The sequence below is a fragment of the Chitinophaga varians genome (assembly GCF_014529945.1).
GTDB classification, from domain to species: domain Bacteria; phylum Bacteroidota; class Bacteroidia; order Chitinophagales; family Chitinophagaceae; genus Chitinophaga; species Chitinophaga varians.
Window position 1 is genome coordinate 115,343 of sequence record NZ_JACVFB010000005.1, and the last position, 115,343, is coordinate 230,685.

The 115,343-nt window shown below is 48.7% G+C and carries 98 protein-coding genes (2 of these 98 running past the window's edge); 56 read left to right on the top strand and 42 right to left on the bottom strand.

Annotated features, from left to right (window positions below; genetic code table 11):
* Positions 1–1,557, top strand: partial view of a TonB-dependent receptor gene (locus ICL55_RS23980; protein ID WP_246496543.1) — the 3' portion only. 885 nt of this gene lie to the left of the window's left edge; the window shows 1,557 of its 2,442 coding nt (coding positions 886–2,442); its start codon lies beyond the left edge, outside the window; the stop codon is at positions 1,555–1,557.
* Positions 1,558–1,619: 62 nt separating this feature from the next.
* On the opposite strand, the gene ICL55_RS23985 is transcribed toward ICL55_RS23980, so the two are convergent.
* The 7 genes from ICL55_RS23985 to ICL55_RS24015 all read right to left on the bottom strand — a co-directional run bounded on the left by ICL55_RS23985 (position 1,620) and on the right by ICL55_RS24015 (position 10,618).
* Entirely contained in the window at positions 1,620–2,060 is a 441-nt protein-coding gene (locus tag ICL55_RS23985) for a stalk domain-containing protein (protein ID WP_188102221.1), read from the bottom strand.
* A 26-nt stretch (positions 2,061–2,086) separates the two neighbouring features.
* Complete coding sequence (locus tag ICL55_RS35665) at positions 2,087–2,383, bottom strand: DUF5991 domain-containing protein (protein ID WP_188102223.1); 297 nt, start codon at positions 2,381–2,383, stop codon at positions 2,087–2,089.
* Positions 2,384–2,525: 142 nt separating this feature from the next.
* A complete protein-coding gene (locus tag ICL55_RS23995; RefSeq protein WP_188102225.1) occupies positions 2,526–5,696 on the bottom strand; it encodes a peptidoglycan DD-metalloendopeptidase family protein in 3,171 nt (1,056 codons plus the stop codon).
* A gap of 1 nt (position 5,697) precedes the next feature.
* Positions 5,698–7,482 carry a type VI secretion system Vgr family protein gene (locus ICL55_RS24000; protein ID WP_188102227.1) on the bottom strand — a complete coding sequence of 595 codons (1,785 nt, stop codon included), beginning with the start codon at positions 7,480–7,482 and terminating at the stop codon, positions 5,698–5,700.
* Positions 7,483–7,522: 40 nt separating this feature from the next.
* On the bottom strand, positions 7,523–7,915 hold the full coding sequence (gene tssD / locus ICL55_RS24005) for a type VI secretion system tube protein TssD (RefSeq protein WP_188102229.1): 393 nt from the start codon (positions 7,913–7,915) through the stop codon (positions 7,523–7,525).
* Between the two features lie 442 nt (positions 7,916–8,357).
* Complete coding sequence (locus tag ICL55_RS24010) at positions 8,358–8,795, bottom strand: DUF983 domain-containing protein (protein ID WP_188102231.1); 438 nt, start codon at positions 8,793–8,795, stop codon at positions 8,358–8,360.
* A gap of 44 nt (positions 8,796–8,839) precedes the next feature.
* Positions 8,840–10,618: an ABC transporter ATP-binding protein gene (locus ICL55_RS24015; RefSeq protein ID WP_188102233.1), complete on the bottom strand. Its 1,779-nt coding sequence runs from the start codon at positions 10,616–10,618 to the stop codon at positions 8,840–8,842.
* A gap of 154 nt (positions 10,619–10,772) precedes the next feature.
* Between ICL55_RS24015 and ICL55_RS24020 the strand changes: the two genes are divergently transcribed.
* A complete protein-coding gene (locus ICL55_RS24020) occupies positions 10,773–12,899 on the top strand; it encodes an elongation factor G (protein WP_188102236.1) in 2,127 nt (708 codons plus the stop codon).
* A gap of 55 nt (positions 12,900–12,954) precedes the next feature.
* Here the strand turns inward: ICL55_RS24020 and ICL55_RS24025 are convergent, their stop codons facing one another.
* The gene (locus ICL55_RS24025; protein WP_188102239.1) at positions 12,955–14,484 is read right to left on the bottom strand and encodes a YifB family Mg chelatase-like AAA ATPase; all 1,530 of its coding nucleotides are present in this window, start codon (positions 14,482–14,484) and stop codon (positions 12,955–12,957) included.
* Positions 14,485–14,617: 133 nt separating this feature from the next.
* On the opposite strand from ICL55_RS24025, the gene ICL55_RS24030 reads away from it, so the two are divergent.
* On the top strand, positions 14,618–15,793 hold the full coding sequence (locus ICL55_RS24030; protein WP_188102241.1) for an FAD-dependent monooxygenase: 1,176 nt from the start codon (positions 14,618–14,620) through the stop codon (positions 15,791–15,793).
* A gap of 128 nt (positions 15,794–15,921) precedes the next feature.
* On the opposite strand, the gene ICL55_RS24035 is transcribed toward ICL55_RS24030, so the two are convergent.
* The 4 genes from ICL55_RS24035 to ubiE all read right to left on the bottom strand — a co-directional run bounded on the left by ICL55_RS24035 (position 15,922) and on the right by ubiE (position 20,225).
* Positions 15,922–17,250: a MutS-related protein gene (locus ICL55_RS24035; protein WP_188102244.1), complete on the bottom strand. Its 1,329-nt coding sequence runs from the start codon at positions 17,248–17,250 to the stop codon at positions 15,922–15,924.
* A 165-nt stretch (positions 17,251–17,415) separates the two neighbouring features.
* A complete protein-coding gene (locus ICL55_RS24040; protein WP_188102246.1) occupies positions 17,416–18,759 on the bottom strand; it encodes a dihydroorotase in 1,344 nt (447 codons plus the stop codon).
* Positions 18,760–18,804: 45 nt separating this feature from the next.
* The gene (porT, locus tag ICL55_RS24045) at positions 18,805–19,506 is read right to left on the bottom strand and encodes a type IX secretion/gliding motility protein PorT/SprT (protein ID WP_188102249.1); all 702 of its coding nucleotides are present in this window, start codon (positions 19,504–19,506) and stop codon (positions 18,805–18,807) included.
* The gene (gene ubiE / locus ICL55_RS24050) at positions 19,479–20,225 is read right to left on the bottom strand and encodes a bifunctional demethylmenaquinone methyltransferase/2-methoxy-6-polyprenyl-1,4-benzoquinol methylase UbiE (protein WP_188102252.1); all 747 of its coding nucleotides are present in this window, start codon (positions 20,223–20,225) and stop codon (positions 19,479–19,481) included. Before ubiE ends, porT begins: the two co-directional genes overlap by 28 nt.
* A 73-nt stretch (positions 20,226–20,298) precedes the next feature.
* Between ubiE and yihA the strand changes: the two genes are divergently transcribed.
* A complete protein-coding gene (gene yihA, locus ICL55_RS24055; RefSeq protein ID WP_223151579.1) occupies positions 20,299–20,907 on the top strand; it encodes a ribosome biogenesis GTP-binding protein YihA/YsxC in 609 nt (202 codons plus the stop codon).
* Positions 20,908–21,090: 183 nt separating this feature from the next.
* Here yihA and ICL55_RS24060 read toward each other — a convergent pair whose 3' ends face one another.
* The 4 genes from ICL55_RS24060 to ICL55_RS24075 form a co-directional block, all read right to left on the bottom strand.
* Positions 21,091–21,564 carry a ribonuclease H-like YkuK family protein gene (locus ICL55_RS24060; RefSeq protein ID WP_188102255.1) on the bottom strand — a complete coding sequence of 158 codons (474 nt, stop codon included), beginning with the start codon at positions 21,562–21,564 and terminating at the stop codon, positions 21,091–21,093.
* Between the two features lie 210 nt (positions 21,565–21,774).
* Positions 21,775–22,152 carry a CoA-binding protein gene (locus ICL55_RS24065; protein ID WP_188102257.1) on the bottom strand — a complete coding sequence of 126 codons (378 nt, stop codon included), beginning with the start codon at positions 22,150–22,152 and terminating at the stop codon, positions 21,775–21,777.
* Positions 22,153–22,170: 18 nt separating this feature from the next.
* Positions 22,171–23,118 carry a TIGR01777 family oxidoreductase gene (locus ICL55_RS24070; RefSeq protein ID WP_188102260.1) on the bottom strand — a complete coding sequence of 316 codons (948 nt, stop codon included), beginning with the start codon at positions 23,116–23,118 and terminating at the stop codon, positions 22,171–22,173.
* 63 nt (positions 23,119–23,181) lie between these two features.
* Positions 23,182–23,688 (bottom strand): GbsR/MarR family transcriptional regulator, encoded by a 507-nt coding sequence (locus ICL55_RS24075; protein WP_168870107.1) that lies wholly within the window; start codon positions 23,686–23,688, stop codon positions 23,182–23,184.
* A 497-nt stretch (positions 23,689–24,185) separates the two neighbouring features.
* Here ICL55_RS24075 and ICL55_RS24080 point away from each other — a divergent pair, with 497 nt between their 5' ends.
* Positions 24,186–24,323 carry a hypothetical protein gene (locus tag ICL55_RS24080; protein ID WP_188102263.1) on the top strand — a complete coding sequence of 46 codons (138 nt, stop codon included), beginning with the start codon at positions 24,186–24,188 and terminating at the stop codon, positions 24,321–24,323.
* A gap of 133 nt (positions 24,324–24,456) precedes the next feature.
* Here the strand turns inward: ICL55_RS24080 and ICL55_RS24085 are convergent, their stop codons facing one another.
* The 4 genes from ICL55_RS24085 to ICL55_RS24100 all read right to left on the bottom strand — a co-directional run bounded on the left by ICL55_RS24085 (position 24,457) and on the right by ICL55_RS24100 (position 31,787).
* Complete coding sequence (locus ICL55_RS24085) at positions 24,457–26,085, bottom strand: pyruvate dehydrogenase complex dihydrolipoamide acetyltransferase (RefSeq protein WP_188102266.1); 1,629 nt, start codon at positions 26,083–26,085, stop codon at positions 24,457–24,459.
* A gap of 117 nt (positions 26,086–26,202) precedes the next feature.
* Positions 26,203–28,197 (bottom strand): DNA polymerase III subunit gamma/tau, encoded by a 1,995-nt coding sequence (locus tag ICL55_RS24090; protein WP_188102267.1) that lies wholly within the window; start codon positions 28,195–28,197, stop codon positions 26,203–26,205.
* An 83-nt stretch (positions 28,198–28,280) separates the two neighbouring features.
* Positions 28,281–30,389, bottom strand: a complete 2,109-nt coding sequence (locus tag ICL55_RS24095; protein WP_188102269.1) for a M48 family metallopeptidase — start codon at positions 30,387–30,389, stop codon at positions 28,281–28,283.
* A gap of 231 nt (positions 30,390–30,620) precedes the next feature.
* Positions 30,621–31,787, bottom strand: a complete 1,167-nt coding sequence (locus ICL55_RS24100) for a hypothetical protein (protein WP_188102271.1) — start codon at positions 31,785–31,787, stop codon at positions 30,621–30,623.
* 73 nt (positions 31,788–31,860) lie between these two features.
* Between ICL55_RS24100 and ICL55_RS24105 the strand changes: the two genes are divergently transcribed.
* Both ICL55_RS24105 and ICL55_RS24110 read left to right on the top strand, forming a co-directional pair.
* Entirely contained in the window at positions 31,861–32,478 is a 618-nt protein-coding gene (locus tag ICL55_RS24105; protein ID WP_188102273.1) for a hypothetical protein, read from the top strand.
* Positions 32,479–32,487: 9 nt separating this feature from the next.
* Positions 32,488–33,003: a GNAT family N-acetyltransferase gene (locus ICL55_RS24110; RefSeq protein ID WP_188102275.1), complete on the top strand. Its 516-nt coding sequence runs from the start codon at positions 32,488–32,490 to the stop codon at positions 33,001–33,003.
* On the opposite strand, the gene ICL55_RS24115 is transcribed toward ICL55_RS24110, so the two are convergent.
* Positions 33,000–34,613 carry a DUF6600 domain-containing protein gene (locus ICL55_RS24115; RefSeq protein WP_188102277.1) on the bottom strand — a complete coding sequence of 538 codons (1,614 nt, stop codon included), beginning with the start codon at positions 34,611–34,613 and terminating at the stop codon, positions 33,000–33,002. The genes ICL55_RS24110 and ICL55_RS24115 overlap by 4 nt on opposite strands.
* A gap of 405 nt (positions 34,614–35,018) precedes the next feature.
* On the opposite strand from ICL55_RS24115, the gene ICL55_RS24120 reads away from it, so the two are divergent.
* Positions 35,019–35,858 carry a DUF4349 domain-containing protein gene (locus tag ICL55_RS24120; protein WP_188102279.1) on the top strand — a complete coding sequence of 280 codons (840 nt, stop codon included), beginning with the start codon at positions 35,019–35,021 and terminating at the stop codon, positions 35,856–35,858.
* A 115-nt stretch (positions 35,859–35,973) separates the two neighbouring features.
* Here the strand turns inward: ICL55_RS24120 and ICL55_RS24125 are convergent, their stop codons facing one another.
* Positions 35,974–37,206 (bottom strand): purple acid phosphatase family protein, encoded by a 1,233-nt coding sequence (locus tag ICL55_RS24125; protein ID WP_223151580.1) that lies wholly within the window; start codon positions 37,204–37,206, stop codon positions 35,974–35,976.
* 344 nt (positions 37,207–37,550) lie between these two features.
* Between ICL55_RS24125 and atpD the strand changes: the two genes are divergently transcribed.
* Both atpD and atpC read left to right on the top strand, forming a co-directional pair.
* Positions 37,551–39,053: a F0F1 ATP synthase subunit beta gene (atpD, locus tag ICL55_RS24130; protein WP_188102281.1), complete on the top strand. Its 1,503-nt coding sequence runs from the start codon at positions 37,551–37,553 to the stop codon at positions 39,051–39,053.
* A gap of 47 nt (positions 39,054–39,100) precedes the next feature.
* Positions 39,101–39,358 (top strand): ATP synthase F1 subunit epsilon, encoded by a 258-nt coding sequence (gene atpC / locus ICL55_RS24135; protein WP_188102283.1) that lies wholly within the window; start codon positions 39,101–39,103, stop codon positions 39,356–39,358.
* Between the two features lie 514 nt (positions 39,359–39,872).
* On the opposite strand, the gene ICL55_RS24140 is transcribed toward atpC, so the two are convergent.
* Complete coding sequence (locus ICL55_RS24140; RefSeq protein ID WP_188102285.1) at positions 39,873–40,424, bottom strand: YqgE/AlgH family protein; 552 nt, start codon at positions 40,422–40,424, stop codon at positions 39,873–39,875.
* Between the two features lie 463 nt (positions 40,425–40,887).
* On the opposite strand from ICL55_RS24140, the gene ICL55_RS24145 reads away from it, so the two are divergent.
* Positions 40,888–42,255, top strand: a complete 1,368-nt coding sequence (locus tag ICL55_RS24145) for a sensor histidine kinase (protein ID WP_188102286.1) — start codon at positions 40,888–40,890, stop codon at positions 42,253–42,255.
* A gap of 16 nt (positions 42,256–42,271) precedes the next feature.
* Positions 42,272–43,084 (top strand): HesA/MoeB/ThiF family protein, encoded by an 813-nt coding sequence (locus ICL55_RS24150; RefSeq protein ID WP_188102287.1) that lies wholly within the window; start codon positions 42,272–42,274, stop codon positions 43,082–43,084.
* Between the two features lie 72 nt (positions 43,085–43,156).
* Here ICL55_RS24150 and ICL55_RS24155 read toward each other — a convergent pair whose 3' ends face one another.
* Positions 43,157–44,065: a S66 peptidase family protein gene (locus ICL55_RS24155; protein ID WP_188102289.1), complete on the bottom strand. Its 909-nt coding sequence runs from the start codon at positions 44,063–44,065 to the stop codon at positions 43,157–43,159.
* Positions 44,066–44,191: 126 nt separating this feature from the next.
* Here ICL55_RS24155 and metG point away from each other — a divergent pair, with 126 nt between their 5' ends.
* From metG to lpxB, 7 genes are all read left to right on the top strand, one after another.
* Complete coding sequence (gene metG, locus ICL55_RS24160) at positions 44,192–46,318, top strand: methionine--tRNA ligase (protein WP_188102292.1); 2,127 nt, start codon at positions 44,192–44,194, stop codon at positions 46,316–46,318.
* Positions 46,319–46,496: 178 nt separating this feature from the next.
* Positions 46,497–48,896 (top strand): 3-hydroxyacyl-CoA dehydrogenase/enoyl-CoA hydratase family protein, encoded by a 2,400-nt coding sequence (locus ICL55_RS24165; protein ID WP_188102295.1) that lies wholly within the window; start codon positions 46,497–46,499, stop codon positions 48,894–48,896.
* A gap of 105 nt (positions 48,897–49,001) precedes the next feature.
* Positions 49,002–49,895 carry an ATP-binding cassette domain-containing protein gene (locus ICL55_RS24170; RefSeq protein WP_188102297.1) on the top strand — a complete coding sequence of 298 codons (894 nt, stop codon included), beginning with the start codon at positions 49,002–49,004 and terminating at the stop codon, positions 49,893–49,895.
* Positions 49,892–50,677, top strand: a complete 786-nt coding sequence (locus ICL55_RS24175; RefSeq protein ID WP_188102299.1) for an ABC transporter permease — start codon at positions 49,892–49,894, stop codon at positions 50,675–50,677. The genes ICL55_RS24170 and ICL55_RS24175 overlap by 4 nt, the downstream gene beginning before the upstream one ends.
* An 84-nt stretch (positions 50,678–50,761) precedes the next feature.
* Positions 50,762–51,538 carry a 5'/3'-nucleotidase SurE gene (gene surE / locus ICL55_RS24180; RefSeq protein WP_188102301.1) on the top strand — a complete coding sequence of 259 codons (777 nt, stop codon included), beginning with the start codon at positions 50,762–50,764 and terminating at the stop codon, positions 51,536–51,538.
* Between the two features lie 33 nt (positions 51,539–51,571).
* Complete coding sequence (locus ICL55_RS24185) at positions 51,572–51,874, top strand: hypothetical protein (protein WP_188102303.1); 303 nt, start codon at positions 51,572–51,574, stop codon at positions 51,872–51,874.
* A gap of 18 nt (positions 51,875–51,892) precedes the next feature.
* Entirely contained in the window at positions 51,893–53,002 is a 1,110-nt protein-coding gene (gene lpxB / locus ICL55_RS24190) for a lipid-A-disaccharide synthase (RefSeq protein ID WP_188102305.1), read from the top strand.
* A 28-nt stretch (positions 53,003–53,030) separates the two neighbouring features.
* Here lpxB and ICL55_RS24195 read toward each other — a convergent pair whose 3' ends face one another.
* A complete protein-coding gene (locus tag ICL55_RS24195; RefSeq protein ID WP_188102307.1) occupies positions 53,031–53,201 on the bottom strand; it encodes a DUF6728 family protein in 171 nt (56 codons plus the stop codon).
* Between the two features lie 99 nt (positions 53,202–53,300).
* Between ICL55_RS24195 and ICL55_RS24200 the strand changes: the two genes are divergently transcribed.
* The 7 genes from ICL55_RS24200 to ICL55_RS24230 all read left to right on the top strand — a co-directional run bounded on the left by ICL55_RS24200 (position 53,301) and on the right by ICL55_RS24230 (position 63,902).
* On the top strand, positions 53,301–55,847 hold the full coding sequence (locus tag ICL55_RS24200; protein WP_246496544.1) for a beta-mannosidase: 2,547 nt from the start codon (positions 53,301–53,303) through the stop codon (positions 55,845–55,847).
* Positions 55,848–55,849: 2 nt separating this feature from the next.
* Positions 55,850–57,289 (top strand): alpha-L-fucosidase, encoded by a 1,440-nt coding sequence (locus tag ICL55_RS24205; RefSeq protein ID WP_188102310.1) that lies wholly within the window; start codon positions 55,850–55,852, stop codon positions 57,287–57,289.
* A gap of 110 nt (positions 57,290–57,399) precedes the next feature.
* A complete protein-coding gene (locus tag ICL55_RS24210) occupies positions 57,400–58,176 on the top strand; it encodes a response regulator transcription factor (RefSeq protein WP_188102312.1) in 777 nt (258 codons plus the stop codon).
* 59 nt (positions 58,177–58,235) lie between these two features.
* Positions 58,236–60,485, top strand: a complete 2,250-nt coding sequence (locus ICL55_RS24215; protein ID WP_188102314.1) for a RelA/SpoT family protein — start codon at positions 58,236–58,238, stop codon at positions 60,483–60,485.
* Positions 60,486–60,776: 291 nt separating this feature from the next.
* A complete protein-coding gene (locus ICL55_RS24220; protein ID WP_188102316.1) occupies positions 60,777–62,048 on the top strand; it encodes an adenylosuccinate synthase in 1,272 nt (423 codons plus the stop codon).
* A gap of 93 nt (positions 62,049–62,141) precedes the next feature.
* Entirely contained in the window at positions 62,142–62,588 is a 447-nt protein-coding gene (locus ICL55_RS24225) for a hypothetical protein (RefSeq protein ID WP_188102318.1), read from the top strand.
* Positions 62,589–62,660: 72 nt separating this feature from the next.
* A complete protein-coding gene (locus ICL55_RS24230; protein ID WP_188102320.1) occupies positions 62,661–63,902 on the top strand; it encodes an anthranilate synthase component I family protein in 1,242 nt (413 codons plus the stop codon).
* On the opposite strand, the gene ICL55_RS24235 is transcribed toward ICL55_RS24230, so the two are convergent.
* Positions 63,891–64,802: a TIGR01777 family oxidoreductase gene (locus ICL55_RS24235; protein WP_188102322.1), complete on the bottom strand. Its 912-nt coding sequence runs from the start codon at positions 64,800–64,802 to the stop codon at positions 63,891–63,893. The genes ICL55_RS24230 and ICL55_RS24235 overlap by 12 nt on opposite strands.
* A 195-nt stretch (positions 64,803–64,997) precedes the next feature.
* Here ICL55_RS24235 and ICL55_RS24240 point away from each other — a divergent pair, with 195 nt between their 5' ends.
* The 5 genes from ICL55_RS24240 (at position 64,998) to ICL55_RS24260 (ending at position 71,032) form a co-directional block, all read left to right on the top strand.
* Entirely contained in the window at positions 64,998–66,524 is a 1,527-nt protein-coding gene (locus tag ICL55_RS24240) for a hypothetical protein (protein ID WP_188102324.1), read from the top strand.
* 15 nt (positions 66,525–66,539) lie between these two features.
* Positions 66,540–67,517 carry a hypothetical protein gene (locus ICL55_RS24245; protein WP_188102327.1) on the top strand — a complete coding sequence of 326 codons (978 nt, stop codon included), beginning with the start codon at positions 66,540–66,542 and terminating at the stop codon, positions 67,515–67,517.
* Positions 67,518–67,705: 188 nt separating this feature from the next.
* Positions 67,706–68,398: a phosphoribosylformylglycinamidine synthase subunit PurQ gene (gene purQ / locus ICL55_RS24250; protein WP_188102329.1), complete on the top strand. Its 693-nt coding sequence runs from the start codon at positions 67,706–67,708 to the stop codon at positions 68,396–68,398.
* Positions 68,399–68,439: 41 nt separating this feature from the next.
* Positions 68,440–68,895: a protein-disulfide reductase DsbD domain-containing protein gene (locus tag ICL55_RS24255; RefSeq protein ID WP_188102331.1), complete on the top strand. Its 456-nt coding sequence runs from the start codon at positions 68,440–68,442 to the stop codon at positions 68,893–68,895.
* A gap of 103 nt (positions 68,896–68,998) precedes the next feature.
* On the top strand, positions 68,999–71,032 hold the full coding sequence (locus ICL55_RS24260) for a protein-disulfide reductase DsbD family protein (protein ID WP_188102333.1): 2,034 nt from the start codon (positions 68,999–69,001) through the stop codon (positions 71,030–71,032).
* A 96-nt stretch (positions 71,033–71,128) separates the two neighbouring features.
* On the opposite strand, the gene hisS is transcribed toward ICL55_RS24260, so the two are convergent.
* Positions 71,129–72,478, bottom strand: coding sequence for a histidine--tRNA ligase (gene hisS, locus ICL55_RS24265; RefSeq protein ID WP_188102335.1), 1,350 nt, complete (start codon positions 72,476–72,478; stop codon positions 71,129–71,131).
* A gap of 33 nt (positions 72,479–72,511) precedes the next feature.
* Positions 72,512–72,946: a low molecular weight protein-tyrosine-phosphatase gene (locus ICL55_RS24270; protein WP_188102337.1), complete on the bottom strand. Its 435-nt coding sequence runs from the start codon at positions 72,944–72,946 to the stop codon at positions 72,512–72,514.
* A 318-nt stretch (positions 72,947–73,264) separates the two neighbouring features.
* Between ICL55_RS24270 and ICL55_RS24275 the strand changes: the two genes are divergently transcribed.
* The 23 genes from ICL55_RS24275 to ICL55_RS24385 all read left to right on the top strand — a co-directional run bounded on the left by ICL55_RS24275 (position 73,265) and on the right by ICL55_RS24385 (position 95,201).
* Positions 73,265–73,501, top strand: a complete 237-nt coding sequence (locus tag ICL55_RS24275; protein WP_188102339.1) for a hypothetical protein — start codon at positions 73,265–73,267, stop codon at positions 73,499–73,501.
* 58 nt (positions 73,502–73,559) lie between these two features.
* The gene (locus tag ICL55_RS24280) at positions 73,560–74,429 is read left to right on the top strand and encodes a substrate-binding domain-containing protein (RefSeq protein WP_188102341.1); all 870 of its coding nucleotides are present in this window, start codon (positions 73,560–73,562) and stop codon (positions 74,427–74,429) included.
* A gap of 38 nt (positions 74,430–74,467) precedes the next feature.
* Positions 74,468–76,222, top strand: coding sequence for a tetratricopeptide repeat protein (locus tag ICL55_RS24285; RefSeq protein WP_188102343.1), 1,755 nt, complete (start codon positions 74,468–74,470; stop codon positions 76,220–76,222).
* A gap of 562 nt (positions 76,223–76,784) precedes the next feature.
* The gene (locus ICL55_RS24290; protein ID WP_078668890.1) at positions 76,785–77,180 is read left to right on the top strand and encodes an NADH-quinone oxidoreductase subunit A; all 396 of its coding nucleotides are present in this window, start codon (positions 76,785–76,787) and stop codon (positions 77,178–77,180) included.
* A gap of 25 nt (positions 77,181–77,205) precedes the next feature.
* Entirely contained in the window at positions 77,206–77,769 is a 564-nt protein-coding gene (locus ICL55_RS24295; protein ID WP_078668889.1) for an NADH-quinone oxidoreductase subunit B, read from the top strand.
* A 42-nt stretch (positions 77,770–77,811) separates the two neighbouring features.
* Positions 77,812–78,327, top strand: a complete 516-nt coding sequence (locus tag ICL55_RS24300) for an NADH-quinone oxidoreductase subunit C (protein WP_168870066.1) — start codon at positions 77,812–77,814, stop codon at positions 78,325–78,327.
* 11 nt (positions 78,328–78,338) lie between these two features.
* The gene (locus tag ICL55_RS24305) at positions 78,339–79,559 is read left to right on the top strand and encodes an NADH-quinone oxidoreductase subunit D (RefSeq protein ID WP_188102345.1); all 1,221 of its coding nucleotides are present in this window, start codon (positions 78,339–78,341) and stop codon (positions 79,557–79,559) included.
* Between the two features lie 77 nt (positions 79,560–79,636).
* Positions 79,637–80,134, top strand: coding sequence for an NADH-quinone oxidoreductase subunit NuoE (gene nuoE / locus ICL55_RS24310; RefSeq protein WP_168870064.1), 498 nt, complete (start codon positions 79,637–79,639; stop codon positions 80,132–80,134).
* The gene (locus ICL55_RS24315; RefSeq protein WP_188102347.1) at positions 80,134–80,346 is read left to right on the top strand and encodes a hypothetical protein; all 213 of its coding nucleotides are present in this window, start codon (positions 80,134–80,136) and stop codon (positions 80,344–80,346) included. Before nuoE ends, ICL55_RS24315 begins: the two co-directional genes overlap by 1 nt.
* A gap of 67 nt (positions 80,347–80,413) precedes the next feature.
* Positions 80,414–81,778 carry an NADH-quinone oxidoreductase subunit NuoF gene (gene nuoF, locus ICL55_RS24320; protein ID WP_188102349.1) on the top strand — a complete coding sequence of 455 codons (1,365 nt, stop codon included), beginning with the start codon at positions 80,414–80,416 and terminating at the stop codon, positions 81,776–81,778.
* 74 nt (positions 81,779–81,852) lie between these two features.
* Complete coding sequence (locus ICL55_RS24325; RefSeq protein ID WP_188102351.1) at positions 81,853–82,230, top strand: GxxExxY protein; 378 nt, start codon at positions 81,853–81,855, stop codon at positions 82,228–82,230.
* A 59-nt stretch (positions 82,231–82,289) separates the two neighbouring features.
* Positions 82,290–83,378, top strand: coding sequence for an NADH-quinone oxidoreductase subunit G (locus ICL55_RS24330; protein WP_188102354.1), 1,089 nt, complete (start codon positions 82,290–82,292; stop codon positions 83,376–83,378).
* A gap of 36 nt (positions 83,379–83,414) precedes the next feature.
* Positions 83,415–84,458 carry an NADH-quinone oxidoreductase subunit NuoH gene (nuoH, locus tag ICL55_RS24335; protein ID WP_188102356.1) on the top strand — a complete coding sequence of 348 codons (1,044 nt, stop codon included), beginning with the start codon at positions 83,415–83,417 and terminating at the stop codon, positions 84,456–84,458.
* A 56-nt stretch (positions 84,459–84,514) separates the two neighbouring features.
* Entirely contained in the window at positions 84,515–85,021 is a 507-nt protein-coding gene (nuoI, locus tag ICL55_RS24340) for an NADH-quinone oxidoreductase subunit NuoI (RefSeq protein ID WP_188102357.1), read from the top strand.
* A 55-nt stretch (positions 85,022–85,076) separates the two neighbouring features.
* Positions 85,077–85,571: an NADH-quinone oxidoreductase subunit J family protein gene (locus tag ICL55_RS24345; protein ID WP_188103170.1), complete on the top strand. Its 495-nt coding sequence runs from the start codon at positions 85,077–85,079 to the stop codon at positions 85,569–85,571.
* Positions 85,572–85,629: 58 nt separating this feature from the next.
* A complete protein-coding gene (nuoK, locus tag ICL55_RS24350) occupies positions 85,630–85,947 on the top strand; it encodes an NADH-quinone oxidoreductase subunit NuoK (RefSeq protein ID WP_168870058.1) in 318 nt (105 codons plus the stop codon).
* A 54-nt stretch (positions 85,948–86,001) separates the two neighbouring features.
* Positions 86,002–87,897 (top strand): NADH-quinone oxidoreductase subunit L, encoded by a 1,896-nt coding sequence (nuoL, locus tag ICL55_RS24355; RefSeq protein ID WP_168870057.1) that lies wholly within the window; start codon positions 86,002–86,004, stop codon positions 87,895–87,897.
* A 33-nt stretch (positions 87,898–87,930) separates the two neighbouring features.
* Positions 87,931–89,346 (top strand): complex I subunit 4 family protein, encoded by a 1,416-nt coding sequence (locus tag ICL55_RS24360; protein ID WP_188102359.1) that lies wholly within the window; start codon positions 87,931–87,933, stop codon positions 89,344–89,346.
* 93 nt (positions 89,347–89,439) lie between these two features.
* Complete coding sequence (locus tag ICL55_RS24365) at positions 89,440–90,813, top strand: NADH-quinone oxidoreductase subunit N (protein WP_188102362.1); 1,374 nt, start codon at positions 89,440–89,442, stop codon at positions 90,811–90,813.
* 154 nt (positions 90,814–90,967) lie between these two features.
* Positions 90,968–92,245: an ABC transporter permease gene (locus tag ICL55_RS24370; RefSeq protein ID WP_188102364.1), complete on the top strand. Its 1,278-nt coding sequence runs from the start codon at positions 90,968–90,970 to the stop codon at positions 92,243–92,245.
* Between the two features lie 49 nt (positions 92,246–92,294).
* Positions 92,295–93,608: a gluconate:H+ symporter gene (locus ICL55_RS24375; RefSeq protein ID WP_188102366.1), complete on the top strand. Its 1,314-nt coding sequence runs from the start codon at positions 92,295–92,297 to the stop codon at positions 93,606–93,608.
* A gap of 19 nt (positions 93,609–93,627) precedes the next feature.
* Positions 93,628–94,089, top strand: a complete 462-nt coding sequence (locus tag ICL55_RS24380) for a RidA family protein (RefSeq protein ID WP_188102368.1) — start codon at positions 93,628–93,630, stop codon at positions 94,087–94,089.
* Positions 94,090–94,100: 11 nt separating this feature from the next.
* Positions 94,101–95,201 carry a D-TA family PLP-dependent enzyme gene (locus ICL55_RS24385; protein ID WP_188102371.1) on the top strand — a complete coding sequence of 367 codons (1,101 nt, stop codon included), beginning with the start codon at positions 94,101–94,103 and terminating at the stop codon, positions 95,199–95,201.
* A 72-nt stretch (positions 95,202–95,273) separates the two neighbouring features.
* Here ICL55_RS24385 and ICL55_RS24390 read toward each other — a convergent pair whose 3' ends face one another.
* From ICL55_RS24390 to ICL55_RS24450, 13 genes are all read right to left on the bottom strand, one after another.
* Positions 95,274–97,631 carry a family 20 glycosylhydrolase gene (locus tag ICL55_RS24390; protein ID WP_223151581.1) on the bottom strand — a complete coding sequence of 786 codons (2,358 nt, stop codon included), beginning with the start codon at positions 97,629–97,631 and terminating at the stop codon, positions 95,274–95,276.
* Between the two features lie 79 nt (positions 97,632–97,710).
* Positions 97,711–99,315: a RagB/SusD family nutrient uptake outer membrane protein gene (locus ICL55_RS24395; protein ID WP_188102373.1), complete on the bottom strand. Its 1,605-nt coding sequence runs from the start codon at positions 99,313–99,315 to the stop codon at positions 97,711–97,713.
* Between the two features lie 32 nt (positions 99,316–99,347).
* A complete protein-coding gene (locus ICL55_RS24400) occupies positions 99,348–102,629 on the bottom strand; it encodes a TonB-dependent receptor (RefSeq protein ID WP_188102375.1) in 3,282 nt (1,093 codons plus the stop codon).
* Between the two features lie 221 nt (positions 102,630–102,850).
* A complete protein-coding gene (locus ICL55_RS24405; protein ID WP_188102377.1) occupies positions 102,851–103,825 on the bottom strand; it encodes a FecR family protein in 975 nt (324 codons plus the stop codon).
* A gap of 54 nt (positions 103,826–103,879) precedes the next feature.
* Positions 103,880–104,446: an RNA polymerase sigma factor gene (locus ICL55_RS24410; RefSeq protein ID WP_188102379.1), complete on the bottom strand. Its 567-nt coding sequence runs from the start codon at positions 104,444–104,446 to the stop codon at positions 103,880–103,882.
* Positions 104,447–104,507: 61 nt separating this feature from the next.
* Complete coding sequence (locus ICL55_RS24415) at positions 104,508–104,900, bottom strand: hypothetical protein (RefSeq protein WP_188102381.1); 393 nt, start codon at positions 104,898–104,900, stop codon at positions 104,508–104,510.
* 63 nt (positions 104,901–104,963) lie between these two features.
* A complete protein-coding gene (locus ICL55_RS24420) occupies positions 104,964–105,713 on the bottom strand; it encodes a hypothetical protein (protein WP_188102383.1) in 750 nt (249 codons plus the stop codon).
* A gap of 47 nt (positions 105,714–105,760) precedes the next feature.
* A complete protein-coding gene (locus tag ICL55_RS24425) occupies positions 105,761–106,387 on the bottom strand; it encodes a rhomboid family intramembrane serine protease (RefSeq protein ID WP_188102385.1) in 627 nt (208 codons plus the stop codon).
* Between the two features lie 33 nt (positions 106,388–106,420).
* Positions 106,421–107,293 carry an RHS repeat domain-containing protein gene (locus ICL55_RS24430; protein WP_188102386.1) on the bottom strand — a complete coding sequence of 291 codons (873 nt, stop codon included), beginning with the start codon at positions 107,291–107,293 and terminating at the stop codon, positions 106,421–106,423.
* Positions 107,294–107,425: 132 nt separating this feature from the next.
* Positions 107,426–107,872, bottom strand: a complete 447-nt coding sequence (gene rplI / locus ICL55_RS24435) for a 50S ribosomal protein L9 (protein WP_078668864.1) — start codon at positions 107,870–107,872, stop codon at positions 107,426–107,428.
* A gap of 6 nt (positions 107,873–107,878) precedes the next feature.
* The gene (gene rpsR / locus ICL55_RS24440) at positions 107,879–108,154 is read right to left on the bottom strand and encodes a 30S ribosomal protein S18 (RefSeq protein WP_078668863.1); all 276 of its coding nucleotides are present in this window, start codon (positions 108,152–108,154) and stop codon (positions 107,879–107,881) included.
* Between the two features lie 5 nt (positions 108,155–108,159).
* Positions 108,160–108,510 carry a 30S ribosomal protein S6 gene (gene rpsF / locus ICL55_RS24445; RefSeq protein WP_211092553.1) on the bottom strand — a complete coding sequence of 117 codons (351 nt, stop codon included), beginning with the start codon at positions 108,508–108,510 and terminating at the stop codon, positions 108,160–108,162.
* A 204-nt stretch (positions 108,511–108,714) separates the two neighbouring features.
* Entirely contained in the window at positions 108,715–112,002 is a 3,288-nt protein-coding gene (locus tag ICL55_RS24450) for a T9SS-dependent choice-of-anchor J family protein (protein ID WP_188102388.1), read from the bottom strand.
* A gap of 269 nt (positions 112,003–112,271) precedes the next feature.
* Between ICL55_RS24450 and htpG the strand changes: the two genes are divergently transcribed.
* Both htpG and ICL55_RS35605 read left to right on the top strand, forming a co-directional pair.
* Positions 112,272–114,104 carry a molecular chaperone HtpG gene (htpG, locus tag ICL55_RS24455; protein WP_188102390.1) on the top strand — a complete coding sequence of 611 codons (1,833 nt, stop codon included), beginning with the start codon at positions 112,272–112,274 and terminating at the stop codon, positions 114,102–114,104.
* A gap of 254 nt (positions 114,105–114,358) precedes the next feature.
* Entirely contained in the window at positions 114,359–115,117 is a 759-nt protein-coding gene (locus ICL55_RS35605) for a carboxylesterase family protein (protein ID WP_223151582.1), read from the top strand.
* Between the two features lie 92 nt (positions 115,118–115,209).
* Here ICL55_RS35605 and recJ read toward each other — a convergent pair whose 3' ends face one another.
* Positions 115,210–115,343, bottom strand: partial view of a single-stranded-DNA-specific exonuclease RecJ gene (gene recJ, locus ICL55_RS24465; protein WP_188102394.1) — the 3' end only. 1,573 nt of this gene lie beyond the right edge of the window; only the last 134 of its 1,707 coding nucleotides appear in the window; the start codon falls outside the window, past its right edge — the gene reads right to left on this strand; its stop codon occupies positions 115,210–115,212.

Genomic DNA, 115,343 nt, shown 5'->3' on the forward strand with positions numbered 1-115,343 from the left:
TTCAATTCACGTTTCAACAACACTAACTACGGCGCTAATATCGGCATTAACAAACAGTGGGGCTTCTCCCGCCTGAGCTTTACCTCTTTTAATCAGCACCTTGGTCTGGTGGAAGGAGAACGTGACAGCGAAGGCCGCTTTATCAAGCCCATTAATGATAACGGCAACAAGGAAGAAATAGCTGTTACCGATAGCGACAACAAGTCCTACAGCATGACAGTCCCCAAGCAACAGATCAATCATCAGAAACTGGTTTGGGACAACAGCCTGTACCTGCATAATGGCGGCCGTATCGGATTAACACTGGGTTACCAGTGGAACAACCGCCGTGAGTTCGGAGATGTGCTGCACCCCGATGAGCCGGAGCTCTGGCTGAAATTACAGACTTTCAACTATGCCGCTAAATATTATCTCCCTGAAATGAACGGCTGGCAAACAACCGTAGGTATCAATGGGATGCAGCAGAAGAATGAAATCTCCGGAGAGGAATTTCTTATCCCTGCCTACAACCTGTTTGATATCGGCGCTTTCGCAGTAACCAGCAAAACCTTCAACAAGCTCACACTGAGCGGTGGTGTACGTTTCGACAGCCGTTCCATGCGTTCCAAATCGCTGTTCCTCGATGCTGATGGCAAACCTGCCGCATCCGGCGAAACGAAATTCGACGCGTTCAATCGTAATTTTTCCAATGTGTCCGGTAGTGTGGGGCTGAGCTACGAAGCCAGCGATCACGTGGTGTTGAAGCTCAATGCAGCCCGTGGCTTCCGTGCTCCCAATATCTCCGAACTGGCTGCCAATGGCGTACACGAAGGCACTATCAAATACGAATATGGCAATCAGGGCCTGAAGCCGGAAGTAAGCACCCAGATAGACGGCGGTATTGAATTCAATACCCAGCACGTTTCACTGGCAGCCAACGTTTTCTACAATCATATCAACAACTTCATTTTCTCCCGCAAGTTGTTTAATGCCGCTGGTACCGACTCTATTCCTGTAGACGATAACGCAGAAGGATTCGCTGCCTTTAAGTATCAACAGGCTAATGCCAATCTCTATGGTGGTGAACTGATGCTGGATATACACCCGCATCCCATCGATTGGCTGCATTTTGAAAATACACTTTCTTACGTACGAGGTACCGCTACTAATGCAACCGACTCCACTAAAAACCTGCCGAATATCCCGGCTGCCAGATGGTTGTCCGAGCTGAAAGGCAAGTTTAAAAAGGTGGGTGGACCGCTGCGTAACGCTTACGTAGGGGTACAGATGGATATGAATTTTGCCCAGAATGATGTGTTCTCTGCTTATCAGACTGAAACTGCAACAGGAAGCTACACACTGCTAAATGCCGGTCTGGGTTCAGAATTCGTGAATAAACACAATAAAACCCTGTTCTCACTGCACTTTGCTGTGAACAACATCGGTGACGTCGCTTACCAGAATCACCTGAGCCGTTTGAAATACGCTCCGGTAAATGAAGTGACCGGTCGCCCAGGGGTGTTTAATGTAGGGCGTAATTTTAGTGTTAAACTGGCTATCCCTATTGACTTTAAATAGGTTTTGTCCGGATTATTCAGTCATACAAGGCTGGCCTGCGGGCCGGCCTTTCTTATGTTGTATTATTGTTGTGCTATTGTATCCTTCGTTTTCGTATAGGTGGCCCTGTTGTCTTTTATTTTAAATCGAAATGCATCCTGCCGGATACTAAATGTAATAACGGTATCTTTTCCATTGATCGTCATAAACGGCGTTGGTAACGTCTTTTCAGTCGTATCTACGGACCGTATGTAGTTGATCAGCCGCTTCTCGTCTTTTTTAATGCTGATGGTTTGTGATGCATCCGCTGTTTGATCAAAGGATACTGTTATCCCGGATAAAACAAAAGATGCCCTGCCGCTGTCAGGATGCCCTGACTGCAGCTTAAAAGCCACCGGTTTGCCGGCTTTGGATGTAAAGAGGCCGCCAGTCTTGCCAGAGGAACCAGGCTGCTCCGACTGGTTACAGGCTGCTAAGGATAATACTAGTACAGAAAACGATAAAAGGATAATAGCTTTATTCACAATTCATGGTTAATTTGAATATAAAGCTATTGAATTTTTTCACTTTCCGGAGTATGTTTTAACAGATAGGTCTTAGTCGTGTCTTCGAGGATCGCACTTGAAATAATGTAATAGTTGGTGTCTTTCCGGAAGATTTTGAAAAGAGGGACCTCCGGACTCCAGTATTGCTCTATGCCACGATTGTCGTAGCAAAAGAATCCCAAAAGTGTGTCCTTATTGGTTTTAAGTACACATTTGGCCTCGAATGCATATTGTATGCCATCGCCGGTAAAGAGGCAGCTGTCGTTTGTAGTGTTGATTTCGTAGTCGGTACCAACAATCATCCCATTCATGATTTCATTTCTTGAGGTACTTAAATTGTATTTTCTCGGCCAGGCGGAGATTGTATCTTCCTCCGTAGACTTTAAAGTTTGACTATTGCAACCTAAGAGAACTAAATTTAGTGCCTGAATGAATAAAAACTTTTTAGATGGATTTAGCATATTGAAGTTCCTTTTGAGGGTTAATAATTTCATTTGCGCGGAGTTCTTTGATAATTTCTAGAGGATCAACCCGACCATCGAATCCTCTTCCCACAGTTTCTTTAGTTCGTATTTCAAAGTGTAGATGCTCTTGTTCTTGTTTGATGCTTTTTGCATTTCCGGTTTTTCCTGTGAAACCAATAATATCACCCTTTTTTACATGATCACCCACATTGCATTTTGAAGCATTTTTTAAATGCGCATAAAAGAAATAATAATACTCACCATTATACTCACCATGGAGACTCAAAGCATTACCATAGGAGTCAGAATAATAAGATGAGATTATCTCCCCATTAACACATGCATATACCGGAGTGCCTTCGGGCGCATAAAGATCTAAACCCTGATGTTTACCACTCTTACGCTCAGAAATAACCCCAAATTTACTTCTTTCAGGAGCCCAGCAGTTGTACCATCCCCGCAACTGCATGTCGGATAAGGGATGGTGCCACTCATTTTTGGGCGTTGCGGCATCCATGTGCATTGGACAACTAAGACTACAGCCGTTTCTATAGCTTAGTCCCTCTGTATACTTTTTGAAAATTATTAATTGCACCTCTTTTTTATAAACAATACCGTCTTTATCAATATCAAGTCCTTTATTTTTTTTGTACCAACTTCTTTTATTCGTTATGTCTTGCTCTTCACTAAATACAATGTGGTCTTCAGTTTTTCCGACCGATTCTGGTTTTAAGATGGTTAAATAGAAGTCTTCCAGTGATTTAAGCCTGCCCCTAAACTCGCGTAAATAGTGATACACATAATCCAACTGTTCTTCTGCTGACATCTGCGAAAGTTTCTTTTTAGTAGTCTTTAATTTCCATCGATTATTTATATGATCAACAGCCGTCTGCGTAAACTGCACTAACCCTACCGCATGCTCCGCCAGCACCCCCTCCGTTAATTTCTCCACCGCCGGCGTAGTCCCCGGCTTATAACCATTCAGCAAATGCGGCAGAAAAGATCCACCTGTTTCAAACGCCATGCATGTCATCAGATGGTTGGGGTCTGCCTGCAACTTTCGTGCAATGCTGATAACCTTTTTTCGGAACGCACAACTTACTTTACTGCCCCATACCAATGACTGACACGCGGACTCATCTTGTGAAACGGACACGCGTTCTATCACGGCGGTGGACCGTGCCTTTACTGCAGGTGACAGCCGTAGTTGTTGACCTGGATAGACGAATAACTGTTGTGAATAAGCGGCATTAAATCCGGGAAGCTGTATCAATGCATAGATCAGGCTGATACCAGACAACGATTCCAGCGGTACAGGCAGCAGGGCCGTTCCTGTTTTATCGATCACGATCTGCTGCTTGTTGATGATGGTATCTTTCTCCAGTAATGGCAGCAGTTCTTTCGTCGGATAGAGGGTGAGCGGACGTTGCAGCGGTGGCGATCCTTTTCGCCGCAGGAGCGTCACCTGTAATTGTTGACCGGCCAGGTTGACGGCGTATATTTTCAGGGCCATCTGCTGGTGATGGTCGGTGATGAAATATATCCGTTGATCGTGGAGATCGGTGAAATACGCTTTCACAATACATTGCCGGCGATGTAGCAGCAGCTGTGGGCAACTTTGTTGTTCAATCGGTATGTTGTCTGTAGCCTTGATCTGAAAATAAAGCTGAAGCTGTTGGTTGTCCCATCCTGATGGAAGTTGCTGTCGGAGGCTGCTGACAGATAATGGAAGGGATACCACAGGGGCCGTGGTGATCTGTATGGTCTGCGAGTGTACCAGTTTGCTGTAGAATGCTTGCCGTGCATATATTTCCAGCAATACTTTTCTTTTTTCGAGACCGGTATGCTCAAAGTACAGACAAACATCCTGATCATGCCCTGCCTGACGAATGACATAACCGTTAGGGGTAGTCCATTGTGCTGAGATAACAGTCGCATTTTTTACTTCGAAGCGTAATACGGCTTCCTGCTGTAGGTTGTAGAGGTAAGCATATAATGTATAATGCCCACAATGGATGAACAGGTGCCGGAACGTGGTTTCTCCTGCACAGTGCGTACTTTCAGGACCTTCCAGTTTCCAGTGCAGCTTGAGCTGTTCCCTCTCTGTTAAATCCGGGAAGGTGCTGGTGATGTGGAAGGTGATGACTGCTCCGCTGACAGGTTTCCGGTCTGCCTGAATGTTTTGAATCTGATTATTACTGATGGTGACAGGCTGTTGCCATGTCTGATCACCTGTGGTTGCACGAACAACGTAATGGCCAGGTTGTGCAAACGTCAGTTGAATTTCCGGACCGGTATCTTCGGACGTACCATGAAGACCTGTGTCATGGGTCCATTCCCACCGGAATATATCAGTGGGTTCTGCATCTGCTATCGTGAAGCGGATGCTTTGTCCGGGCCGCGTTGTACGCTGTGAACAAATGATGCCGGTGGGAGTTACCTGTATCGCCTGTGTCAGCATGATGTCCGAGTCCTCTCCGCTGAAAACGCGCAGGATATAATGTCCGTCGTGTAGAAAACGATGGCGGAAAATATGGGCTCCATGTGAGGTGGCCTCCGCGATGCCCTGATCGTTTTCAAGTGACCAATGCAACAGGTCAATATCTCCGGAGGAAGGCGGGTGATCAAATGTCACTTCCCAGGAGGTGGGGCTTAGCTGACGAACTTTCTCCGGTCCTTTGATGCGCATGATGCGCGGCAACTGCTGTGGAAAATTCAGGGAGCACTTGTCGGCCGGGCGTTGGTGATCGCAGCTGTACAACCCCGGAGCGTCATGATCGCCGGAGGGAAGTTGACCATGTGTAAGGATCTTCAACCGGCCGCCTTTCGTGAGGCATTGGGCGGTAGCGTTATCTGGAAGAGGATAGGCGCCGTTCGCCAATGCAATGCGCTGCTGACTGACAGGTATCTGCCATAACAGTTGTGGCATACAAGGCGCCGGTTGTCCACCGGCAAGACAGCTGCTGAAATGCAGGGCACGATGATCATTCTCGTGGGTGGTAACTACCGGACGATCTGTGCCACTGCTGCTATGGACATAATAGCGGTCATGCGATACCACCTTCATAGCTGTCGGCGCTGCGGCCATGTTGCAGCTGCAGAGGGCGCCTTCACACACCAGATGTCTGGCAGGGTTACTGGATGGTATCATATCACGACAGTTTTATTTTTTCTACACTGTTAATAGCGATGGTAGCGGCAGACATCAGTGTCAGGTCCTCCCGGATACTGTTGAGCAATATACTTTCTGCCTGTTCTTCCAGTTTGCGCGAAGTGCGGGTAAAGCTGTCGTGCGCCTGTTCAATAATATGTGTGGCCAATACCGTGGTGTGATTGCCGGCATACATGCTGATGTTTTCTCCGGCGCCCTGCGTAAGATTGCCGCCGGCATGCATATCCAGCTGATCGGCCGCTTCGATGCTGATATGGTTGGCTTTGAGATGCAATTGCCCCGGCGAAGCGATGGTGATATTACCCCGGTGAGTGTCAAGCTGAATGATATTACCGTTGCGGTCATGGATCTGTAATTGCTCAGCTCCGTTACTATCGTCCAGTTGTATGGTATGACCGCTACGCGTTTTAATGATCTTCAGATTGTTTCCGGCGTCGCTAAATTTCGTACTGTCTTTACCGTTATAGGCGGTGCCTACGGCAAAAGGCAGTTCCGGATTACCGCCTTCAAAGTCTACCCATACTTCTTCTCCTTTTTCGGGGATAAAATGAAACCCCTTACCGGCGCCGCCATGCGGGGCTATCAATCGTATCCAGGGCGAACTTCCCTGTTGTTGCCAGCGGTACCGGATCCGGATACGGCCCATGCCTTCCGGGTCGTGGTTGTCGGTGACGATAGCACTTTGTGCTTCACAACAGGGAGCGATACCGCTATGGCCGGACGGGATGCAACAATCTGTAGGCGTGCAGCTAAACTGATTGAAATAAGCGCCGTCTCCCTGACAGTGATGGTCAATACGGGTGACGGTGAAAGTACCTTCCAGATCGGGTGAAGAGAGGGAGGCTGCTGCTTCAATGATATCTCCAATACGGATACCCGGATGTTCGCTCCTGCCGGTAAGTTCCACGGACGCTGCCAGTTGGCGTTTTTCGTGTAGCTGTGCCTGTAAGGCAATCCCGGCCAGTTGTTGTGAGCACGTTTTGTCATAGCCTTCTTCCTGATAAAGCAGTTTGCTGGCGGCCCTTGTCCGTACGGTGAGGGGCCCCGCGCCCGCCACGCCTGCGGGCGCGGGCATGCTGTCAATAGCGGACCCTGTTTCATAATCATAACCGGTGAAGCGGCGGTTGCCGGATGTTAGTTGTAACCGGATATCGAAATGTACCAGCTCCCGGGGATGCGACAGGATAATTTTAGCAGGGGCATAGGCGCCGAATATCATCTGCTGGCCATTGTAGAAATACCATTCTCCAAAGCGGGCTGCCAGTCGTTGCAGAAAAGCAAAATTACTTTCCCTGTATTGTACCAGGTAGGCGTGGTGGGCGGTGTCGCCCGGCGCTATCTGTACATCTATATGGGCTGCTGCTGCTTTCAGGCAGTGACGGGCAATATGCGACAGGGTCTGTGTTTCATATACCCGTAACTGTGGTTCTCCGTCCAGCACTATACCGGGGTCTGTGCCTTTCAATACACAAAATCCGGCCGTGGCATCACCTTTTTTGCCGGTATGAATGGCAGTGACCAGTCCCTTGAAATGCAGGGTGCCTGTCTGCCGGGCAGCAGCGGCCGCTATCTCCACCTGTACGTCTTTCCCCAGGAGGTCCTGCCCGTTACCGGAAACATCAGGCCATAAGCTGGCCAGCCACCCCTGGTCAATATGTATTTCAAATGTATGATGTCCGTCGATCCGTTGCTGTATCAGCAACTCGCGGAAATGTGGAAAAGTTCTTCCATCGATGGTGATGTTGGTTAATGTATTTAAGGGCATAACAAGTAGTTTTTCGGGTTAACAGTAACGTATATACGAATCAGGAATGCGGCCACGGGTTTTGATACACACTTTGGTTCAATGCCAGCTCCCGGGCCGATAATTTTAATTGTACCTGCATGGGGATGGCGCCACTGGCATTAAAATGCTCGCCATACCGGACACAATAAGCATCGGTGAACCGTAACTCTTTCATCCGCGACATCACATCACGCCGCCAGAAAGTAACAGTACCGCTTTTAACGCCGGTATTGGAAATCATCCAGTCAAAAAGCCAGCTGCTGCCGTCTGACTCGATAACAATACGGATAATGCCCCCTCGGGGACGATGGGAAGGTTTGCCGGTTTCGTCCGTTGCCTGTGAAAAGGTAAAATGACATTCCAGCACATTCATGGTCGATCCTTCCAACGACAGGGTCGCTTTAAAAGACATATAATTGCTGATTTATTGATGAATAAACAACAAGTATATAAGATGAAGACTGGTAGCGGGCTTGATAGGAATTTCCAAAGGAAATGGGGCAGCTGCTCGAACAATTTTGATCGTCAGAAAATCAGATCATCACCGTTATTACTGAAGTTACAAATAATCTGTTTACAGATCATTTTCAGCGACGTTTTTTTTCTGTTCATCGCAGAAGATTTACCATTTATATAAAATTATGGTTTTTGTGTTGGGGGATTTTGTAGCTTCGCCATGCTTTGTAAGACTGTGTGATTGGTTGTCCCGCCTTGGAGGCTAAGCAGTTTTCCCTCTGGTTATTTTATTATTGGTTTTTGCTGGTAAAGATTTTCTGACCACCATTGGTTCAGATTTTGGTTGAAAAAGAAAGGGGCTGTTTTCACAGCCCCATATTTTTTTTCAATGAATTTTTTTAATGATGATGTTGTTGTTGCTCAGGAGCTTTTAACCCCGCTGTACTATCGTCATAATACACGAAAAAGTAGAGGTAGATAACACGTGAAATACGCATCAGCCAAGGCTGTATCAGCACCAGCAACACGCCGTTCACACCCAGCCAGATGAAAATACTGTTATCTCTCCAGGTAATACCGAAAAACAACGCATACCAAATCAGGTTAAACACACTAAACGCCACGGAAAGGGCATAACTCACGTAACCTGTCCCAAACCAGAACCCTGTCTCCAACTCATACTTCTGCCCACATACCGGACAGTTATCGTACATGTTGAAAATTTTGGAGAACTTCAGATGAAAAGGGTTTTTGTCTTTGAACATATCTCCTCTCCGGCATTTGGGACATTTCATCGTTAACAGGCTGACGAAATAATTCGGGCGTTTGTGTTCCATATTTTTTTACACTGATTCGGTGCAAAAATAAGTTTTTTAATTCACTAGACGGTCTCCAGCTTGCGCTCGCCTATCTGCTGGCGCCACATGGCGTAATACAGCCCCTTTTCTTCCAGCAGTTCTTCGTGCCTGCCCGTTTCTACAATATGCCCTTTTTCCAGTACATAAATACGGTCGGCATGCATAATGGTGCTCAACCGGTGGGCGATCATCACGGTAATATGCTGCTTGCTGGCGGTTACCTGCCGCACTGTTTTGGTGATCTCCTCTTCTGTGATGGAGTCCAGCGCAGACGTGGCCTCGTCAAATACCAGCAAACGTGGCTTACGCAATAATGCCCGGGCTATTGACAGTCGTTGTTTTTCTCCTCCGGAGATTTTAATGCCTCCTTCTCCGATGACTGTCTCCAGACCTTTGTCTGCCCTCGCCAGCAACGAATAACATGCCGCCTTGTTCAGGGCGTCCATGATCTCTGCATCTGAGGCGCCTGGATTCACGAACAACAGGTTCTCCCGGATAGTGCCGGCAAACAGCTGTGTGTCCTGCGTTACAAACCCTACCTGATGACGCAGGTCATCCATGTCTGCTTCGTTGGCATCTACGCCATTGTAAAGGATATGTCCTTCATTTGGCTTGTACAGTCCTACCAACAGCTTTACCAGCGTTGTTTTGCCGGAACCGGACGGCCCTACAAAGGCGATGGTTTCTCCTACCCGGGCAGAGAAATTCACCTTGTCCAGCGCCTTGGTGGCGGCTGTCAGATGCTTGAACGTCACCTGCCGGAAAGTAAGATCGTCAATGTGATTGATCTTCACCGGATGCGCTGGCGTCTCTTCTACCGGCGTATTCAGGATTCCCTGGAAATTCAACAGCGATACCTGCGCTTCTCTGTAGTTAAGGATAATGTTGCCCAGCTCCTGCAGCGGGCCGAAAATGAAGAAGGAATACAGCTGAAGCGTCATCAGTTGCCCGATGGACACATAATCGCGATAGATGTAAAACAACAGCAAAAACAGGATGCTTTGCCGCATCAGGTTCACAAACGTGCCTTGCACAAAACTGATACTGCGGATGCTGCGTACTTTCTTCAGCTCCAGCATCAATATCTTGATGGTGGTGCTGTTCAGCCGGCGGATCTCCTGATGGGTAAGCCCCAGGCTCTTCACCAGTTCTATGTTACGCAACGATTCGGTGGTAGAACCAGCCAGGGCCGTGGTTTCTTTTACGATCGTCTTCTGAATAACCTTGATCTTACGGCTCAGCACACTCATCAGCACGGCCAGCAGCACACAGCCAATGAGATATACAAACGGTAAGGTCCAGTGTACCATAGTGGCGTACACCATCACGAACACCACACCGATCAGCGATACAAACAATACGTTCACAAAAGCGGTGATGAACTTCTCGCAGTCGGTCCGTACTTTTTGCAGAATAGCCAGCGTTTCACCGCTACGCTGATCCTCAAATTGCTGATAAGGTAGTCGCAGAGAGTGTTTCAGACCATCGGTATATACCTGTGCGCCGAATTTCTGTACGATGACGTTCACAAAATAATCCTGGAAGGCCTTCGCGATACGCGATACCATGGCCACGCCAATGGCGGCGCCAATCAACAACAATACGCCGGACAAATATTGCCCTTCCGGCCGCAAAATATCACCTCCCTTCAGGGTGGTGTGCGGATGGGAGGCAAACCGGTCAATGATCCACCCGAAAATCAACGGGTCTAATAAGGAGAAAAGCTGGTTAATGCTCGCCAGCGCCATAGCCAATACTACTAGCCATTTATATTTCTTCAGATAATGTAGCAACAGTTTCATAATATGTTCTTTACAGGTGCACAAAGTTACTGCATGTTGCAACATATTATGGGTAATCAAAAGGTCATTTTTTTGGCCAAAAATCAGTAACTTAATAGTAGTAGCTCTTTGTTTGGCAACGGTGATAATCGATTACCTGATTAAATCTCCACATATGAAAACGTATGATGAAAAACATATCAAAAACATCGTACTGTTAGGCGCTCCCAAAAGCGGAAAAACCACCCTCTCCGAAACAATGCTGTTTGAAGCCGGTATCATCAGCAAGCGCGGGACAGTAGAAGAAAACAACACCATCTCGGATTACCATGAAATAGAACACGAACGCGGTAACTCTGTCTATGCCACCACATTGCACTCCGAATGGAAAGACTACAAAATCAATATCATAGACACGCCCGGCCTGGAAGACTTTATCGGCGAAGTAATCGCCTCTATTCGTGTATGCGATACCGCGGTATTATTGCTCAATGCCCAATACAGCGTGGAAGTAGGCACTGAACTGATCTGGGATTACGTCGATAAATACCGTAAACCCACCATTCTGGCTGTAAACCAACTGGATACGGAACAGGCCAATTTCAACAAAACCGTGGAAGACGCCACCCGCATCCTGGGCAACGCTGTCACGGTCATGCAGTACCCCGTTAATCAGGGCCCCGGTTTCAATGCCATCATCGACCTGCTTAAAATGACCCTCTACCGCTTCCCGGAAACAGGCGGTAAACCCGAAAAACTCCCCATCCCCGACAATGAAAAGGAAAGAGCGGAAGCGCTGCACAACGCCCTGGTGGAGAAAGCGGCAGAAAATGATGATACCCTCATGGAACAATACTTCGAAAAAGGCAGCCTCGACGAAGATGAACTCCGGCAAGGCATCAAAATAGGGATGCTCAAACACCAGATATTCCCCGTTTTCTGCCTGTCGGCTAAAAATGATATGGGCAGCGGCCGTCTCATGGGCTTCATCGATAATGTGGCCCCCGCAGCTGCTGAAATGCCCGCAGAAATGACGAGCGACGGCAGGGAAGTGCCCTGCGATCCCGCCGGGCCCCCCTGTCTCTTCATCTTCAAAACACTGCAGGAGCCACACGTCGGACGCCTCTCTTTCTTTAAAGTGATGTCCGGCGAAATAAAACCAGGCATGGAGCTGTTCAACGAGGAAGCCAATACATCCGAACGCATCAGCCAGATCTTCATCGCCGACGGTAAAAACCGCAACAACGTAGAATCCCTTAAAGCCGGCGATATCGGCTGTACCATCAAACTGAAAAATACCTTCACCAACCACACCCTCTCCGATAAAAACAAATCCATCCAGATAGACCCTATACAATTCCCCACTCCTAAAGTCCGCGTAGCCATCGAAGCCCAGAATAAAGGCGATGATGAAAAACTCAGCGAAGTGCTGGCGGAACTGCATATGGAAGATCCAACCCTGCTGGTGGAATTCAACCGGGAGCTGAAACAGGTGATCCTCCACGGCCAGGGCGACCTGCACCTGCTGGTCACCAAATGGCGCCTGGAAAACATCTACAAAATGCAGGTGGCCTACCTGCCGGCTAAGATACCTTACCGCGAAACCATCCGTAAACCCGCCCTGGCTTCCTACCGGCATAAAAAACAATCCGGTGGCGCCGGCCAGTTTGGCGAGGTATACATGAAAATTGAACCCTGGTACGAAGGCATGCCACCCCTGAAAGAATATCCGGTAAGGGAAACGGAAGAGGTGCCGCTGCAATGGGGCGGAAAACTCGTCTTCAATAACTGCATTGTAGGCGGCGCTATAGACAACCGCTTCCTGCCATCCATCCTGAAGGGCGTAATGGAAAAAATGCAGGAAGGGCCGCTCACCGGCTCCTATGTTCGCGACATACGGGTAAGCGTATACGATGGTAAAATGCACCCGGTCGACAGTAACGATATCTCCTTCAAAATAGCCGGTATGATGGCTTTCCGCGATGCTTTCCACCAGGCTGCCCCACAGCTGCTGGAACCGGTATTCGACGTGGAGGCTACCGCCCCCGATACCATGATGGGGGATATTATGAGCGAATTACAAAGTCGCCGCAGTATTATAACGGGGATGGATACACTAAATGGATATCAGGTGATCAAAGCCCGGACGCCACAGGCGGAATTGGACAAACTGTTCGCCGCGCTGCGCAATGTGACACAGGGCAAAGCTAAGGTCCACTCTGAGTTTGCGGAATACGCGCCCGTTCCGCCGGAAATCCAGAAGAAACTGAGCGACGAATACCAGAAAGAAGAAGTAGTGTAATTCGTAATTCGTAATTCGTAATTCGTAATTCGTAATTCGTAATTCGTAATTTTTTTTACATCCATCCTTCCCTGTCAAGGCTTCTGTACTGGATGGCCTCCGCCATATGCGCTACCTCTATGCGCTGGCTTCGCGCCAGATCAGCAATGGTGCGACTTACCTTCAGTATCCGGTCATACGCCCGGGCAGAGAGCTTTAGTTGCTGAATAGCATTTTTCAGCAACTGGTTGCAGTTTTCATCGATGGTGCAATATTTCCCCAGCTGCTGGCTGTTGATCTGCGCATTGCAATAAATGCCCGGTAATGCTGCATACCGCGCTGCCTGTACCTCCCGTGCGGCCATCACACGGTCACGGATATACGTGCTTTTCTCTTCTTCCCGGTTGGCCGTCAGATCGCTGAAAGAGACCGGCGTTACTTCTACATGAAGATCAATACGGTCCAGCAAAGGCCCGGATACCCGGTTGAGATATTTCTGCACCATACCGGGAGAACAGGTACATGCTTTTTCAGGGTGATTGAAATAGCCACACGGACAGGGATTCATAGAGGCCAGTAGCATAAACCCGGCGGGGAAATCGATCGCGGAGCGCGCCCGCGAAATCGTTACCCGCCGCTCTTCCAGTGGCTGCCGCATCACTTCCAGCACCTGCCGTTTGAATTCCGGCAGCTCATCCAGAAACAACACGCCATGGTGCGCCAGCGAGATCTCTCCGGGCTGGGGCTGGCTACCACCGCCTACCAGCGCGGTATCACTAATGGTGTGGTGAGGCGAACGGAAAGGCCGCTTCAGTACCAGCGAGGCATGTTGCGGCAGCTTGCCTGCCACGGAATGTATTTTGGTGGTCTCCAGCGCTTCCTGCAACGTCAGCGGCGGCAGGATGGTCGGCAGTCGCTGGGCCAGCATCGTTTTGCCGGCGCCCGGTGGCCCTATCAGAATGGCATTATGCCCGCCGGCAGCGGCTATCTCCAAAGCCCGCTTAATGTTATGTTGTCCTTTTACATCACAGAAATCAACATCAAACGATACCTGCGTGCGCTCCGGAGATGCCGATGGCAGCGGCGTGAGATACTCCGGCTGACTGAAAAACTGCATCACTTCCGACAGGTGAGATACGCCATATACTTCCAGTTGCGCTACCATAGCGGCTTCACGTGCGTTGACGGCAGGCAGTATAAATCCCCTGAAGCCTTCCTGCTGCGCCTGTATGGCCATGGACAAAGCGCCGCGGATAGGCAGCACGCTGCCATCGAGCGATAACTCCCCCATCAGCAGATAACGGTCAAAGGTATCGGCAGGTATCTTACCGGAAGCGCCTAATATGCCGATGGCAATAGGCAGGTCGTACGCTGCACCGGCCTTGCGGATGGCGGCAGGCGCCATATTCACGACCGTCCTGGTACGCGGCATCCGGAATCCGAGATGACTGATGGCAGACTCGATCCGGCGCTCACTCTCTTTAACAGCGCTGTCCGGCAGCCCGACCATGTAAAAACGATTCCCCTGCGGAGATACATTCACTTCTATGGTGATGGTAATGGCATCTACGCCGTAAATGGCGCTGCCGAAGGTTTTAACAATCATATGGTGTTGGGTTAACAGCTACTAATATAACAAAAAGACTTCTACCGGCCCATTCCTGCTGTTTACCGGTAGTCAGAGATGGTTTAGCCTGAAGACCGTTGTCCGGCGCTGCTGACAAGGATACTTTTACAACATGAAAACAAAGACCGTACTGATATCCGGGGCCAGCGTGGCAGGCCCGGCACTGGCCTTCTGGCTGCATAAATTTGGCTTCGACGTAACGATCGTGGAACAGGCGCCGGCCATCCGGCCGGGTGGCTATGCGGTGGACTTCCGCGGGGCAGTGTTACCTATTATTGAACAAATGGGACTGATGGAAGAAATTCGTCGCTATGAAACAAGATCAGGAAAAATCCGGATGGTAGATGAAAACAACCGTACCATCGCCCGTTTCCCCGATGGCTTCACCAGCGGTGAACTGGAAATTATGCGCGGCGATCTGGTGAAGGTGATATATGAAGCAACCCGTGCGCAGGTCAATTATATTTTTAATGACTCCATTACCGCCTTGTCACAGGATGAAACCGGCGTGGATGTTACCTTCCGCCATAGCCGGTCTGCCCGCTATGACCTTGTTATCGGGGCAGATGGTGTACATTCTAAAGTGCGCGCTATCGCGTTTGGGGAAGAAAACAAATACGTTTCCCATCTGGGATTATACCTCGCCATCTTCACCACGCCCAATTTCATGAATGTGGGCATGGACGGCCTGTATTATGGATCGCTCGGAAAACGTGTAGGCGTTTTCGGTGCCTGTGAAGGCAAAGAGGCCCGGGCTTCTTTTTACTTTTCATCGGAACCGTTGCATTACGACCACCGCGATGTGGAACAACAAAAAGCGATCATCCGTAAAAAATTTGCCGGCGAATCATGGCAGGTGCCCCAGTTGCTGGAAATGATGGATACAGCGCCCGATTTTTATTTTGATGCTATCAGTCAGATTAAAATGGACAGTTGGTCCAACGGACGCGTGGCACTCGTGGGCGACGCGGCGCATTGCGCATCGCCAATGGCGGGAATGGGCACCAGTATGGCGTTTATCGGCGCCTATATTCTTGCAGGGGAACTTTATGAAGCAAATGGCGACTATCAAAAGGCTTTTTACCATTACGAAACAACCATGCGGCCATTTGTAAAGCGCTGCCAGGACCTGGCTACGGGCGCCGACTGGTTTGTGCCCAATACCAGATTTAAGCAGTGGATGAGCAAACAGTTCTGGAAAATACTGCCTTATACGCCCTGGAAAAATATGATGATAGAAATGCCGATGAAAATCGCACGCTCTATCACACCAAAGGTATATGCGTGACCCGGGACTTCAGTGTAGCCCGGGACTTCAGTCCTGGCAATACACGTCGCCATTATATATCAAAAATTTCTTTGCGCCTTTGCTGCTTTGCGCCTTTGCGTGCCCATGAACGTGCTCAATGAACGTGCTCAATGGATTTGTTCCAGCAGGTCCAAAACCTTTTCCCGCCTGAGAATCAGATAACCGATTTTCTCCTTGGCGATACCATCCTTCAGCAGATAGGTAAAATGAAGGTCGTCCTCAATCACTTCAGATTCAAAATATTTAAACAATATTTTGGACTCTCCCCGCAGTTCTTCTACTACTTCATACAGATGTGTGGAAAGGATAAAAAGACAGTTGGAGCTACGCAATAATCCCCGGATAACCGCCAGGGAACAGTTTTTGGCGTCTTCTACGTTGGTGCCTTTGAACATTTCATCGATCAGCACCAACCAGTTTTTGCCATTGTTGATCTGAATGATGGTGTTTTTGATGCGTTGTACTTCACTATAGAAATAACTTTCTCCTTTGAAGATATTGTCCTGTACCTGAATATTGCTGACAATGCCATGGAAGAAACTGAGTTCCATTTGTTGTGCAGGCACGCCCATGCCTATATGTGCCATGAAAACGGAGATACCTACGGCTCTGATGAAGGTGGTTTTACCGGCCATGTTGGCGCCGGTGAGGAACATAAAGTGGTTGTTTTCGTCCAGCGTTACATCATAGGCTACCGGCTCCTGTAAAATGATATGATATAGTTGTTTGGCTCTCACGGCCGGCCGGGCGCTGTTAGTGAACGTAGGGAACTGCAGCTTGTAATGTTTCATGGCTTTGGCCATGGCATAATAAGCGTCCAGCTGCTGATAGAGGGTCACCAGTTCTTCCACCACTTTTCTGTGCCTTCTCCGGATATAGTTATCATACCGGAGGATTTCCACAAAATTCATTTTCCCTGTGGCGTCCAGTTCAAGGATCTCATTGAATTCTGGTTTGTGCAACAGGTGCTGTGCCCTGTCCAGCAATATTTTCAGCACTTTAGGGGTGTTGTCGGAGTTGAATACGTCTACAAAAGTGCGGAAACCGCGAAGCAGATTGACGAGCTGGGTAAACGAAAATTTAATGAAGCCAAAGTCAGGCGCATACAGTGTTTTATTGATGATCGCCTGTAATCGCAGTGGAAGGCCCTCCGTGCTGGAAATGGGTTCTATCTGGGCTTCCATGTAATTTTCCACTACTACGATGGTGCCATTGGATATGATGGAAGGCCAGCTGTCTTCCAGTTCGAGAATATATTGCAGGGCTTTCTGCCGTTGCTCGATTGCCTGGATATCCTGTAAAGGAGAGCTGAAAAGCTGGCGCAGATGATCTCTTCCGCCTGCAGTGGTGGTGAAGTCCAACCGGTGGAACAAAGAAAATTCTTCGTCACGGTTGAAAATGGAAAGGTCGTAATAGGATGTTTTGTCCAGCTGCATGCAATATTATTTTGATTAATATATAGGGAAGATGCGATCATCAGGATTTTCCATACGCCAATTTATATATTTTGATATTTAGACATTTAGATATTTATTCCAGGTAGCCTGGCCACAAAAGATAAGCCAGGCATACGCAGCATAAATATCTAAATATCAAAATAACTACATCTCGAAATGGAGGCGGTGTCCTTTGGTAGATTCATTGAACTGGCCGTTTGCATAAGCGAGGTGACCGCTTACAAACGTATGGGTGATGGCAGCCGGGAAGGTATGGCCTTCAAACGGGCTCCAGCCGCATTTATAGTAGATGTTTTCTTTGGCTACAGGTGTTTTGTCGTGCATGTCCACGATCACACAGTCGGCATAGTATCCTTCTTTGAGGAAGCCTCTTTCTTTGATACGGAAGCAGATGGCGGGAGCATGGCTCATTTTCTCGGCTACTTTTTCAATGCTGAGGGCGCCTTTTTTCACGTATTCCAGCATCAGCAGCAGGCTGTGTTGCACCAGTGGTACGCCTGACGGGGCCTGCTGATAAGCCTGTTGTTTTTCTGCCCAGGTGTGCGGGGCGTGGTCAGTGGCGATGATGTCCAGCCGGTCGTCGAGGAGGCCCTGCCACAGCGCGGCTTTATTTTCCGGTGCTTTGATAGCAGGGTTGCATTTGATCAGATTGCTGTACAGTTTATAGTCGTCGGATGTGAAGTGAAGGTGATGTACACACACTTCGGCCGTGATGCGTTTCTGTGCCAGCGGCATCATGTTGGTGAACAGTTGCAGCTCCTTGGCGGTGGAGATATGGAGGATATGCAGGCGTGCATCGTGTTTTTTGGCAAACTGCACGGCTGTCCAGGATGATTCGAAACAGGCTTCCACACTGCGGATCAGCGGATGGTCAGCGGCGGTCAGGTGATCGCCTTTCTCCTGTTTGAACGCTTCCATGTTGGCACGGATGATTTTTTCATCTTCGCAGTGGGTCGCGATCAGCAGTTCTGTTTCGGAGAATATTTTTTCCAGTGTCAGGAAATTATCTACCAGCATGTTGCCGGTGGATGATCCCATGAATATTTTCACCCCGCATACGCGGTCTTTTTTGGCGTTGGTTTTCAGTACTTCTTCGGTGTTATCGTTAGATACGCCCATAAAGAAGGAGTAGTTGGCGAGGGAATGCTGACTGGCAATATCATATTTGTCTTCCAGCAGTTCCTGTGTAAGAGCGGCGGGTTTGGTATTGGGCATTTCCATGAAGCTGGTGGTACCGCCGGCCACGGCAGCACGGGCTTCGGTGTAGATGGTGGCTTTTTCGGTGAGGCCTGGTTCCCGGAAGTGCACCTGGTCATCGATTACACCGGGCAGGAGGTATTTACCTTCACCGTTGATTTCTTCGTAATGGCCGTTCACGGTGAGGTTTGGGCCCATTTTGGCGATGCGGCTGTCTTTAATCCATACGTCCTGTACGGTGGTCGTGCCTTCATTGACCACAGCGATATTCCTGATAAGATATTGTTGCATGGTTACAAAGATAGTTCACACCGGGGTTATGCAAAGGAAAAATGCTTATCCTTCCAGGTGGATGGAAAATACAATCATCCGTGACTGTAGTTTGTCGATGACATTGGCATAACGCAGGTTCGGGTCTTTAACCAGCACATTGCCAAAACCATTGCTGATCTTGAATTCGGGGGAGAAAATGAAGCTTTCAAAGTAAAATTCGAAGCCGGCGCCTGCCTCATAACCATAATCGCTTTTCTGTATTTTGATCAGGTTTTCTGCCCGGCGGGCGCGTGCGTTGGAGGCCAGGTCGTAATCGTATTTCAGGCCGCCGATAACGTATACCCGCATGTTGCCGATACGGTCCGATTTGAACTTCAGCTGTAAAGGAAAGCTTAGCAGGATGGATTCTATCTTTTTATCGGTACTCTCCGGTTTGGGATAGGTATCACGATAATACAGGTTTTTGGAGGCAAAAAGTAGCTGAGGATTAAAACGAAGGTCGAAATGCTCCGACAGGCGGGCATTAGCGAGCAGTCCCAGGTTGAACCCCATTGTTTTCAACGGCTCCGCAATCATGGTCGAATCATCGGCCAGAAAGGCGGTAGAGTGCTTCAGCTTGAAAAAAGACTGGTTGGCGGCCAGTGTAATGCCAAAATAATAGGGTTTTGCATCATGATCTATCATATTCAGGTTGGTTTGTGCTGTTGCCGGTAGCACAAACAGGAGCAACAGGGATATCAGCGCGTAGCGCAGTAGATAGAACATATGCCGAAAGTGAGCGTTTTGCATGTAACGGCCGGGAATCCTGTGTTAAGTAATATGGTTCGCATTTCTTCGCCCTGCGGGAACGCTTTCACAGATTCTGGCAGATAACTGTAGGCCGCTTTGCTTTTGGCCACAAATTTCCCGATCAGGGGTACGATCAGACGAAAATACGAATTATATAATTGTTTAATGGGAAAAACTGTCGGGTTCGAGAATTCAAGAATCACCAGTTTTCCACCTGGTTTCAGCACCCGCCGCATTTCTGCCAACCCTTTTTCGAGGTTTTCGAAATTACGGACGCCGAAGGCCACTGTTATGGCATCAAACGTCTCATCCGCAAAACTTATTGTCTCACTATCGCCCAACTGCAGGGTGATTTTATGCTCCAGCCCCAGTTTTTTGATCTTTTCCCGTCCGTGAGACAGCATGCCTTCGGAGATATCAATGCCGGTGATACTTTCGGGATGCAGCTTTTTTTCGGCCATCACGGCAAAATCACCGGTTCCGGTGGCCACGTCCAGCATTTTTTTAGGTTGCAGGCTTTTCAGGTATTTCAGGGCTTTCCGGCGCCAGATCACATCAATTCCCAGCGACATAAAATGGTTAAGGAAATCATACCGATAGGCAATATCATCAAACATGGATGCTATCTGCTCCTTCTTGCTTAATTTTGACCCTTCAAAGGGTACGATCTTCTGGACGTTTGTATTCGCTGACATGGCCGCAAAGTTACGTCATCTGAAGGAATGCAAACAGGAAGATGCGGGATTTTTAATGGAACAACATAATATCATGGTTATTAAATCTGCAGAATATCTGATCAGCAGCCCCGACTGGGAGAAATGCCCCACACCGAACATGCCGGAATATGCTTTTATCGGCCGGTCTAATGTGGGTAAGTCTTCCCTGATCAATATACTGGCCAATAATGAAAAACTGGCCAAAACATCCGGTACGCCCGGAAAAACGGTGATGATCAACCATTTTCTGGTCAACAAGGAATGGTACCTGGTGGACCTCCCCGGATACGGTTTCGCCAAAAGAAGTATGTCGCAGCGCAAACAGTGGGAGAGAATGATTGAAGATTACCTGCGCAAAAGGACCAATCTGGTCACCATCTTCATATTGATCGACAGCCGTCATAGCCCACAGAAAATTGATATCGATTTTGTGAACCAGCTGGGTGAATGGAATGTGCCCTTCAGCCTCGTGTTCACAAAAGCTGATAAAAGCACGCAGGCGGAAGTGAGCCGCAACGTGAAGGCATTCCTGAATAAAATGCGGGAAACCTGGGAGTTTCTGCCGGCCCACTTCGTCACTTCTACCGTGAAAAAATCCGGTCGCGACGCAATCCTCGGCTACATCGAAGAATTAAACGCACAGTTCAGGGCTATCGCCTGAGCCACTACATAACAAAACATTCCGGGCCTGACGTTTATCCAATAACGTTAGGCTTTTTTATGGGGTGGATGGATGGTAAACAGGAGGTAAAAACGGTTGGATTAGGGGGAGAAAATCACCCGACGTGCAGCACACGTCAAAATTTGAGGAAGGTACAAACTACTTACAGGGTTGGGGCCTTGCTTAATTTACGATCTTATTGGCGCAGCTGCTGCTGGCGAAGGCCTCCGGCTTAGCTTTAAAGGCGAAGCCCATACCAAGGATGTAGCCCATGGCTTCCCGCAGTGCCAGATTACTTTTGAACTGGGGATTCGTATTGATGTCAGCATGTACTTCCATGTCTACGTCATATTCAGTAAACAGGTCGCACAATTCATACGCGATCTCAATACTTTTGGCCACTTCCACCAGCATACGCTCTTTGATGGAATAGCAGTCCTTGGTTTTTTCATTGTGGATAAACATAAATCCGCCATGACCTTCCCGGAGGAATACGATCACTGTAGCAAATTCCGTATCCAGTCCTTTTACCTGGGAATCGGTGCCTATACATACTTTCAGGCGATAGCCCCGGGCGGTTTCCCGGATAATGGCCTGACGCACTTCTTCCTTGATCGGAAGGTGGATAACCTCTCCATTAAATCTTCTCCATTGCATAAAATATATATTAAAGGGTGAATATGCAACTGTGTCAGATGGGATAATGCCAGCCAAATGAAGTAATGCCAAGCTATTTGGGTCAACAAGATGGAATCAGTCCATTGGGGGGTTAAACGGCTAATCTATATTTATCGAATATACGAAAAGCTGCTAGTTATTTGCCAACAGCTTCTCATAAAATTTTTTCAGGAGAGGTACGCTAACGGATTAATACTGTCCGGTGCTCAACAACACCAGGGTACAGGCTTCCTGCGGCAGGATGTTGTTTTGCCGCGCTAACGCTTCCAGCTCCTCGTTTTCAGCACCAGGATTAAAAATAATGCGCCGGGGCTGCAGCTGTAATATATAGTCGTAATACTCCTTTTGTAATATCGGGTTCATATACAATGTCACGGTGTCTACATGTTCCAGCGGTGGATGTTCGGTGATCACCGGCACCTCTCCGATAGTGGCGGCTCTTTTACCGATAGCGACTACCGGATGCCCGTGGGCGGTCAGCCGGTTAACCGCCAGGTAGCTGTATCTTTCCGGATTAGGCGATGCGCCCAATACGACTGTCAGTTTCTTATCGTTGGTGGTTTCCATATGCCTAAGGTACGAATTTCAAAACAAGTGATAAGCGCTTCGGGGCATATGGGCCAGAATATCGGAGAAGGCGGCATCGAGGGCCGGATACTGAAAAACAAAGCCCTCCTGCCGGGCGCGGGTGGGCAATACCCACCTGCTTTTGAGCAATAGTTCCGTTTCTGTGCCAATAAGGGCTGCCCCGATGCGCAATAATGGCGCTGGTGCCGGCAGGCCGAACAAATGACCGGCTTTTTTTCGGAGCAGCCGCATAAAAGTGCGGTTAGGTATAGGGTTAGGGGAGGTACAGTTATATACGCCGTTAGTCTTGTCATTTTCATACAGCCAGTCTATCATGCGGCATACATCGTTGATGTGTACCCAGGTAAACATCTGCCGGCCGTTGCCCTGATGCCCGCCCAGCCCGAATTTCACCAGGTTCAGGTAAGGCTGCATGACACCACCGGGCTGCCATCCCAAGGTGACGCCTATACGTAGAATTGCTTTACGTGTATGCGGCAACGTTATCTCATTAAAAGCGGCTTCCCAGCGTTTGCACACCTGAACGGAAAAGTCATCGGCTATTTCGCCGCTGAATTCGTCCATCGGGCGGTCTTCTGCGTGACGATAGATGGTGGCGCTGGCCGCGTTAACCCACAACCGGGGCGGCTTTTCCAGCGTTTGTATCACGGCGCCGAGAATACGCGTGGCGTCCGTGCGACTGCTAAATATGGCCTCCCGGTTTTGTTCATTGTAACGGCAGTTCACACTCTTGCCGGTCAGGTTGATCAGCAGGTCGGCACCTTCCAGGGCGGTAGCCCAGTCGCCGCGTGTACGGCCGTCCCAGGTTAGGTATTGCACCCGTCCGCCGGCCGGTTTCGGCCTGCGGCTCAGGATCACGATGTCGTTGTCGTTTCCAAAATATTCCACAAGGCCATGCCCGATAAACCCACTGCCGCCGGCTATGATGATGCGCTTGTCTTTCATTTTTTTATTTTTATTATTCAGAACTTTCAGTAAATATTGAAATATAATAACAAAAAAATAAGCCTACTTGATAAGCTTAAGCAGGCTGCTGTAAAACCAGCTCTCTTCCGATTTAATGAAGGCGCTGATAGTTCTGTCTGTTTGCTGGGCAAACTTGTTGATATTGGAGATGGAATCTTTGAAGGCTTTCAGCTCTCTGTCTTTGGGATCTCCTTCTGCCTGTTGCAGTTGCAGCAGTACCTTCATAATGGGGTCCAGCTCTCTCTTTTTCCGCTCCCGCGCAATATAAGTGGCTACTTTCCAGATATCTTTTTCTGCTACGAAAAACTCTTTTCGTTCACCCGGAATCAGTACACGCTCTACCAGCCCCCAATTGATCAGCTCCCGCACATTCATATTGGTATTACCACGGGAAATATTCAGTTCCGCCATAATATCATCAGCGCTCAACGGGTCAGGCATCACCAGCAATAACGCATGGATCTGGGCCATGGTGCGGTTGATGCCCCATTGTGCTCCCAGAGATCCCCAGGTTTGAATAAACTGCGCTTTTGCATCCACTAAGTTCATGTAGGTCGATTTGTTGAACCCAAAAATACACCAAGTTTTTGAACTTTCAAAAGTTAATGAAACAAAATATCCGGAGATGACACCGGGGTGGCATTTTCAGGAAGAATAGTGGTGTTTCTGGAGATGGGAGCGCCCTTTCTGTGGCGGGCTGCTTCGTTTTGGGAAACCTGTTCTGCAATGAATTCACGGGTTATCTATGTTTTTATATTTCTGGAGATGGGAGGGTCCTTTCTGTGGCGGGCTGCTTCTGTTGGGGAGACCTGTTCTGCAAAGAGTTCACGGCTATTGTATGTTTTTATATTTCGGGAGATGGGAGCGCCCTTTCTGTGGTGGGCTGCTTCTGTCGGGGAAACCTGTTCTGCAATAAGTTCACGGGCTATTGTATGTTTTTATATTTCGGGAGATGGGAGGGCCCTTTCTGTGGCGGGCAGCTTCTGTTGGGGAAACCTGTTCTGCAATAAGTTCACGGGCTATTGTATGTTTTTATATTTTGGGAGATGGGAGCGTCCTTTCTGTGGTGGGCTGCTTCTGTTGAAGGAAGCTATTATACCAATGAGTTGACAGACTTTTATCTTTCCAATGATAAGAGCGCCCTTATCTGCCCGGCTGTATTCTCCTCTGGCGCTACCCGATAACTAAAGAAAAACGGCCTCCTAATAAGCCTGAAGAACTCATCGTAGCCCAGGGCTTTAGCCCTGGGACATAAAAAAAGCCCGAAGCGATAACTTCGGGCTCCATTATTCATAATAAACAAATTCGCGTTGGGTACTACACCAGCATGGTTACCGGATTTTCCAGGTAAGTCTTCAGGGTAGCCAGGAAACGGGCGCCTACGGCTCCGTCCACGCTTCTGTGGTCGCAGCTGAGGGTCAGTTTCATGATATTGGCGATTTTCACCTGGCCTTTTTCAACGATGGCGGTTTCTTTAATGCCACCTACAGCGAGGATAGCGGAATCCGGCGGGTTGATGATAGCGGTGAATTCGTCGATGCCCAGCATACCGAGGTTGGACACGGTGAAGGTGTTACCGGTGAAGTCCTGCGGTTGCAGTTTTTTGTTTTTGGCTTTGTCGTACAGGCCTTTGGCTTCACCAGCGATCTGGCTCAGTGATTTCTGGTCTGCAAAACGGATTACCGGTACAATCAGGCCGTCTTCGATCGCTACAGCGGAACCGATGTGTACATGTTGGTTATGACGGATAAAGTCGCCCATCCAGCTGCTGTTCACATCCGGATGCTGACGCAGTGCCAGGGCGCAGGCCTTGATCACCATGTCATTGAAGGAGATTTTCACCGGAGACATCTCGTTGATGGCTTTACGGGCGTCCATGGCTTTATCCATGTTCACGTCTATCTTCAGATAGAAGTGAGGAGCGGTAAATTTGCTTTCGCTCAGGCGTTTGGCGATCACCTTACGCATCTGAGAGAGCGGCGTATCGGTGTAACCTTCCTGGCCGGCAGGTACGAAGGCTGGCGCAGCTGGTGCAGCAGCGCTGGTTTTGGCGGCAGGAGCAGCAGATGGAACGAAGTTGTCCACATCTTTCTTCACGATACGGCCATTATCACCGGAACCAGCAACCTGGTTGATATCGATACCTTTTTCGGCAGCCAGTTTCCGGGCCAGCGGGGAGGCTTTTACACGACCATCGGAGGAAGTGGCGGCAGCAGGTGCGGTGGCAGCCGCCGCGCTGGTGGCAGCGGGAGCAGCAGCTTCAGCAGGAGCGGCCTGGGCAGGAGCAGCGTTTTCGCCGGCGAGGATCACGTCCACATTAGTGCCCGGTTTACCGACGATAGCGATGATGCCATTTACTTTGGCAGCTTCTCCTTCTTTAACGCCAACATACAGCAGTGTTCCGTCCGCATAACCTATCACTTCCATGGTGGCTTTGTCGGTTTCTACTTCTGCCAGTACATCGTCGCTTTTTACGACGTCGCCTACTTTTTTATTCCAGGCAACTATTTTTCCTTCTGTCATCGTATCGCTCAGCAGCGGCATACGGATAACAGTTGCATTTTTCAGTGCTTCTTTTAATGCAGCATCATCAGCAGCAGGGGCAGCGGCGGCCGGTGCAGCTTGTGGTGCCGGTGCAGCGGCTTGCTGGGCAGGTGCCGCAGCGGTAGCGCCGGAATTTCCTTCCAGCAATGGTTTATAATCTTCGCCTGGTTTACCTACAATGGCGATAATACCATTCACTTTGGCTGCTTTGCCTTTTTCCACACCAATGTACAGTAACGTGCCCTCTACGTAGCCTATTACTTCCATCGTCGCCTTGTCCGTCTCCACTTCAGCAATAACATCGTCTGCCTTTACTTGATCGCCCACCTTTTTATGCCATTCCGCAATCACCCCTTCCGTCATCGTATCACTCAGGAGGGGCATTCTGATAACTTCTGCCATAGTGTTTATTAAAAATTTTGCTCAAACCTACATGTTTTTGCGCAAAAACGCAAAGAAGGAATGCTAAACGGTTTAAAAATGTCTAATGATCGTTAAGATATAATAAGTGAATCTCAATTAAAAATCGAGCTCCATATTTAGTCTGTCTTTTAACTCTTTTACCAGCGGATATTTTTCCGACATATGCTGGAACTGCTCCCTGCTGGAAAGTGGTGCCGGTCCCAGGTCCTGCACCTGCTGGCTCTCGTCCAGCTGAAGGGTCAGTACCAGGGTCGGATTGTTGAATTTCTGCTTGAAAAACTCGGAAATCGCCATTTTCTCCTCTTCCATGAACCGGTGCTGCACAATGTTGCGGCTCACAATGCCAATCTCGGTCGCTCCCAGCAATTTCAATACGGCCAGTGCCAGATTGCTCACTACGGTCATCTTATTGGCCTGACGGAACCGCTCAATGAACTCCTCCCAATGAACTTCCAGTGCTCCGGCTGTCAGCGGGATGCTCTGTACATGCGCGCTGGTCTGCTGCCTGGCTGCCAACGCTTCTTTCATGGCGGCCAAACCGGTGAGCTTGCTTGCCGGCGCAGCGGTTTTGGCGGTATCAGGTTGACTACCTGCGGTAGCGGTACCATTACCGGTTGCTGGCGCGGTACCGGCGGAAGGGGCGGCCGTGGCGGTCTGGGCTGGTACGGCCGGATGATTGTTATTATTGATAGCGGTATTTCCGGTGGAGGGGCTGCCGGCAGGGCTTCCTGCCTGCATGCCGTTGCTACTGGCGGCAGGACTGGCTGTTTGTCCGGCGGGATTGCCCGTGGCCGGCTGCGGGGACGCGGGAATAGCAGGAGTACTGTCTACTGTCAGCCGGGCAGTTTCGGGCGACTGGGCCGCGATGCTGGCTGTAGTGGCCGGTTTGGCGGCTATAGGCTGTGTGCCGGCTCTTAATCGTTGTGGCGGCGTACCATCAGCTACTACCTTTTTTTTTAATACCTCCCCGTTATTGTCGTCACTCACCAGGCTAACGGCCTGCTGCAGGTAACAGAGCTTGATCAGCGCCATTTCCACATGCAGGCGCTTGTTACGGGCCAACCGGTAGTTGATCTCCGTATCGTTGAGCAGATGAAGGGAAGTGATCAGGTAAGCGGGACTGATCTTGCCCGACAATTGTTTATAGCGGTCTTTCAGATTGCCCGACACTTCTACCAGATGAAAGGCTTTTTCCTCTTTGCTGAGCAACAGGTTGCGCAGGAATTCGGCCCAGCCGTTCAGGAAGTTGTCTCCTTCAAATCCTTTCTGTAAAATTTCATCAAATATTAACAGGGCAGTGGCCACATCCTGCTGTAACACGGTGTCCATAATCCGGAAGAAATAATCATAGTCCAGGATGTTCAGGTGTTCCAGGGTATTCTGATAGGTCAGATGGCCACTGGTAAAACTCACGATTTTGTCCAGCGTACTCAGGGAGTCACGCATACAACCGTCCGTTTTCTGGGCTACCAGATGGAGGGCGTCGCCATCAGCCTGGATATGTTCCTTCTCACAGATCTCTTTCAGATGGTCTACCGTGTCCTGTATGGTAATACGCTTGAAATCGAATATCTGACACCGGCTCAGGATGGTTGGTAATATTTTGTGTTTCTCCGTGGTAGCCAAAATAAAGATCGCATAGGAAGGCGGCTCCTCCAGCGTTTTCAGGAACGCATTAAAGGCAGATGAACTCAGCATGTGCACCTCATCTATGATATAGATCTTGTATTTGCCGGCCTGTGGCGAAAAACGTACCTGCTCTACCAGCGTCCGGATATCGTCTACCGAGTTGTTGGAGGCGGCATCCAGCTCATGAATGTTGAAGGAACTGCCTTCGTTGAAGGATTTACAGGAATGACATTCATTACAGGCCTCCCCATCGGGCTGCAGGTTCTCGCAGTTAATGGTTTTAGCCAGGATACGGGCACAGGTGGTCTTCCCTACTCCACGTGGTCCGCAGAACAGGAAAGCGTGCGCCAGCTGATTATTGCGGATGGCATTCTTGAGCGTGGTGGTGATATGTGCTTGTCCTACAACTGTTGAAAAGTTCTGTGGACGGTATTTACGGGCTGAAACGATAAAATTCTCCATATGACTGCAACGCTTTCGCGAGCGTCGAAAATACGCACAAATTCAGTAAGAGAAAAATAGAAGCCACCGGCGCGGCTTTCAGCCTAGGCTTCCGGCTCCATGGTCAACAAAAACTCCAGAAAAGATTTCCGTAGCAGCACATTGCTGTTGTTGTATTGTTCCATCACGGAAGAAATAATGTCGTGCAACTCCTGCAAGGCGGCGTAATCCGGTACCTGGTCCTGCATAAAAATACAGTCCTGTGCGGCAAACCGCTGCACTTTGTCATACAGCTCCGGCGAAAGACAACTGGTATATCCCGGAGAGGCGGTGACTTCATGCAGCAACCGGCGGAACCGCCAGCATTCGGCCCGCAACTCCTCCATCCAGGGCCCCAGCAGGGGAAGGGTGTCATGCCCTACATTAAACACCTGGCTGATAGCGTGGATAACCCGCACCACCTGATCGTTCAGCCGATTGGCAAATTCCTGGTGCATCAGTATATGCTGGTACTGCGTGGTCAGCAACCGGACGGTGTCAGGCCCTTTGGCCAAAGCACGCTGATAATGATATAAATAGGCCTGCTGGTCGTGCTGTTGCAGCCAGTCCTGTTCGGTGGCTACATGCCCGGCCAGCTTCCGGGCCAGCTCCCGGGCATCGGAAGCCCTTTGAGGTTGCCCGTCAAATTCAAACGTACGGGTCTGGAATTGCCCGATAGCGATGGCGTGCAACGTTTCTACATCCTGCTTGTCGCGGTAGAAACTACGGATCCGCCATACAATGTCCGGATGATACAACTGCGCCATGTTCGTAACAGCGGTTGCTGACAGGGCCCGTTCATCTTCCGTATTAATAGCGGTAAATGCCCGGTTATCATAATAATCATGGAAGGCGGCAGGATATTCGTATAACCGGTGCCGGTGGGTCAGCTCTGCTACAAATTCAGCCGGGGTGATCGTTTCGCCCATAAAACCCGGCGACAGGACATCATACACCTGCCGGGTGCTTTGCACCTGTAACAGCTCGGGGTTATTGAATAATTGCCAGGCGCTGGAAGTGGCCTGCTCACAGGAAATGCCGGCGGCAACATAGCGCTGTTCCCGGTCTTCCCTGGTAGGATGCGAGGTCCATTGCTCCCGGAGCTGTACCCGGCTTTTCAGAAAAGAGTGGAAATAACTGTCGGGGATAACCGGTAACCCTGCGGTATCGGTATCCAGGCAGTTCTGCCGGGCGTAATAATTTATGACGGCACGATGTGTATCGAAGATATTCCGGAACTGTTGCCCGCTGGTTTCCAGCTCAGACAGCTTATGCATGCAGTGATCAAGGCAATAAGTACCCATTTCCACCCGGCGGCCGCCACTAATGGCCGCCGCCGTGCCAGCCAGCGACACGGCCAGCATATCTGCCTGGAACTCCATCTCCCGGCTTAGCTCAAGGTATTGCCGGTTGATAAGCCGATAAAGTTTGCGTAATAAAAACTGTATACTGTTCACCAGCATCGTGGTGACATGCGCAAAAAATCCGGGAAGGCTGCCATTGCTGCTCCACCGTATGGCAAGGTCGTTCCAACTGTCGTTCTCATACAACATATTGTACAATACCTTATTCAGTACATAAACGTAACTGCCCAGCTTCATGCTACGCCTCGAAAAATGAGCAAACTCCTGCGCCAGTATCATTTTGAATTCGCTGATATTGACACTGTTCACCAATCCCAGTCCGATCTCCAGGTTCATCCGCGCAGGCCACAGCAAATTGAAAAAGCTGGAGTTGTAAAAAACGGAAACATTCACCTCGGGCACCACAAACACTTTCTCCGGAAAACGGATACGGGTTTCTTTTACCAGCTTCGATATAAAGTCAAATAACCGCGGATGATGATCGGCGTCTATCAGCGCACGATAAGGGTTTACCGGCGGGCGCCGGTAAAAGAGAAACCGCACAAGGAAAAACAACGTCAGGCCTCCCAGTATGATCAATGCCGGGCCGGCAATAAACGTAAAGATATTGGGATAATAGCCGGTCAGTGCGATGCCGGCTGTTATGAAAGCCGCACCCAACGCTATGGCTGTTAGTAAAACGATTGCATACAACAGAAAAAAGAGCAATATAAAGCCGATCACCTTTACTATCTGTAGCCTAAACGCTGCCGTGGGCTGAAAGACCGCGGGATCTTTAATCCCCGGACTTGCAGGATATAAGTTGGTCATAACAAAACATCAGGTTAAAATACGATAGCCACTGCAAAAGGGATTTAAATATAGCCAATATTCAGGTATTTATTGTCCTGCTGCGGGATATCGGATATTGATATGATGCCTGAAAAGGCCAGACTGTGGCGGGTATACAGCAAAAGAAAGCCGTAAAGTTGTCATGCGGATTTTTGAAATAAAAAAGCCCGGCTACCAGATGGTGCCGGGCTATGCTGTTAACGGATAACGTTATTTTAAAATCGGATGTCTTTCTACCGGTACGTTAGGGTCAAACATACAACGATAGGTAGTCAGTATTCTGGAAGGCTCAGCACCCAGGCTGGTCGCCACATTCAGCATACGGGGGTTGAAATCACCAATCCATTGCATCTCATACTGATTGTAAGGCATGCTTTTGCGTTGTATCACTTTAGCGCCTTCCAAAATAATATAAGCGTCTACTCCCTTGCCCTGGAACTCCGGTACAATGCCGAAAATGATACCCACTATCTTATGGCATTGTTTGGTCAGTTTCATCCAGAGGAAGATCAGTTTGCCCCATAAGCCCATTTTCCCATTCATGTGTTTTACATACTGGTTCAGGTCGGGCAAATTGAGCCACATGGCTATTGGTTCATCTTTATAATAGGCAAACCAGGCCACCTTTTCGTCCATTAATGGTTTCATTTGATTGAAAAGGCTCAGCGCCTGCCCTTTGCTCATTTCTTTGCCACCGGCATGTTGGGCCCACGCCTTATTATAGATGATGCTGAAGTCCCCGGCAAACTTTTCCAGCTGGTTCTTCTTAATATGTCGTGCAGAGTAATCCGGGTCCTGGCTAACGGCCGCATGGCGGGAGTAGAACTTGTCAGACAGTTCTTCATAGATATGCATATCGTAGCAGATCTGGTTGAAGAACAGTTTAAAACCGTAAGTTTCAAACAGACGAACATAATACGGCGGATTGAAATTCATGCCGTATAAAGGTTCGTGGTAACCTTCGGTCACCAGCCCCCACCAGTTGTTACGTTCTCCAAAGTTGATGGGGCCGTCCATAGCCTCCATCCCTCTTTCCTGTAACCATTTTTTGGCGGTGTCAAATAACAGGTTGGCAGCTTCCTGTTGATCGATACAGTCAAAGAAGCCCATACCGCCTACCTTTACTTTATCCCCTTTATTGGTATACTTCTTATTTACAAATGCGGCCACTCTGCCAATCAGGTTTCCCTGTTTGTCTTTCATGATCCACCGGGCACACTCCCCATGACGGAACGCTTTGTTCTTCCCGGGGTCAAAAACAGCTTCAATATCCTTGTCCAGTGGTCTGATCCATCCAGGTACGTCCTTGTTTAGCCTGATGTGTACTGCTAGAAACGCCGCCGCCTTTTGGGCATTGTCAACTAAAATCAATTCCATGGATACTATTTGTGCAAATTTGCGCAAAAATAAGAAAAACAGCCGTTGGCATTATTTTTTCTGCTGATATCTTATGAAGCGAAACTATATCCTCCCCCTCATACTCTGTATCTTTACCATTATTCTGGCCTTAGGCTATTGCCGGCAGCAGACGGAAGTCCGCAGGGTGCTCACGGAAAACCAACGTTTATGGAATGAAAACCGGGACCTGCGCAAAAGTGTGGAACAAAGCAACAATGTAAGTCGCCAGATAGATGACCGCCAGGCTGTTCAACAACGGGTGGCCGGGCAGTTTGTAGAAAGACGCGCCTATTACCGCCGCAACTGGCAACAGTTTATCACCGTTGCTGCCAGCGACTACCGCACCGGCTTCCTCGGTGGTATCAAAAATCTCAGCATCATCGTCCGTAATCAAACGGAATACCCGATAGACAATGTAGTGGTAACGGTGCAGTATATGCGCAACAACGATGAAGTCTTCAAAACAGAACAATATACCATCAACAATATCCCCGAAAAAAGTGAACGCAGCGTGGCGGCTTCCAACAGCCGTAAAGGCAGTAAGGTAAACGTGAAACTGGTGAGTGTCACCAGCCAGCCCATGAACTTCTGTTGGGCTGCCGGCAAGCCCGCGCCAGCTAATAATCCCGACCCGTTTGAATGCGTGCCCTCTCCCCCGAAGAATCCTTAACTTTGGTACATGATTACATTACAACAGGTAAATACTCCCGGGCCGGCAATAAAAGAACTGTATGAAGAAGCTTTTCCCTACGAAGAAAGAAGGGATTGGCCGGTAGTGTTGTCATTGCTGGACAGCGGCAAGTTGAAGGTCCTGCAGCTGGAAAAGGATGGAGTATTCGCCGGATTTGTATGTTACTGGCCTTTACCGGATTATACCTTTGTAGAATATCTGGCCGTCCATGCCTCTGCCAGAGGCGGCGGTATCGGTACCCATATTATGGAAGAACTGGAAAAACGTTTCGGTAATCTGGTATTGGAAGTAGAGCCACCGTTGACGGAACAGGCAAAACGCCGTATTGTTTTTTACGAAAGACTAGGGTATCAAACTTTCGATGAGCCCTATTATCAGCCCCCTTATCACGAAGGGCACCAGCCTTTGGAACTGCGCTTAATGCAGAAAGGTTCCACCCATAATGGTGAAACCTTTCTCAAAATTAAAAATCAGATTTATCGTTTTGTGTACAATCTCCTTTAGCCTCTTCTGACTCTTTCGCCGCCGCCACCGCTGTTGCCGCCGCCACCACCAGATTCCCGGGAAGGGCGGGACTGTTGTTGCTGTTGCTGCTGCTGCTGTTGTTGTCGCTGCATTTGTTCCTGTTGCTGTTGTTGCTGACGTTGCATCCTTTCCTGTTGTTGTTGCTGCTGCTGCTGCTGACGCATCTGCTGCTGTTGTTGCTCACGCTGCGCCCGTTGCTGTTGTTCCATTTGTTGCTGCTGTTGTCTCATCTGCTGATCACGCTGCATCTGTTGTTCCCGTTGTACTCTTTGCTGTTGTTCCTGTTGCTGTTGTTGCTGCTGACGCATCTGCTGCATTTGCTGATCACGTTGCATCCGTTGCTGTTGTTCTACCTGTTGTTGCTGTTGTCTCTGCTGATCACGTTGCCATTGCTGGTCGCGCTGCATCTGTTGCTCGCGTTGTACCCGCTGCTGCTGTTGTTGTTGCTGTTGCTGTTGCTGTTGTTGCCATTGCTGGTCACGTTGCATCTGCTGCGGATTATTATTGTTATTATTCGGCGTCACTCCCCTTGAAGGGCGGTTGTATCCGGGCTGATTGACACTATTACCATTATTATTGTTGTTATTACCGTTATTGAAGTTGCCGTTGTTGTTAAAGTTCGGTTCACGGGACACACGGCCACCACTGTTGTTATTGCCGTTATTATTGCCGTTGTTATTATTACCGTTATTGAAGTTGCCGTTGTTGTTAAAATTCGGTTCACGGGACACACGGCCACCACTGTTATTATTACCGTTGTTATTATTACCGTTGTTGTTATTACCGTTGTTGCCATTTAACACGCTGCGGGAAGGCCTGCTGGCATCCCCCCGGTTAAGTGCGTTAGCATCCGGACGGAAAATCTGCAACTGATCGTTTTGTATCCTGCCGGTGCCGGGCCTGTCGGTATTGGCTACTCTTACAGGTCTTACGCTGTTACCGGTATAACGTTCCACTTCCCGTACATCAGGGCCTCTGGATATTCTGCCGGAGCTGTAGTTGTTGCGGGAACCGGTACCATTACCATAATTGTTGATGATAGTTGTGTTATTGATGATTGTTACGTTCCGGCTATTGTTGATATAGTAATTGTTGATCTGCCGGCTGCCGATATACCTTCTGGGAACAAATGCCCAGTAGGAAGTCGGCATATTGTAGGATGAAGGGCCCATCGGCGCCCATCCGTAGTAGTCTCCTCCACTTCTCCAGTCTACCCACGCCGGACCCCATTCAGTACCGGGTATCCACATCCAGCCATACATGCCGTCAAACATCCAGCGGCCATAGTGGAAGGCGGCCCATCCCCAGGAATAATCAGACATCCAGGTCCATCCGTAATCGGAATAAACCCAGTGCCCGCCGGTATAATACGGACGGAAGTCTGGTCCTGCATTCGGTATCCATACCTGGTTGTAGCCGGGATAACTTGTCCAGCGGCCATAAGGGCTCAATTCATCATAGAAAGAAATAGAAGCCCCCACCTGTACTTGTGGCCCCGGGCTGTAGGCGGAATAGGTAGTTGCACAACTACCCAAAAAGAAGGATATAAGTAAAAGAGATAATCCTGTGTTTTTAAATAATCTGTTCATACTCCTGTTTTTTAGTCCTGATTGGTTTCGCTGTTATTAGACTTTGCGGAGATTCAATGGCTTTTGTTTGTTCCGGTTTTATACTTCAATGATCTGCTACTTACTGGGTGTCGATTGGTGTTTCAAACGCGGTCTAAATGCAGTTAGTCATTAAGGCAAAATGTTAAACGAAATTGTTAAAATTTTTATAACGCTTTTTGCTGCAGATAGAGCGTTACAACGACTATCAGGCAAAAATGATTCCAATTTATTTACCCTAATCTAAGTTATACTGACACAATGTTTTAAGAATTGTGTATTATTGCTCTGTGAATGTTTTTTATAATGTGAGATTTTGTTTAACTGCCAACATCCCAAATCATATTTTTTGACTACATTTTTCTAACCCAAAAACCTATATGTACCATGCCTGTTTTACCAACGTTGAAGTATAAACGTATTTTTATCTGGCTTGTGCTTGTTTTTCTGGCCATGTTCCTGCTCCGCCTGCTATACGGCTATACGCAGTCACGCAGCAGTGATAATATCGGACAGAGCGAGAGTTTTCTGTCGCAGGTGCAGCAGAAAAACTATGCCTCAGAGAAAAAAATCCTGAAAGGAGAGGCTGCGCCAATAGCCTCCAACCAGAAATATGAGAAAGTAGCCTATGTGCATTCCCGTTCTACCAGTTTTACGGAAGATGAAAAACAGCTACATGGTACCATTCGTCAGTTTGGCGCCGTCATTCAGTATCAGCAGGAATCTGGCAACAAAGGCAACCGTGATCTCCGGTTGATGATCGGTGTGGCGCCGGAAAAGTTCGATTCCTGTTATTATGCCATTCAGAAAATCGGTACCATAAAATCTACCAGCATCACCAAAGTAGATAAGACCAACGAATACCGGAAACTCAATGCGAGTAAGGTTTCGCTGGAGAAGAACCTGCAATCGCTGAACGGCCTTACTTCCCAGCAGGGAAAAATTGATGAACGGATACTGCTACATGAAAAAATTGCAGAGGTAGAACGGCAGCTGCAGGAACTGGGCGTGGAACTGGGCAACTTCGATGAGGAGAATGAGTTTTGTACGATACAGTTCAGTATGTACGAAGGTGCGGCAGAAAGAGGTATTCCTTTTTATTCCCGCGTGAAGACGGCGCTCGAATGGACGGTGAAATATTATGTGCTGCTGATGGCAGGTATCTGTCTGGCATCGCTGGGCGCCTGGCTGTTGCTGAAAGTACTGACCATGGTAAAAGCGGAATAGCAACATGGGATTATTTTTTCATTTAGCTATTTTTTCATTTGAGAGAAGCACGGCATCCCTCAAATGAAAAAATAGCTAAATAGCTAAATAGCTAAATGAAAAAATGACTAAATGACTAAATAGTATATTCCCCCACTTTAGTACCGTCATCGCGCAGCATGGTGAGTGTGAGCTGCTTCTGGTCCGCTTTTATTTTGATAAGGGTGCGTTTGCCTTCCTGTGGGCCGCCACCGATGATCAGCGGATAGTTGTGCTGGCCGGCAACAGGCGCATGGACGCCATAGGTGTGGGTGTGGCCGCATACAAGGATGTCAATCTTGTATTTGTTGAACAACGGGCCGAAGAGCTGGCGGCAATGGGAGGCGCCGTGCCAGTCGCCGCCATGGTAGTGCGGGATGTGCATCAGCACTACTTTATGTTTCGCTTTTTTATAAGCCGGGCTTTGCAGTTGTTTTTCCAGCCAGCGGGCCTGTTCTTCGCGGTAGCCGTCGAAATCAGCGATACCGGCATATACCGGGGCGCTGTCTTCTTTGTCTTCTCCGGTGTCCAGCACGATGGTATGTACCGGTCCCCAGGTGAAAGCGAAGTAGCTGCCGTGACTGGGGTTGTCGAAGTACTGATGCCATTCGCGGGCGTATTTACCACGGGTTTCGTGGTTGCCTCTTACATACATGAAAGGTTTCCGGGTGGAGAAGGTATCACCGCAGGGCGACAGCAGGTGGTCGATGATCTGTTGTTCATTTGACTGATAGTCGAACATATCACCGTTGAAGAACACAAAATCGTATGGATCGTTGCCATTCAGTCCCATCAGGTGTGGGATGGACTTTGGCCGGTCGTGTATATCGTTGAGCATGAGCCAGGATACCTCTTTGGCTTCCGTATCGGGAGCGGTGAAAGTATAGGTATCGCTGGTGAGGGTGTTGCCATAGGTGAGTTTATACGGCTGGAAGTCGGTGATTTCTTTGGACAGCACGCGATAGCTGTATTGTTTGCCGGGTTCCAGGTGAGCCAGTTCTATCCGGTGGAGGCGGTTGTTGGCGTCTACCAGTCCTTTTGTAACGTGGTGGGCCTTCTGGTTGAGCTGACCGTCGGTGCCATATTCTACCCAGCTGTAGCAGGGGCGGGAGGTGAGCCACATGACAGCGATGGTGTCGGGGGCGGGCATTTGCAGGTAAGGTTTGCAAAGGAAGGCGTGGGCGGGCTCTTCGGTGGTGGTGCCGGTGGTGTTGGTTTTACGTACAGCGCCGGCTGCCAGGGGCGACAGGCCGGTTACGCCCAGCAGCCCCGCTTTGGACAGGTTGCCCAAAAAGGAGCGGCGTGACAGTTCATTGTTCATTTTCTTCATATTATAGTCAGATATATGTGAGGAATCGCTAAAAATAGTTAGCAATAAAAGAAAAGCGCATTATTTTTATATGAACGGAGGAGGGATGGAGTGAAGAAAGGGACGATAAGTTATAAATGTTGAAAAATCTATATTTGATAGATTCCGCGTTGTCTGGACAGGAATTTAGCTGTTAGCAACTAAAAACATCGCGTCAATTGAGGATTAAAAAGGTTTTTTTTCCTTAATAGCTTTTTGATTTTCCCCCATTTACTATTACCTTTGCGCCAAATTTTAGAAACCGTTGCGTAGCAGCAGTTTTTGAGGAAATAACTTTTTAGTATTTTATAAACCTCTTTAAAAATATGCCTAACACAGGTAAGATCAAACAAATTATCGGTCCCGTGGTGGACGTGCACTTTGATGACAAATTGCCCGAAATCTACAACGCATTGGAAATTACCCGCGAAAATGGTCAGAAAGTAGTATTGGAAGTACAACAGCACCTGGGTGAAGACAGTGTACGTTGCGTGGCAATGGACTCCACTGACGGTATGGTTCGCGGAATGGCCGTAGTGGATAAAGGTGCGCCGATCAAAATGCCAATTGGCGACCAGGTGAAAGGACGTTTGTTCAATGTGGTAGGTGAGGCTATCGACGGTCTGGGTGATATCGCCACTGACAATGGTTATCCCATCCACCGCCAGCCGCCTAAATTTGAAGATCTGGCTACTGACACAGAAGTACTGTTCACCGGTATTAAGGTAATCGACCTGATCGAGCCTTATGCCAAAGGTGGTAAAATCGGTCTGTTCGGTGGTGCGGGTGTAGGTAAAACCGTATTGATCCAGGAGCTGATCAACAACATCGCGAAAGGTTACGAAGGTCTGTCCGTATTCGCCGGCGTGGGTGAGCGTACCCGTGAAGGGAATGACCTGATGCGTGAAATGATCGAAGCTAACATCGTAAAATATGGCGACAAGTTCAAAGAATCCATGGAACATGGTGACTGGGACGTAACCGCTGTTGATAAAGAATTACTGAAACAGTCACAGGCTACCTTCGTGTTCGGTCAGATGAACGAACCTCCCGGAGCCCGTGCACGTGTGGCCCTGTCCGGTCTGACCCTGGCGGAATACTTCCGTGATGGTGATGGCTCTGCAGGTGGCGGCCGTGATATCCTGTTCTTCGTAGATAACATCTTCCGTTTCACCCAGGCAGGTTCCGAAGTATCCGCACTGTTAGGTCGTATGCCTTCTGCGGTAGGTTACCAGCCAACCCTGGCCACTGAAATGGGTCTGATGCAGGAACGTATCACCTCTACCAAAAATGGTTCAATTACCTCCGTACAGGCGGTTTACGTACCTGCGGATGACTTGACCGACCCTGCTCCGGCTACTACCTTCTCCCACCTGGATGCTACCACCGTATTGGACCGTAAGATCTCCGACCTTGGTATCTATCCTGCGGTGAGCCCGCTGGATTCTACTTCCCGTATCCTCACCCCGGCTATCGTGGGTGAAGCACACTACAACTGTGCGCAACGTGTGAAACAAATCCTGCAGCGCTATAAAGAATTACAGGACATCATCGCCATCCTCGGTCTGGACGAGCTGAGCGACGAAGATAAACTGACCGTTTCCCGCGCCCGTCGTGTGCAACGTTTCCTGTCACAGCCTTTCCACGTGGCAGAACAGTTTACCGGTCTGAAAGGTGTACTGGTACCGATCGAAGAAACTATCCGTGGTTTCAACATGATCATGGACGGTGAAGTGGACGAATATCCTGAAGCAGCCTTCAACCTTGTAGGAGGTATCGAGCAGGCTATCGAAAAAGGTAAGAAATTACTGGAAGCAGCTAATAACTAATCCGAATGGTCCTCCGGGACCATTTAATCACCATTCACGATCATAACATGCTATTAGAAGTATTAACACCAGAAAGAAAATTATATGCAGGCGAAGTGTACGGCGTACAACTGCCAGGCATTGATGGTTCTTTTGAAATACTGGATAAACATGCGCCCTTAATCGCAGCGCTCGGAAATGGTAAAATGAAAGTGCTGAAAGATAAAAACCACAGCGAATTCTATACTATTACCGGCGGCTTCGTGGAAGTGCTGCGCAACAAGGCTACTGTGCTCGTAGAAGGTGCGGTGGCAGTGGAAAAATAAGATACTACCAGTAATACATATCATTTAACGGACAGGCCGGGTAAGATTACCCGGCCTTCGTTTTGTCCTAACTATTCCAATCTTAGAAGACCCGTCATTCGGGTAAGATTACCTCCCCGGGATTTCCGCTAATCTCACTTCTGCACAATACATCCCCGCAGGGCCCCACATCACTGTCGGACCGCAGTTATGCACGTACATCCATGAGCAGCCCTTTCACAGGCTGTGTATATTACCTAATGAATAATGCGCTTACTATGATGATATATTTCTTCCTATCGTTGTCTCAGGTAAATTCGGGCGTCTTTCTGTGAAGGTGCAATGTTTTTCATAGGTAGCCTTCATAGGTGTATTCTATCGGTTGTTCCTTACCTGAACTATAACGGGTTATTTTGTGTTGTTACTTTAGCAAGATATTTAATTTGTTGCAAAAAAAGTCATTCCTTTTTGTTCATTTTTGCACAAATAACTCCTGTCGAAGCACATCTGCTTCGCTTTCAGAATATTAGAAAATTTAATTTAGTGAAGGATCGATGGGGAAATTTGCCATCATGGCGAAATTACTGCCAAGATTTCTCAATGCTTGCTGCCATATTTGCTGCTCCCGGGAGTCAAAAACTAACGATGGGGTGCTCTCAGAGGGTATCCACGACTTCTCCCGCAACTCCTCTTCCAGTTGACCGGTCGTCCAACCGGAATAACCTATAAAAAACTTGATCTTATGCAGGTCTAACGCCCCCCTGTTCAACAACTCCACTACATCATCAAACCGGCCGCCCCAGTATACCCCCGGCACCACCTGTACCCCGCCCGGGATCTGGTCGGGCATCTGATGCAGGAAATGAATGGTATCCACCTGTACCGGCCCCCCGTAATGAACCGGAACACCAGGGTAAATGACATCAGGAATCAACGCGTCCAGGGTCTGATCAAATAACCTGTTGATAACGAAGCCGAAACTGCCCTTTTCGTCATTTTCACACAAAAAAATCACCGTGCGTGCAAAATTCGGATCTTTCAGAAAAGGATCGGCTATGAGCAAAATACCGGGCGCCAGACTAACCATATACATACGTTTTGATCGGTAATCAAATTTAATTAATTGATTACAAAGCAGGAAAGAAATAAAAAGGAAAAAGGAAACGGTTAGGAAGGGTAACCAAACTCATTGAAAAAGAAGGAAATAAAAAAAGGAGGCTAGAAAACCTCCTTACCATTTTATCAACCAAAATCTAAATCGCTTATGGAACGAATCCACGTCGATGTATGTAGAAAGTTTAATTACTTTGTTATAGAATGTTACTAATCAAATTTAGTACCAATTCTGTAAAGCAAAGGTAAGGAAAGTCGCATTAATAAAATCAGACATCCCCCGTTAAAATTACGTTAAAGTAATATTGTATTGATGTTAAGACGCTTGGAGGCGTTTGTAACTATTTAATTTTGTATCATAGTTGCTATAGCAAATATCTTTTTTAACAATTTTTAATATGTCAGGTTAAGTATATTTAAGGCCTGACAAGATGTTCATGATACCACTAAAGAAAATTTTCCCTGTAATCGTCGTCCTGATCACACTATCTCTGCTGGGCATTATCTATATCCAGGTGAGCTGGATCAAAAATGCCATGGCCATCAAAAAGGAACAACTGGTGGAACGCTCCATCAATATGATCACCGATGTGCAACGCGACATGCTGGCCACCCGGCAGACATATGCGATGTTCCGCCTCAACAACAGAAAGGACCCGGCTGTCTCCAAAGGATTTGCCCTCGATATGGACAGAGGCACACCTTATTTGCCTTCGATGAGCGATATCTATACCAACCCACAGGCGTTGAGAGAACTCATTCAGGCCAAAATGAGGAAAAATCACCTCGATTCTACCCGTTTTGAGTTCGCTATCCTGGCGCCGGTAGATGGTATCGGCTCCCAACTAAAAGTACACTCCGCCAATTTTGAACGGGCATACCGGGAAAATGAAAAAGACAGTTCAAACGAACTGAAACGGTATCAGGTGACTTACATGCCGCTGGAAGACATGCTCAATCTCAGCCCGCAAACGGAAAGCCTCATGATCATTATGCCAGCCGACGATTCCATTGCCCGGCAACTGGGCTTTATGATCACCGGCAGTGTGCTGTTCACGCTGATCATCATTACAGCTTTCGCACTCACCATCCGCACCCTGCTGAACCAGAAAAAACTCTCTGAAATAAAATCGGATTTCATCAACAACATGACACACGAGCTGAAAACACCGTTGGCTACTATCTCTCTGGCCATCGATGCTATCGGCAATGAAAAAGTGATGAGCAATACCGAGAAAATCCGCTACTTCTCCGGCATCATCAAAGAAGAAAATAAACGGATGAACAAACAGGTGGAAAGTATTCTGCAATCGGCCCTCCTGGAGAAGGATGAGATAGGCCTGAAATTGCAGGCCATGGACGTGCATCAGGTGATCCGCAACACGACTGATAACCTGCAGCTGCAGCTGGCCTCCAAAAACGGCGTGGTAGACCTCCAGCTGGATGCCATCAACCCGGTGATCATGGCAGACGATGTGCATTTCTCCAACGTGGTGTTCAACCTGCTGGACAATGCAATCAAATATTCCAGAGAAAACCTGGAAGTCAAAATACAGACCTACAATACCCGCAAAAGCCTGTTTATCGTCTTCACCGACAATGGCATTGGTATGAGCCGGGATACTATTTCCCGTATCTTTGAAAAATTCTACCGCGCTCACACCGGAAATGTGCACAACGTAAAAGGTTTCGGCCTCGGCCTCACCTATGTAAAAGCGATCGTAGATGCCCACAAAGGGAAAATAAAAGTGGAAAGTACACTGGGGAAAGGCAGTAAGTTCACCCTGGAGTTTCCACAGGAATAGATAAAAGATCCAGCGTATGACATTAAGTGAAAAAGAACTGCAGCATTTTAAACATCCTGTCGCGGTGCCTGGCATAGGCATAGACATGCAGGATAAACTGAAAAACGCCCGTGTACTGGTGGTTGGCGCCGGCGGCCTTGGCAGCCCGGTATTGCAATACCTCAGCGCCAGCGGCGTAGGCGTGATCGGCATTGCGGACTACGGCGTGATCAATGATGAAGATATGCCCCGTCAGCCGATCTACCAGATGCAGGACATCCGCAAACATAAAGCGAAAATGGCTGCCAGCAGGCTGTGGGCCGTGAATCCCTTCACCAAACATTATCCGATGCTGGTACAGGCCAAACCCGAAAATATCGCGCTGCTACTGCCCGGCTTTGATCTGGTGATTGATTGCACGCAGCATCTGCCTACGCACCTGCTGCTCAACGACGCCTGTGTGAAACATGAACTGCCGCTGGTGATGGGTGAAGTCCACAACTGGCAAGCCTGGTACAGTGGTTTTAATATGCCGATGCCCGATGGCAGCAGATCTGCTACCTATCGCTGCGCGCTCGACCTCACCGAAGAATACCGCAATTTCGATGCGGGCGCACTGGGAGCCACACACGGCGCCACCGGCATGCATATCGTGCTGGAAGTGCTCAAATACCTGATGGACGTGCCCGGAGGCCTCGCAGGTAAACTGTACGGCAAAGATTACCTGCATAACCTGACGACAGTGCATGACCTGACCGTGAACGCGGAAGTGCTGGAAAACACCCGTACCGCAGGTATTCTCACGGCGGAAGACTATGGTCTGGAGATTGTTCCGGATGTGGAAGATTAAATGATGATGATCCAATAAATAAAAAAGCACCCGGTGAGGGTGCTTTTTTTATAGAAGGTTCCTGGTAATAGATTATTTGCAAACCAGTGTGGAGCGCAGTTCTCCAACTTTCAGGTCGTGTTTTACGCCCAGTTTCAGCGAATAGTTTTCCGGCTGATGGCCACAGGGGAAGCCGAAACAAACAGGATAATCATATTCCTTCACCATATTGTGGATAATTTCGTATTCCGTCTGGCCAAAAGGAGTGGTGGTTTCTTTGCCATCCGTGAAGGAGCCTACTATCAGTCCGGCGAGTTTGTCGAGCCAGCCGGCGCGTTTAAGGTTATACATCATCCTGTCGATATTATAGCGGTATTCTCCGATATCTTCGAGGACAAGGATTTTATCTTTGGTATCGATCTGCGATTTACTGCCGGAAACGTTGGCCAGCAGGGATAGGTTGCCACCTACCAGCAGGCCGGAAGCGCTGCCTTCGCGGTTTAGTATATGCGAGGGCGTAGTATAACGGTAGGACTTGCCTTTCAGCACCGCAGCGAGGCTATTTACATATTCATTATCAATTGTTTCAGGTGTGATACCACTGCACATCATGGAGTGGATGGTAGGAATACCGTAACGTTCATGGATATGAGCATGGAGCGTGGTCACATCGCTGTAGCCACAGAGCCATTTGGGATGTTTGCGGAAGCGGGTGAAATCAAGTTTATCAAGGATACACACCATGCCATAACCGCCGCGTCCGAACACGATCGCCTTAATTTCCGGATCGTCCAGCATATCCTGCAGCTCTTCCAGCCGAAGTTCGTCCGGTGCGGAAAAGTTGTGAAAGCTGGTACCCACGGTAATACCCAGATGTACCCGGTATCCCCAGGATGACAACACGCCGGCAGCATATTCAGCCGCCTGTAGTTCCATTTTGCTGCTGGGGCACATCACTCCAATCAGATCGCCTTTTTTCAGATATGGCGGAATTTTTACCATTGTACTTTTGTTTACCTTTGCAGATTAGTGAATACTTTTATTCGCCTGACTAAGGTGATAAATTGTTTGATGATTCCAAAAACAAAAACGAGAAAAGAAATTTATTTAAGCATTCTTTAAGATAGTATGGGAAATTTTAACAGATATCTAATAACTGCGGCATTACCTTATGCCAATGGCCCCGTCCACATAGGACACCTGGCCGGCTGCTACCTGCCCGCGGATATTTACGTGCGTTACCTGCGCGCTAAAAAGGCAGACGTGAAATTTATTTGCGGTTCTGATGAACACGGAGTACCTATCACCATCAAAGCGATGAAGGAAAACGTAACACCACAGGACGTTGTAGACCGCTACCACAAGATCATCGGCGACAGCTTCGCTGCCATGGGCATCTCTTTCGATATTTTCGCACGCACCAGCGCTCCCATACACCATTCCACTGCGTCCGACTTTTTCCTGAAGATGTACAATGACGGCCTCTTTGAAGAAAAAGAATCAGAACAGTACTTCGACCCGGAAAAACAAGTTTTCCTGGCCGACCGCTATATTATCGGTACCTGCCCCAAATGCGGCAACGATAAAGCTTATGGTGACCAGTGTGAACGCTGCGGCACTTCTCTCAGCCCGGATGAACTGATCAACCCGCACTCCGCGCTCAGCAACGCCGTGCCGGTGAAAAAAGCCACCAAACACTGGTACATGCCACTCCAGAACTATGAGCCATGGCTGAAAGAGTGGCTGCTGGAAGGTCATAAAGACTGGAAAAACAATGTGTACGGTCAGTGTAAAAGCTGGCTGGACTCCGGCCTGCAAAGCCGCGCCATGACACGCGACAGCAACTGGGGCATCAAAGTGCCGCTGCCGGACGCTGAAGGCAAAGTGCTGTACGTGTGGTTCGATGCGCCCATCGGTTATATCTCCGCCACCAAAGAGCTGACGCCTGATTGGGCCGACTACTGGTGCAAGGACGACACCAAACTGGTGCACTTCATCGGAAAAGATAATATCGTGTTCCACTGTATCATCTTCCCGGCCATGCTGAAGGCGCACGGCGGATTTGTACTGCCGGAAAACGTACCGGCCAACGAATTCCTGAACATCGAAGGGGAAAAAGTATCTACCTCCCGTAACTGGGCGGTATGGGTACACGATTACATCAAAGATTTCCCCGATCAGCAGGACGTGCTCCGTTATGTGCTGTGCAGCACCGCACCGGAAACAAAAGACAACGACTTTACCTGGAAAGATTTCCAGACCCGCAATAACAGTGAGCTGGTAAACAACCTGGGCAACTTCGTGAACCGTACCATGGTGCTCACGCATAAACTGTGCGGTGGCAGAGTGCCCCGTTTCCATGAAGAGATCGCTGATGATACCGACAGGGAAATGCTCGCCGCTTTCCAGACTGCCAAAGAAAGCGTGGAAGCCAGCCTGGAAGCTTACCGTTTCCGCGAAGCACAGGCCGGCATGATGGACCTGTCTGACCAGGGTAATAAGTACATGCAGAAAAAGTTCCCCTGGCTTTTGGCTAAAGCAATGGATAAGATCAAAGCAGGCACTCCTGATGAGGGTTATACCGAAGCAGATTTACCTGTATTGCAGATGAAAATCGATAACTGTCTGCATGTATGTCTGCAGTTAATGGCTAATCTGGCCATTCTGAGTCATCCATTCCTGCCGTTCACTTCCCGGAAGATCTGTCATCTCCTGAAAGTGGTAGATCGTATGCTGGAATGGGAGAATGCAGGTAGCACCAAACTGGTGAATGTAAACTATCCACTTCGTGAACCAGAACTGCTTTTCCAGAAAATAGATGACGAGAAAATCGCTGCGCAGGTAGAAAAACTGCACGCGGGCCTCGTTAAACCAGTCGCTGAAGCAGCTGCCGCCCCCGCGGTAGCAGAGAAACCTGCCGCGCCGGCCAAAGCAGAAATCCAATACGATGATTTCGCTAAGCTCGATCTGCGTGTAGGCACCATCATTCAGGCAGAGAAAGTGGAGAAAGCAGATAAACTGCTCAAACTGCTGGTAGACATCGGTACAGAACAGCGTACAGTCGTTTCCGGTATAGCCATGCATTTTAATCCTGCGGACATCATTGGCAAACAGGTAACACTGGTGGCCAACCTGGCTCCCCGTAAAATGCGCGGTATCGAAAGCCAGGGTATGATCCTGATGGCAGAAGACAATGGCAAACTGATATTCGTGAACCCGTCAGAAACAGTCGCTCCCGGTAGCGGCGTTAGCTAGTTCACGCAAAGGCGCAAAGAATTTTTTTAAGAGTGATAAGAAAGCAAAGGAGTGAAGATCAAATGTCTTCGCTCCTTTGCTTTCTTTATTTTCTTAATATTTTCTTTGCGTCTTTGCTGCTTTGCGTCTTTGCGTGAAAAAAAATCCTAAATTCAAGGATTACAAAAAGGCTAAAGCTATGCAAAGACACATCAACAAAGTAGCCGTCCTCGGCTCGGGAGTAATGGGATCAAGAATTGCCTGCCACTTTGCAGGGATCGGCGTACAGGTTTTACTGCTGGATATAGCGCCGAAAGAGTTGAATGATGCTGAAAAGAAAAAGAACCTCTCGCCCGAGAGCCCTGCTGTGAAGAACCGGATCGTGAACGATGCGCTGCAAGCTGCCATTAAATCAAACCCTTCGCCGGTATATACCAAAGATGTGATCAAACGCATCAAAACCGGCAACTTCACCGATGATATGAAACGGGTGGCCGATGTGGACTGGATCATCGAAGTAGTGGTGGAAAACCTGGATATCAAAAAAACTGTTTTTGAACAGGTGGAGAAATACCGCAAACCCGGTACCCTGATTACTTCCAACACATCTGGTATTCCTATCCACCTGATGACAGAAGGCCGCAGTGAAGATTTTCAGAAACATTTCTGCGGTACCCACTTCTTTAACCCGCCCCGTTATCTCCGGCTGCTCGAAATTATACCCACGCCACATACAGACCCCGCTGTCACTGATTTCCTCCTGCACTACGGTGATCTGTACCTCGGTAAAACCACGGTACTGTGTAAAGACACGCCGGCGTTTATCGCCAACAGGGTAGGGGTATATTCTATCATGGCTATTTTCCATATCATGCAGGAAATGGGACTGGGCATCGATGAAGTAGATGCATTGACCGGTCCGGTGATAGGCCGTCCCAAATCGGCCACCTTCCGTACGGCAGACGTGGTAGGCATCGATACGCTGGTCAAAGTGGCCAAAGGAGTAAAAGATAACTGTCCCAACGATGAAGAGGCAGCTATCTTCGATATACCGTCCTTCCTGCAGAAAGTAGTGGAAAACAACTGGTTGGGTGATAAAACAGGACAAGGCTTCTACAAGAAAACAAAGGGAGAAGGTGGTAAGGAAATTCTTACCCTCAACCTGCAAACGATGGAATACGGGCCTAAACAGAAACCCAAATTCGCCAGCATCGATGCGGCCAAACCTGTGGAAGACCTGAAACAGCGCCTCCGTATGCTGGCAGCAGCCACAGACAAGGCAGGACAGTTTTATCAGGCGTTCCACGCACGCCTGTTTGCCTACGTATCTCACCGCATCCCGGAAATTGCGGACGACATCTATAAAGTGGATGACGCTATGAAAGCCGGTTTCGGCTGGGAAATAGGGCCCTTTGAAAGCTGGGACCTGCTGGGTGTGGAAGCATCCGTTAAACTGGTAGAAGAAAAAGGCCTCACGGTGGCACAATGGGTGAAAGATATGCTGGGCAAAGGCATCAAAAGCTTCTACAAAGCAGAGAACGGCAAAAAATTCTATTACGACGTCGCCAGCCAGGCGTATAAAACTGTTCCGGGCGAAGGCGAATTCATTATACTGGAAAACTTCTCCAACAATATCATCTGGAAAAACAGCGCCTGCAACCTGATCGACATCGGCGACGGTGTGGTGTGCTTCGACTGGAAAACCAAGATGAACACTATTGGCGGCGAAGTCCTGGAAGGATTGAATAAGGCGGTAGACCGCGCGGAGAAAGACTTCCGCGGCCTCGTCGTTGGTAACGAAGGGACCAATTTCTCTGCCGGCGCCAACGTAGGCATGATCTTCATGCTGGCCGCCGAACAGGAATATGATGAGCTGGACATGGCCGTGCGCTTGTTCCAGCGTTCCACTATGCGTTTACGTTATTCTTCTATTCCGGTGGTGGTGGCGCCGCATGCGCTCACCCTCGGCGGCGGCTGCGAAATGGCGCTGCATGCCGATAAAGTACAGGCTGCTGCAGAAACCTACATCGGTCTCGTGGAACTGGGCGTAGGCCTTATCCCCGGTGGTGGCGGTACCAAAGAAATGACGCTGCGCGCCAGCCTGGAATTTAAAGAAGGACGCATCGAGGAAGAACCGTTGAAAGACTACTTTATGGCCGTAGCAACCGCCAAAGTGGCAACCTCCGGTTTTGAAGGTTTCGATATGGGCGTGCTTCGCAAAGGACATGATGAAATTACCATGAACGCTTCCCGCCTGATTGCAGACGCTAAACGCAGCGTGATAGCCCTGGCCGATGAAGGCTACACCAAACCGGTGGAAAGAACGGATATCAAAGTAATGGGCCGTAGCGCACTGGGCGCGCTGCTCGCCGGCGTGTATGCGATGCGCTTTGGTAACTACATCTCCGACCACGACCAGAAAGTGGCCAATAAACTCGCCTATGTGATGTGTGGCGGTGACCTCACCGAACCATCATTCGTGAGTGAGCAATACCTGCTGGACCTGGAAAGGGAAGCATTCCTGAGCCTCTGCGGCGAACGCAAAACACTGGAGCGCCTGCAGAGCGTTATTAAAACAGGTAAACCCGTGCGTAACTAATAACTCTTTTTATCAACTATAAAGGGAAATACAGGGGAGATTTCGCCATAAGATCTTTCACTGTGTTTCCCTTTCCTTTTTCTCAACTAAATACCAACGCCAGCTGTGTCTATCCTTTCCTTACAGAACATTTCAAAGAAGTTCGGCGCCGTACAGGCTTTGTCCGGCGTGTCTTTCGACGTGCCACAGGGCGCCGTCTACGGCATCCTCGGTCCGAACGGGAGTGGTAAAACCACCCTGTTGGGCATCGTGACCGATATCCTCAAAGCCGATACCGGCAGCTTCAGGCTGTTCGATCAGGCCGCCACTGCCCGGCAACGCCGACAGATAGGGACTTTACTGGAAACGCCCAATTTTTACCACTACCTCAGCGGTTATCGTAACCTCGAGATCTCCGCTGCTATTAAACAGCGGGATAAAAATGACATCGCCCGGGTGCTGGACATCTGCGGCCTCACCGCCAGACAGCATGCGGCTTTCAAGACTTATTCCCTGGGCATGAAACAACGGTTGGCCATCGCTTCGGTGCTGCTGGGTGATCCGGAAGTATTGATACTCGATGAACCGACGAATGGGCTGGACCCCGCCGGCATTGCTGAAGTAAGGGAACTGGTGCTTAAGCTGGCCAGTGCAGGTAAAACCATTATCCTCGCCAGCCATCTGCTCGATGAAGTAGAAAAGGTATGTACCCATGTGGCCATTCTGCGCTCCGGCAGGCTGTTGCGCTCCGGCAGTGTGGATGTGGTGATCAGCCGGCATGATTACCTCGAGCTGGCCGCAGCTGATAATGAAACACTCCAATCCGCCCTGGCAGCATATCCCGGCTGTAGCAGCGTACAGATCAACGGCAGTGTGGTGGTGGCCGTGTTTGACGCATCGCCCGAACCGGCGCAGGTCAACAGCTATCTGGCGCAGCGAGGCATCTGGCTGCAGCACCTGCAACTCCGCAAAAAGAGCCTCGAAAAAGCATTTCTGGAAATAACCAACGATCCCGCATGAAACAACTACTCTATACCGAATGGCTGAAAGTGAAGAATTACCGCACTTTCTGGATAATGCTACTAGTCGCGGTGATCATGATCCCGGCCGGAAATTACGTGCCGGCGAACGTGATGTCGAGCCGCGAACTGGATCAGGCAGCGAAAATGCTGGGGCAATCGCCCTTTGGCTTTCCTGTCGTTTGGCAAACCGTTGCCAATATCAGCAGCTACATGACAGCTTTATATGGGCTGATGCTGATTATTTTAGTTACCAATGAATATACTTTCCGTACCAACCGCCAAAATATCATCGATGGTTGGGAGCGCCGGCAGTTTGTATATGCCAAACTGATATGGGTACTGGTTTTGTCAACTGTCGCCTTCCTGGTGGCGGTGTTAACGGCCACAGTGCTTGGATTTGTATACGGCAGTAATACCTTTAGCCTGGAGGGTTTCAGCTACCTGTGGTACTACTGGCTGCAGCTGGTGCTGGAACTGAGCCTGGCGCTGTTGCTGGCTGTACTGATGAAAAGGGCGGGGTTTGCCATGGCCATTTTCCTGGGATATATTATGATGCTGGAGCAAACGCTGGTGTTGTTGCTCAAAAAGTACCTGGGACCCGTTGGCGGCTTGTTACCTTTACAGACCGGCGATGAACTGCTGCCCTTCCCGTTGGTGGGAAAAATGGTCGCAGCGAACAGCGACCGATATGACGACAGCGTTTATTTGTTATTCCTGGTGGCATACATTGTATTAGGCATCTATCTGGTTTTCAGGAAAGTATTAAAATCGGATTTGTAAAAAAAGCTATATATTTCACATTCTTTTAAAGCGAAATGTTTGCGAGAGAGCTTAAATTTGTTGAGCAAAGTAAAAATGTGAAATATGGAAAAACAGGAGCGCATCATATTAGTGACGAACGACGACGGTATAACGGCGCCGGGTATACGGGCTTTGATTGAGGCAGTGCGGCCGTTAGGAAAGGTTGTGGTAGTGGCGCCGGACAGCCCGCAATCGGGCATGGGGCACGCTATCACCATTGGGGTGCCTTTGCGTCTGAATCAGGTTAATATTTTTGAAGATATAGAAGCATGGCAATGTTCCGGTACACCGGTAGATTGTGTGAAACTGGCGAGAGATAAGATATTACATCGTAAACCGGATATCTGTGTAAGTGGTATCAATCACGGTGCGAACCATTCCATTAACGTGATCTATTCCGGCACCATGTCAGCGGCCATGGAAGCGGCCATCGAAGGTATTCCTTCTGCTGGTTTTTCCTTCCTGGAATACAGCTATGATGCTGACTTTTCCCTGCCTGCCAAGGTAGCCAGGGAGGTGACAGAACGGATGCTGGCGTCCGACCTGCCCGCCGGCAGCCTGTTCAACGTGAATATTCCGGTGGTGGAGGAAAAAGACTTTAGAGGCCTGCGCCTTTGCCGGCAGGCAGATGCCAAATGGGTAGAGGAATTCGATGAACGCCGCGACCCACATGGCAAAAAATACTACTGGCTCACCGGAGAGTTCAAAAACAGAGACGTAGGAGAAGATACGGATGTATGGGCACTGGAAAACAACTATGCGTCTATGGTGCCGGTGCAGTTCGACCTCACCAACTACAAGCTGAAGAAACAGCTGGAAGAATCCTGGAAGGATCTTTAGGAACAAAGGCAATATTGCCATTATTATAACCGTATGTTGAAAAAAGACAATCTTTCGTTAGGAATTGTACTGGGGCTGCTAACTCCCCTGGTAGCATTTTTCCTGTATTACTTTTTCCTCATCAGACCCCATAATAACATCGGGCTGGGACAGTTTTTAAATATCATGAAAGACAACCGGCAAATGATTCCCAAAATTGTGAGTATCTGCCTGTTGTTGAATGGATTAGTCTTTTTTCTGTACACCAGGACCCGGAAAGATATTACCGCTAAAGGCATCTTTCTGATGACAATGCTGTATGCCATTGCCATCTTGTTACTTAAACTGATCAGATAATTTTTAATAAACACCAGATTGAAATATTACATTATTGCAGGAGAGGCATCAGGTGATTTGCATGGCAGTAACCTGGTGAAGCAGATGAAGCAGCTGGACACGGCAGCGGATATACGGGGATGGGGAGGCGATATGATGGAAGCCGCCGGCGTGAATGTGGTGAAACACTACAAGGAACTGGCCTTTATGGGCTTTGTGGAAGTGGTGATGAACCTCCGCACCATCCTGCGTAATATGGAGGTGTGTAAAAAAGATATTGCCGCTTTTAAACCGGACGTGCTGGTGCTGGTGGATTACCCCGGCTTCAATATGCGCATCGCAGCATGGGCCAAACAGCAGGGCATCAAAATAGTGTATTATATCTCTCCACAGGTGTGGGCCTGGAAAGAAAGCCGCGTAAAGAAGATCAAGCGCGATGTGGATAAGATGCTGTGCATCCTGCCATTTGAGCAGGATTTTTACCATAAATGGAATTACGAAACGGAATATGTAGGCCACCCACTGGTGGAAGTGATCAAGGCGGCGAAGGATGAACCGGCCGATACGCCGCTGTCTGACAAACCTATTGTGGCAGTATTGCCCGGTAGCCGTAAGCAGGAAGTGAGCGTTAAATTACCGATCATGCTCACCATGGCCAAACACTTCCCGGAATATCAGTTTATTGTGGCCCAGGCGCCCAGCCTCGACGATCATTTTCTGGAAAGCCTTACCGGACAACACCCTAATGTGTCTATGGTGAAAGGCAAAACCTATACACTGCTGCGGCAGGCCAAAGCAGCTCTCGTCACCTCCGGTACCGCTACGCTGGAAACAGCGCTCTTCGGCGTGCCCGAAGTGGTGTGCTACAAAGGTAATCCCATCTCGTATTTCTTCGCTAAAAGACTGATCAAGGTCAAATATATCTCACTGGTCAACCTCATCATGGACCGGTTGGTGGTAAAAGAACTGATCCAGCACGATCTCACAGAGGAAAATCTGTTGAAAGAGCTGACCAGCCTGCTGAAAGATGATAAGGCCCGTCAACACCTGCTGAAGGATTATGCAGAACTGTGGCATAAACTAGGAGAAAGAGACGCCAGCAGAAGAGCCGCGGAAGTAATCGTTAACTACGCCGGAACAAATAACTAAATAACAAAATACCTAAATCGTAAATGGTTTAGTGTCTTCTTATCAGCCTCACCATCATCACGATCAGGGCAATCAGAAAAAGAATAATTGAGATGCGGTTCATGCCATGCATCATCGCTACATAACGTGTTTTAGGCGCGTTAGGGTCCCCTTTGCCAATATAGAAGTATCTTAATATTTGTTGCCAGAAACGTTTCATGTATCAAAGATCGGAAATCAATATTATTTTTGGAGCTGGCTGAAAAATCAAGATATGAAATATATGAGATGGGGTCGATGGCTGGTATCGATCTTTTTTTTGACCTGCATAACTAAATCGATTTATGCGGCGGGAACCGTTACGGACACGCTGGTTGCAGGATGGGAGTTCTCCCGCGTGGATGAAGGCGTATGGCGTCCTGCCACTGTGCCCGGCACGGTACATACCGATCTGCTGGCCCACCACCTGATACCCGACCCGTTTGTGGGTACCAACGAAAAGGCGGTACAATGGGTCGATAAAAAAGACTGGCAATACCGGAGAAAATGGAAGCTGTCGGCTGCTGAACTGCAATATGACGTGCTGGAACTGGATTTCAAAGGACTGGACACTTATGCGTCGGTATACGTAAACGGTCAACTGGTATTACAATCAGCCAATATGTTCGTGGAACAGGTGGTCAATGTAAAACGCTGGCTGCGCGAGGGCGACAACGAAGTGCGGGTCCTCTTTGACAGTCCCATCAAACACGACATGCCGCAATTCCTGAAAGACCAGGTGATTTATCCTGCCGGTAATGATGCCAGCGATATTCCACTGAGCATCTATGCCCGTAAAGCGCCCTATCACTATGGCTGGGACTGGGGCCCGCGCCTCGTGACGTCCGGCATCTGGAAACCGGTGCTGCTGAAGAAATGGAATAAAGCGGCCATTCGCGACGTATGGTGGCAACAGCAGCAACTGAGCACCGCCAGCGCCACGCTCAACGCGGTGACTACCATAGAAGCCGTAACTCCCGGCACTTACCACCTCAAACTGACTACCCAACTCGGGAGCTACAATAAAGTCACTACTACCAAAGTAACGCTGAAACAAGGCAGCAACACCGTTCAGGTGCCGGTGCAGATCCGCCAGCCACAGCTGTGGTGGCCAGCCGGACAAGGAAATCCGACTCTTTATACGATGGCGGCCGAACTGCTGGATAACACTGTTTCAATCGATAAAGATCAACAATCGGTAGGATTGCGAACAATAGAGGTCGTTAATCAACCCGATAGCCTTGGTGAAAGTTTTTACGTGAAAGTCAATGGCCGCCCGGTATTCATGAAAGGAGCCAATTACATCCCGCAGGATAATTTCCTGCCAAGGGTGTCCACATCTACCTACAAACAGTTGTTTGATGATATGCGTACCAGTCATTTTAACATGGTACGCGTATGGGGCGGTGGTATTTATGAAGACGATCTTTTTTATTCACTGGCAGATGCCAACGGTATCCTCGTGTGGCAGGACTTTATGTTTGCCTGCACGTTGTATCCGTCTGACACGGCTTTCCTGAGCAATGTGAAAGCAGAAGCAGCGTATAATATCAGAAGGTTGCGCCATCACCCGTCGCTGGCTTTGTGGTGCGGCAATAATGAAGTGGCGGTAGCCATTAAAAACTGGGGCTGGCAGAGTGGATATGCTTACACCGATGCACAATGGGCCAGCCTGCAACAGGGATATGATCAGTTGTTTAAAACAGTACTGCCAGCTGTGGTGAAGGAAAATGACCCGGGACGTTTTTATTTTCATTCTTCCCCTATCAGCAACTGGGGTAAGAAAGAAGATTTTACCAAAGGGGATAACCACTATTGGGGCGTATGGCACGGTATGGAATGGTTTGAAGCGTTTAACACGCATATACCCCGGTTCATGAGTGAATACGGTTTTCAGTCGTTCCCTGAAATGGCCACCATCGATAGTTTTGCGACTAAAGCAGATTATGATATCTATTCCAACGTGATGCAATCACACCAGAAGAGCCCTGCCAAAGGCAATACGGCTATCCGTACTTACATGCTGCATTACTATCAGGCGCCGAAGGACTTCCCGTCTTTTGTGTATCTGAGCCAGGTGTTACAGGCGGAAGGCATGAAGGTGGCTATTGAAGCACATCGCAGGGCGATGCCTTATTGTATGGGTACTTTGTACTGGCAGTTAAATGATTGCTGGCCTGGTCCGTCCTGGTCCGGCCGCGACTATTACGGTCGCTGGAAAGCGCTGCAGTACTATGTGAAAGACGCTTTTAACCCGCTGCTGTTGTCTGGCGTTATCGAAAACAACCAGCTGAAGGTGTGGGCTGTTTCTGATGAAACCCATAGCCGCAAGGCGGTGGTGGAGCTGGTAGCCATTGACCTGGCGGGTAATCCGGTATGGAACCAAACCCTGTCAGGTGTGGAGATAGCTGCCAATAGCAGCAAACAAATTTTTACGGTAGATACAGCAACTATCCTGAAGGGCAGGAATCCTGCTGAGGTAATATGCTACGCACAACTGCGAATTGACGATAAGATTATCAACCGTAATATCTTTTATTTTGCCCCGGCGAAGGAGATGTTGCTGGAGAAACCAGCGATAGCGGTCACTTTCGGAAAACAGGCAGCACAGGACGGTAGTGTGCTGATGACTATCCGGACCGACAAATTCGCCAGGAATGTTTATTTGCAGATGAACAATGCGGCCCCGGATGAGCGGTTCGAAGAGAACTACTTTGATCTGCTGCCTGGTGAAACCCGTACTGTCAGGATACACACCAGACGTAATCCGGTGGAGATCAAAGCGGCGTTGACAATTACCTCTTTGGTAGATACTTATAAAAATTGACTATGAGAAAATTATGGATGGCATTGGGTTGTGCATGGCTCGCGGTGAGCGCTGCCAATGCACAAACGGAAGAACCGCCGTACGTACCGGAAACAGATCCGGTGGTGGTCCGGAAACTGGACGAGTGGCAGGACTGGAAATTCGGGATGATCATTCACTGGGGGCCTTATTCCCAGTGGGGCGTAGTAGAGTCCTGGAGCATCTGTCCGGAAGATGAAGAGTGGATTGGGCGTAAATATCCCAAGATGTCATATTTCGAATACCTGCAAAAATACCAGGCGTTGGGTAAAACCTTTAATCCTACAGCCTTTGCTCCGGAGAAGTGGGCTAAAGCCGCCAGGGAAGCCGGTATGAAATACCTGGTGTTCACCACCAAACATCATGATGGCTACTGTATGTTCGATACCAAACAGACAGATTACCGGGTGACCGCACCGGACGTGGCTTTCAGTAAAAATCCCCGTGCCAATATCGCGAAAGAGGTGTTTGAAGCGTTCCGTAAGGAAGGTATCCACGCCGGGGCTTATTTCTCCAAGCCTGACTGGCATTCCGATGCTTATTGGTGGAATTATTTTCCGCCCCGCGACCGTAATGTGAACTACGACGTTAAAAAATATCCGGAAAGATGGAATCAGTTCAAGCAGTACACTTATAACCAGATCGAGGAACTGATGACAGGTTATGGCAAACTGGAGATCCTTTGGCTGGATGGCGGCTGGGTGAGGCCTTTGAAGCAGCAGACAAAGGAGTCCCTGTCGTGGAGTAAAACCCTGCCACAGGACCAGGACATCGATATGGGCCGGATTACGAAGATGGCGCGTAGTCACCAGCCGGGGCTGATTGTGGTTGACCGCAGTGTGCATGGTCCGTATGAAAACTACCGTACTCCTGAGCAGCAGATCCCGGAGAAGCCGTTGGCTTATCCATGGGAAACCTGTATGACCATGGCCAATTCCTGGTCTTATGTGCCGGACGACAAATACAAGCCCGTTGGTAAGCTTATCCACAATCTGGTGGATATCGTGGCAAAGGGAGGCAACTACCTGCTGAATGTGGGTCCTGGCCCGGATGGCGAGCTGCATAAGGAAGCTTATACCACTATGAAAGGTATCGGCGACTGGATGAAGATAAACGGAGCGGCTATTTATGGTACCCGTGCCGTAGCGCCGTATAAAGACGGGAAAGTATGTTTCACCCGGAAAAAGGACGGCAGCGTGTATGCTATTTACCTGTTGGATGAGCAGGAGCAGTTGCCGGCCACGATTGTTTTTAAAGGGCTGAAACCAGCCAGAGGGGCATCTTTACAGTTGTTGGGGGCTTCCGGTAAACTGGTGTGGAAAACCGAAGGGGCCACTGTTACCGTACATATCCCTGAAAAGCTTCGGCAACAGGCCTGGAACCACGCAGTCGCTATTCGCATAAGTGCTGTGGAAAAAGTGTGAAAATGATGTGAATTAGTGTTAATTTGTAGTGAATAATAAAAACAGGCCGCCGGTAACCCAAGGCAGCCTGTTTTTTGTTTTATAGGTAGATATGTCCAAAAAGGTTGACTATGAACATGCAAACCCAAGTGAATAAGACCCCCCGGATTTTGCTGGCGGAAGATGATAAGGTACTGGGAGAAATCGTCAAAAAAAACCTGGAGAGCGCCGGTTATCAGGTAGAGCACTGTATGGACGGTGAGGACGCGTGGGAAGAGTTCCAGCGCAAACGCTACGATATGCTGCTGCTGGATATTATGATGCCCCGGAAAAACGGTTTCCAGCTGGCCCAGGACGTACGCAGCAAAAATACACTGGTGCCCATCTTCTTCCTTTCTGCCGAAAAAACCATGGATGCCGACAGGCTGGACGGATTCCGGTTGGGCGCCGATGGCTATATCGTAAAACCTTTCAGCCTCCTGGAGCTGCAAAGGAGAGTGAAAGCCTTCCTCAAGTGGACCCGCCCTCCCAAAAATGAACTGCTGATCGGCCACGTGGTGGGCGACCATACGTTCAACTACCGGAAAATGAAAGTATACCCCCGGGATAGCCAGACAGCCTATGTGGCCACGTTTTCCCCCACAGAAGCCAAACTGCTGCGCTATTTCTTCAATCGCCCCAATGTAATCATCAAAAAAGACGAACTGCTCATGAAGCTCTGGGGACGCGACGACGTCACCTCCAGCCGTAGCATGGACGTTTTTATCGGTAAGATCCGTAAGCAGATAAAGCTGGAACCCCGGCTCAACCTGGAAACGATCTTTAACGTAGGCATGCGCCTCAATGTCCCTAAAGACCTTACTCTGCAAAAGATCACCATTCCCATCACTAATCAGGCAAAGCAATAGCTACCGCCTTTTGGACCCCTGTTTCTTTCAGATTATATTAAATCGTAACTTTAGGCCCAATGGAAACAGCGGCAGTTCAAAAATATAATCTAGACGAAGAGCAGGAGAAAAAGGAAATCGTCCGGCACTACCGCGCCTTACTCAGGGCGCTCAAACCCCGTCTGAAAAAAGGCGACAGGGAGCTGGTACGTACTGCTTTTGAAATGGCAGCGGATGCCCATAAGGAAATGCGCCGTAAATCAGGCGAACCTTATATCCTGCATCCCCTCGCCGTGGCACAGATATGTGTGGAAGAAATCGGACTGGGCGTGCGCTCAGCTATCTGCGCCTTGTTACACGATACCGTGGAAGATACAGAAGTAACCCTGGAAGACGTATCCCGCGAATTTGGCAACGAAATCGCCCATATCGTGGACGGCCTTACCAAGATATCCACTGTCATCGATTCCAATACCAGTACCGCACAGGCGGAAAACTTCAAGAAAATACTCCTGACCCTGGCAGATGACCCCAGGGTGATCCTGATCAAGCTGGCCGACCGGTTGCACAACATGCGCACGCTCGACAGCATGAGCCGGGAAAAACAGCTGAAAATAGCCTCAGAAACGGTATTTATCTACGCCCCGCTGGCACACCGCCTCGGATTGTACAACATCAAGTCCGAGATGGAAGACCTGGCCATGAAATACACGGAGCAACAGACCTACCGTGAAATCGCCCGGCGCCTGAAGGAAACCAAGCGTGAACGCACCCGCTATATCAACGAATTTATCAAGCCGATCAAGGAAGTGCTGCAGGAGGAAGGATTTACCTTCGAGATCTATGGTCGACCGAAGTCCATCCACTCTATCCACAACAAGATCAAAACAAAAGGCGTAGCCTTTGAAGAAGTGTACGACCTGTTCGCGATCCGCATTATCCTCGACTCCCCGCTGGACAAGGAAAAGGCCGACTGCTGGAAGGTATATTCCATCATCACCGACTTTTACCATCCCAGCCCGGAACGTACGCGCGACTGGCTCAGCAACCCGAAATCCAACGGCTACGAGGCCCTGCACGTAACGGTAATGGGCCCACAGGGTAAATGGGTGGAAGTACAGATACGCTCCAAACGCATGAACGACTACGCCGAAAAAGGGGTGGCCGCTCACTGGCGTTATAAGGAAGGATCGCCCAACCCGCAACAAGAGTCTAAATTCGACCAGTGGTTCACGCAGATCAGAGAGATCCTCAGTAACCCGGATTCCAATACGCTCGACTTCCTCGCCGATTTTAAAAGCAATCTCTTTACAGAAGAGATCTACGTGTATACGCCTAAAGGCGACCTGAAAATATTGCCGGTCAACTCTACGGCCCTGGACTTCGCCTATGCGATCCACAGTGCCGTGGGCAACAAGTGTATTGGCGCCAAGGTCAATTATAAACTGGTGCCGCTGAGCCATAAACTGCGCAGCGGAGACCAGGTAGAGATCATCACTTCCAACAAACAGAAGCCTTCTGAAGACTGGCTCAACTTTGTGCTCACTGCCAAAGCCAAGTCCAAGATCAAGGACGCGCTGAAAGAAGAAAAAAGGAAAGTGGCCATGGACGGGAAAGCTGCGCTGGAGCGTAAGCTGGACCATATGAAGGTCACTGCCAGCCAACACAATATCAATGAGCTGGTACAGTTCTATAAACAACCATCCCCGCTGGATCTGTATTACCAGATCGCGGTAAAGAATATTGACCTGAAAGAGCTGAAGCAGTTTAGCCTTCTGGGTGATAAGCTGGAGCAGCCTAAGCCGGTGAAGCAACCGGAGCATGTTCCGGAAGAGCATGTGAAGCATCAGATCCCGAATAAAAAAGACGCGGAACTGATCATTTTCGGGGAAAGCTCCGATAAGATTGCCTACAAACTGGCCAACTGCTGCCGTCCCATCCCCGGCGACGACGTATTTGGCTTTATTACCGCCAGTGAAGGCCTTAAGATACACCGTACCAATTGTCCCAATGCCGCCCAGCTGCTGGCCAATTATGGCCACCGTGTGGTGAAAACCAAATGGGTCAAAAACAGGGAAATCTCCTTCCTTACCGGTTTGCGGATTATCGGTATGGACGACGTGGGTGTTATCCATAAAATCACCAATATCATCTCCGGTGAACTGAAAGTCAATATCTCCGCGCTCAGCATCGAATCCAAGGAAGGGCTGTTTGAAGGCCTGATCAAGGTATATGTGCATGATAAGGAGGAGCTGGATGAACTGGTGGACAGACTGAAGAAACTGGATGGTATCCAGTCAGTACAACGACTGGAAGAATCACAACTATAGCACGCCAAGGCGCAAAGCAACAAAGCAGCAAAGAAGATAGTGTAATATTTTTTAATACTTTCTTTGCTGCTTTGTTTGTTTATTTCTTTGCGTCTTTGCTGCTTAGCGCCTTGGCGTGCAACAGGAGCAAAACACTTGTCGTGTGCAGGTTTCGCATCGTGCGGGTCTTTGCGGGCTTACCAATCCCAACCCTTCTCTGCGCTCTTTGCGAGAGAAATTTGATTTTGTGGTATTTCAGCGTAATTTTGCCACTTCTTTTAAAAGCAACCTCCGATAATTAATTAAATCATTATGGTAGACGTTTTGTTAGGCCTGCAATGGGGCGACGAAGGCAAAGGTAAAATTGTGGACTATTTTGCCGGCAGGTACGACGTGATTGCCCGTTTCCAGGGTGGACCAAATGCGGGCCATACCTTGTATGTAAACGGTCAGAAAGTAGTTTTACGCACCATTCCTTCCGGTGTGTTCCATGATAAAACCATTAACCTGATTGGTAATGGCGTAGTACTGGACCCTGTAGCTTTCCAAAAAGAAAGTGAAGATATCGCTGCACTGGGCATCGACCTGACAAAAAACCTGTTTATCGCGGAAAAAACGCACATTATCGTTCCTACGCACCGTGCGCTGGACAAGGCTTCCGAGCTCTCTAAAGGAAACGAGAAAATCGGTTCTACGCTGAAAGGCATCGGTCCCGCCTATATGGACAAAACAGGCAGAAACGGCCTGCGTGTGGGTGATGTGATCTCTGCTGATTTTGAAACACTGTACGCAAAGCTGAAGCAGAAACACCTGCAGATGCTGTCCCAATACCAGGTAGAAGGGCTGGAAGCCGACATTGAAGCCTGGGAAAAAGAATTCTTTGAGGCGGTACCTTTCCTGAAAAAAATGAATATCGTCAGTGGTGAATATTTCCTGAATGAAAAACTGAAAGCCGGTAAAAAAGTATTGGCCGAAGGTGCACAGGGAAGCATGCTGGACGTGGATTTCGGTACTTATCCGTTTGTTACTTCTTCCAACACTATTTCTGCCGGTGTATGTACCGGGCTGGGCATTGCTCCGCAATGGATCAAAGAAGTGATTGGCGTTACCAAAGCTTATTGCACCCGCGTGGGCAGCGGTCCTTTCCCTACCGAACTGCATGATGCCACCGGTGAAGAACTGCGTAAAGCCGGACATGAATTTGGCGCCGTAACCGGTCGTCCCCGCCGTTGTGGCTGGATCGACCTGGTAGCCCTGAACTATACCTGTATGCTGAGCGGCGTTACCCAACTGGTCATGACCAAAAGCGATGTACTCGATGAATTTGATGAAGTACTCGCCTGCACAGCCTATGATATCAATGGCCAACAGACTAAACAATTGCCTTTCCAACTGAACGGACTGGAGGTGACACCGGTATGGGAAACCTTCAAAGGATGGAGCGAAAAGACTGCTACCTGCAAGCAGTTCAACGAGTTACCTTCAGAGATGAAAACTTTTGTGGAAGCAGTAGATAACTATCTGGGCGTTCCCGTGAAATACGTTTCCAACGGGCCGGGACGCGATCAGATACTGGAGCGCTAAACCACAAAAATTAAGGAAAAAAAACGGCAAAAAAAATTTGGCTAATCAAAAAAACTGTTAAAACTTTACGGCAAAGAAATAAGTGAACCTATTATGAAATCAAAATCTGATAAAGAGAAAGAGACGAAAAAAACTACTTCTCCTAAGACTGCAAAAGACGCTCCTAAAGCTGCGGCCAAGCCTAAGAAAGAGGTGGATGAAGATGATGAGGAAGACGAGGATGAAGAGGAAACTACATCCAAGAAAACCTCAAAGAAATCAGATAAGTCAGCTTCCAAATCCAAACGTAAAGACGACGATGAGGATGATGAAGAAGATGATGATGATATGGATGACATGGACGACGCGTGGGAAAAGGGCGAGGATGAAGACTATGATCCGGACTTTGAAGAGTTTGACATGCCTAAGTCAAAAGGTAAACGCGGCCGCCCTGCAGGTGGCAAGAAAACCGATGACGACGACGATCTGGGCATCGACGACGAATTCAAGGACATGGACCTGTTCAATGACCGCTTTGATGACGACGACGACGATTTTTAAGGATTAAAAGCGATTAGTATCAGAATATTTCACACTTTTCCGGTCAACGATCAGAAAGTATTTAAACAACAAATGTTGAATTGGGCCAACCAGTTCAACATTTGTTGTTTATTGGATAATAATAACTATCCGGCTGCTTATCATCGTTTTGAAGCCCTGCTGGCCGCAGATGCGCTACAAACACTGGAAGCCGCTGCCGGTAACGCCTTCCCCACGCTGGAACGATTTTATGCCACTCATCGCGACTGGCTCTTCGGACACCTGGCCTACGACCTCAAAAATGAAACAGCCCCAGGCCTGCGCTCCGAAAACCCCGATGGAACCGGTTTCCCCGATATGCATTTCTTTCAGCCCCGGATCGTTATCCTCCTGAAAAACAACCACGCCCATATCGGCGGTATCCACTTCTCCGCTGAAGATGCCCTGGCTGTTTACCGGGACTGTATTCGTATGCCCGTTACCGTTAATGCGCCGGCGGCGCCCCGGCTAACCGCGCTACAGGCGCGTTTGGACCACGACCGCTACATCAGCGCCGTGAAAGGCATACAGGCACATATCCTGCGGGGTGACTGCTACGAGGTGAACTTCTGCCGTGAAAACTTCATGGAAAACGCCAGCGTTTATCCGCCTGCGTTATTCTCGCAGCTGAATGCCTTGTCACCCGCACCGTTTGCGGCTTACTACCGCCTGCACGACCGCTACCTCATCAGCTCCAGCCCTGAAAGATATCTGCAGAAAACAGGTGACACCGTCATCTCCCAACCGATCAAAGGCACCAGCAAAAAAGACCCGGACCCGGCACTGGATAAGGTGCTGCAGGAAGCGCTGCGCAACAACCCCAAAGAAAGAGCGGAAAATATCATGGTGGTAGACCTGGTACGCAACGACCTGTCACACACCGCCTTACGGGGTAGCGTACACGTAAAAGAACTGTGCGGTATCTACTCTTTTGCACAGGTGCATCAGATGATCTCGACCGTGGCGGCGAAAATAGCCCCCGGCACACAGTTGACCGACATCCTGAAACATACGTTCCCCATGGGTTCCATGACCGGTGCTCCCAAAATCCGCGTCATGCAGCTGATAGAAGAATATGAGCAAAGCCGCCGTGGGCTCTACTCCGGCGCTGTGGGGTATATTACGCCGGAAGGCGATTTTGATTTCAACGTGGTGATCCGCAGTATCATCTACAATGACACCCGGCAATACCTGTCCTTTCAGACCGGCTCTGCTGTCACCTTTTACAGTGATCCTGAACTGGAATGGGAAGAATGCCTGCTCAAAGCAGCAGCGATGATACGGTTATTTGAATAGTTGCGCCATCGCTTCGCCGATGGTAGGGTAGGAGAACTGAAACCCGGTGTTTTGTATTTTCCGGGAAGAAGCGTTCACGCTCTTTAATACTTCAATACTCATTTCCCCCAATGCCAGCTTCAGGGCAAAGGCCGGCACATAGCTGGTAATGAAACTGTTGCCTTTGGCAGCATGCGCCATGGCGAGCACCAGCTCTTTATGCCGCACAGGGTGTGGCGCTACAGCGTTGTAAGTGCCCTCCAGGTGATCGTTCACAATAGCATTAAAATATAATCTTACCAGGTCCTGTATGTGGATCCAGCTGATATACTGGTCGCCGGAGCCCAGCACCGTGGCAAAGCCAAACTTCAGCGGTTTGTAGAACTCTTTCAGGGCGCCCCCTTCCCGGCTCAACGCAATGCCGGTACGAAAAATTACCAGCTTCTTGTCTAGTGCTGCCACCGGCGCAATACTTTGTTCCCAGGCCAGCGTGGTGCTGCCGAGGAAATCGGTTGCCGGCGGGTCTGTTTCGATGAAGGCGCGCTCTTTCGTTTCCCCGTAATATCCGGTGGCGGAAGCGCTGATCACTTTTCTGATTTTATTGGGGTGGGTTTGCAGGGATTTAACAATCAGTTCACTGCTTTTGGTACGGCTCTCCAGGATCTGCTGTTTCCGGGCCGCTGTCCACCGTTTTTCCGCTACGTTGGCGCCTGCCAGATGAACGATATAGTCAGCCTCCTGCAGGGCGTTAACATCTATTGTTTGATTGTCCACGTCCCAGGCGGCATAACTGACAGCTGTATTGGTGCCTTTCTGCGGTTTTCTGGTGAGGATGATCACTTTATAGCCACGCTCCAGTAACAGCCGGGTGAGTGCCGTTCCTACCAGTCCCGTTCCACCGGTTATCATAACGGTTTCCATCAGGTATATCTCTTTAAAAATATTTTATTAAAAATACACAATAAATCCCGCCTTTTGGTATTTAAGTAAAGACGCGGTTTACCTCACGTAAATTGCCGTATTAATTTCTGATTTTTAATGTAAGTTTGGAAATGGCGCGACTGTTCGCGTCATCTACCATTTTCATCATCAGCATTATTGAAATTTCATCAGAGTATGCACACGCTATACCGCATCCAACTGTTACTGATGCTGCTCTTCGCCGGCAGCGCAGCAGTAGCGCAGAAAATTTCCTATTCCGAACCAGAAAAAGATGATTACAAAAGTACCGAATTTGAAATCATAGGTAAGGTGGGTGGCAATATACTCGTCTATAAAACCGACCGGGGCGACTATTCCGTGTCTGTTTATGATGCTGATATGCAACTGAAAGACCGGATAAAACTGGACTTTCTGCCCAGAAAGGTGATCAGCATGGATTTCGTGGCCTATCCCGACAAGGTGCTGATGATCTATCAGTTCCAGCGTAAAGACGCGGTGTTCAGCTTCTGCGCCACCATGACGCCTGAAGCACGGTTCAATGATGCACCCGTTATGATCGACTCTACCCGTATCGGCATGTACTCCAAGGAAAACAAAGTGTATTCCATGGAGGTGTCTGAAGACAAACGCCGTATCCTCGTTTATAAAATCAATCAGGACAAGGAAGATAACAACGTATTCTACACCTTCCTGTACGACAGCGCCATGACGCTAGTCAATAACAGCCGCCTGTCGCTGCCTATGGCCGGCCGGAAACAGTTCCTCAGCAATTTTAACCTGACCAATGACGGCGATCTGGTGTTCAATAAACTGGAACGTACCTCCAACCGCGACTATGTGGTGAGTGGTAATTTTGTGATGAAACGTGCACTGGTAGACAGTTTTGAGGTCTCCCCCCTGTCTTTTAAAGGCCAGCTCCTCGATGAAGTGAAAATGAAGCTGGACAACAACCGGCATACCGCCCTGATTACCGCTTTCTACTATAAACAGAAGCGGGGCAATGTGGAAGGCATGTACCTGTATAAGTACGATTATCAGAACGATAAGCCGCTCTACGAAAAATCAGTGGTGTTCTCCAACGAGCTGAAAATGAATGCCCGCGGCGAATCCAATACGGCCAGCGCTTTTAACGATTACTTCATTCGTAAAGTCATCAATACCGCCAACGGCGGCTTCCTGCTGACGGCAGAATCATTTTATACCTCTTCCCGCTATCAGCCGTGGAACCGCTGGAACTATATGTACGGCGCTCCCTACGGCGGCATGTATTATTCTCCTTACTATTACTCTCCTTATTCTCCGTTGTATTACAACCCATGGTACTGGAACAATTCACAGGGCGTGCGCTATCATTACGATAACGTGGCCGTTTTGTCTTTCGATGAAGAAGGCAATATGCAGTGGAACAACTTTGTCCGCAAAAGCCAGTACGACGATAATGCAGACCTGTACCTGTCTTACCTGATGGTGAACATCGGCAGTGAGCTGCGTTTTCTGTACAATGAGCTGGACCGGCGTAGTTATCTGCTGACAGACGTAAGCCTGGCGCCGGGTGGAAAAGTAACCCGTATGCCTACCCTGCGCAATCTGGACAAGGGTTTTACCTGGATGCCACGGTATGGAAAACAGATCAGTGCCCGGACGGTGTTGGTTCCGTGTGTATATAGAAACTATATTTGCTTTGCTAAAATTGACTTTTAATCACACCTTTGCACTGTGATACGATTTTTCCGTTCAGGCAATCCGCTTACGGTATTGCTGTTGCTGATATACACATTACTGGTTAAGTTCTACTATCTGATACATCCGGCCGCCTATATGGCGGACGGGTCTGAAGGCCTTTTGTATCATCTGCTGGTCAAATGGCTGCAGGTGATTACAGGCGGCAGTCCTTTTGTATTCACCGCGCTGGCGGTGATGCTGATCCTGCTGCAGTCATTGCTGCTGACGAAGATCATCAATCATCACCGGTTGTTTCCGAAACCCACCTATCTGCCGGCGATGTGTTACCTGCTGTTCACCTCCCTGTTACAGAGCTGGAACATTTTTTCTCCGGCGCTGCTGGTGAACGTAATTATGCTGTGGGTATTTTCCAGTATAACGGAGTTGTACACACGGACATCCGCGCGTGATGTGGTGTTTAATATCGGGTTTGCGCTTGGCATGTGTGGATTGATTTATTTCCCATCTATTATTTTCTGCCTGTTATTGCTGGTGAGTATGCTGATAATGCGCGCCTTCCGGCTGGCAGAGTGGATTATTGCCATCCTGGGACTTATCTGCCCGATATACCTGATGGGTACTTACCTGTTTCTGACCAACCAGATGACCCTGCTGCGGCAGATCCCCAATATTGGGCTGTCATTACCGCTGATCACCGATTATAAAGTATGGGGGGCGATGATTGCCTGCCTGTTGTTCTTTGTGCTGGGCTGGCTGCTATTGCAGCGTCCGCTGATGAAAATGCTCATCCAGGGCCGTAAAATATGGGCGGTGTTGATTGTATACGTGTTGGTGGCCATGCTGGTACCTTTCTTCAATGTACACTTCTCTCCCGCATATTGGGTGCTGGCGGTATTGCCTGTCGCAATGTTTGCCGGCAATGTGTTCTGGTCTGTAACGAACGAAACCTTCGCCAATGTTATTCACTTCATTGTACTGGGGTATATGATCGTCATGCAATATTTCAGTTAAACTGCTTTTTTAAGTAATTGACTGCCAGTATTTTGTTAAATCAGGATGAGCGGCAATGGAAAATTGCGAATGTAGAAGTAATTTTGTCCTTTCCCGGTAGCTCTGACATAGTGGTTTAATATCATGTGAATAGCGGGAGAAATCGATTTATAAAACATTATTTACATATAAACACAAAACATTTTCAGATGAAATTTGGTGTTGTCACCTTTCCGGGCTCTAACTGTGATCATGACATGATTGATTCCCTGCGTAACGATCTGGGGCAGGAAGTAATAGAGCTGTGGCACAAGGATAAAGACCTGAGCGCATTCAGCACAACAGATTGTATTGTATTACCGGGTGGTTTTTCCTATGGTGACTACCTGCGTTGCGGCGCTATCGCCAGGTTCAGCCCCATGATGCAGAGCGTGATCGAATTTGCCAATAAAGGCGGTCGCGTGATAGGTGTATGCAACGGTTTCCAGGTACTGTGCGAAGCAGGACTGCTGCCGGGCGTATTGCTGCGTAACCAGAACCAGCAGTTCATCTGCAAAAATATCTTCCTGAAAAGCGAAAACAACGTGGCTTCCCTCACTAAAGACGTGACCGGCCGCCCGCTGATGATTCCTATTGCCCATGGCGAAGGCCGTTACTATGCTGACGACGCCACCCTGGACGAACTGGAAAGAAACAAACAGATCCTCTTCCGCTACTGCGATGAGTTTGGCAATGTTATTGACACCGCTAACCATAACGGTGCCATCCGTAATATCGCTGGCATCTGTAATAAAGAGAGAAACGTATTTGGGATGATGCCTCACCCGGAAAGAGCTACCAGCAACGCGCTCGGTAACACTGACGGACAGCTGATATTCCAGAGTTTGATCAATAATAATTAATCAATCACCAATCAACCAACCAACCAATTAAAAAGAAAAGCATGAAAAAATTACTCACAGCACTGGCCCTGTTCGCCCTGCCTATCCTGGCAAGCGCACAGATCGAGAATCCGGTTAAATGGAGCTTTACCTCCAAAAAGGTAAATGCCACCACTTATGAAGTGCACGCTACTGCCACCATCGACAACGGCTGGCACCTGTATGCGCAGGAAGCAGGCGAAGGCCCGGTTCCCACCAGCTTCAAATTCACGAAAAACCCGCTGGTAGCTACCTCCGGTAAAGTGAAAGAAAATGGTAAGCTGCATAAGTCTTTCGACAAAAACTTCAACTCTGAACTGAAATACTACGAAAACACTGTCAACTTCGTACAAACTGTGACCGTTAAAGGTAAAGCAGCTACCAAAGTAAAAGGTTCCGTAGAGTTCATGGTATGCGACGACCATCAATGTCTGCCTCCGAAAGAAGTGGAATTTGCGGTAAGTGTGGGAGGAAAATAATTGCACACGATCACCAAAAATATGTCTATACGATGAACGAGTTCCTCCCGGGGGACTCGTTGTCGTTTAATCTACTGTATATTCTTTAAAGCCTATTGACTATATGAAGCATTTGCTTTCATTGCTGATACCGGTCTTCCTGCTATTCACCTTCAGTGCCAACGCACAAGACCAGAGCCCTAAGCCTGTTAAGTGGGAGTTCTCCGCCGAAAAGAAAAACGACCAGGAATACGTACTCCATGCCAAGGCAACGATAGAAAAAGGAGCGCTGTTGTTTTCCACAACGATGGGCAACGATGACCCGAATACCCGCATTGTTCCCGACAGCGCCACCAAACTTACTTTGGGCACCATTACTGAAAAAGGTCAGGTGCTGCAGCGCAAAGAGCCGCTGTTCGACAACCTCGACATTAAATACTTTGAAAACGAAGTAGAGCTGGTAGCTGAGATCAAAGGCACGCCTGCTTCCGGTAAAATCAGGGGCAACATCGTCTACATGGTGCTGAAGGGAGAAGAAGTGCTCCCTGAAGAAACTGCCTTTGATGTGGCAGTAGCTCCTGCCGCTGCCGGTAACGGCAATACGGTGGCACCTGCCGCTGATGGCACCACCGCTGGTGATGTGGCGGAAGATGATGCTTCCAACAAATCCCTGATGTGGATATTTCTGGCCAGCTTCGGTGGCGGCTTCATCGCGCTGATCACGCCCTGCGTGTTCTCCATGATCCCCATCACGGTGAGCTTCTTTACCAAACGCAGTGGAACAAGAGCACAAGGCATTAAAAACGCCTTTGTCTACTCCCTGTCTATCATCGTTATTTATACCCTGCTGGGCTTCCTGATCACCAAAATATTTGGTGCCAGCGCGCTCAACTCCCTCGCGAGCAATGGTATTGCCAACATGATTTTCTTTGTGATCTTCCTGTTGTTCGCCTTCTCGTTCCTCGGGGCGTTTGAGATTTCGCTGCCCAGCTCCTGGGCTAACGTGTCTGACTCCAGAGCAGGCATGGGCAGCTTCATCGGTATCTTCTTCATGGCCCTCACCCTGGCGATCGTTTCTTTCTCCTGCACCGGTCCTATTTTGGGTAACCTGTTGGTACTGGCGGCGAAAGGCGGAAACTCCGGTCCGCTGGTGGGCATGTTCGGCTTCTCGCTGGCACTGGCCATTCCTTTCTCGCTGTTTGCGCTGTTCCCCAGCCTGCTGAATAAAATCGGTAAATCCGGTGGATGGCTCAACGCGGTGAAAGTAACCCTTGGTTTCGTGGAACTGGCCCTGGCCCTGAAGTTCTTCTCCAACGTGGATATGGCTTATCACTGGAACCTGCTGGACCGTGAGATCTTCCTCGCGCTGTGGATCGCGATCTTCGGCCTGTTAACACTGTACCTGATCGGTAAGCTGAAATTCAGCCACGACAGTGATGTGCCTTTCCTCTCTGTGACCCGCCTCTGCTTCGCGATCGTCACCTTTACCTTCGTGATCTATATGATCCCGGGTATGTGGGGCGCTCCGCTCAAAGGTATCAGTGGCTTCCTGCCTCATGAAGGCTCACAGGACTTCAACCTGAACAAATCGCTGGTGGATATACAAGCATCGCTGGAAAGTGGTGGTGGTGGCGGTGGCAACACCGGAGGCCACGCTAATACCATCAAACCGAAAAAACTGGTGGATATCCTGCATTCCGAAATCCCGGGTGTGGAAAACGTATTCTTTGATTACGACGAAGCACTGGCGGCAGCGAAAGCGGCCAATAAACCACTGATGCTCGACTTTACCGGCCACACCTGCGTGAACTGCCGTAAGTTCGAAAAATCAGTGCTGTCCAATCCGGCGGTGATGAAGATCCTGCGCAATGATTTCATTGTGGCTTCTTTGTATACCGACGAGAAGACTTCCCTGCCGGAAGCGGAGCAATATGTTTCCAAATTCGACGGTACTAAGATCAAAAACATCGGCCAGAAAAATCTGGACCTGGAAGCTACCCACTTCAAACGTAACTCCCAGCCGTACTACATTCCTGTAGACCTGACAGGTGCTGCGCTGGTGAATAAAGGTTATGGTTATGATCCGAAGGAAGATGCCAACGCCTTTATCGAATACCTGGAAAGTGCGAAAGCTGAATTTGCCAAAAGACAGAAATAATTTGGTTATTTGACCATTTGGTCATTTTGATATTAAAAAAGCGGAGATCAGTGTTATGCTGATCTCCGCTTTTTTAATATCAAAATAATCAAATGACTAAATAATAAAATCTTCCAGTTGTTCCGCTTTGATTTTCTCCTGCTGGCCGGTGTTGAAGTTTTTCACTGCGATGAGGCCTTCCTGGAGTTCCGCTTCGCCGAGGATGATCACATAGGGGATACCTCTTTTATTGGCGTATTTGAGCTGTTTGTCCATTTTGGCGTTCTCGTGGAAGAGTTCTGCCGCGATGCCTTTGGCGCGGAGCTGCATCATGTAACGGAAGCAGGTGCGGGCACTTTCATCGCCCAGGTTGAGGAACAGTACTTTGGTGGACTGTTGTGCTTCCTCGGGGAACAGCTGTAGTTCTTCCAGTACGTCATAGATGCGGTCTACCCCGAAGGAGATGCCTACGCCGGAGATGCCTTTCAGGCCGAAGAGGCCGGTGAGGTCGTCGTATCGTCCACCGCCGCCGATGCTGCCCATTTTCACGGTCGGGGGAGCTTTTACTTCCACGATCATGCCGGTGTAGTAGTTGAGGCCGCGGGCCAGGGTAACGTCGATTTCCGGTGTGGTATGGAAGGAGCCGAAGCCGGAGTTGAGCACATAAGACAGTTCCTCGATGCCTTTGAGGGCAGTAGGGGATGACTGGAGCAGGGTTTTGAGCTGCGCCAGTTTCTCTTCGCTGGTACCGTTGATGGCGAGGAAAGTCTCGATGGTGGCGATGTCCGCGTCGGTCAGTCCTCTGGTGGCCAGTTCCTTGCGTACGCCTTCTGCGCCGATTTTATCCAGTTTATCGATGGAGATGGTGATATCCGTGAGCAGTTCCGGTTTGCCGATTACTTCAGCGAGGCCACTCAGTATTTTGCGGTTATTGATGCGTAGTTCGTAGCCTTGCAGGCCCAGTTTAGTGAGCACGGTATCGTAGATGAGGAGCAGTTCCACTTCGTTGAGGAGGGAGTTGCTGCCTACCACGTCTGCGTCGCACTGATAGAATTCGCGGTAGCGGCCACGCTGGGGTTTATCGGCGCGCCATACCGGCTGCATCTGGTAGCGTTTGAAGGGCAGGGCCAGATCGTTCTGGTTCATCACCACGTACCGGGCAAACGGGATGGTGAGGTCGTACCGGAGGGCTTTCTCCGTGACGGCGGCCACCAGGGATTTATTATCGGTGGCAGCTTGTGCTTTAGGGAATATATCGCCGTTGTTGAGTATTTTAAACATGAGTTTATCGCCTTCCTCGCCGTATTTGCCGGTGAGGGTGGAGAGGTTCTCCATAGCGGGTGTTTCGAGTGGCTGGAAGCCGAATACTTCAAATGTTTCGCGGATGGTCCGGAAAATATAGTTGCGTTTTCTGACTACAACCGGGCCAAAATCGCGGGTTCCGTTGGGAATACCGGGTTTTATCATCTTCAAAAAATATTATAGTGATCGTGGTGGTTACTATTCCTGATCGGCGATGTTTTTACAGGCATCATAGATCAGTTGATATACGGGGGCAAAGAGGGCGTCATCGAACCAGGGGTCCGGTACGTCCTGGTCATCTGTCAGCAGATGTCGTACTTTGGCCTTATCCGCTTCGCTACGGGCCTTTTTCAGCACGTCGCGATGGTTATTACGGTCCATCACATAGATGCGGTCAAACCGGTCAAAATCGGCCGTTTCAAACTGTCGGGCGGCGAGACCGGAGATATCCACGCCCTGGCGCCGTGCTTCCCGGATGGCGCGGTGGTCTGGCGGATGGCCCACATGCCAGTTGCCGGTACCTGCCGAGTCAATTTCCCAGTCCAGCCCCTTTTCTTGTGCAAGTTGCCGCATAATACCTTCCGCCAGGGGAGAGCGGCAGATATTGCCGAGGCATACCATCAGTATCTTCATTGTTTCAGAGAATTGCGTATCAGGCCGCAAACCTACAAGTTATTATGGAAATGTTCATCTATTTGCATCTTTTAGTCAACAAAAGCAGTCACGCCGGCTGATATTGCTTTCATACAAGGAGCGGATATGTCAACTATAAACATCAGAAAATGATGAAATTTTAAATCAAAAAATTACAACATGTTGAAAAAATGCCTCAAATTGCGTTTCAATGGGCATCCGGTAAGGGTTTTGTAGCTTTTTTTTAACATTCCTCTAAAATTCCAGATTCAAGATTAAAAAATATTTTTTTGTATAATTGTAAATCGCAAGACGGAAATGCAAGACGAACAAACAAACAGGCTACCGGAAAACAGGTACAGGCCTATGGGTGAACTGATAAGAGGTATCTTCTTTATTCTCTTCGGGCTTTTCGCAATCTTCGCGGAGAAGCTTGGACTGGGTGAATTCCGCATATCCCCGCAATGGATGATGGTGTTAGGCATTGTATTAATGCTTTATGGTATTTTCAGGGTATATAATGGTGTACGGAAGTTATTTTTTAACAGGAATTAAAGAGTTGGAAGATATGTTTTTCAGGATTACTAAAAAGTATGCTGTATATTTAACAGCCTTGACATTACTACTGGCGGCCTGCGGCCCCAATCCTAATGCGAAAAAAGTGGATACGGCCACGGAAGGTGAAATACGTATCAGCGTGGATGAGACGTACAAACCGCTGCTGGATTCGGAAATTAAGGTGTTTGAATCACTGTATCCGAAAGCACATATTATCCCTTCCTACAAACCGGAAGCGGAGTGCTTTAAAGATCTTTTAGATGATAGTGCCCGCATGATTATCGTGACACGCGATTTTAATGCCGCCGAACGTGATTACTTTAAAAAGATAAAGATCACACCACAAAGCCTGATGCTGGCGTGGGACGCGCTGGCGCTGGTGGTGAATCACGCTAACCCTGATTCCATCCTGACGATGGACCAGGTACGTGGAATTATGGACGGCACGAATAATGAAAGAAAATGGCAACTGGTGTTTGATAATGCCAACTCGAGCACCGTACGTTATATTCAGGATTCCATCAATAAAGGTAAACCTTTGCCAGCCAATACCATGGCAGCCAAGACTAACCCGGAAGTGATAGATTACGTTTCCAAAAACAAGGACGCAATCGGCGTGATAGGCGTGAGCTGGATCTCTGATCCCAGCGATTCACTGGCCCTCGCATTCACCAACAAAGTGTCTGTTGTAAAGCTGAGAGCGGATAATGGTTCGGAATTTGTATTGCCTTATCAGGCTTACATTGGTATCGGATCCTATCCATTAAAACGTGGCTTCTACTTTTGTCTGAAAGAGCCTTACCATGGTTTAGGCTCGGGATTTGCTACCTTCCTTGGTAGTTATGAGGGCCAACTCGTGATCAAACAGGCCCGCTTGTTCCCGGCAAGATTGAACGTGGTATTCAGGGAAGCCAACCTTAAATAGTCAAAAAACACAACTAAAACTAAAAAACCAGATTGCAAATGAACAGACGGAAAAGTTTACTCGTAGCATTGCTGTGCGCCGCCTCCGGCAGTGTGATGGCTCAATCTGTGCAGGATGGATTGAAAGACCTGTATTATGGTAAAAACCTGTCCGCCAAACAGACCTTTGAGAAAGTAATTGCTGCGAAACCAACTGAAGACAAAGCTTACTATTACATGGGTATAGCACAACTCGCTATGGAAGATGTAGCCGGCGCTACTGCCACCTTCCAGAAGGGTTTGCAGGCCGTGCCAACTTCTGCATTGCTGCAAGCTGGTATGGGCCGTATCGATCTGATAAAAGGCGATGCTGCCGCTGCTAAAGCTAAATTTGAAGCTGCTACCGCTGCTACCCAGGGCCGTGATGGCGACGTAGCCCGCGCCATTGCTGATGCCAACACAGAAGTAAAAGGCGGTGACCGCGCTTATGCCCTCACTGTAATGGACAAGCTCCTGAACAACGAAGGCCGTAAGAAAAAAGATATGTACACCGCTACGCCGGCTGACTATATCGAACAAGGTGACGCTTACCGTTACCTCGGTGGTGAAAACGGTGGTAAAGCGATCGCTGCTTATGAAAAAGCACTGGAGCTGGACGCCAACAGCGCTGAAGCCGTGATGAAACAAGGCCTCGTAAACTACAATGCGAGACTGAAAGCGGAAGCAGTGGCCGACTGGACCAAAGCAACCAATATGGACCCGAACTATGCTCCTGCATTCAATGAGCTGTTCCTGTTCTATACTACGCCGAAAAAAGATCAGCTGTCATGGGAAAAAGCGGCTGAATACCTGGAGAAATACATGGCGATCGCTGACCCTGCAGATAAAACCAAAAATGAATACCTGGCTGCTTCCGTAGCATTCTTCAAGAAAGACTACGACGGCGCTATCAATAAAGGTAAAGCTGCAATGGCCACTGCCAACGAGTTTTACAAAAACAAATTCAGCCTGCTGGTAGGTGATGCTTACCTGCAGAAAGGTGACTCTCTGAGCGCGAAAAAAGTAATGGATGATTATGTACTCGCCGCAGGTGAAGGCAAGCTGGACTCCAGCGACTACAAACTGCTGAGCACTATCTACATCCGCCTGAAATCTTCTGATTCCGCTACACAGGAGCAGTATACCAACAAGGCACTGGGTTACCTGGAGAAATTCGCTTCTTCCACTACCGCCAAAGATCCGGAAACTTTCACCCAGATCGCTGACGCGCTGCAATCTGCGAGAAAATTCGAACAGGCCGGTGACTGGTATGAAAAAGCCAATGAACTGCGCCTGGCCAATAAAGAGCAACTGAGCGCCAGGGATTATTTCAACGTAGGTATCAACTATTACTACGCTGGCGTGAACGTAACTCCTTACGACACTGCGCTGATCAACAAGTCTGACATCGCGTTCCAGAAAGTGATCGACGTGAAACCTGACCTGGGTACCGGTTACTACTGGAGAGGCCGTGCTAACTTCGCAAAAGATCCGCAGGCACAGTCTGGCGTGGCTAAACCTTTCTATGATAAATACATAGAAATCACTGAGCCACTGGGTCCGGAGAAAAACAAACCAACGCTGACTTTCGCGTATACTTACGAGCTGTTGTACTACTACTTCAAGGAAGACAAAGCTAACGTAACAATATGGGCTGATAAACTGGCTGCTATCGATCCGAATAACGTAACCGTTAAACAGGTAAGAGAAAACATGGCCAGCCGTGAAAAAGCAGCTGCTAAGCCGGCTACAAAACCAGCTACCAATAAAAAATAACATGAACTGCTTGTCATAAAAAAGCCCCGGGCCGTATGGTCCGGGGTTTTTTATTGGGGGTATAACTCCTCCGTGCCGGAAATAAAGCAGGGGTATTTGCTGTCAGATTGGCATTTTGAACTTCCGGCAGGACGGTTTTTCCTATCACGGTCAATTGCCGGCGGGGAATGAAGGAATCGATGGCCGGGCCGGTAGGAGCGGACGCAGCGGGGTGTTACCGGTTTATCTACGGCGATAGCCTTGCTGATCATTGATCTATCCTGGTGATCTGCGATAGGGCTTGACAAAATGACGGGTACGCTGCGGTGTAAAAGGCCTATTTATATTTACGTTAATTGTTATATCTAACTGTTAATCAGGACCCTACTGCGTTATTCATTGTGTAAAAAGCACAAAAAGGCTTTAAATGCTTGCTTCCGGCGGATGAACCGGTAATTGCCCGAATGGTTTCCGTGGTTTCCGGTTGGCAAAAAAAGATAATATTTTAACGACTAAATAGATTTGATATTTGGTTTAGTTACAGTATTTTTGCGAATTCGGACAATGTTTTATCGGGAAGCTTATGTATACAGATACTGTATTTTTGTCAGCAACGACTACTCCTTTTAGCTATTTCCCTATAGTACTGCAATTACTTGCTGCTTTAGGTTTTGTTGGGATCACCATGCTAGCCACTCACTTTTTGGGACCCAAGCGTAAAACAAGTGATAAGCTTATTAACTTTGAAAGTGGAATTGAGCAGCGCGGCAATGCGAGGCAGCCGGTGGCCATCAAGTACTTTCTGACGGCTATTCTCTTTGTCTTATTCGATGTGGAAGTAATCTTTTTCTACCCGTATGCTGTTAATTTCAGATCGCTGGGTTGGGAAGGATTTGTTGCTGTGTTGATGTTTGTGGGCTTCTTCCTTTGTGGTTTTATCTACATCGTGAAGAAAGGCGCCCTGAAGTGGGAAGACTAATCTTAAACCTTTAAATCTTAATCCAATGGCTCGTCCGGTTCAATATAATACCAATGTGAAGATGGTGGAAATCCCTGAGGGATATTCCGGTGAAGGGTTTTATGCCACCTCATTTGATAAGGCCATCGGTCTGGCGCGTAAGAACTCCATCTGGCCTTTACCATTCGCTACCTCCTGCTGTGGTATCGAATTTATGGCTACGATGGCGGCTACCTACGATCTGGCCCGTTTCGGCGCAGAACGTATGGCATTTACGCCGCGTCAGTGTGACCTGCTGATGGTAATGGGTACCATTTCCAAAAAGATGGGCCCTATCGTACGTCAGGTATACCTGCAGATGGCTGAGCCACGCTGGGTAATGGCCGTGGGTGCCTGTGCCTGCAGTGGTGGTATTTTTGATACTTACTCTGTTTTACAAGGAATTGACCAGGTGATTCCGGTAGATGTGTATGTTCCGGGATGCCCTCCCAGACCAGAAGGCATCATCGACGGTTTCATGAAAATACAACAGCTGGTGGGCAATGAAAGCCTGCGTCGCCGCAACTCCGATCGTTATAAAGAACTGATGGAGTCTTACGGTATCAAATAGGGTGTGAATGGTAACTTGTAACTCGTAAATCATTTATTGTTAATGTCTTTAACAAACGAACGCATACAACAACGCCTGACGGAGAAGTTCGGGGATGTACTGACCGGTTTTGAAGAACCGTTTGGGATGCTCACCTTCACCGCACAGAAAGATTATAACCTGAAAGTAATGCAATTCCTGTTTGATGATGAGGAATTGCGTTTTCGTTTTCTGACAGACATCACAGCGGTACATTATCCCGAACGTAAAGGGGAGGAGCTGTGCGTGGTATATCACCTGCACAACTTCGTGGACAATGTACGACTGCGCCTTAAAGTATATACGCCGGTGGCAGCGCCGAAAGTATTTACTGCTACCAGCCTGTATGAATCTGCCAACTGGATGGAGCGCGAAACGTACGATTTCTTCGGGGTGGATTTTGTAGGGCATCCTAACCTGATCCGTGTCCTCAACGTGGATGAAATGACCTATTTCCCCATGCGTAAGGAGTTCCCGCTGGAAGATCCCATGCGTACCGACAAAGACGACGAAATGTTTGGCAGGGGCGGTCACTTTTAATCAATTAGGCTATGTTAGACCAGAAACAACATATAAAACTGCCGGAAGGCTCCATAGAGAAAAATACGACCACACTGAACCTGGGTCCTACCCACCCGGCTACACACGGCGTATTCCAGAATATCCTGGAAATAGATGGCGAAAGAGTAGTGAGCGCGGTATCCACGGTAGGATATATCCACCGTGCATTTGAGAAGATCGCAGAACGCCGTCCATACTACCAGATCACTCCGCTCACAGACAGGCTTAACTACTGCTCCGCCCCTATCAACAACATGGGCTGGATCATGACGGTGGAAAAGCTGCTGGGACTGGAAATACCCAAGCGTGTTGACTACCTGCGGGTGATCATCATGGAGCTGGCCCGTATTGCAGACCACCTGATCTGTAGCGCGGTAATGGGGGTGGATACCGGTGCCTTGACCGGTTTCGTGTACCTCATGACCTACCGTGAACTGATATACGAAATTTACGAAGAGATATGTGGTTCCCGTCTGACGACCAACATTGGTCGTATCGGCGGTTTTGAAAGAAACTTCACACCGGCTGCTTTCGAGAAAATTGAACGTTTCCTGAAAGAATATCCGGTGGCGCTGAAAGAATTTGAGACCCTGCTGACCCGTAACCGTATCTTCATGGAACGTACACAGGGCGTAGGTGCCATCAGTGCTGAAAGAGCCATGAGCTATGGTTTCACTGGTCCGAACCTGAGAGCGGCCGGCGTGGATTACGACGTGCGTATTGCCAGTCCGTACTCCTCTTACCAGGATTTCGACTTCTCCATACCGGTAGGTACTACCGGCGACTGCTACGACCGTTATCAGGTACGTAATGCAGAGATGTGGGAAAGCATCAGCATCATCCGTCAGGCGATGGACAAACTGAAAGGCTTACCGGACGATGTATACCATGCAGACGTTCCGGCTTACTACCTGCCTGACAAAAAAGACGTGTATACAAAAATGGAAGCACTCATCTATCACTTTAAAATTGTGATGGGTGAAACAGATATACTGCCTGGCGAAGTGTACCACTCCGTAGAAGGAGCTAACGGTGAACTGGGCTTCTACCTGATCAGCGATGGCGGCCGTAGCCCTTACCGGTTGCATTTCCGTCGCCCCTGCTTCATCTACTATCAGGCTTATCCTGAACTGATCAAAGGCTCGATGTTGAGCGATGCGATCGTGTGTATGAGTAGCCTTAACCTGATTGCCGGTGAACTTGATGCATAGTAGTACCTTGCGGGTACTATTTGTTTTTATGATAGCGTCTAAAGAATAAAATAAGCTTACTTAAACATAATTTTTTAATGGCTGTGGTTCAATTTTCTGAAGAGAAACTGAATAAAGTAAAAGAGATCATCGCACGCTACCCGGAAGGGAAGCAGAAGAGTGCGCTGATACCTGTGCTGCATCTGGCACAGGAGGAATTTGGCGGTTGGCTGAGTGCAGAAACAATGGACTATGTTGCAGGTATCCTGCAGATTACGCCTATTGAAGTATACGAAGTAGCCACTTTCTACAGCATGTTCAACCTGAAGCCGGTAGGCAAATACCTGTTTGAAGTATGTCAGACGGGGCCCTGCATGGTAAGTGGTTCGGATCAGATCATTGACTATATTAAGAATAAACTGGGTATCGGTGTAGGTGAAACTACGCCTGATGGCATGTTTACCCTTAAAACGGTAGAGTGCCTCGGTGCCTGCGGTTATGCCCCGATGATGCAATTGGGCAAACATTTCCGTGAACACCTGACCCCTGCCAAAGTAGATGAGATCATCGCAGAATGCAGGGCAAAAGCTAATTGATGCATCAGCAAAAAAGTATCGTCATGCGTATCGGTTCATTATTATATCAGCACCGCCTGACTATTATCGAAGCGGTATTGTTGATGGCAGCACTGGCAGGTCTGTGGCGGGTGAACAACTGGTTCCTCTCCTTTATCTGCGGCGTAGCCTCCGGTTATCTGTTTTTCCGGCTGGCAGAACGTATGGCGCAGCACCGGATACGCAAGGCATAAAAGATATATCATACAAATCTGTTGATGGTGCTGGCTTACCTATCACCATTAAACCATAAGGAAGACAATGGGACGCAAATTACTGTTAGACAAAGCACACATAGAAGGTATCCGGTATTACGACACTTACCGGGCTAACGGCGGTTATGCTGCGGCGGAAAAAGCCCTGAAATCCATGGGCCCTGAAGCTGTAGTGGAAGAAGTAAAGAAGAGCGGCCTGAGAGGTCGTGGTGGCGCCGGTTTCCCTACCGGCCTGAAATGGAGCTTCATCGCCAAACCGGAAGGTGTTCCGCGTTACCTCGTTTGCAATGCGGACGAATCAGAACCGGGCACATTCAAAGACCGTTACCTGATGGAGTTCATCCCTCACCTGCTGGTAGAAGGGTTGCTGATCTCCAGCTTCGCCCTGGGTGCTAACAGCGCATATATCTATATCCGTGGTGAATACGCCTGGATTCCGGATATCCTGGAACAAGCGATCGCTGAAGCCAAAAACAAAGGCTGGCTGGGTAAAAACATCCTCGGTACCGGCTATGATCTTGAAATATTTGTACAACGCGGCGCCGGCGCTTATATCTGCGGTGAAGAAACAGCCCTGCTGGAATCACTGGAAGGTAAACGCGGCAACCCCCGTATCAAACCTCCGTTCCCGGCCGTAAAAGGTCTCTGGGGATGCCCTACCGTGGTCAACAATGTGGAAACCATTGCTGCGGTAGTGCCCATCGTCAATATCGGTGGGGATGAATATATCAAATTCGGTATTGGTAAATCTACCGGTACCAAACTGATCTCTGCCTGTGGTAACATCAACAAACCCGGCGTATATGAGATTGAAATGAACATCTCTGTAGAAGAATTTATTTACTCTGACGAATATTGCGGAGGCATCAAAGGTGGTAAACGCCTGAAAGCGTGTATCCCCGGCGGTTCTTCCGTACCGGTGCTGCCAGCCAACCTGCTGCTGAAAACAGCGAAAGGCGAAACCCGTATGATGACCTACGAAAGCCTCAACGATGGCGGTTTTGCTACCGGCTCTATGTTGGGTTCCGGTGGTTTCATCGTTATGGACGAAGACCAGTGTATTGTACGCAATACCCTCACCTTCGCCCGTTTCTACCACCACGAAAGCTGCGGCCAGTGTAGCCCTTGCCGTGAAGGTACCGGCTGGATGAAAAAAGTGCTGCACAATATCGAATACGGAAAAGGTAAAATGAGTGATATCGACCTGTTGTGGGATATTCAGCGGAAAATCGAAGGCAACACTATCTGCCCGCTCGGCGATGCCGCCGCATGGCCGGTAGCCGCTGCCATCCGTCACTTCCGCGACGAATTTGAATGGCATGTGAAACACCCGGATGAAGCGCTGACCCGCAACTTCGGACTGGCACACTATGCGGACCCGCTGCCAGCACCGGCTGCGGCGGCGGTGTAGTGCTCGCAAAGGCGCAAAGCAGCAAAGGCGCAAAGATTATTTTCTGGAATTGTTAACCCAAAATATTTTCATCCATGACAGAAAATGAAATCTCTAAGGAGGTTGTCGATGCTTGCTTTGTAATACACACCAAGTATGGACCAGGATTATTTGAATCGGTTTATGAAGAACTACTAAGTTATGAACTGATAAAAAGAAATCTGAAGATCGAAAGACAGGTATGTGTGACGTTGATTCATGATAATATAGTTCTTAAAAAAGCATTCAGAGCAGACTTGATCGTTGAAAACAAGTTGATTGTTGAAATTAAATCTGTAGAAGAGTTGAAAGACATGCATTATAAGCAGCTTTTCACCTATATGAAACTTGCAAATGTGAAACTCGGATTACTGGTGAATTTTAACGTTGCGCTGATAAAAAATGGCATTCATAGAATAGTTAACAAATTATAAAAATATAACCTTTGCTGCTTTGCTGCTTGGCGGCTTTGCGTGCAAAAAATATATCCAAGATGGCGGAGGAAAAAAAATTATTTAAGGTTAAGATCGATAACATCTCCGTGGAGGTCGAACCTGGTACTACGATACTGAATGCGGCCCGGTCGATAGGTGGAGATGTGGTACCGCCGGCTATGTGCTACTATTCCAAGCTGCAGGGCAGCGGTGGTAAATGCCGTACCTGCCTGGTAAAAGTAACCAAAGGCTCCGAGGCCGACCCGCGCCCGATGCCTAAACTGGTGGCCAGCTGCCGTACCACCGTTATGGATGGTATGGAAGTGGCTAACATCACTTCTCCGGAAGTACAGGAAGCCCGTAAAGGCGTGGTGGAATTCCTGCTGCTCAATCACCCGCTGGACTGCCCCGTTTGCGACCAGGCCGGTGAATGTGACCTGCAGAACCTGAGCTATGAACACGGCGCTGAAGCTACCCGCTACGAATTCAAACGCAGAACTTTCGATAAAATCGACATCGGTGATAAGATACAGCTGCACATGACCCGCTGCATCCTTTGCTACCGCTGCGTATTCACTGCTGACCAGCTCACGGAAAAACGTGAACACGGCATACTCGGCCGTGGTGATGCTTCTGAAATCAGCACCTATATTCATCAGTCTCTCGACAACAACTTTATCGGCAACGTCATCGACGTATGCCCGGTAGGCGCCCTCACCGATAAAACCTTCCGTTTCAAAAACCGGGTTTGGTTCCTCAAACCGGTGGATGCCCACCGTCACTGCGATGACCCGAAATGCTGCGGTAAAACAGTACTGTGGATGCGTGGTGATGAGGTGTTCCGTGTAACTGCCCGTAAAGACAAATACGGTGAAGTGGAAGACTTTATCTGCGATACCTGCCGTTTCGATAAAAAAGAAAAATCAGACTGGATCATCGAAGGCCCTCGTAAAATAGACCGTCACAGCGTTATTTCCCAGGGCCATTACGTGAATACCGTTAAACCGAAAGACCCCCTCGTGGAAGTACTGGACGGAAGACAGCCTAAGTTGCTGTTCGATATCCACTCCACCAGTGAGGTGAACCGGCCGGAAATAGATCTCTCTAAGATCGAAGGTCCTGCTCATTCGGACGATTTTAATAAGTAAGCATCGTATTCGTAATTCGTAATTCGTAATTGGAAAATGACGTTATTAAGCATAGACTGGTTTTTTATTCTTGAAAAAATACTGCTGATATCCGCAGTATTGGTGCTGTCACTCGTAGTGGCCATGTACTCTACCTGGGGCGAAAGAAAGGTGGCTGCCTGGATTCAGGACCGTCTCGGCCCGAACCGCGCCGGTCCGATGGGACTGCTGCAACCGCTGGCTGATGGTGGTAAACTCTTCTTCAAAGAAGAGATCATCCCTACCAACTCCAACCGGTTCCTCTTTATCCTCGGTCCGTCTATTGCCATGTTGGTGGCATGTATGACCAGCGCCGTAATACCATGGGGCGATACGCTGACCATCGCTGGCCGTACGGTGTCTCTGCAGGTGGCTGATGTTAACATCGGTATCCTGTTCATTTTTGGTGTGCTGAGTGTGGGCGTATATGGTATCATGATCGGTGGCTGGGCTTCTAACAACAAATACTCCCTGCTGGCATCTGTAAGGGCTGCCTCCCAGATCATCTCTTATGAGCTGCCGATGGGCCTGGCGCTGATCGCGCTGCTGATGCTGACCGGCACGCTGAGCCTGAAAGAAATCGTAGAACAGCAACGCCACGATCTCTGGAACGTGGTATACCAGCCGCTAGGCTTCTTTATCTTCCTGGTAACGGCTTTTGCTGAAACGAACCGTGCTCCTTTTGACCTGCCGGAAGCAGAGAACGAACTGAATGGTGGTTACCACCTGGAATATTCTTCCATGAAACTGGGCTTTTATCTCTTTGCAGAATATATCAATATGTTTGTCAGCTCTGCGCTGATGGCCACTATGTACTTCGGCGGATATGCTTTCCCGGGTATGGACAGTCTGGGCGTTAGTCCCAACCTGCTCACCATGCTGGGCTTCCTGGCGCTGTTCGTGAAGATACTGGTGTTTATATTCTTCTTTATGTGGGTACGGTGGACGATCCCGAGGTTCCGTTATGATCAGCTGATGCGGCTGGGTTGGAGAGTGATGATTCCGCTGGCATTGGCCAATATGCTGATTACCGGTGCTATTGTACTGGCCCGTCAACACTAATTTTTTATCAAATAATTTATACACACCACGGGTGTGGACTAAATAAAGCATTTATTATGCAAGCATTAACAAACAGGGCAAAACCGGTGGACCGTAGTCCATTAAGCTTTACAGACAAGTTGTATGTGCCTGCTATTGCCAAAGGCATGTGGATTACCTTAAAGCACTTATTCAAGCGGAAGGCTACCGTTGCCTTCCCTGAACAGCGCCGTCAATTCAGCCCGGTATTCCGTGGATTACACGTATTGAACCGGGATGAAGAAGGTCGTGAAAGATGCACCGCCTGTGGTCTGTGCGCGGTGGCCTGCCCTGCAGAAGCCATCACCATGGAGGCCGCGGAAAGAAAACCAGGAGAAGAGCACCTGTACCGTGAAGAGAAATATGCGGCCCGGTATGAGATCAACATGCTGCGTTGTATTTTCTGCGGATTCTGTGAAGAGGCTTGTCCCAAAGATGCGATCTATATGTCTGAAACCTTCGCGCCGTCTAACTATCAGCGTAAAGGCTTCATTTATGGAAAGCCGGATCTGTTGATCCCTGATCCAAAACAACAGTCCAAATAATTATTCACAATACGCATAAGCTAAAAACACATAGTCAAACATAGCAGAGATGGGAATGAGTATACAACAAATAATTTTCATGGTGCTTTCAGTCATCGCCCTGGTTTCGGCGCTGGGTGTAGTATTGAGTAAGAATCCCGTGACGAGCGTATTGTGTCTGATCGTAACCTTCTTTACCATTGCGGGGCATTACATTATGCTGAACGCACAGTTTCTGGCGGTAGTGCATATCATCGTATATGCCGGTGCCATCATGGTATTGTTCCTTTATGTGATGATGCTGATGAACCTGAACGCGGAGGTAGAGCCTCAGAAACGCAACTGGCTGAAATATGCCGGCGCTATCAGTGGGGGTGCTTTGCTGGTGGTACTGGTAGCCGCCCTGCGCGATGCCAGCATGCCGGCTGTCGGCGCAGAAGCAAATGAAATAGGATTGATCAAAAATCTCGGCCAGCTGTTGTTCACGCAATATGTGGTGCCGTTTGAAGTGAGCAGCATCCTGTTCCTCAGCGCCATGGTAGGTGCCGTTGTTATCGGTAAAAAAGATTAATTAAGCGGATACGGGAGCCTTTTCGTAATTCGTAATTCTTAATTTGTAATTCATTTTTATGCCTGTTCAATATTACATATTCCTGAGTATCGCCCTGTTCTGCATTGGTGTGATGGGGGTGCTGATGCGCCGTAATGCCATCATCATTTTTATGTGCATAGAGCTGATGCTGAATGCCGTAAACCTGTTGCTGGTAGCATTTTCCAAAATGTGGGCAGATGCTGGAAGAGTAGATGCGGGATCAGCGCAATTGTTTGTATTCTTTATTATGGTGGTGGCTGCTGCAGAAGTAGCGGTAGGCCTGGCTATCATTACAATGGTCTACAGAAACACACACTCGGTAGATATAAACATTCTTAACAGGCTGAAAAATTAATAATTCATCCTCTTTAATTATTAATTGTTTCGACGTCGTAAATAGAATTGATAAATGATTAAACTAGTTTGGCTGGTACCATTTTTACCATTATTGGGTTTCCTGGTGAATGGTTTGGGGCGCAGATTTTTATCCAAGTCCCTGGTAGGGTTTATCGGAAGCGGCACCGTACTGGCTTCCTTTGTCGTGAGCTTATTGGCATTTTTTGAAGTAAAAGCCCCGGGATTTCAGGCACAGGTGGTACACCTGTTTAACTTCATTTCCGTCGGCAGCCTGCATATTCCTTTCGCATTCCAGGTAGATCAACTGAGTGCGTTGTTCCTTCTGATCATCACCGGTGTGGGCACCCTCATCCACATTTACTCCACTTCCTACATGCATGATGAAAGCGATGAGAGCTTTGCGAGATATTTCGCTTACCTCAACCTCTTCGTGTTTTCCATGCTGATACTGGTGCTCGGCGCCAACTATGTGATGATGTTCATCGGATGGGAAGGCGTTGGTCTCTGTTCTTATCTGTTAATCGGATTCTGGTTTAAAAACACCAGTTATAATAATGCTGCCAAGAAAGCATTTGTGATGAACCGTATCGGTGACCTCGGTTTCCTGCTCGGTATCTTCTTCATGATCATGCAGTTCGGCACAGTTACATTCCCCGACGTATTTGCGAAAGCAGCGCCGCTGGGCATGAACAACCCCACGCTGGCGGCTATCGCCATGCTGCTGTTTGTAGGCGCCATGGGTAAATCTGCACAGATACCGCTGTATACCTGGCTGCCCGACGCGATGGCCGGTCCAACCCCGGTATCTGCCCTCATCCACGCGGCTACGATGGTGACTGCCGGTATCTATATGATTGCCCGCAGCAACGTGATCTATACACTGGCTCCGGCCATTCAGACCGTAGTAGCGGTGATTGGTATCGCTACCGCGCTGTTTGCCGCTTCTATTGCACTGAAACAAAACGATATTAAGAAAGTACTGGCTTACTCCACCGTAAGCCAATTGGGATATATGTTCCTCGCACTGGGCGTAGGTGCCTACTCTGCGGCTGTTTTCCACGTGATGACGCACGCTTTCTTTAAGGCGCTGCTGTTCCTTGGTTCCGGCTCCGTTATCCACGCGATGGGCGGCGAACAGGATATCCGTAAAATGGGCGGCCTGAAAAAATACATGCCTACCACCAACTGGACGTTCCTCGTAGGATGCCTGGCGATCGCGGGTATCCCTGGTTTATCCGGTTTCTTCTCCAAAGATGAAATCCTGGCCAGCGCTTATGCCCACAACCCCGTACTGTATGCACTGGGACTGATTGGCGCGCTGATGACCGCTTTCTATATGTTCCGTCTGTACTACATTACTTTCTCCGGAAAATTCCGTGGTACACACGAACAGGAACATCACCTGCACGAAAGCCCTTCCCCGATCACTATTCCGCTGATCATTCTGGCGATCCTGTCAGTGTTCGGTGGTTATGTGGGCCTGCCGGAAGTATTTGGTAAAAACCTGCTGGCAGAATACCTGTCACCGGTGTTTGCGCCTTCTGCTCCTTTTGTGACAGAACATCACCTGTCTCACGGCACCGAATGGATGCTGATGGGGCTGAGCAGTGTACTGGTTATTGTCTTTATCCTGATTGCCCGTCAGAAATTCGCGGCTTATGAAGATACCGGCAAAGAAAATACAGGGGTGGCGAAAGTGCTGGAAAACAAATGGTATATCGATGAGCTGTATGATGCTATCATCGTAAAACCATTACAGGAGCTTTCCCGCTTCTTCCGTGACACTGTTGAAAAAGCAGGTATCGATAAACTGGTAAATGGTGTTGGCCGCAGCGTTCAGTGGGGCAGCCAGCAAATCCGCCGTGTTCAGAGCGGACAGGTAGGTTTTTACATCTTTGCCATGGTAATCGGTATGATCGTATTATTTGTGATCGGATTCTTATTATAAACCAATAGCGGAAGTTACAAGCGCAGATAAATTATGTTGACAGTTTTATTAATACTGATTCCTTTCATAGCGGGCCTGATCGCATTCGGCCTGAAGGGGTCCGGGCCAAAGGTGCTGGGCATGATTGCATCCCTGGCGTCGGTAGCCACAGCCATCGGAACCGTGTGCACGCTGCATGCCGATCCGAAAAAACTTTCTTTTGTTACCGATTGGATACCTCAGCTGGGAAGCCAGTTCAGGGTAGGCCTGGATGGTATGGGCACCATGCTGTGTTTATTGACAGCGATTGCCTTCCTCCTGGTTTTCATTACTATTTATAACCGCGACATCGAAAGGCCTAACAGCTTTTACGGACTGATGTTGCTTTCTCAGGCCGGCCTGGTAGGTGTTTTCACCGCCTTCGACGCCCTGCAGTTTTATGTATTCTGGGAACTGGCGTTGATACCGGTATATTTTCTCTGCTCTATGTGGGGTGGCGAAAAACGTATACCCGTTACGTTTAAGTTCTTCGTTTATACGTTCCTCGGTTCCCTGTTGATGCTGGTGGGTATCATCTACCTGTATTTCCAGACCCCGGACCATTCCTTTAGCTGGACATCCTTCACCAGCCTGCAGCTGAGCATGGGTGACCAGAAATGGCTGTTCTGGCTGTTCTTTGTGGCATTCGCCATCAAGATGCCGGTGTTCCCGTTCCATACCTGGCAGCCGGACACTTACGAGCAATCACCTACGCCGGTGACCATGATCCTCTCCGGTGTGATGGTGAAAATGGGCCTGTTTGGTGTGCTGCGCTGGCTCGTGCCGGTACTGCCGGAAGGTGCCGCCATGTGGGCAGACGTGGCTATCGTACTGTCTATCATCGGTATTATCTACGCTTCCTGCATCGCCATGGTGCAGAGCGACCTGAAACGACTGATCGCTTACTCTTCCATTGCGCACATCGGTTTGATGAGCGCTGCTATTTTTGCGCATAACGAACAAGGTACACAAGGTGTGTTGCTGCAAATGTTCAACCACGGTATCAACATTATCGGGTTGTGGATTATCGTGGAAGTGATACAGAACCGCCTCGGTGTGAAGAACATGGACCAGATGGGTGGTATGGCCCGCAAGGCGCCCCGGATGGCTATCTTCCTCGTTATCATCAGCCTGGCGAACATCGGTTTACCGCTTACCAACGGATTTATCGGTGAGTTCCTGATGTTCAGCGGCCTGTTCCAGTACAATCACTGGTTTATGGCATTCGCCGGATTAGGTATTATCCTCGCTGCAGTATATACGTTGAATATGATTCAGAAAGTGATTTTCGGTGAAGGCAATACCCTGACAGACACCACTACCGACCTGCAACCCGGCGAAACGGTGGCATTAAGCCTGGTAGTGATCATGATCTTTGTATTGGGTGTTTATCCACAACCGATGCTGGATCTGGTTAGCAAGGCATTTTGATATTTAGTTATTTCGATATTTAGCCATTTAAAATGACTAAATATTAAAATATCCAAATCAGAAAATTTTAAACGGGTTTTGTAACGAAACAATATGAATGCACTAATTTCTACTGCTTTATCGGGCGTTGTTCTGATGTTTGTCGGTTTATTTGTACGCAATAAGCAGCATATTAAATTTTTCGCCATCGCGGCCATCATCCTATCATTTATAGCCAACCTGACACTGTATCCTACAGTGCAGCTGGGCAGCTATATCCAATATGGTATGATTGAAGTATCAAAGTTCAGTGTGTTGTTTAATGCAGTGGCTTTAGGTGCAACCCTGATATATTTCCTGTTGTCCGGGAAAGAGTTTGAAAAAGTAGGTGAACATGTGGGAGATTACTTCGCCCTGATCTTCTTCATACTGGCGGGTATTACGCTGGCCTCTTCTTTCAGCAACCTGCTGATGTTGTTCCTGGCCATCGAGATCATGTCTATTCCGCAGTATGTACTGGCAGGAGCCGACCGTAAAAGCCTGAAAAGCAATGAGGCGTCGCTGAAATACTTCCTGATGGGCTCTTTCTCTACCGGTATCCTCCTGATGGGCATCGCCCTGATTTACGGAGCTGCCGGCACCTTTAATATCACCGAGCTCGGACTGGGTGCAGACCCGGTACATCCGCTGGCTTTGTGTGGTATTATCCTGATGGCTTTTGCGCTCGCTTTCAAAGTATCAGCTGTACCGTTCCACTTCTGGACACCTGACGTATATGATGGTTCTCCTACCGTATTCACTTCTTTCATGGCTACTGTGGTGAAAGCCGGCGGTTTTGTGGCTTTCCTCCGTATGTTCCATGTGAGCTTCTCCGGTGGTGCTATCAGCCAGCACTGGACATTGATACTGTCTATCATCACTGCTGCCACCCTGATCCTGGGCAACTTCAGTGCCGTGTTCCAGCAGAGCGTAAAAAGGATGCTGGCTTATTCCAGTATCGCGCAGGCAGGTTTCATGTTGTTTGCCGTTATCGCTATCAATCAGTTCGCCGCACAAGGCATTGTGCTGTATGCAGCCGCTTATAGCCTGGCTACTATCGGTGTATTTGCCGTGCTGATGAAACTGAAGGACTATACTTTCGAAGGATTTAATGGCCTTGCCCGTAAACAGCCGCTGCTGGCGCTGGCAACCACCATCTTCCTGTTTTCACTGGCTGGTATCCCGGTAACAGCGGGTTTCTTCGCCAAATACTTTGTACTGTCTGCCGCTATTCAGCACGGTCATCTCCTCTGGCTGGTGATTGTAGGCGTACTGTGTGCCGCGATCAGCGTATACTACTATTTCCGCGTGATCATGGCCATGTATTTCAAACAGGGTGATCCGGAAGTAGAACCCATCTCCGGCGGTTTCAGGGCAGCCCTGGTGCTGACCATCGTCCTGGTGCTGGTCCTGGGCCTGTTCCCCGGCCTGCTGATCGGCTGGCTGTAAAATCGTTACAAGACAAATTTTTTCCATAGACACAAAGGAAACGGCCCCGCCGTTTCCTTTGTCATTTATAGCCCCCGTAACCGCTCAAACGGCATAGTTCACGTTCCTTCACTTTTTATTTTGCGCCTGTCTGAACTTCCATTAACTTTATTACATGCGGTTTTTAGATATATTTTCCCTTGCTTATCGTTCCGTGAGTGGCAACAGACTACGCACGGGTCTTACTGTTTCTATTATTGCTGTAGGTATCACAGTACTGGTGGGCATCTTAACGGCCATCGACAGTATGAAAAACAGTATTTATTCCAGCTTCGCCAGTATGGGGGCCAATAGCTTTTCCCTCAGAAACCGCGATATGCAGGTGCATATCGGGAGTGATGGGGATAAAGCTTCCAAGGGTAATAAAAACCAAAAAAAGGTCAGAAAATCCATCAGTAATAAGCCGATCTCTTACCAGGAGGCGCTGGCCTTTAAAGAGAGATACCATTTCCCTGCCACAGTGAGCCTTAACTTCCGGGCGAGTGGTATTGCCACCGTATATAAAGACGATAAGAAAACGAACCCCAATGTGACCGTCATCGGCGGCGACGAAAACTATCTCGATATCTCCAACTATACCATCCAGGACGGCCGCAATTTTAATGCACTGGACGTGTCTTCCGGCCGTAATGTCGCTATTTTGGGTAAAGATGTGGCGGAGAAGTTGTTTGGCCGCAAGCTGAAGAACGTGGTAAATAATACCATCCGCGTGGGAGACGTACGTTACCGCGTCATCGGCGTACTGCAAAGTAAAGGCAGCAGTAACCTGATGAGTGCCGATAACGTGGTGATTACCACGGTCAACAATACACGAAGAATTTTCAACCGGCCCAATGCGTCTTATCAGATAGGCGTGGCCGTGAAAGATATCAAACAGATGGAGGCTGCGCAGGGAGAGGCCATCGGTACTTTCCGCGTAGTCCGGCAGCTGGCGTTGAATGATGAAGATAATTTCACGCTGAGCAAAAGCGATAGTATTGCAGAAATGCTGTTCCAGAGTTTGGGGACCGTAAACTTATTTGCCGTAGCTATTGCAGCGATAACGCTTTTCGGCTCCGCTATCGGTCTGATGAACATTATGTTAGTGTCTGTGGCCGAAAGAACGCGTGAAATAGGCGTTACCAAGGCATTGGGCGCTACCAGCAAGACCATCCGCAAACAATTCCTCTACGAAGCCATCATCATCAGCACTATGGGTGGCATCTTCGGCGCCCTGGCGGGTATGCTGCTGGGCAATGTCGTGTCTATATTATTGAAATCTTCTTTTGTCGTGCCCTGGGCGTGGATTTTAGTCGGCGTTGCTCTCTGTGCCGCTGTAGGCCTGGTTTCCGGCATTTACCCCGCTTATAAGGCCTCTAAACTGGACCCTATTATCGCTTTGCGTTACGAGTAGAATTCCCGGAATCAATTTGTTATCTTGTTCTTTCCAAAAGAAAGAGCATATGCCATTATTGATCGTTATTGCTGCTATTCTGCTGTTAGTGGTACTGGTTACCTGGTGTAAGATAAATACCTTCCTGTCTTTCCTGATTGTTTCCCTGCTCATGGGACTGGCCCTGCATATGGACATCGGGCAAATTACCCAGTCCATACAAACCGGTATCGGCAAAACTTTAGGTTCGCTGATCGTGGTGATTATTTGCGGCAGTATGCTGGGCAAACTGGTAGCCGAAAGTGGTGCTGCGCAACAGATTGCCGGCGGGCTGATGCGCCTGCTCGGGCCGCGTTATATCCAGTGGTCGCTGATGCTGACAGGTTTTATTGTAGGCATACCGCTGTTTTACAACATCGGCTTTGTACTGATGGTGCCGCTGATATTTACCGTGGCTGCGCAAACCCGTCTCCCGGCAGTATATCTGGGTATTCCGATGCTCGCCTCCCTGTCAGTGACCCATGGCTATCTGCCGCCACATCCTTCTCCTACCGCATTGGTGCAGCAGTTTCATGCCAGTATGGGACTTACGTTGCTGTATGGCATTTTGCTGGCGATACCGGCTATTATCCTGGCGGGACCGGTATTTTCGCGATACCTGAAAAAATATACCACTGAACCGGGAAAGATGTTTGTGGCGCCGCCGCTGCCGGAAGAAGCGTTACCGGGTATGTTGTCCAGCCTGTTCGCCGCGATGTTGCCGGTGTTGCTGCTGGCGACAACCGCGATGTTGAAATTATGGTTGCCTGCTGATCAGCTGTCGTATAAAATTGTCAACTGGCTGGGCGATCCATTGATTGTAATGTTGCTGGCGGTATTGAACGGCATGTACCTGTTGGGTATCCGTCGAGGTATGGCTTCCAAAAAGATACTGAACCTGATGGATGACGCTGTGAAAGATGTAGCGGTGATCATCCTGATCATCGGCGGATCGGGCGCGCTCACACAATTGTTGCACGACAGTAAGGTGAGTGAATACATCGCTGCCACGCTGCAGGGCATGCATATGCATCCGCTGTTGCTGGCCTGGGGCATTGCGGCTATTATACGGGTGTGTATTGGATCGGCTACGGTAGCGGGTTTAACCACCGCTGGCATCGTAGCGCCACTGATCGCCGCCTCCGGCGTAAACCCCAACCTGATGGTGCTGGCTACCGGCGCCGGCAGCCTGATGTTCTCACATGTCAACGACGCCGGCTTCTGGATGTTCAAAGAATACTTTAACTTGTCTGTGAAAGATACGATCAAAACATGGTCAGTGATGGAAACCATCGTTTCGGTAACAGGTCTCATCGGTAGTTTGCTGCTGAGCATGATTGTCTAACGTAAACCAATAAACGAAAATGACACCGACTGAAAATTTTAAGGCATTAGGTCTTACGCTTCCGCCGGCGCCTGCGCCACTGGGAGTGTACAAGCCGCTGCTGATAGATGGAAAACATGTGTATGTTTCGGGGCATGGTACCGTGCAGGACAACGGTCGCCTGATCATTGGCCGCATCGGCAGAGATCTTACGGAGGAAGAAGGTAAAGTGGCGGCAAGGCAGGTGGGACTGGCGATCCTCTCCACACTGGTCGCCCATCTGGGCAGCCTCGATCAAATCAAGAGAGTCATCAAAGTACTGGGGATGGTCAACTGCGTACCGGAATTTGAACGCCATCCCCATATCATCAACGGCTGCAGCGAACTGTTTGCTGCGGTATGGGGCCAGGAGAACGGGGTTGGCGTACGTAGCGCTGTTGGTTTTGGCTCGCTGCCGGATAATATCCCGGTAGAAATAGAAGCACTGTTTGAATTGCATTAATGATATAACCTATGGAATGGTATCAACTTCAGAAGCCTGAACAGGTAGATTCACCAGCGCTGCTGGTATATAAAGACAGGATTAAACAGAACATCGATCTGTTAAAAACGATGATCGATGATGTACAACGGCTACGCCCACACGTAAAGACAAATAAAATAGCAGAGGTAGTACAACTGATGCAGGCGGCCGGCATACAAAAGTATAAATGTGCTACTATCGCCGAAGCAGAGATGCTGGGCATGGTAAAAGCCAGAGATGTGTTGCTGGCTTATCAGCCGGTAGGCCCTAAGGTAGGACGTTTGTTGCAGTTGGTACAACAATATCCGGATACTGATTTTGCCTGTTTGGTAGATAATAAGGCAGCCGGAGAAGCCATCAGCAGCCTGTTTGCGGCCGTGGGACTTCAACTGCCGGTGTATATCGATCTTAACGTAGGGATGAACCGTACGGGCATTAAACCGGAAGCGGCACTGGAGTTATACCAGTATCTGTATACGCTGCCGGGTATACGGCCGGTAGGTATACATGTTTACGATGGTCATCTGCATGATACGGATATGACTATACGGAAAAAACGTTGTGACGAAGCTTATGGACCGGTGCCGGTATTGCAACATGCCATTGTAGCCACGGGATTGCCGGAACCGGTGATCGTGGCGGGTGGTTCTCCTACTTTTCCCATACATGCTGCCAGACCAGTGATTGAATGCAGTCCGGGTACGTTTGTGTTTTGGGATTGGGGTTATGGAAAAAATCTTCCGGAACAACCCTTCCAGTGGGCCGCACTGGTATTGTCGAGAGTTGTTTCTGTGATTGATGATCAGTTGTTATGTCTTGATCTGGGGCATAAATCTGTGGCGGCGGAAAATCCACAGCCACGGGTATATTTTCTGAATGCGCCGGAGGCACAAACGGTATCCCAGAGTGAGGAACACCTGGTGCTCAAAGTGCCCGATACTGCTGCATATCCGGTGGGTACTACGTTTTATGGGGTGCCATTACATATCTGCCCCACGGTGGCGCTGTATGAACGGGCTTACGTAGTGGAAGATCATGTGTGTACAGGCTCCTGGAAGGTGATTGCGAGGGACAGGACCATTGCTCACTAAATGTAATAATGATAATAAAAAAAACGGCCGTCAATCATCATTGACGGCCGTTTTTTTTATTATCATGAAAAATCAAGGTTGTTGTACTACACGGAGATTGTCGATTTCTCCTTTAAAAGCATTCACGGTATCACCAATCATCTGCAGGGGAAATACGAGCGTCTGAATGATGGCATTTTTGTCTTTGATATTGGGAAATGACCGCATGGCGCCTTCCAGTTTTTCTTTTAACTGACCATCGATAAATAACGAAGTGCCCTTGTTATTGCCGGTGATCTTAACATGTGTCCATGTGCCGGCAGGGAGGCTGTAGTTGAAATGATAATGATATCCTTCTCTGGAGAATCCCAGTTTGCCGGTTTCCTGTTGCAGCAGGGTGAGTACGGCATTCGGAGAGGAAAAGATAACAGCTCCCGGACGGTTGTCTGTATCAGGTTTGATGTCAAATTCAATACTGTAAGGATACCCAACTTCTGTTAAAGGTGTTTTTACATAGCTGTTACCGCCCTGTAATACCAGTGTTTGTTTTGGGGAGATGCCGACCTGATGTTGTTCCAGTGCCGATCTGCCGTTGCCGCTGATGTCACGGATCGTACTGTTGGAGAAATCGTAATGTAGCGCCACGGAATCCCGGCTGATTATTTTAGCCCGCATATTCAGTCCGGGGCCTTCTCCGATCAATCGGCTGTTGGTAGCAAACTGTTGATAGTCGCTTTGTGCGGTATGGCCGTTCCACATTTTTTCGGCCAGCACCTGCATAGCGGGAAATACGCGGTCGTGTACGTCCTTTTCGGTAATGCCGTTGCCGGCATGATCGTTCCAGACAGCGAAGGAGCCGCCTTTGATCTTTGGATGTCCCATAGGGAATACCGCTTCGCCGATCATATTAGGTTCCCATTGACGATAGATTTTAGCGATGTTGAGGTAATCGTGATAGTAGCCAGCGGCCGGAACGATATACAGCCAGCCATCGGGTGTGCTGATAAGATCGTATCCCTGGCGCATCATCTCTGCGGGTTCTGCGTAACCATTGTACCAGGCATTCATGGTCACACCGGCTGATTTTACCGGTGTGGTGCCCTGGGCATGGGTCAAAGAGCCCCACATCCGTACTTTCTTGCCGAAGCTTTCCACATAACGGATGTAATGGTCTGTAAACGCCCTGAATTTCTCTGCTTCTTTTTTGGAGTACTCATCTGTACCGATATGTACTTCATCGCCTTTAAACACAGGTTGCGGCCCTTGCAGGTACTCCCGGAATACTTTGTCGATCATATCGTAGGAAGCGCTGTCGAGATTGAGGTGATCCCTTCCATATAGGAGACTGGCTGTTTGCGGTACTGCTTTGGTGAAAGCGAGCGAGTGTGCCGGTACATCAATCTCCGGAATGATTTTAACCGCAAAGCTGTCGGCCAGGTCCTGCAAAGCAATGAAAGCTTTTTTGGAATAACTGCCGTCTTTTGCGGTAAGGTTGGGGAAGGTATTGTTTTCCAGCCGGAAGGCAGCGTAGGTGCTGTCCCAGTTGTTACCAAAGAATTTGTCGAAGGCGTTATCGTTGAGGTGAATGTGGAAGTCATTCATCTTATAGTAAGCCATGAATTTTACATAATGCCGGAGGAAATCCATGGAGAAAAATTTACGGCCTACATCCAACACAAACCCACGAACGGCATATTTGGGATAGTCACGGGTGATGCCCTGCGGAATATGCCGATGTTGTTTGTCCTGCTCCAGTATTTGCAACAGGGTACGGGTAGCCCAGAATGCGCCTTGCGCATGCGTGGCCTGTATACGGATATCTCCGGTAATCTCCAGCTGATAACCTTCCCTGCCCAGTTGTTTGTCGGCAGATTGCAAGCTGAAAAAGATGTCGCCCTTACGTGGTTGTCCGGTCCGGATGCTAACATGCTGAATCCCTGTCAGCAGCTGCAGATCTTCTTTAAAAGCCGTCACTCCGGGTAACAATGCCGCCGCATCCCGGGGATCCATGACGAGTGCCGGAGTGGAGGACAAAGTATACGTTCCTTTGCCGCCATACCACTCGCGCAAGGCGGGTATCACAAATGGTTGCGGATTGCCTGCATTGGCAGCGTATTTTCCGGGTATGTTGACGGTGATATTGGGTATGTCCATTTGTGCATTGTCCTGCTGGCGTTGCAGCACAAAATAGAGGCTGACAGGCGTGTTGACAAGCGGCGTGGTAATATGTCCCTGCTGGTCAATGACGGGCAGTCTGTCGGTCCCTTTTAGCTGCAATGAGTAACCGGCGGGGGCTGTGGGAAGGGGAAGTTGCCGGGTATTTTTGCTGATGGGAGGTATTGTTTTAACGGAAGCCGCTACTTTGGCAAAAGTAGCGGAATCAGTTACGTGTTGGGCCGTGGCAGTCTGCCATAGCAGGCCCGACAATACGGCGAGGCATTGATATTTCATTGTTCCTGTTATTTATAAAGCCCTCTGCAAAAGGCAAAGGGCTTTTTGATGGCATGAAGTTAATAAATCCGGAGGATGTTTACCAGGGTTCGTTCTGTGTCAGTTCCTTGTTTTTTTCCAGCTCTGTTTTCGGGATGGGAAGCAGGTAGTAAGCATCTGTAAACACCCTTGGTGAAGAAGCGCCCAGATCGGCTTCTACTATTTCATATTGGTATACGCCGTTGTTGAGCGTGATGCGCATGCCGTGGAACGTTTTACCATTCAGCACGCTGACGGCGGTGCGCCAGCGACGGAGGTCCCAGTAACGGTGATTTTCGTAGGCCAGTTCGATTTTCCTTTCATGCATGATGATGTTGCTCATCTGTGCCTGTCCCTGTGCAGTTGGGACAGCTGGCATCTTAGCGCGTGCACGAATAAGGTCGACATAATTTTTAGCGGTGGCAGGATCGTTCAGGTTGTTCATTGCTTCTGCATAATTCAGGTAGATTTCTCCCAACCTGAATTCCACCCAGCTTTGGGTGCTGCTCCAGATTTTATCCAGCGACAATGTTTCGTCGAGATACTTACGGATATAGTAACCGGTTTTGGTATTATCGTTGGTCGTATTACGACCTACAATCTCATCGGTGCCGCCTACACGCGTTTGAATTACCCGGCCTTTCCATGGAGCGCCTTCATACAGGATGGTGGCATAAAAACGTGGATCACGACCTTTGTACGGCTGTTGCGCATCATAGCCGGAAGCCGCGTCGGTAATGGCTTTTCCGGTAGCCTGCATCTCATAGTCGTCAACCATTTCCTGTGTAGGCTGGGTTAGACTGGTATAGTCGCCGGGATTGTCAAAGTACGGCACGTTCATCGCGTCATAGTTATGCACGCGGCTGGGGTCCAGATACTGTATTTCGAAAATGCTCTCTGATGAAGCCTGTTGTTTGGTATTGAACAGGGAGCCGTAGTTGGCTGCCAGGCTAAAGCCGCCGTTGTCAATGATTTCTCTGGATGCTTTAGCGGATGCGTCCCATCTGCGGGCGTATAACATAGCGCGGCTTTTCAGCGCGAGGGCGGTCCATCGGGAAGCTAGTCCGGCTTTGGCGCTGGCGGGCATTTTGCTGGCGGCATCATCCAGTTCTGTAGCAATAAAATCGTATATCGCGGTAGTGTCTGTACGTTTCACCATCAGGTCTTCTGTAAGCGTTTGTGGCTGCGTGATCAGCGGTACGCCACCATAACGTTTTACCAACTCAAAATAGTAGAAGGCCCGCAGGAATTTGACCTGACCGATAAGGTTGTTGCGGTCACTTTCCGATAAATTGGGAACGCCCGCGATCTGTTGAAAGAAGACGTTTGTTTTACGGATACTTTTATATGCGCTGCTCCAGATATTCAACGGTGCGTTGATGGAAGTGTACTTCCCGTTGATCTGTAGAAGATTGGCGTCCAGCCAGCCATAGCTGCCTCTGGCCTCATCTGTAATACAGGCAAGCGTGGCAGTGCCATCGGGCGTAACGTCAAAGCCAATTGGCAGGTTCTGATAAATGTCCGCAATGTAGAGTTGCACCAGTTTGGGATCTTTCCACACAATTTCGTCTGAAAGACTGTTTACCGGCGACTGGTCCATTTTTGTACAGGAAAACAATCCTGTCAGGAATATCCCGAGTACCAGTTGTATATATATCTTTTTCATGTCTCTTTCCTTGTTTTCGGTTAACCGATAGATTATAAAGTCAGGTTTACGCCAATGTTTACGCTGCGCTGCTGCGGATAATACCCACGGGTATCAGAAGGTACCTCCGGATCGAGTCCTTTCAGTTTGGAGAAAGTCAACAGGTTGGTACCGGCTACGTATATACGTGCCTGTTGTATACGTGCTTGTTTCATCCATGCTGCGGGAAGCGTATATCCGATGTTGAGGCTACGCAGTTTAAGGTAGCTGGCATCGCGCAGCCAGAAAGAAGAGGCTTTCAGGTTGTTGGCGTTACCATTGATAACAGGCCGGGGGAACTCAGCGCCACGGTTGTCGGGAGTCCAGTAGTCCAGCATGTAAGTCATAGGGTTGGAGATATTGAAAAAAGGATAAGCTAATTCTGCGCTGATGTAGGTATTGAAGTTGGTAGCTCCCTGCCACAGCATACTGATGTCGAAACCATTCCAGGAAGCGCCAAGATTGAGCCCATACACGACTTCCGGCACTTTGCTGCGACCAATCACGGTGCGGTCCAGGTCATTGATAATCCCGTCGCCATTGATATCGGCATACCGGATGTCGCCGGGCTTAGGCTGGAAGTTGTATTGTTTGGGAGCGTTTTTGATTTCATCTTCACTCTGGAATAATCCCATCGCTACCAGACCGGTGTATTGATCGAAGGGGCGTCCTGTTTGCCGTAGCGACTCCTGGATATTGGCCGCTTCGTCCATAAAGATCACTTTGTTGCGGGCGAAAGTAAAAGTACCACGGGCATTGTAATTTACTTTTCCGATACGGTTTTCATGACCTATTTCCACTTCAAATCCGTGGTTGTCTACAATGCCTACGTTCTGGAAGGGCAGCTGTTCTCCGAAAGTACCGGGAACGGAAGCTGTCCTGGGGCGAAGGATATTGCTGGTGCGTTTGTAGAAATAGCCCGCATCCAGTGTCAGCAGTCGGTTCCACAAGGAAGTTTCGAAGCCGATATCTGTGGTGGTGGCAATTTCCCAGCCGATGGATTTGTTAGGATAGCCTGCTGAAAAAATGCCATTGTAAGGTTTCCCATCAATGATATAAACAGATGTGATCCCCTGGCCTGAGCCGGCATAGTAGGATGGCAGGTATTGGAAAGCCCGTACGCTGTCGTTTCCCAGCTGGCCGAAGGAGGCTTTTATTTTCAGGTAATCAACGGTGCGTACATTGTTTTTGAAGAAGTTTTCTTCTGACACTACCCAGCCGGCGGATACGCCCGGGAAGAAGCCCCAGCGTTTATCACTGGCAAAACTCAGCGAGCCGTCATAGCGGAAGGTGGCTGTCAGCAGGTATTTGTGTGCATAGGCGTAGTTGAAGCGACCGGCCACCCCTGCACGGGAATAAACGTCTGCCGTTCCGTCGTTGTTTAAACCGCTTTTAGAGCCGGCAAATAGCTCATCGAGCAGTGGGCTGTCAAACTGCTCACGGTATGCCTGCATTTTGTCCATGCGGTAGTTGTAGGTTTCATACAGCAAGGTTCCGTCTACATCATGTTTGCCAAAGGAACGGATGTAATTCACGATCGCCTGTGTGGTAATGCCTGCCTGCTGTTCGGAGTTTTGAGTCAGGTTGATATTACCGGCGCGGGTAATTTTATCATACTCTTTTGTAGACGTATTGTACTTGTAATAGGAATACGGTGTGGAGAACTGTTTTTCGTATAACATTCTTTTATCGTAAGCCGCTACACCTTTGATAGACAGTCCTTCTACACCGGGAACGGTATATTTCAGCGCAAAATTACTTTGGAAAGTGTTCCAGTCCTGTTGTCGGTGACCGCTTTCTGTTGCGTCCAGCATAGGGTTACGGCCTCCGGTAGTTCCGCCCGGCAGACCATTGGGATAAAAATTTGCATCCAGTGGAGATGCCCGCACGATGGTGTTGAAAATAGTGCCGGGATCTAAGCCGGGGCCTGTGCGGCGTTCGAGGCGGCCTGCGAGGTCTATGGAAGCCAGGAGGTGTTTGCCGATGTTGGCATCCACATTGGAACGGATATTATAACGTTTGTAGTTGGTGGATTTGTACAATGAGTTTTGGTCCAGATAACCGATGGACACGTAGTATTTGGCTTTATCATTACCACCTCTCACACTCAGGTCATGCTGCGTTTGCATGGCGGCATTGTTCATGGTGGTTTTCCACCAGTCGGTATTGGCCAGGCCCCTTAAGGGATCGGGGTTATTACGGATGGTGTTGATCTCTTCTTCGGAATACCGGGCTGGTTGTCCGTTAGCGGCTAAACCGGCGTTGTACATCTCTGCGTATTGCACGCCATTCAGTTGTTTCATCCGGATAGTGGGTTGCTGATAACCTACGTATCCGTTGTAGGAAATGGTAGGGACCCCGCTGGTACCACGTTTGGTGGTGATCAGCATAACGCCGTTGGCAGCTCTGGAACCGTAGATAGCGGCAGAAGAGGCGTCTTTCAGGATGCTGATCGTTTCGATGTCTGCCGGATTCAGCTCACTGAAGCTGCGTTGTATACCATCTACAATGACAAGCATGTTGTTGTAGCCGAAAGTGCTTTTCCCCCTGATGCTGAGGGATGCGCCGTCATTACCAGGCTCTCCGCTGTTTTGCCGCGCAATGATGCCGGGTGCCCGCCCGGCCAGTGTGTTGGACAGGTTGGCGGCAGGCATGGACCGGATATCTTTCCCGCTGACGGTCGCTACGGAACCGGTGAGACTGGCTTTTTTCTGGACGCCGTAACCTACTACAATTACTTCACTCAGGCCTTTGGTATCATCGGTTAATACGGCATCTATGGTAGTTCTGTTGTTAACAGGAATAACCATTTGTTGATAACCAATATAGGTAAAAACAAGGTTGGCGGTGCCGGGCGCTTCCAGTTTGAACTCGCCGCGTTCATTGCTGATAGTGCCTTTGCCGGTTTTATCCACTTTGATGCTTACGCCAATTAAAGGAGTACCATTCTTATCGGTTACTTTTCCCTGTACCATCAGCTCCTGTATAACTGTATTTACAGGAGCAATCACAATGAGGTCATTTTTCAACAAACGGAATGTAAGGCCGGTATTGCTTAATACGGTGGATAGTACAGTTTCCACCGGTTCATCATTTACGTTGACAGATACGGTAAGATCAGGTGCGATGGCGTCGTCATTGTATACAAAGCGACAGTTGGTTTTTTTCTCTACCAGTTTCAACAACTTCATCAGCTTAACTTCAGATACATTGAGTGTGATCCTGGAGCGCTGTGAATAGGCGGTGGCAGATACCTGCAGGCAGGTGATCAGTGTTATAAAGAACGATAATTTCATTAGAATGATCGTTTTAAGGATCAGGAAGGGAAAGGAAGTCCCCTCATGAAAAAAACTCCTTGATTTTTTCATACATTTAGAAAACTTTTGGTCAATAAAAAAGCAACAGGTCCCTGTCCGCCAAGAGAGGAGTCCTGCAACTGTTGATCAGAGGTAGGGGAGATGTGTCTGCATTTCCCCTTTTAGTTTGTTCACTGTGGTAATCAGGTCATAAGTGGTGTTTACTTGGTGATAAAAATGTCTTGCTGGTTTATCTGGTAATGGAAAGGAGCGGACAACTGCAGTGCTGTCAGCGTTTGGTCCACTGTTTCATTCTCAAAGATGGCGGTGAATAGCAGTTTTTTCAGTGATGGGTCCTGGATATGGATATTTACACCATACCAGCGTTCCATCTTTACAGCGATTTGTTCAAATGTTTCGTGACTAAATACCAGCTTGTTTTCTCTCCATAAAGTTTCATTGAGCGTGCTGTCTTGGTTGGCTACACTGTTTTTTACTTCATAGACTGTCGTCGGATGTTGTTTGGATGATGATGTATGCAGTATAATTTTTTCGTTGGGCCGTAAGCGTATTTTGGAAGACTCCTGTTCCCGCAGGGTGATTTCTACTGCGCCGCTTACCAGCAATGTTTCATCTGATACGTCGTTTTTATATGCTTTTACATTAAAGGTGGTGCCTAATACGGTGATGTCCATACGCTCGGTATGGATAACAAATGGATGTGCCGGATTTTTTGCCACATCGAAGAAAGCTTCTCCTTCCAGTGATACGGTTCTGTCATCTCCCGGATAGCAGGTAAGTTTACTTTTTTTATTCAGCCATACCGCGGTACCATCAGGCAGGCGGCGCTGGATAATGCTGGCATCAGCGCTGATGAAGGTAGACTGGTGTTGGTAGCGGTAAACGATTCCCCAGGTACTGCCGGCGATGAGCGCTACGACTGCTGCGGCCTTAAACCATGGCCGCAGGTAGAAAGGTTTACGTATAGGTGTTACCGGAGCAATAGCCTGCCAGCCCGCTGCTTTTAGCGCAGCAGCTTCCGGTGTTCCCGGCAAGGCATCGGTTTTCTCCCCGGATATATCCAGTTCATCATACCATTTCCTGATCTGGTTTATTTCCGCTTCAGTACACTGGTTGCGGCTATATTTTTCCAGCAACAACAGTAGCTGGTCGTTGTTGAGCGCATTGTTTTCCATAACTCGTTAGTAAAGGGTCGATTGAAAGAGGAGGATATACCAGATGAAAAAAAATTATTTTTCCCGGCGGGAAAAAAGGTAAGTATGGGCCAGTTTGTTCCGCAGCCGGGCCAACGCATTGCTGATCTGGTTTCTGACGGTTTGTTCGGAGATGTTGAGCTGACTGGCAATTTGAGCAGCACTCATGCCTTTATCACGGCTGAGCAAAAATACTTCCTGCATTTTGACAGGCATCGCCTGCACTTCCTGCTGCACCAGCGATTCCAGCTCCCGGAACTGAACGGTGTCTGTTACCGGATAATGACGCTCGTCCAGTGCTTCCAGATATTGTTGATAATAGTTGATCCGTACCGCCCGGCCGCGATAGTAATCAATAATTTTGTAGTCCAGCGCTGTCAACAGATAATTTACGAGGGTGGACCTCAGGGTAAGGGTATGACGATTCTTCCAGAGATACGCAAAAATCTCCTGAAGTATGTCTGAGATATCTTCGGTAGCGTGGATTTTCCTGAAAGCGCGGCTGTAAAGCAAATCCCAATGCCGGTTGTACAGGATCCGGAAGGCATCTTCTTGATTCTGTTGCAACGCAGACACCAGTGCTTTATCTGACCAATCCTCCAATTAGGTTACTTTTCGTACAAACATAACAAAGTTCATTGGCTTTATTTAGAGAGAAGTACGCTTAGTAATACAATTGTGATAAAACATTTGTCTCATCAAATGTTTTGGGTTTCAGTCCCATAAACTCAGTGTATTGGGTAAGGGTGAGCAGGGGTTTAAGTCTGTTATGCAGCCCGTTCTGCATGCTGTTGAGCTTTGTCGTATAGGCCTTTTGGTTGGACTGTTGCAGTGGCAGGATGTTTATTTTCTGTTGCAGATAAGAGGTGACAATGGTGAGCAGCTTGGGCTTTTGTTGTTCGGTGAGAAAAAGAGATTTGTCCAGTTTGGAGACAATAGAGTTGGCTGTTCCATCCACATTCATGGTAGGCGCCTGTGACAGTCCGAAGTTGGCAGCGGCGTTTACGGTGTAGCAAACAACGGCTGCCAACATCAGGAGAAAGAATACTTTTTTCATACGCAGAGGATCGATTTTGGTTACGGTCATTAAATATACTAAATAGGCCGTAACATCGATGCGCTATTGCATCACCAGTTTCACATAACGTTTGCGGTCGTGCGCAATGTCTTCATGAGTCTGGTAAATGGCAATCAGTGTGTTATTATCCACCCATCGAACCTCATCAATTCCGTATTCAGTCAGTTCGGGCGCTCCGACCAGCCGAATGTTTTTGTTATTGATTTCAAACAATTGAAATCCGTTGGGATTAAAACCGGCTTCTATGTCCATGCTGGGGCAGAGGAAGTATTTCTTATCGGGGGAAATAATGGGGGCTGTCCAGGTATACAGGGTATCGCCATTTTCCGGATTGAGCAGTTCAAATCCGTCTGCTTCATAATAGGTAGCGAAGATACCGTGCCGGTGTAATGCGGGATAGTAGCCTGCATAGCTATAGCGTACATAACCATCATCATCTTCTGAATTATCGGTGCGTATTTTCTGTTCTCCGTTAGCCAGGTGAAACTCCAGTTGCTGGCCTACACGTTTTACATCCGTGTTTTTGGCAAGGGCATTTGTTTCGGAGGTGTCGCCTGAAAGTTGATAAGCCGGGTATTGTTCATAGGTAGCCTTGTCAATAAAGGATACCAGGAATTTTTTGTTGCCCGCCTGTATGGTATCGATATATCCCGACGCGGCGCTGGTATTGGCTTCCGGCTTAACACTGTCACGGGCAGCCTGGGTGCTGTCGGTAACGGATTGTTTGCCGCTGTTGTTACACGAATATATCAGGTGAACAAACACCATCAAAAATAGGATCCTTTTTATCATAGTACGGAATTTAGGAATACAAATGTAGGTAATTATCATAGGTAAAATTACCTGTTGGGTAAACGTAAGCCGTCTGCTTCGGTAAGGGTAAAATAATAGGCATAACCTGTCAGCATACCACTGAGAAACCCTGCCAGATGCGCGGCATTGTCGATGTCCTGTGAGAAGCCGGCCACCAGGAAATTCAACAGGATAAACAGGCTGATATAACCGAGAAAATTATGACGGGCAGCAGGAGGAAAGAGGCGGGTGGTGAGCAGCGCGAAAAATACGCCATAGATGCCGAAGATAGCGCCGGAAGCACCTACGCCCACCATGTTGCGGTGAAACAGGACGCTGGCATAATCGGCTATCAATCCGGTTATCAGGTAAGCGATAATGAAACGGAGCGGTCTGATCACCCGCTCCAGAAAAACGCCGGCAATAAAGAGCCCTGTCATGTTGGTCAACAAATGCCACCAACCGGCATGTAAAAACATACTGGTGAGCAGGCGCCAATATTCACGATGGCCTACCGTCAGCGGCCAGTAATTGGCCCCCCAGTGTAATAGCTGCTCTCCATTGCCCCACCAGAGATTCATGCCGGCCATCACTGTCAGGATATACACCAGCACATTGGCAGCTATCAGCAGTAGGGTAACAGGCATCTGTCTGAATAGGGTACGTTTATACATCCGTTAAAAGTTACGGATAATTCCCGAATAGACTTATTGATAGATATAATCGAGGTTAACCTGTGTATCGGAGCCCAGTTTCGTATATCCTTCCGAATGGAGATGTACGGTTGCCCGCTGTGGATATCCGTCCTTATAGGCATAAAAGAACTGCACAGTGGTATTACGATGGTATTGCTGCGAGGTGTTTTTGTAAACAGCGGTTTGTTCTTCGTCCATCTTTATCAGGGTAGGATTATTGGTACTCACCGGCAACAGGAAAGTGGCCAGATTGGGCAGCGGTGTTGGTGACAGCACCGGAGCAATACCAGGACCTAATACCAGCTGATTGGCCAGCGGCCGGAGGGGATTGATGGTATCATCCCATTCAAACCGGGCGGAGCGTACATAAAAACCGGTGTCCTGATGTCTGCCGACGAGGGTGTCAGTACAAATGTTTTTCCAGTTGGGATTACCATTGGTATAGTTCCAGCTCATGGCCTGTGAAGAGTCGATGTATTTCAGGGCAGCAGGCATGCCTTTTTTCCAGGTGAGGCGGGCCAGGCGCAGCGGGGTGTTGTCTGCCCCGTAATACTGCACTTCTGTGATATTGCCGGTATCGTCCCAGGCATTGACGGTGGCCTTTTGTACGATCGTTTTCTGTTGATGGCTTTCGTCTGCCGATTCCATGCAGGTGAGGCGATGGCGGCTGTCGTAGGTAAAGGTGGTGACGTTGGTGTCCTGATCGCTATAGTGTTTCACCAGTTTAATAAGATGCCCGGCCGAATCATACTGAAAAGAATACTGCGGGATGTTGTCGCCGTGTATGGTAATGGCAGTCAGGCGTACAGGTGCCTTCTTCGCCTTGTGGGTACCGCAGGCCGTAAAAAGAATGGGTATCAGCAAACAGTAAAGGTATTTTCTCATACAAATGGTGGAAATAGATGATGTATGAAAATACTAATAAGATTTGAGTTTTTCAGCGGTGGTAAACGACAAAAAAAATCCCGGACTGTCACCAGTCCGGGAAATATTTTATTCCGGTTGTCCGGAGAAATACTACTCAGCTACTACTTCAAACTCCATTTCGGTTTCGTTGCCTTTACCGAAATCCAGGCGTGCTTTGTAAGTACCTAATTCTTTAACATCATCCAGGATGTGGATGCGGCGACGGTCAATTTCGTAACCTTTCTGTTCTTTGATCGCACGGGCAATCTGAACACCAGTAACGCTACCGAAGATTTTACCGGAAGTACCGGTTTTAGCGCCGATTTTAACAGGAGAAGCTTTCAGCACTTCCACCACTTTCGCGATTTCAGCCAGCAGTTTCTCTTCTTTCACTTTCTGCACTTTCAGGCGTTCCTGCAGTTGCTTCATGTTGGAAGGACTTGCTTCTACCGCGAATTTCTGCGGAATCAGGAAGTTCCTGGCGTAACCATTCTTTACGTTAACCAGTTCATTCTTCTGACCCAGGTTATCTACGTCTTGTATTAAGATAATTTGCATAACTTCTTACTTTAAAAGGTCAGTAACATAAGGCAATAAAGCCATTTGACGAGCTTTCTTAATAGCCTGGGCTACTTTACGCTGAAATTTCAGGGAGTTACCTGTGATACGGCGGGGCAACATTTTACCCTGGTCGTTCAAAAATTTCTTCAAAAACTCACCGTCTTTGTAATCTACGTACCTGATGCCCATTTTCTTGAAACGGCAGTATTTCTTCTGACGTTTCTCGGTTTTTACGGCTGTTAAGTACTTAATTTCTTGTTTTTTCGGTTTAACTGCCATAATAATTAAGCTTCAGTGGTTTTAGATTCTGCATTTACACCATGTCTTTTGCGGTTGTTGTACTCAACAGCGTGTTTGTCGAGCGCAGTGATCATGTGGCGTAATACATTTTCATCACGGTTAAGCTGGATTTTCAGCTTCTCATTGAGGTCGGATGGCGCACTGTATTCCAGAACCAGGTACATGCCTGTAGTCTTTTTCCGGATAGGATACGCCAGTGATCTTAATCCCCAGGGATTTTCGTGCGTTACATTTCCGCCGTTCTCTTTAACGAGGTCAGCGAATTTTTTCTGAGCCGCTTTGTATTCGTCTTCAGAAAGCACAGGGGTAAAGATCACCATCAATTCGTAGTTCATAATTCCCTGTTTAAATGGTTTTAAATAAAAAAAATTGGAGTGCAAAGATACAGAACTATTGATAATTTCCACGTTCTGTTGACTTTTAATCCCTAAATATCTTGCCTTTTCTCTTCCTTAATGTATAAGTAACTGTAAATCAAAAAGAAAAAAGCCGCCCCAGCTGACTGGAACGGCCTTTTTAAGTATCAAAATATCAAAATGTTACCGGTTGATCACAATCTTCGTTACCTGTACATCCAAACCCGACTGAATCCTCAGGAAATAAACACCCGCCGGCAACTGGCTCACATCCAGCGCCCTGGTATTTTGACCCTTGATCAGGGTAGTTTGTTCCTGATGACGAACTCTTCCCTGCATATCTATCAGCTGTATGGCGGCAGGACCGTTCTTGCTCCAGTCGATCCAGTATTGCAACTGATGGCCCAGGATACACCACCATAACCGCAGCCACAGATCTTTTCCGGTCAGCATGACCGTTTTCACCGGACTATATTTGATGCTGCCATCCAGTCCCTGATATTTTATCCGATACAGGGCAATGCCTGGCCATGGTGACTCATCATACCAAAGATATTGATGTGCCTCCCCGGTTGTACCATGGGCGGCCACAGTGTCTACCGGGGCAAAATGTATCAGGTTACGGGAACGCTCTATCACAAAGGAACCACTATTGATTTCATAAGGTGTGTTCCAGCTCAGTTGCACTTTGCCACCATCCACTTTGGCGTCGAAGCTGTTCAGCGGCAACGGATTAGCCAAAATGCGAAGATCATAACGGCTCAGCACCGGATAGTGGTCGGTGGTGGTAGAGCTGTAGCTGCTCACCAGCTGCTGCACCTGCTGCATTACTTTGGCAGAGGCCGGCAGGTACGCCACCCCGGTTTCGTCAGATCCGATTACGTTGTCGATCACGGAAGAGAAACTGGCGGTAGAACGCTCCCCCGCAAGGCTCAACGGTAAGGTCAGCGGCTTGTAATGCAGGGTGTCGTTCATAAAATCAATATAAGAGGTTGTCGTGTCCGGCGCTCTTTCTGTGGTAATGGTCCGCGCCAGATCATCGTTAAAGTCACCCAGCATGATCAGGTTATTATAAGGATACTGCGCATCCAGGGTGTCTTTCAACTCTTTGGCGCCGTTTTTCCGGCGGTCCCACGAAACCAGCTTCTCCGCTTTGGTACCGGTATTGGCCTTGGCATGCAGCAGTATAAAGTTGATACGGGCAGAGTCATTATCCAGTTTGGCGGTAGCCTCCATCAGATAAGGGAAGCGGCCGGACGACCAGTTATAATAGGCGTTGCTGCTGCCACCCTGACGCAATACGCCATAGGTGCGTATTTTACGGATCACGGATGTTTTATAGACAAATGCCAGTTTTTGTGCCAGCGCATAATCCACGTCGGTAACACTATCGGCATAAGAACTAAAATCTGACATGACATAGCTGTAGCCGGGCAACTGGCTAACGACCGCCCGGAAGCGGGCGGTGTCCACCACTTCTGCCAGTGCGAAAATATCGGCATCCAGATATTGCAGGATGCGGGTCACATTGGCCTGCTGCAGACTGTCATTGGCAGGGTTTTGCACCGGACTGCCAAACCATTCTATGTTCCAGTTCACTACTTTCAGGGAACGGAGGGAAGTACCGCTCAATCGGATATGGCTGTCGGCAAAGCCGGGCGCGTTGAATGCCAGGGTGCCGTTGTACGCAGTGTTGGCGGCGGTAGGTGTAAATTTCACCCACACCTGCTGCGGACCGGCGCTGAGCGTGGCCAGCGGAATAGTCAGTTGTGTGCTGTAGTAATTGCTGTCGGCAGATAAGCGGAAACCAGCCGGCGCATTGATTTGCAGGTCACCGGTAAAGTCGTTGGCCCAGTAGCTGACCTGCTGTGGGGTGGACTGCTGTCCGGATTTTACATAATCAAAGTCGATGGCTGCCGGGCTGCTCGTAAGGGTCGGTGCCGGCGCAGCGGTGGTATCTTTTACGCTGAAGTCGTCGACCGTCCAGCGCGCTGCCTGCTGCGTGGGAGAGGAGGTATATACAAAGGCGACGTATACGTTCGCTCCTTTGTAACCCGCGAGGTTGATGCCCTGACTGGTAGTCCAGACGTCACTGCCGGTTGCGGGAAAGCGACCGTTCAGCGTATGCCATGTGGCATTGCGGGGATCGCCGCTGCCGCTATAGTCGGTAGATACGCGCAGCGCAAGACCCGGACCGGTAAATGCAGTGCGACTGCTGAAACGTAGCAGGGGTACCTGGAAACCGCTCAGGTCAAAGGCCGGTGATATCAGCCAGTCTTCATTGTCCTGGGCGCCGCCACTATAACCGTTGATTTGTACGCCGTTACTGTTATTTTGTCCGAAAGTAGTGCAGGCCCATGTCTGTGCGCCGGTTACACTGTATTGCGTAAAGCCGCCGCTCAGGGTGGTGCTGCCTGTGGGCGCACAATTGTTAAAATCGAAGCTCAGCTGTTGTGCGCCAGTGCTGAAATGCCACTGGCTACTATCGGTAATGCCGGCAAAGACATTGCCGGAAAGGTCCTTCACCAGCGCGCTGTCGGCAGTGATATAATAAGTGCTGTAGGGACGCAGTATTTTATTCAGCGTAAGCTGATTATTGTTAATGCTCAGCGCCGGGTGACCAATAGCGAAAGTATCGGTATGTCCGTTGCTGCTGTTGTGCAGATAAAGGCTGCCCTGACTGGCGGCAACGTTTTCACTGAAGGTAATCTGCAGTGGCGTGGAGGGTGATACATCAACTGATTGATTGGCTGGCGCCAGGCTGTTGATAGTGGGGGGCGTGAAGTCGCCGCCGGCGCCTTCCACGGAGATATTGTCTGCCGCAAAGGAAGGTCGTGAGCCGCCGCCGCTGATCTGCCGGTTTACCCAGCGCAGCTGCACCAGCGGCTGGTTGTTACAGGCTGCCGGCAGGATGATGCTGATATGCTGCAGCTGTTGCGGTTGCGTGATACCAGAGCCTGTCTGCGTAATGGTGTTGTTCTGGTAGGTGGTGCCGCTGATATTAATGAAACTACCGGTATCGCCTATACGATATTGCAGTCCCATTTCATTGATGCGGGTGTTAGTGGTGCCATCGTACGGATTCCTGATGGTCATGGCGTCGTAGCTGACCGTGACATTGATCTGGCCGCTGGTGTTAACGGCAAGCACCAGTGAATTGTCTACCGAGCCGCTGTTCAGAAAGCCCAGCTTACCGCTGTAGTTGTATACGCCATTGGCCGTGCCGGAGGCGCTGCCGTTGGGCGTCAGTGCCTTATCGGCAGAAGGGGCGGCAGTGTTGAAGTTACTGCCGGGAGCGCCGCTCAGCGTCCAGCCCTGCCATCCGTCAGGATACACGGTGGAAGAGGCCGACAAAGCGTCAAAATTCTCCTGGTAAGGCAGCAGTCGCGGCTGCGGCTGACTTTGCGCCGAAACACGATGACTGTAAATAAGGCTCAGTAAAAGAAAAAGATAGCGTAAAGGTCTACTCATAGATTAGATTTAAAATGAAAGAGGGGTATCAGATTCAGTATTTTGGTAATCTAAATCTACTAAATTGCGGCCGCCTGAAAATGTTTTTATATGATTTATATGTTAATTTAGGGAGATTTATAATATTATTTTTTTATCGAATGTTGTTGTGGCTGTGATGACTGCTGTTGTATATCGGGCAAAATTTTATACGAAGATTGACATCTTGTCAGCTATCACCCGGCTGGCATATCGTTTGAAAAAAGTGAACAGAAAAAAATCAGATATCAATGCAAAAAGGAGCAATACGTGTTCAAACGGAGAACATTTTCCCCATCATCAAAAAATTCCTCTACTCAGACCATGAAATCTTTATCCGCGAACTGGTAAGCAACGCGGTAGATGCTACACAGAAGTTGAAAACCCTGGCCAGCGTTGGTGAATTCAAAGGAGAACTGGGCAACATAGACATTGAAGTAAGACTGGACAAAGAAAAAAAGACGATCACCATCGCCGATCATGGCGTGGGCATGACTGCTGAAGAAGTAGATAAATACATCAACCAGGTAGCTTTTTCGGGTGCGGAAGAGTTTCTGAAGAAATATAAAGGCCAGGAAAACGGGACCAACATCATTGGTCACTTTGGCCTTGGTTTTTACTCATCTTTCATGGTGAGCAGTAAAGTGGAAATCTTCTCCAAATCGTGGAAAGATGGCGCTGCGGCTGTACGCTGGGAATGCGACGGTAGCCCGGAATATGAACTGGAAGAAGTAACCAAGGAAGAAAGAGGTACTGAGATTGTGATGCATATCAACGAGGAAAGTGAAGAATTCCTGGACGAAGGCCGCATCCGTTCTATCCTCACCAAGTTCTGTAAATTCCTGCCGGTACCGGTTAAATTTGAAGGCCAGCAGCTCAACAATACAACACCTGCCTGGACTAAAAAGCCAAGTGAACTTACCACGGAAGATTACCAGAACTTCTACAAAGAATTATATCCCTTTGCAGAAGCACCGCTGTTCTGGATCCACCTCAATGTGGATTATCCGTTCAATCTCACCGGTATCCTCTATTTCCCCAAAATTACCAAGAGCTATGAAATACAGAAAGATAAAATCAACCTGTATTCTAATCAGGTGTATGTGACCGATGAGGTGAAAGATATCGTACCGGAATTCCTGATGTTGCTGCATGGTGTGATCGACAGCCCGGACATCCCGCTGAACGTAAGCCGCAGCTACCTGCAGGGCGATCCGAACGTAAAGAAAATCAATGCCCACATTACCAAAAAAGTAGCGGACAAACTGGACGAAATGTTCCGTAACGACCGTAAAGGTTTCGAAGAGAAATGGGAGTCCATTGGCCTGTTCGTGAAATACGGTATGATGACCGATGAAAAATTCATGGACAAAGCCAACAAATTCCTCGTACTTGAAAACGTGGATGGTGGCACTTTCTATACCCGCGAAGAATATAAGACTGCCGCCGAAGCGCTGCAAACCAATAAGGAAGGCAAACTGGTAATCCTCTACGCTACCAATCCGGTGCAGCAGGACAGCTATGTTCAGGCCGCCAAAAACAAAGGTTTTGTAGTGGTTAAAATGGAAACATTGGTGGATTCAGCTTTCATCAGCAACATCGAAGCGAAATGGGAAAACGTACAGTTTACCCGCGTAGATGCGGATATCGCCGATAACCTGATCGACAAGGACGAAAATAACAACACCGTCCTCACTGCTGATCAGGAAGGCAAACTGAAAGAGATCTTCACCGCACAGGTAACACAGCCCAACATTAAAGTGGAACTGAAAGGCCTGAATGCTGAATCGCAGCCGGTAATTGTTACCCGTCCTGAATTCATGCGTCGTATGAAAGATATGGCCAGCATGGGCGGCGGCGGTATGAGCTGGTACGCTGCCATGCCAGACGAAATCAATATGACTGTCAACGCCAATCACCCGGTATACCTGAATATCCTGGATGAAAAAGACAATGCATTACAGGAAAAACAAGTGAAGAACCTCGCTGATCTGGCCCTGCTGTCTCAAAACCTGCTGACAGGCGCCGATCTGACCGCCTTCGTTAACAGAAGCGTGGAATTGATGGCCAATGCAAAAAAATAATATGTCAAGATAAGGTGAAGTAACATTCTTTCTTTTTTTCACTGAATTCTCACTTCCTTTGTAAGCGTTCAACCCAATTTGGAGATAACCTTATACTTATAAAGCAGTCCCCTGGCAGCCATGCCAGGGGACTTTTAGTTTACTGTAGTTATATGAAAAAAAGAAAGATTGTCATTTTGAATTATGTATTAGTCGTTGGGCTATTTGCTTTGTTTGCCTGTTCTAAGTCATCTGACGTTGCTCCAAATCCATCCGTGACACCGCCTCCCACGGCGCAACCGCCGAAAGACACCGTCAAACAACCGCCGAAGGATACTACCGGTTTGCCACCGAAAGACACTGTCAAACAGCCACCGGTGGAGGTCCCGTTACCCGCCCCTGCCTCCTTTATCGTGGAAGCTGTCAACACGAACGGTCCCAACATCACCCAGTATTTGCTTTATTTACCGGATGGTTATAACGTTGATGAATCCTATAAATGGCCGGTCGTGATTTACCTGCACGGTCAGGCGGGTATTGGTACTGATATCAGTGTGTTGAAAAATTCGTCGCTGCCCAGAATGGTGAATGGTCAGCCTTTTGTGATGATCGCGCCGCAATGCCGCACCAGCTGGTGGAATATGGACGCACTGGAATTATTTTACAAAGCAGTGATCAGCAAATATCGTGTTGATCCTAACAGAATATATCTCGCCGGTGCAAGTATGGGCGGTATGCAAACGTGGGACTGGGCAATGCTGCATCCGGAGCGGTTTGCGGCCCTGGTGCCGGTTGCCGGCCGGGGAAATGTAAAATTGGCGATCAATATTAAAAACATACCGGTATGGGCTTTCCACTCAACGAATGACGAAGTCGTTGGTGTGGCCGGTTCCCGGGACATGATAAAAGCGCTGCGTGACCTGGGCGGTCCCAACATAAAATACACAGAATATGCCACCGGCGGGCACGATGCCTGGACGCGTGCCTTTACCACAGCAGAATTGTATACATGGCTGCTGGCACAAAAGAAATAACGCACGAACGATATTTATCCTTGCAAACCCATCAAACAAAAATCCCCGGGCAGTGACCCCGGGGATTTCTAATGATATAAAGGCGTCAGGCGTTAATTCGAAGCTCTGATGTCAATGACTTTCAATTGCAGGCTGGTTTGGCCGTTCCATTCGTTTTCATCGATATTGAATACCATATCGAATGGTTTTTTGCTGGTGACGATGGGGAATTTGTCGGCCATATAAA

Excerpts from the sequence above, each read along its gene's own strand:
- ICL55_RS35665 (WP_188102223.1), bottom strand. The coding sequence starts at position 2,383 with ATGATTGTTGGTACCGACTACGAAATCAACACTACAAACGACAGCTGC.
- ICL55_RS23995 (WP_188102225.1), bottom strand. The coding sequence starts at position 5,696 with ATGATACCATCCAGTAACCCTGCCAGACATCTGGTGTGTGAAGGCGCC.
- ICL55_RS24000 (WP_188102227.1), bottom strand. The coding sequence starts at position 7,482 with ATGCCCTTAAATACATTAACCAACATCACCATCGATGGAAGAACTTTT.
- tssD (WP_188102229.1), bottom strand. The coding sequence starts at position 7,915 with ATGTCTTTTAAAGCGACCCTGTCGTTGGAAGGATCGACCATGAATGTG.
- ICL55_RS24010 (WP_188102231.1), bottom strand. The coding sequence starts at position 8,795 with ATGGAACACAAACGCCCGAATTATTTCGTCAGCCTGTTAACGATGAAA.
- ICL55_RS24015 (WP_188102233.1), bottom strand. The coding sequence starts at position 10,618 with ATGAAACTGTTGCTACATTATCTGAAGAAATATAAATGGCTAGTAGTA.
- ICL55_RS24020 (WP_188102236.1), top strand. The coding sequence starts at position 10,773 with ATGAAAACGTATGATGAAAAACATATCAAAAACATCGTACTGTTAGGC.
- ICL55_RS24025 (WP_188102239.1), bottom strand. The coding sequence starts at position 14,484 with ATGATTGTTAAAACCTTCGGCAGCGCCATTTACGGCGTAGATGCCATT.
- ICL55_RS24030 (WP_188102241.1), top strand. The coding sequence starts at position 14,618 with ATGAAAACAAAGACCGTACTGATATCCGGGGCCAGCGTGGCAGGCCCG.
- ICL55_RS24035 (WP_188102244.1), bottom strand. The coding sequence starts at position 17,250 with ATGCAGCTGGACAAAACATCCTATTACGACCTTTCCATTTTCAACCGT.
- ICL55_RS24040 (WP_188102246.1), bottom strand. The coding sequence starts at position 18,759 with ATGCAACAATATCTTATCAGGAATATCGCTGTGGTCAATGAAGGCACG.
- porT (WP_188102249.1), bottom strand. The coding sequence starts at position 19,506 with ATGTTCTATCTACTGCGCTACGCGCTGATATCCCTGTTGCTCCTGTTT.
- ubiE (WP_188102252.1), bottom strand. The coding sequence starts at position 20,225 with ATGTCAGCGAATACAAACGTCCAGAAGATCGTACCCTTTGAAGGGTCA.
- yihA (WP_223151579.1), top strand. The coding sequence starts at position 20,299 with ATGGTTATTAAATCTGCAGAATATCTGATCAGCAGCCCCGACTGGGAG.
- ICL55_RS24060 (WP_188102255.1), bottom strand. The coding sequence starts at position 21,564 with ATGCAATGGAGAAGATTTAATGGAGAGGTTATCCACCTTCCGATCAAG.
- ICL55_RS24065 (WP_188102257.1), bottom strand. The coding sequence starts at position 22,152 with ATGGAAACCACCAACGATAAGAAACTGACAGTCGTATTGGGCGCATCG.
- ICL55_RS24070 (WP_188102260.1), bottom strand. The coding sequence starts at position 23,118 with ATGAAAGACAAGCGCATCATCATAGCCGGCGGCAGTGGGTTTATCGGG.
- ICL55_RS24075 (WP_168870107.1), bottom strand. The coding sequence starts at position 23,688 with ATGAACTTAGTGGATGCAAAAGCGCAGTTTATTCAAACCTGGGGATCT.
- ICL55_RS24080 (WP_188102263.1), top strand. The coding sequence starts at position 24,186 with ATGGGAGCGTCCTTTCTGTGGTGGGCTGCTTCTGTTGAAGGAAGCTAT.
- ICL55_RS24085 (WP_188102266.1), bottom strand. The coding sequence starts at position 26,085 with ATGGCAGAAGTTATCAGAATGCCCCTCCTGAGTGATACGATGACGGAA.
- ICL55_RS24090 (WP_188102267.1), bottom strand. The coding sequence starts at position 28,197 with ATGGAGAATTTTATCGTTTCAGCCCGTAAATACCGTCCACAGAACTTT.
- ICL55_RS24095 (WP_188102269.1), bottom strand. The coding sequence starts at position 30,389 with ATGACCAACTTATATCCTGCAAGTCCGGGGATTAAAGATCCCGCGGTC.
- ICL55_RS24100 (WP_188102271.1), bottom strand. The coding sequence starts at position 31,787 with ATGGAATTGATTTTAGTTGACAATGCCCAAAAGGCGGCGGCGTTTCTA.
- ICL55_RS24105 (WP_188102273.1), top strand. The coding sequence starts at position 31,861 with ATGAAGCGAAACTATATCCTCCCCCTCATACTCTGTATCTTTACCATT.
- ICL55_RS24110 (WP_188102275.1), top strand. The coding sequence starts at position 32,488 with ATGATTACATTACAACAGGTAAATACTCCCGGGCCGGCAATAAAAGAA.
- ICL55_RS24115 (WP_188102277.1), bottom strand. The coding sequence starts at position 34,613 with ATGAACAGATTATTTAAAAACACAGGATTATCTCTTTTACTTATATCC.
- ICL55_RS24120 (WP_188102279.1), top strand. The coding sequence starts at position 35,019 with ATGCCTGTTTTACCAACGTTGAAGTATAAACGTATTTTTATCTGGCTT.
- ICL55_RS24125 (WP_223151580.1), bottom strand. The coding sequence starts at position 37,206 with ATGAAGAAAATGAACAATGAACTGTCACGCCGCTCCTTTTTGGGCAAC.
- atpD (WP_188102281.1), top strand. The coding sequence starts at position 37,551 with ATGCCTAACACAGGTAAGATCAAACAAATTATCGGTCCCGTGGTGGAC.
- atpC (WP_188102283.1), top strand. The coding sequence starts at position 39,101 with ATGCTATTAGAAGTATTAACACCAGAAAGAAAATTATATGCAGGCGAA.
- ICL55_RS24140 (WP_188102285.1), bottom strand. The coding sequence starts at position 40,424 with ATGGTTAGTCTGGCGCCCGGTATTTTGCTCATAGCCGATCCTTTTCTG.
- ICL55_RS24145 (WP_188102286.1), top strand. The coding sequence starts at position 40,888 with ATGATACCACTAAAGAAAATTTTCCCTGTAATCGTCGTCCTGATCACA.
- ICL55_RS24150 (WP_188102287.1), top strand. The coding sequence starts at position 42,272 with ATGACATTAAGTGAAAAAGAACTGCAGCATTTTAAACATCCTGTCGCG.
- ICL55_RS24155 (WP_188102289.1), bottom strand. The coding sequence starts at position 44,065 with ATGGTAAAAATTCCGCCATATCTGAAAAAAGGCGATCTGATTGGAGTG.
- metG (WP_188102292.1), top strand. The coding sequence starts at position 44,192 with ATGGGAAATTTTAACAGATATCTAATAACTGCGGCATTACCTTATGCC.
- ICL55_RS24165 (WP_188102295.1), top strand. The coding sequence starts at position 46,497 with ATGCAAAGACACATCAACAAAGTAGCCGTCCTCGGCTCGGGAGTAATG.
- ICL55_RS24175 (WP_188102299.1), top strand. The coding sequence starts at position 49,892 with ATGAAACAACTACTCTATACCGAATGGCTGAAAGTGAAGAATTACCGC.
- surE (WP_188102301.1), top strand. The coding sequence starts at position 50,762 with ATGGAAAAACAGGAGCGCATCATATTAGTGACGAACGACGACGGTATA.
- ICL55_RS24185 (WP_188102303.1), top strand. The coding sequence starts at position 51,572 with ATGTTGAAAAAAGACAATCTTTCGTTAGGAATTGTACTGGGGCTGCTA.
- ICL55_RS24195 (WP_188102307.1), bottom strand. The coding sequence starts at position 53,201 with ATGAAACGTTTCTGGCAACAAATATTAAGATACTTCTATATTGGCAAA.
- ICL55_RS24205 (WP_188102310.1), top strand. The coding sequence starts at position 55,850 with ATGAGAAAATTATGGATGGCATTGGGTTGTGCATGGCTCGCGGTGAGC.
- ICL55_RS24210 (WP_188102312.1), top strand. The coding sequence starts at position 57,400 with ATGAACATGCAAACCCAAGTGAATAAGACCCCCCGGATTTTGCTGGCG.
- ICL55_RS24215 (WP_188102314.1), top strand. The coding sequence starts at position 58,236 with ATGGAAACAGCGGCAGTTCAAAAATATAATCTAGACGAAGAGCAGGAG.
- ICL55_RS24220 (WP_188102316.1), top strand. The coding sequence starts at position 60,777 with ATGGTAGACGTTTTGTTAGGCCTGCAATGGGGCGACGAAGGCAAAGGT.
- ICL55_RS24225 (WP_188102318.1), top strand. The coding sequence starts at position 62,142 with ATGAAATCAAAATCTGATAAAGAGAAAGAGACGAAAAAAACTACTTCT.
- ICL55_RS24230 (WP_188102320.1), top strand. The coding sequence starts at position 62,661 with ATGTTGAATTGGGCCAACCAGTTCAACATTTGTTGTTTATTGGATAAT.
- ICL55_RS24235 (WP_188102322.1), bottom strand. The coding sequence starts at position 64,802 with ATGGAAACCGTTATGATAACCGGTGGAACGGGACTGGTAGGAACGGCA.
- ICL55_RS24240 (WP_188102324.1), top strand. The coding sequence starts at position 64,998 with ATGCACACGCTATACCGCATCCAACTGTTACTGATGCTGCTCTTCGCC.
- purQ (WP_188102329.1), top strand. The coding sequence starts at position 67,706 with ATGAAATTTGGTGTTGTCACCTTTCCGGGCTCTAACTGTGATCATGAC.
- ICL55_RS24255 (WP_188102331.1), top strand. The coding sequence starts at position 68,440 with ATGAAAAAATTACTCACAGCACTGGCCCTGTTCGCCCTGCCTATCCTG.
- ICL55_RS24260 (WP_188102333.1), top strand. The coding sequence starts at position 68,999 with ATGAAGCATTTGCTTTCATTGCTGATACCGGTCTTCCTGCTATTCACC.
- hisS (WP_188102335.1), bottom strand. The coding sequence starts at position 72,478 with ATGATAAAACCCGGTATTCCCAACGGAACCCGCGATTTTGGCCCGGTT.
- ICL55_RS24270 (WP_188102337.1), bottom strand. The coding sequence starts at position 72,946 with ATGAAGATACTGATGGTATGCCTCGGCAATATCTGCCGCTCTCCCCTG.
- ICL55_RS24275 (WP_188102339.1), top strand. The coding sequence starts at position 73,265 with ATGCAAGACGAACAAACAAACAGGCTACCGGAAAACAGGTACAGGCCT.
- ICL55_RS24285 (WP_188102343.1), top strand. The coding sequence starts at position 74,468 with ATGAACAGACGGAAAAGTTTACTCGTAGCATTGCTGTGCGCCGCCTCC.
- ICL55_RS24290 (WP_078668890.1), top strand. The coding sequence starts at position 76,785 with ATGTATACAGATACTGTATTTTTGTCAGCAACGACTACTCCTTTTAGC.
- ICL55_RS24295 (WP_078668889.1), top strand. The coding sequence starts at position 77,206 with ATGGCTCGTCCGGTTCAATATAATACCAATGTGAAGATGGTGGAAATC.
- ICL55_RS24300 (WP_168870066.1), top strand. The coding sequence starts at position 77,812 with ATGTCTTTAACAAACGAACGCATACAACAACGCCTGACGGAGAAGTTC.
- ICL55_RS24305 (WP_188102345.1), top strand. The coding sequence starts at position 78,339 with ATGTTAGACCAGAAACAACATATAAAACTGCCGGAAGGCTCCATAGAG.
- nuoE (WP_168870064.1), top strand. The coding sequence starts at position 79,637 with ATGGCTGTGGTTCAATTTTCTGAAGAGAAACTGAATAAAGTAAAAGAG.
- ICL55_RS24315 (WP_188102347.1), top strand. The coding sequence starts at position 80,134 with ATGCATCAGCAAAAAAGTATCGTCATGCGTATCGGTTCATTATTATAT.
- nuoF (WP_188102349.1), top strand. The coding sequence starts at position 80,414 with ATGGGACGCAAATTACTGTTAGACAAAGCACACATAGAAGGTATCCGG.
- ICL55_RS24325 (WP_188102351.1), top strand. The coding sequence starts at position 81,853 with ATGACAGAAAATGAAATCTCTAAGGAGGTTGTCGATGCTTGCTTTGTA.
- ICL55_RS24330 (WP_188102354.1), top strand. The coding sequence starts at position 82,290 with ATGGCGGAGGAAAAAAAATTATTTAAGGTTAAGATCGATAACATCTCC.
- nuoH (WP_188102356.1), top strand. The coding sequence starts at position 83,415 with ATGACGTTATTAAGCATAGACTGGTTTTTTATTCTTGAAAAAATACTG.
- nuoI (WP_188102357.1), top strand. The coding sequence starts at position 84,515 with ATGCAAGCATTAACAAACAGGGCAAAACCGGTGGACCGTAGTCCATTA.
- ICL55_RS24345 (WP_188103170.1), top strand. The coding sequence starts at position 85,077 with ATGAGTATACAACAAATAATTTTCATGGTGCTTTCAGTCATCGCCCTG.
- nuoK (WP_168870058.1), top strand. The coding sequence starts at position 85,630 with ATGCCTGTTCAATATTACATATTCCTGAGTATCGCCCTGTTCTGCATT.
- nuoL (WP_168870057.1), top strand. The coding sequence starts at position 86,002 with ATGATTAAACTAGTTTGGCTGGTACCATTTTTACCATTATTGGGTTTC.
- ICL55_RS24360 (WP_188102359.1), top strand. The coding sequence starts at position 87,931 with ATGTTGACAGTTTTATTAATACTGATTCCTTTCATAGCGGGCCTGATC.
- ICL55_RS24365 (WP_188102362.1), top strand. The coding sequence starts at position 89,440 with ATGAATGCACTAATTTCTACTGCTTTATCGGGCGTTGTTCTGATGTTT.
- ICL55_RS24370 (WP_188102364.1), top strand. The coding sequence starts at position 90,968 with ATGCGGTTTTTAGATATATTTTCCCTTGCTTATCGTTCCGTGAGTGGC.
- ICL55_RS24375 (WP_188102366.1), top strand. The coding sequence starts at position 92,295 with ATGCCATTATTGATCGTTATTGCTGCTATTCTGCTGTTAGTGGTACTG.
- ICL55_RS24380 (WP_188102368.1), top strand. The coding sequence starts at position 93,628 with ATGACACCGACTGAAAATTTTAAGGCATTAGGTCTTACGCTTCCGCCG.
- ICL55_RS24385 (WP_188102371.1), top strand. The coding sequence starts at position 94,101 with ATGGAATGGTATCAACTTCAGAAGCCTGAACAGGTAGATTCACCAGCG.
- ICL55_RS24390 (WP_223151581.1), bottom strand. The coding sequence starts at position 97,631 with ATGAAATATCAATGCCTCGCCGTATTGTCGGGCCTGCTATGGCAGACT.
- ICL55_RS24395 (WP_188102373.1), bottom strand. The coding sequence starts at position 99,315 with ATGAAAAAGATATATATACAACTGGTACTCGGGATATTCCTGACAGGA.
- ICL55_RS24400 (WP_188102375.1), bottom strand. The coding sequence starts at position 102,629 with ATGAAATTATCGTTCTTTATAACACTGATCACCTGCCTGCAGGTATCT.
- ICL55_RS24405 (WP_188102377.1), bottom strand. The coding sequence starts at position 103,825 with ATGGAAAACAATGCGCTCAACAACGACCAGCTACTGTTGTTGCTGGAA.
- ICL55_RS24415 (WP_188102381.1), bottom strand. The coding sequence starts at position 104,900 with ATGAAAAAAGTATTCTTTCTCCTGATGTTGGCAGCCGTTGTTTGCTAC.
- ICL55_RS24420 (WP_188102383.1), bottom strand. The coding sequence starts at position 105,713 with ATGATAAAAAGGATCCTATTTTTGATGGTGTTTGTTCACCTGATATAT.
- ICL55_RS24425 (WP_188102385.1), bottom strand. The coding sequence starts at position 106,387 with ATGTATAAACGTACCCTATTCAGACAGATGCCTGTTACCCTACTGCTG.
- ICL55_RS24430 (WP_188102386.1), bottom strand. The coding sequence starts at position 107,293 with ATGAGAAAATACCTTTACTGTTTGCTGATACCCATTCTTTTTACGGCC.
- rplI (WP_078668864.1), bottom strand. The coding sequence starts at position 107,872 with ATGCAAATTATCTTAATACAAGACGTAGATAACCTGGGTCAGAAGAAT.
- rpsR (WP_078668863.1), bottom strand. The coding sequence starts at position 108,154 with ATGGCAGTTAAACCGAAAAAACAAGAAATTAAGTACTTAACAGCCGTA.
- rpsF (WP_211092553.1), bottom strand. The coding sequence starts at position 108,510 with ATGAACTACGAATTGATGGTGATCTTTACCCCTGTGCTTTCTGAAGAC.
- ICL55_RS24450 (WP_188102388.1), bottom strand. The coding sequence starts at position 112,002 with ATGAGTAGACCTTTACGCTATCTTTTTCTTTTACTGAGCCTTATTTAC.
- htpG (WP_188102390.1), top strand. The coding sequence starts at position 112,272 with ATGCAAAAAGGAGCAATACGTGTTCAAACGGAGAACATTTTCCCCATC.